At 58.2% G+C, this 115,343-nt stretch carries 66 protein-coding genes, 3 tRNA genes, 3 pseudogenes and 2 riboswitches (2 of these 74 running past the window's edge); of the genes and pseudogenes, 39 read left to right on the top strand and 33 right to left on the bottom strand.

Going from position 1 to position 115,343, the window contains the following annotated elements; genetic code table 11:
- On the top strand, nt 1-201 hold the 3' end of the coding sequence (locus AC1D1M_RS01180; RefSeq protein WP_477774148.1) for an NEL-type E3 ubiquitin ligase domain-containing protein. 6,462 nt of this gene lie to the left of the window's left edge; the window shows 201 of its 6,663 coding nt (coding positions 6,463-6,663); its start codon lies off the left edge, out of view; it ends in the stop codon at nt 199-201.
- Nucleotides 202-334: 133 nt separating this feature from the next.
- Here the strand turns inward: AC1D1M_RS01180 and metH are convergent, their stop codons facing one another.
- Nucleotides 335-4,045: a methionine synthase gene (gene metH, locus AC1D1M_RS01175; protein ID WP_477774147.1), complete on the bottom strand. Its 3,711-nt coding sequence runs from the start codon at nt 4,043-4,045 to the stop codon at nt 335-337.
- Between the two features lie 157 nt (nt 4,046-4,202).
- Here metH and AC1D1M_RS01170 point away from each other — a divergent pair, with 157 nt between their 5' ends.
- Nucleotides 4,203-6,500 carry a fatty acid cis/trans isomerase gene (locus tag AC1D1M_RS01170; RefSeq protein WP_477774146.1) on the top strand — a complete coding sequence of 766 codons (2,298 nt, stop codon included), beginning with the start codon at nt 4,203-4,205 and terminating at the stop codon, nt 6,498-6,500.
- 216 nt (nt 6,501-6,716) lie between these two features.
- On the top strand, nt 6,717-7,301 hold the full coding sequence (nfuA, locus tag AC1D1M_RS01165; RefSeq protein WP_007912592.1) for a Fe-S biogenesis protein NfuA: 585 nt from the start codon (nt 6,717-6,719) through the stop codon (nt 7,299-7,301).
- A 71-nt stretch (nt 7,302-7,372) separates the two neighbouring features.
- Here nfuA and cobM read toward each other — a convergent pair whose 3' ends face one another.
- The 4 genes from cobM to AC1D1M_RS01145 form a co-directional block, all read right to left on the bottom strand.
- A complete protein-coding gene (cobM, locus tag AC1D1M_RS01160; RefSeq protein WP_477774145.1) occupies nt 7,373-8,119 on the bottom strand; it encodes a precorrin-4 C(11)-methyltransferase in 747 nt (248 codons plus the stop codon).
- A gap of 84 nt (nt 8,120-8,203) precedes the next feature.
- Nucleotides 8,204-8,617: a cobalamin biosynthesis protein gene (locus tag AC1D1M_RS01155; protein WP_477774144.1), complete on the bottom strand. Its 414-nt coding sequence runs from the start codon at nt 8,615-8,617 to the stop codon at nt 8,204-8,206.
- Nucleotides 8,614-9,321: a CbtA family protein gene (locus AC1D1M_RS01150; protein WP_477774143.1), complete on the bottom strand. Its 708-nt coding sequence runs from the start codon at nt 9,319-9,321 to the stop codon at nt 8,614-8,616. The genes AC1D1M_RS01155 and AC1D1M_RS01150 overlap by 4 nt, the downstream gene beginning before the upstream one ends.
- 11 nt (nt 9,322-9,332) lie before the next feature.
- Nucleotides 9,333-9,524 carry a CbtB domain-containing protein gene (locus AC1D1M_RS01145; protein WP_095941889.1) on the bottom strand — a complete coding sequence of 64 codons (192 nt, stop codon included), beginning with the start codon at nt 9,522-9,524 and terminating at the stop codon, nt 9,333-9,335.
- A 122-nt stretch (nt 9,525-9,646) separates the two neighbouring features.
- Nucleotides 9,647-9,872, bottom strand: a riboswitch (cobalamin riboswitch).
- A 180-nt stretch (nt 9,873-10,052) separates the two neighbouring features.
- Nucleotides 10,053-10,265: riboswitch (cobalamin riboswitch) on the top strand.
- A gap of 102 nt (nt 10,266-10,367) precedes the next feature.
- On the opposite strand from AC1D1M_RS01145, the gene cobW reads away from it, so the two are divergent.
- The 5 genes from cobW (at nt 10,368) to AC1D1M_RS01120 (ending at nt 18,947) form a co-directional block, all read left to right on the top strand.
- A complete protein-coding gene (gene cobW / locus AC1D1M_RS01140) occupies nt 10,368-11,438 on the top strand; it encodes a cobalamin biosynthesis protein CobW (protein ID WP_150753465.1) in 1,071 nt (356 codons plus the stop codon).
- A gap of 3 nt (nt 11,439-11,441) precedes the next feature.
- The gene (cobN, locus tag AC1D1M_RS01135; RefSeq protein WP_477774142.1) at nt 11,442-15,284 is read left to right on the top strand and encodes a cobaltochelatase subunit CobN; all 3,843 of its coding nucleotides are present in this window, start codon (nt 11,442-11,444) and stop codon (nt 15,282-15,284) included.
- 150 nt (nt 15,285-15,434) lie between these two features.
- Nucleotides 15,435-16,442 (top strand): magnesium chelatase ATPase subunit I, encoded by a 1,008-nt coding sequence (locus AC1D1M_RS01130; RefSeq protein WP_477774141.1) that lies wholly within the window; start codon nt 15,435-15,437, stop codon nt 16,440-16,442.
- Between the two features lie 119 nt (nt 16,443-16,561).
- Nucleotides 16,562-17,107: a vWA domain-containing protein gene (locus AC1D1M_RS01125; RefSeq protein WP_477774140.1), complete on the top strand. Its 546-nt coding sequence runs from the start codon at nt 16,562-16,564 to the stop codon at nt 17,105-17,107.
- Between the two features lie 193 nt (nt 17,108-17,300).
- Nucleotides 17,301-18,947 (top strand): phospholipase D-like domain-containing protein, encoded by a 1,647-nt coding sequence (locus tag AC1D1M_RS01120; protein WP_477774139.1) that lies wholly within the window; start codon nt 17,301-17,303, stop codon nt 18,945-18,947.
- A 7-nt stretch (nt 18,948-18,954) separates the two neighbouring features.
- Here the strand turns inward: AC1D1M_RS01120 and AC1D1M_RS01115 are convergent, their stop codons facing one another.
- Nucleotides 18,955-20,181: an NADH:flavin oxidoreductase/NADH oxidase family protein gene (locus AC1D1M_RS01115; protein ID WP_477774138.1), complete on the bottom strand. Its 1,227-nt coding sequence runs from the start codon at nt 20,179-20,181 to the stop codon at nt 18,955-18,957.
- A gap of 76 nt (nt 20,182-20,257) precedes the next feature.
- Between AC1D1M_RS01115 and AC1D1M_RS01110 the strand changes: the two genes are divergently transcribed.
- From AC1D1M_RS01110 to kdgK, 9 genes are all read left to right on the top strand, one after another.
- The gene (locus AC1D1M_RS01110) at nt 20,258-20,662 is read left to right on the top strand and encodes a MerR family transcriptional regulator (protein WP_477774137.1); all 405 of its coding nucleotides are present in this window, start codon (nt 20,258-20,260) and stop codon (nt 20,660-20,662) included.
- A 267-nt stretch (nt 20,663-20,929) separates the two neighbouring features.
- Nucleotides 20,930-21,778: a transporter substrate-binding domain-containing protein gene (locus AC1D1M_RS01105; RefSeq protein ID WP_477774136.1), complete on the top strand. Its 849-nt coding sequence runs from the start codon at nt 20,930-20,932 to the stop codon at nt 21,776-21,778.
- Between the two features lie 51 nt (nt 21,779-21,829).
- The gene (locus AC1D1M_RS01100) at nt 21,830-22,492 is read left to right on the top strand and encodes an amino acid ABC transporter permease (protein ID WP_477774135.1); all 663 of its coding nucleotides are present in this window, start codon (nt 21,830-21,832) and stop codon (nt 22,490-22,492) included.
- An 8-nt stretch (nt 22,493-22,500) separates the two neighbouring features.
- Nucleotides 22,501-23,163 carry an amino acid ABC transporter permease gene (locus AC1D1M_RS01095; protein ID WP_046038470.1) on the top strand — a complete coding sequence of 221 codons (663 nt, stop codon included), beginning with the start codon at nt 22,501-22,503 and terminating at the stop codon, nt 23,161-23,163.
- A complete protein-coding gene (locus AC1D1M_RS01090; protein ID WP_477774134.1) occupies nt 23,160-23,954 on the top strand; it encodes an amino acid ABC transporter ATP-binding protein in 795 nt (264 codons plus the stop codon). The genes AC1D1M_RS01095 and AC1D1M_RS01090 overlap by 4 nt, the downstream gene beginning before the upstream one ends.
- Before the next feature lie 30 nt (nt 23,955-23,984).
- Nucleotides 23,985-24,374, top strand: coding sequence for a RidA family protein (locus AC1D1M_RS01085; protein WP_477774133.1), 390 nt, complete (start codon nt 23,985-23,987; stop codon nt 24,372-24,374).
- A 133-nt stretch (nt 24,375-24,507) separates the two neighbouring features.
- On the top strand, nt 24,508-25,272 hold the full coding sequence (locus AC1D1M_RS01080) for an IclR family transcriptional regulator (RefSeq protein ID WP_477774132.1): 765 nt from the start codon (nt 24,508-24,510) through the stop codon (nt 25,270-25,272).
- Between the two features lie 39 nt (nt 25,273-25,311).
- Complete coding sequence (locus AC1D1M_RS01075; protein ID WP_477774131.1) at nt 25,312-26,529, top strand: amino acid deaminase; 1,218 nt, start codon at nt 25,312-25,314, stop codon at nt 26,527-26,529.
- A gap of 143 nt (nt 26,530-26,672) precedes the next feature.
- On the top strand, nt 26,673-27,605 hold the full coding sequence (gene kdgK / locus AC1D1M_RS01070) for a 2-dehydro-3-deoxygluconokinase (RefSeq protein WP_477774130.1): 933 nt from the start codon (nt 26,673-26,675) through the stop codon (nt 27,603-27,605).
- A gap of 142 nt (nt 27,606-27,747) precedes the next feature.
- Here kdgK and AC1D1M_RS01065 read toward each other — a convergent pair whose 3' ends face one another.
- From AC1D1M_RS01065 to AC1D1M_RS01010, 12 genes are all read right to left on the bottom strand, one after another.
- Nucleotides 27,748-28,023 carry a peptidylprolyl isomerase gene (locus AC1D1M_RS01065; RefSeq protein ID WP_007898282.1) on the bottom strand — a complete coding sequence of 92 codons (276 nt, stop codon included), beginning with the start codon at nt 28,021-28,023 and terminating at the stop codon, nt 27,748-27,750.
- A gap of 66 nt (nt 28,024-28,089) precedes the next feature.
- The gene (locus AC1D1M_RS01060; protein WP_477774129.1) at nt 28,090-30,627 is read right to left on the bottom strand and encodes a PAS domain-containing hybrid sensor histidine kinase/response regulator; all 2,538 of its coding nucleotides are present in this window, start codon (nt 30,625-30,627) and stop codon (nt 28,090-28,092) included.
- A 204-nt stretch (nt 30,628-30,831) separates the two neighbouring features.
- Entirely contained in the window at nt 30,832-32,787 is a 1,956-nt protein-coding gene (locus AC1D1M_RS01055; RefSeq protein ID WP_477774128.1) for an acetoacetate--CoA ligase, read from the bottom strand.
- A gap of 145 nt (nt 32,788-32,932) precedes the next feature.
- Nucleotides 32,933-33,706, bottom strand: coding sequence for a 3-hydroxybutyrate dehydrogenase (locus tag AC1D1M_RS01050; protein ID WP_477774127.1), 774 nt, complete (start codon nt 33,704-33,706; stop codon nt 32,933-32,935).
- A 7-nt stretch (nt 33,707-33,713) separates the two neighbouring features.
- Nucleotides 33,714-35,105: a GntP family permease gene (locus tag AC1D1M_RS01045; RefSeq protein WP_477774126.1), complete on the bottom strand. Its 1,392-nt coding sequence runs from the start codon at nt 35,103-35,105 to the stop codon at nt 33,714-33,716.
- Between the two features lie 286 nt (nt 35,106-35,391).
- Nucleotides 35,392-36,807 carry a sigma-54 interaction domain-containing protein gene (locus AC1D1M_RS01040; protein WP_477774125.1) on the bottom strand — a complete coding sequence of 472 codons (1,416 nt, stop codon included), beginning with the start codon at nt 36,805-36,807 and terminating at the stop codon, nt 35,392-35,394.
- Between the two features lie 83 nt (nt 36,808-36,890).
- Complete coding sequence (locus AC1D1M_RS01035; protein ID WP_477774124.1) at nt 36,891-38,468, bottom strand: ABC transporter ATP-binding protein; 1,578 nt, start codon at nt 38,466-38,468, stop codon at nt 36,891-36,893.
- 13 nt (nt 38,469-38,481) lie between these two features.
- The gene (locus AC1D1M_RS01030; RefSeq protein WP_477774123.1) at nt 38,482-39,504 is read right to left on the bottom strand and encodes an ABC transporter permease; all 1,023 of its coding nucleotides are present in this window, start codon (nt 39,502-39,504) and stop codon (nt 38,482-38,484) included.
- On the bottom strand, nt 39,504-40,565 hold the full coding sequence (locus tag AC1D1M_RS01025) for a microcin C ABC transporter permease YejB (RefSeq protein WP_477774122.1): 1,062 nt from the start codon (nt 40,563-40,565) through the stop codon (nt 39,504-39,506). Before AC1D1M_RS01025 ends, AC1D1M_RS01030 begins: the two co-directional genes overlap by 1 nt.
- Nucleotides 40,565-42,433, bottom strand: a complete 1,869-nt coding sequence (locus AC1D1M_RS01020) for an extracellular solute-binding protein (protein WP_477774121.1) — start codon at nt 42,431-42,433, stop codon at nt 40,565-40,567. Before AC1D1M_RS01020 ends, AC1D1M_RS01025 begins: the two co-directional genes overlap by 1 nt.
- Before the next feature lie 135 nt (nt 42,434-42,568).
- Nucleotides 42,569-42,850, bottom strand: coding sequence for a peptidylprolyl isomerase (locus tag AC1D1M_RS01015; protein WP_008051985.1), 282 nt, complete (start codon nt 42,848-42,850; stop codon nt 42,569-42,571).
- A 107-nt stretch (nt 42,851-42,957) separates the two neighbouring features.
- Nucleotides 42,958-43,839, bottom strand: coding sequence for an esterase/lipase family protein (locus AC1D1M_RS01010; RefSeq protein WP_477774120.1), 882 nt, complete (start codon nt 43,837-43,839; stop codon nt 42,958-42,960).
- Nucleotides 43,840-44,174: 335 nt separating this feature from the next.
- On the opposite strand from AC1D1M_RS01010, the gene AC1D1M_RS01005 reads away from it, so the two are divergent.
- Nucleotides 44,175-45,239 carry a hypothetical protein gene (locus tag AC1D1M_RS01005; RefSeq protein WP_477774119.1) on the top strand — a complete coding sequence of 355 codons (1,065 nt, stop codon included), beginning with the start codon at nt 44,175-44,177 and terminating at the stop codon, nt 45,237-45,239.
- 72 nt (nt 45,240-45,311) lie between these two features.
- Here the strand turns inward: AC1D1M_RS01005 and AC1D1M_RS01000 are convergent, their stop codons facing one another.
- Nucleotides 45,312-46,376, bottom strand: a complete 1,065-nt coding sequence (locus tag AC1D1M_RS01000) for a 3-deoxy-7-phosphoheptulonate synthase (protein WP_477774118.1) — start codon at nt 46,374-46,376, stop codon at nt 45,312-45,314.
- A gap of 628 nt (nt 46,377-47,004) precedes the next feature.
- Here AC1D1M_RS01000 and AC1D1M_RS00995 point away from each other — a divergent pair.
- The 10 genes and pseudogenes from AC1D1M_RS00995 to AC1D1M_RS00950 all read left to right on the top strand — a co-directional run.
- Complete coding sequence (locus tag AC1D1M_RS00995) at nt 47,005-47,763, top strand: carbon-nitrogen hydrolase family protein (RefSeq protein WP_477774117.1); 759 nt, start codon at nt 47,005-47,007, stop codon at nt 47,761-47,763.
- Entirely contained in the window at nt 47,763-48,236 is a 474-nt protein-coding gene (locus AC1D1M_RS00990; RefSeq protein ID WP_477774116.1) for a GNAT family N-acetyltransferase, read from the top strand. The genes AC1D1M_RS00995 and AC1D1M_RS00990 overlap by 1 nt, the downstream gene beginning before the upstream one ends.
- Before the next feature lie 97 nt (nt 48,237-48,333).
- Complete coding sequence (gene gacA / locus AC1D1M_RS00985; protein WP_008015884.1) at nt 48,334-48,975, top strand: response regulator transcription factor GacA; 642 nt, start codon at nt 48,334-48,336, stop codon at nt 48,973-48,975.
- Between the two features lie 2 nt (nt 48,976-48,977).
- Nucleotides 48,978-50,801: an excinuclease ABC subunit UvrC gene (gene uvrC / locus AC1D1M_RS00980; protein WP_477774115.1), complete on the top strand. Its 1,824-nt coding sequence runs from the start codon at nt 48,978-48,980 to the stop codon at nt 50,799-50,801.
- 32 nt (nt 50,802-50,833) lie between these two features.
- Nucleotides 50,834-51,394: a CDP-diacylglycerol--glycerol-3-phosphate 3-phosphatidyltransferase gene (pgsA, locus tag AC1D1M_RS00975; protein WP_007992985.1), complete on the top strand. Its 561-nt coding sequence runs from the start codon at nt 50,834-50,836 to the stop codon at nt 51,392-51,394.
- 63 nt (nt 51,395-51,457) lie between these two features.
- Nucleotides 51,458-51,533, top strand: a tRNA-Gly gene (locus AC1D1M_RS00970).
- A 47-nt stretch (nt 51,534-51,580) separates the two neighbouring features.
- Nucleotides 51,581-51,654: transfer RNA gene (locus AC1D1M_RS00965), tRNA-Cys, on the top strand.
- Between the two features lie 195 nt (nt 51,655-51,849).
- Nucleotides 51,850-51,936, top strand: a tRNA-Leu gene (locus tag AC1D1M_RS00960).
- 172 nt (nt 51,937-52,108) lie between these two features.
- Nucleotides 52,109-53,431: a tyrosine-type recombinase/integrase gene (locus AC1D1M_RS00955; protein WP_477762236.1), complete on the top strand. Its 1,323-nt coding sequence runs from the start codon at nt 52,109-52,111 to the stop codon at nt 53,429-53,431.
- An 898-nt stretch (nt 53,432-54,329) separates the two neighbouring features.
- Nucleotides 54,330-54,827 (top strand): annotated as a pseudogene (locus tag AC1D1M_RS00950) (group II intron maturase-specific domain-containing protein); the annotation flags it as partial.
- 578 nt (nt 54,828-55,405) lie between these two features.
- Here AC1D1M_RS00950 and AC1D1M_RS00945 read toward each other — a convergent pair.
- The 3 genes from AC1D1M_RS00945 to AC1D1M_RS00935 form a co-directional block, all read right to left on the bottom strand.
- Complete coding sequence (locus AC1D1M_RS00945; RefSeq protein ID WP_477762235.1) at nt 55,406-56,095, bottom strand: DUF5677 domain-containing protein; 690 nt, start codon at nt 56,093-56,095, stop codon at nt 55,406-55,408.
- A gap of 135 nt (nt 56,096-56,230) precedes the next feature.
- On the bottom strand, nt 56,231-56,563 hold the full coding sequence (locus AC1D1M_RS00940; RefSeq protein WP_477774114.1) for an HNH endonuclease: 333 nt from the start codon (nt 56,561-56,563) through the stop codon (nt 56,231-56,233).
- Nucleotides 56,564-56,850: 287 nt separating this feature from the next.
- Nucleotides 56,851-60,792, bottom strand: a complete 3,942-nt coding sequence (locus tag AC1D1M_RS00935) for an NACHT domain-containing protein (RefSeq protein WP_477762233.1) — start codon at nt 60,790-60,792, stop codon at nt 56,851-56,853.
- A gap of 388 nt (nt 60,793-61,180) precedes the next feature.
- Here AC1D1M_RS00935 and AC1D1M_RS00930 point away from each other — a divergent pair, with 388 nt between their 5' ends.
- Complete coding sequence (locus AC1D1M_RS00930; protein ID WP_477762232.1) at nt 61,181-64,069, top strand: AAA family ATPase; 2,889 nt, start codon at nt 61,181-61,183, stop codon at nt 64,067-64,069.
- A gap of 473 nt (nt 64,070-64,542) precedes the next feature.
- On the opposite strand, the gene AC1D1M_RS00925 is transcribed toward AC1D1M_RS00930, so the two are convergent.
- From AC1D1M_RS00925 to AC1D1M_RS00910, 4 genes and pseudogenes are all read right to left on the bottom strand, one after another.
- The gene (locus tag AC1D1M_RS00925) at nt 64,543-64,986 is read right to left on the bottom strand and encodes a hypothetical protein (RefSeq protein ID WP_477762231.1); all 444 of its coding nucleotides are present in this window, start codon (nt 64,984-64,986) and stop codon (nt 64,543-64,545) included.
- A complete protein-coding gene (locus tag AC1D1M_RS00920) occupies nt 64,983-65,453 on the bottom strand; it encodes a hypothetical protein (protein ID WP_477762230.1) in 471 nt (156 codons plus the stop codon). Before AC1D1M_RS00920 ends, AC1D1M_RS00925 begins: the two co-directional genes overlap by 4 nt.
- A gap of 236 nt (nt 65,454-65,689) precedes the next feature.
- Nucleotides 65,690-66,493 carry a hypothetical protein gene (locus AC1D1M_RS00915; RefSeq protein WP_477762229.1) on the bottom strand — a complete coding sequence of 268 codons (804 nt, stop codon included), beginning with the start codon at nt 66,491-66,493 and terminating at the stop codon, nt 65,690-65,692.
- 306 nt (nt 66,494-66,799) lie between these two features.
- Nucleotides 66,800-67,159, bottom strand: a pseudogene (locus AC1D1M_RS00910) (DUF3085 domain-containing protein); the annotation flags it as partial.
- Nucleotides 67,160-67,358: 199 nt separating this feature from the next.
- Here AC1D1M_RS00910 and AC1D1M_RS00905 point away from each other — a divergent pair.
- The 4 genes from AC1D1M_RS00905 to AC1D1M_RS00890 all read left to right on the top strand — a co-directional run bounded on the left by AC1D1M_RS00905 (nt 67,359) and on the right by AC1D1M_RS00890 (nt 78,987).
- Complete coding sequence (locus AC1D1M_RS00905; RefSeq protein ID WP_477762228.1) at nt 67,359-70,640, top strand: hypothetical protein; 3,282 nt, start codon at nt 67,359-67,361, stop codon at nt 70,638-70,640.
- A 247-nt stretch (nt 70,641-70,887) separates the two neighbouring features.
- The gene (locus AC1D1M_RS00900; RefSeq protein ID WP_477762227.1) at nt 70,888-73,146 is read left to right on the top strand and encodes an nSTAND3 domain-containing NTPase; all 2,259 of its coding nucleotides are present in this window, start codon (nt 70,888-70,890) and stop codon (nt 73,144-73,146) included.
- 17 nt (nt 73,147-73,163) lie between these two features.
- Nucleotides 73,164-74,357 (top strand): restriction endonuclease, encoded by a 1,194-nt coding sequence (locus tag AC1D1M_RS00895; protein WP_477762226.1) that lies wholly within the window; start codon nt 73,164-73,166, stop codon nt 74,355-74,357.
- A 100-nt stretch (nt 74,358-74,457) separates the two neighbouring features.
- Complete coding sequence (locus AC1D1M_RS00890; RefSeq protein ID WP_477762225.1) at nt 74,458-78,987, top strand: NACHT domain-containing protein; 4,530 nt, start codon at nt 74,458-74,460, stop codon at nt 78,985-78,987.
- A gap of 329 nt (nt 78,988-79,316) precedes the next feature.
- Here AC1D1M_RS00890 and AC1D1M_RS00885 read toward each other — a convergent pair whose 3' ends face one another.
- Nucleotides 79,317-79,619, bottom strand: a complete 303-nt coding sequence (locus AC1D1M_RS00885; protein WP_477762224.1) for a hypothetical protein — start codon at nt 79,617-79,619, stop codon at nt 79,317-79,319.
- A gap of 1,012 nt (nt 79,620-80,631) precedes the next feature.
- Here AC1D1M_RS00885 and AC1D1M_RS00880 point away from each other — a divergent pair.
- The 5 genes from AC1D1M_RS00880 to AC1D1M_RS00860 all read left to right on the top strand — a co-directional run bounded on the left by AC1D1M_RS00880 (nt 80,632) and on the right by AC1D1M_RS00860 (nt 89,999).
- A complete protein-coding gene (locus AC1D1M_RS00880; RefSeq protein ID WP_477774113.1) occupies nt 80,632-84,396 on the top strand; it encodes a hypothetical protein in 3,765 nt (1,254 codons plus the stop codon).
- Between the two features lie 351 nt (nt 84,397-84,747).
- Nucleotides 84,748-85,938, top strand: a complete 1,191-nt coding sequence (locus AC1D1M_RS00875) for a hypothetical protein (RefSeq protein ID WP_477762222.1) — start codon at nt 84,748-84,750, stop codon at nt 85,936-85,938.
- Between the two features lie 4 nt (nt 85,939-85,942).
- The gene (locus tag AC1D1M_RS00870) at nt 85,943-87,118 is read left to right on the top strand and encodes a caspase family protein (protein ID WP_477762221.1); all 1,176 of its coding nucleotides are present in this window, start codon (nt 85,943-85,945) and stop codon (nt 87,116-87,118) included.
- A complete protein-coding gene (locus AC1D1M_RS00865) occupies nt 87,115-88,536 on the top strand; it encodes a hypothetical protein (RefSeq protein ID WP_477762220.1) in 1,422 nt (473 codons plus the stop codon). Before AC1D1M_RS00870 ends, AC1D1M_RS00865 begins: the two co-directional genes overlap by 4 nt.
- An 8-nt stretch (nt 88,537-88,544) precedes the next feature.
- Complete coding sequence (locus tag AC1D1M_RS00860; RefSeq protein ID WP_477762219.1) at nt 88,545-89,999, top strand: caspase family protein; 1,455 nt, start codon at nt 88,545-88,547, stop codon at nt 89,997-89,999.
- Between the two features lie 238 nt (nt 90,000-90,237).
- Here AC1D1M_RS00860 and AC1D1M_RS00855 read toward each other — a convergent pair whose 3' ends face one another.
- From AC1D1M_RS00855 to AC1D1M_RS00845, 3 genes are read right to left on the bottom strand one after another with little or no spacing between them, the layout of a single operon-like run.
- Nucleotides 90,238-91,017: a hypothetical protein gene (locus AC1D1M_RS00855; RefSeq protein ID WP_477762218.1), complete on the bottom strand. Its 780-nt coding sequence runs from the start codon at nt 91,015-91,017 to the stop codon at nt 90,238-90,240.
- A gap of 36 nt (nt 91,018-91,053) precedes the next feature.
- Nucleotides 91,054-98,934: a hypothetical protein gene (locus AC1D1M_RS00850; protein ID WP_477762217.1), complete on the bottom strand. Its 7,881-nt coding sequence runs from the start codon at nt 98,932-98,934 to the stop codon at nt 91,054-91,056.
- A gap of 11 nt (nt 98,935-98,945) precedes the next feature.
- Complete coding sequence (locus AC1D1M_RS00845) at nt 98,946-109,727, bottom strand: hypothetical protein (RefSeq protein WP_477762216.1); 10,782 nt, start codon at nt 109,725-109,727, stop codon at nt 98,946-98,948.
- A gap of 434 nt (nt 109,728-110,161) precedes the next feature.
- Between AC1D1M_RS00845 and AC1D1M_RS00840 the strand changes: the two genes are divergently transcribed.
- Nucleotides 110,162-110,596, top strand: coding sequence for a hypothetical protein (locus AC1D1M_RS00840; RefSeq protein ID WP_477762215.1), 435 nt, complete (start codon nt 110,162-110,164; stop codon nt 110,594-110,596).
- Nucleotides 110,597-110,664: 68 nt separating this feature from the next.
- Here AC1D1M_RS00840 and tnpC read toward each other — a convergent pair.
- From tnpC to AC1D1M_RS00825, 3 genes and pseudogenes are all read right to left on the bottom strand, one after another.
- A pseudogene (gene tnpC / locus AC1D1M_RS00835) lies at nt 110,665-111,414 on the bottom strand (IS66 family transposase); the annotation flags it as partial.
- 98 nt (nt 111,415-111,512) lie between these two features.
- Nucleotides 111,513-115,028 carry a DEAD/DEAH box helicase gene (locus AC1D1M_RS00830; protein WP_477762214.1) on the bottom strand — a complete coding sequence of 1,172 codons (3,516 nt, stop codon included), beginning with the start codon at nt 115,026-115,028 and terminating at the stop codon, nt 111,513-111,515.
- Nucleotides 115,018-115,343: the end of a Hachiman antiphage defense system protein HamA gene (locus tag AC1D1M_RS00825; protein ID WP_477762213.1), read on the bottom strand. It continues 445 nt past the right edge of the window; the window shows 326 of its 771 coding nt (coding positions 446-771); the start codon falls outside the window, past its right edge; it ends in the stop codon at nt 115,018-115,020. The genes AC1D1M_RS00830 and AC1D1M_RS00825 overlap by 11 nt, the downstream gene beginning before the upstream one ends.

Below are 115,343 nucleotides of genomic sequence, written 5' to 3'. Positions count from 1 at the left end.
GTCTTTCGGGCACTCGATGAAATGGAGAGTCAGGGAGGAGGAGATGACGGTGTTGATAACGCCGACGATGCGGCATTCATGAGTCAGCTTTTCGAGTTGGCGGCGGCGCGCAACGCGAAGATGATCGAGTTGTCCCGCAAGGAGGTCTCGGAACTGGCAGGTGAAGAACCGCAACCAGGGACATCGGCCTTGAACAGCTAAATCAGCCGCTGGACAACTAATGTGGGAGCGAGCTTGCTCGCGATAGCGGTCTATCAGTCAACATTAATGTTGAATGTTACTCCGTCATCGTCGGAACGCCGCCCGGAGCAAGCTCGCTCCCACAGTGGGTCACTCAGTTGTCGTAACCCAGGTTCGGCGCCAGCCAGCGTTCGGTTACGCTCAACTCCTGGCCTTTACGCGAGGTGTAGCTCTGCACCTGGTCCTTGTCGATCTTGCCCACAGCGAAGTACTGCGCCTGCGGGTGCGCGAAGTACCAGCCGCTGACCGCTGCCGCCGGGAACATCGCGTAGTGCTCGGTGAGGAACACGCCGCTGCGGCCGGCGCGCATTTCCTGGGCCTCTGGATCGAGCAGGGCGAACAGCTGGGCTTTCTCGGTGTGGTCCGGGCAGGCCGGGTAGCCCGGTGCTGGACGGATGCCGGTGTATTGCTCCTTGATCAACGCCTCGTTATCCAGCACTTCATCCTTGGCATAACCCCAGTAGTCTTTACGCACCTGCTGGTGCAGCCACTCGGCGCAAGCCTCGGCCAGGCGGTCGGCCAGGGCCTTGACCATGATCGAGTTGTAGTCGTCGCCGGCGTCCTGATAGGCCTTGGCCACTTCTTCGGCGCCGATCCCCGCGGTGGTGATGAAACCACCCACGTAGTCAGTCACTTCACTGTTTTTCGGCGCGACGAAGTCGGCCAGGGAGAAGTTCGGCTTGCCGTCGGTCTTGATGATCTGCTGGCGCAAATGATGCAGCTTGGCCATTGGCTTGCCGTCATCGCCATAGAGCTCGATGTCATCGTCATGCACCTGGTTGGCCGGCCAGAAACCGAACACTGCGCGGGCGCTGATCAGCTTTTCGTCGATCAATTTGCGCAGCATTTCCCTTGCATCGTTGTACAGCGAGGTGGCCGCTTCGCCGACCACTTCGTCCTGGAGGATGCGCGGGAACTTGCCGGCCAGGTCCCAGGATATGAAAAACGGCGTCCAGTCGATGTACTCGGCCAGAACGTCGAGGTCGATGTTGTCCAGTACCCGCGTGCCGGTGAAAGTCGGTTTGACCGGCGTGTAGGTCGCCCAGTCGAATTGCGGCTTCTTGGCGATGGCCGCGCCATAGCTCAGGCGCTCGGTGCGGGCGCTGCGGTTGGCGGTGCGCTCGCGAACCTCGATGTAGTCCTGGCGGGTTTTCTCGACGAAACCGGCCTTGAGCTCCTTGGACAGCAACTGCGTCGCCACGCCCACGGCGCGGGAGGCGTCGGTGACATAGATCACCGCGTCGTTGCTGTACTTGGGTTCGATCTTCACCGCCGTGTGCGCCTTGGAGGTGGTGGCGCCACCGATCATCAACGGCAGATGGAAGTCCTGGCGCTGCATTTCGCGGGCAACGTGGACCATCTCATCCAGCGATGGGGTGATCAGGCCGGACAGGCCGATGATGTCGCACTTCTGTTCCTTGGCCACTTGCAGAATTTTTTCCGCCGGCACCATCACGCCGAGGTCGACGATGTCATAGCCGTTGCAGCCCAGCACGACGCCAACGATGTTCTTGCCGATGTCGTGCACGTCGCCTTTCACGGTCGCCATCAGGATCTTGCCCTTGGCTTGCGGCTTGTCGCCTTTTTCCAGTTCGATGAACGGGATCAAGTGGGCCACGGCCTGTTTCATGACACGGGCGGATTTCACCACTTGAGGCAGGAACATTTTGCCGGCGCCGAACAGGTCGCCGACGATGTTCATGCCGGCCATCAGCGGGCCTTCGATCACTTCGATCGGGCGAGCGAAGGACTGGCGCGACTCTTCGGTGTCTTCGACGATGTGGGTGGTGATGCCCTTGACCAGTGCGTGCTCCAGGCGCTTGTTGACGTCCCAGTTGCGCCACTCTTCGGTCTCGGCTTCCTTGACGCTGCCGTCGCCCTTGTACTTGTCGGCGATGGCGAGGAGGGCGTCGGTGCCTTCCGGGGTGCGGTTGAGGATCACGTCTTCGACGGCGTCGCGCAGTTCCGCCGGGATCTGGTCGTAGATCTCCAGTTGCCCGGCGTTGACGATACCCATGGTCAGGCCGTTGCGGATCGCGTACAGCAGGAACACCGAGTGAATCGCCTCGCGCACCGGGTTGTTGCCACGGAACGAGAACGACACGTTGGACACGCCACCGGAGGTCAGCGCATACGGCAGTTCGTCACGGATGTAGGCACAGGCATTGATGAAATCGACGGCGTAGTTGTTGTGTTCTTCGATACCGGTGGCGACGGCAAAGATGTTCGGATCGAAGATGATGTCTTCCGGCGGGAAGTCCACTTCGTTGACCAGAATGTCGTAGGAACGTTTGCAGATTTCCTTCTTGCGCGCTTCGGTGTCGGCCTGGCCGGCTTCGTCGAAAGCCATCACTACCACGGCGGCGCCGTAGCGCTTGCACAGTTTGGCGTGATGGATGAACTGCTCGACGCCTTCTTTCATGCTGATCGAGTTGACGATGCCCTTGCCCTGGATGCACTTGAGGCCGGCTTCGATCACTTCCCACTTGGAGGAGTCGATCATGATCGGTACGCGAGAGATGTCCGGTTCGCCGGCAATCAGATTGAGGAAGGTCACCATGGCCTTCTTCGAATCGAGCATCCCTTCGTCCATGTTGATGTCGATCACCTGGGCGCCGGCTTCGACCTGCTGCAGGGCGACTTCCAGGGCTTCGGTGTAGTTGTCTTCACGGATCAGGCGGGCGAATTTGGCGGAGCCAGTGATGTTGGTCCGCTCGCCGACGTTGACGAACAGCGAGTTGCGATCGATGGTGAACGGCTCAAGGCCCGAGAGGCGGCAAGCCTTCGGGATGTCCGGAATCTCGCGCGGCGCATAACCGGCCACGGCCTTGGCGATGGCCTCGATGTGGCCCGGCGTGGTGCCGCAGCAGCCGCCGACGATGTTGAGGAAGCCGCTCTGGGCGAATTCTTCGATGACCTTGGCGGTTTCCGATGGCAGTTCGTCGTACTCGCCGAATTCGTTCGGCAGGCCGGCGTTCGGGTGCGCGGAAACGTGGGTGTTGGCCTTGTTCGACAGCTCTTCGAGGTACGGGCGCAATTCGCGGGCGCCGAGGGCGCAGTTCAGGCCGACGGAAATCGGCTTGGCGTGGGCCACGGAGTTCCAGAACGCTTCGGTGGTCTGGCCCGACAGGGTACGGCCCGAGGCATCGGTGATGGTGCCGGAAATCATGATCGGCAGTTCGATGCCCAGTTCTTCGAACACGCCTTGTACGGCGAAGATCGCGGCCTTGGCGTTCAGGGTGTCGAAAATGGTTTCGATCAGGATCAGGTCGGCGCCGCCTTCGATCAGGCCTTTGGTGGACTCGGTGTAGTTTTCCACCAGCTCATCGAAGGTCACGTTGCGGTAGCCGGGGTTGTTCACGTCCGGGGACAACGAGCAGGTGCGACTTGTAGGACCGAGCACGCCGGCGACGAAGCGTGGTCGGTCCGGGGTTTCCAGGGTCTTGGCGTCAGCGACCTTGCGCGCCAGGCGTGCGCCTTCTACGTTTAACTCGTACGCCAGGCCCTGCATGCCATAGTCAGCCAGGGAAATCTGGGTGGCGTTGAAGGTGTTGGTTTCCAGAATGTCGGCGCCGGCGTCCAGGTAGGCTTTTTCAATGCCGCCAATCACGTCCGGGCGAGTCAGTACCAACAGGTCGTTGTTGCCTTTGACATCGCTTGGCCAATCAGCGAAGCGTTTGCCACGGTAATCCTGCTCTTCGAGCTTGTAGCTCTGGATCATCGTGCCCATACCGCCATCGAGAATCAGGATGCGCTCTTTGAGGGCGTGCTTGAGAGCTTGAAGGCGAACGCTGCGATCGGACATTTGGACTACTCGGTAAGACCATGACGAAGGGCCGGGATGATAGCAAACCTGTGCGCTTTTAGAGCATGACTCGGTTTTGCATGAATATCGTTCATGTTGGGAGGGATGACAGACCGGTAGAATCGCGGCGTTTTTTTCAGGATTCAGGACCAGGGACATGTCGTATCGCTTCGTCATCAGCACATTACTGCTGTTTTTAAGCTGGGGCGCTCTGGCGCAAAGTCCGGCGATTTCCTCTGCCATTTCATACAGCCGCGACATTCAACCGATCTTCACTGAAAAGTGCGTGGCCTGCCACGCCTGCAACGACGCCGCCTGTCAGCTCAACCTGGGCAGCGGCGAGGGCGCGGCACGGGGCGCGACGAAAATCCCGGTCTACGACGGTGACCGCCGCCAGGCCGTTGCGCCGACCCGACTGTTCTATGACGCCTCCGGCAAACAGGCCTGGCAGCAAAAAGGCTTCTATTCAGTGCTCGATGCCCAGGGCAGCCAGGCCGCATTGATGGCGCGGATGCTGGAACTGGGCCACAACACCCCGTTGCAACCCAATGCCAAATTGCCTGAAGACATCGTCCTGGGGCTGAACCGGGAAAACATGTGTGCCATGCCCGGGGAGTTCGACGGCTATGCCGCCAAGCATCCGAAGGAGGGCATGCCGCTGGCAGTGACCGGTCTGACCGACCAGCAGTACCAGACGCTGCAACGCTGGCTGGCGGCCGGAGCACCCATCGATCAGCAGGGCCTGGCCCCCAGCGCTAATGAAGCCCAGCAAGTGCTCCAGTGGGAAAACCTGCTCAATTCGCCGGGCGCCCGGGAAAGCCTGGTGGGGCGCTGGCTGTACGAGCACTGGTTCCTCGCCCATCTCTACTTCAAGGACGGCGAGCCTGGGCATTTCTTCCAGTGGGTGCGTTCGCGCACCCCGACCGGCCAGCCGATTGACCTGATCAACACCCGTCGTCCGAACGATGATCCGGGCACGCAGTTCTACTATCGCTTGTGGCCGGTGCAGGGCGTGATCGTGCACAAGACCCACATCACTTATCCGCTGAGTTCGACGAAGCTGGCGCGGGTCAAGAGCCTGTTCTACAGCGGCAACTGGCAGGTCGACGCGTTGCCGGGCTATGGGCCACAGAGCCGGGCCAACCCGTTTGCCACCTTCGAAGCGATTCCGGCCCAGGCGCGCTATCAGTTCATGCTCGATAACGCCGAGTACTTTGTGCGCACCTTTATCCGCGGCCCGGTGTGCCGCGGACAGATCGCCACGGACGTGATCCGCGATAATTTCTGGGCGCTGTTCCAGGCGCCCGAGCACGATCTCTATGTCACCGATCCGAACTATCGCGGGCAGGCTACGCCGCTGCTGGCGATGCCGGGGCAGAACGATGATGTCGGCAGCGTCCTCAGCCTGTGGCACGACTACCGCGACAAGCGAAATGAATACGAAGCCTTGCGCCGGGACAGCTACGCCGACCAGCCGGCGCCGAGCTGGTCGGCCCTGTGGGCCGGCAATGACAATGCGCTGCTGAGCATCTTCCGCCATTTCGACAGTGCTTCGGTGACCAAAGGCCTGATCGGCGACGTGCCGCAAACGATATGGCTGTTCGACTATCCGCTGCTGGAGCGCACCTACTATCAACTGGCAGTGAACTTCGACGTGTTCGGCAACGTGTCCCACCAGGCCCAGACGCGCCTGTATTTTGATCTGATTCGCAATGGTGCCGAGCAGAACTTCCTGCGCCTGATGCCCGCCGACTCCCGGGATGGCTACCTCGACGACTGGTATCAGAACAGTGGCAAATTCAAAATGTGGCTGGACTACGAGTCCATCGACAACGACAAACCGACCGCGCTGAAGCTGAATCCGCAGGATCCCAAGCGCGACTTTGCCATGCAGTTGCTGGCCCGTTATGGCGATCTCAATGCCAGACCCGACCCGATCAACCGCTGCGACGGCGCTTACTGTTCGCGGCCGAACATCGATCCGGACCTGCAAAGTGCCGAACAGACGCTAAGCCGAATGACCTCGCGTCCGGCGGCCGGGTTGAAAGTGATTGATCAGCTGCCGGAAGCGACCCTGCTACGTATCGAAACCAGCAGCGGCAAGCGTGAGGTCTACAGTCTGCTGCGCAATCGAGCCCACAGCAATGTGGCGTTCCTGCTCGGCGAATCGCTGCGCTATCAGCCAGGGCTCGACACTCTGACGATTTTCCCGGGCGTGCTCAGTAGCTACCCGAACTTCATGTTCAGCATTCCGGCCGGGCAAGTGCCGGCGTTTGTGGATGCGATGGAAAGCGCGAAGGACACCGACAGTTTCGAAAAAATCGTCGAACGTTGGGGAATACGGCGCAGTCATCCGCAATTCTGGCCTTATTTCCATGACCTGAGCCGCTACATCCACGAAACCGATCCGGTGGAAGAGGGCGTGCTGGACATGAATCGCTACGAGAACCTTTGAATAATCGCCGATCCCCTGTAGGAGCGAGCTTGCTCGCGATGCTCTCAAGTGCGCCGCGCAAACCCGGGAGTGCGCGTTATCGTTGGCGACCATCGCGAGCAAGCTCGCTCCTACAGAAAATCAGGGGAATATCGAAATCTTTCCCGACAAAAATACTAGGACTTTGTCCGGCGCGTTGATTGGCGTAAACTGCGCCCAAGCCTGCGAGGAGTTTCCATGACCGCTATTACCATCACTGACGCCGCCCACGATTATCTGGCTGATCTGCTCTCCAAGCAGAACACCCCGGGCATCGGCATCCGCGTCTTCATCACCCAGCCTGGCACCCAGTACGCCGAAACCTGCATTGCCTACTGCAAGCCGGGCGAAGAAAAACCCGAAGACACCGCGCTGGGGCTGAAAAGCTTCACCGCGTACATCGACCACTTCAGCGAAGCCTTCCTGGACGATGCAGTTGTCGACTACGCCACCGACCGCATGGGCGGCCAGCTGACCATCAAGGCGCCAAACGCCAAAGTACCGATGGTCAACGCTGACAGCCCGGTCAACGAGCGCATCAACTACTACCTGCAAACCGAGATCAACCCGGGGCTGGCCAGCCACGGCGGTCAGGTCAGCCTGATCGACGTGGTCGAAGACGGCATTGCCGTCCTGCAGTTCGGCGGTGGTTGCCAGGGCTGCGGCCAGGCTGACGTGACGCTGAAGGAAGGCATCGAACGCACCTTGCTCGAGCGTATTCCCGAGCTCAAGGGCGTTCGCGACGTGACCGACCACACGCAGAAAGAAAACGCCTACTACTAAGGTGTTCGCTGCGAAACGAAAAAACGGCGCCCCGTGAGCGCCGTTTTTTTATGGGTGAAGCATAAAAGATTTTAAGGGCGATAGAGATGTGCATGCCCCGCGCGATACAGCGATGATTCACTGAAATGATCGCTGCCCAGCACCCGACCCACCAGAATCAACGCCGTACGGCGAAAGCCCTTGGCTTCAACTTTCCCGGCAATATCCTCAAGCGTTCCCACCACCCAATCCTGATCCGGCCAGCTCGCGCGGTGAACCACCGCAATTGGGCAATCGGCGCCGTAATGCGGCAGCAGTTCTTCAACGATCTTCGCCAGGTGATTGACCCCCAAATGAATCGCCATGGTCGCGCCGTGCTGTGCCAGGCTGGAGAATTCCTCTCCGGGCGGCATGGCGGTTTTGTCGGCGTAGCGAGTCAGGATCACGCTCTGTGAAACGTCCGGCAGCGTCAGTTCTGCGCCCAAAAGCGCGGCACACGCGGCTGTGGCAGTCACGCCGGGGATGATTTCGAACGGAATGTTCAGCTCACGCAGATAGCGAATCTGCTCGCCAATGGCGCCATACAGGCTCGGATCTCCGGAGTGCACCCGGGCAACATCCTGACCTTTGGCGTGGGCGGTCTTGATCAGGTCGATGATCTGTTCCAGGTGCAGTTCGGCGCTGTTGACTACCTGCTCGGCACAATGACCTTCCAGTACGGCGGCAGGCACCAGGGAGCCGGCATAAATGATCACCGGACAGTTGCGAATCAGCCGCTGGCCCTTGACGGTAATCAGTTCGGGGTCGCCGGGACCTGCGCCAATGAAGTAGACGGTCATCGTCGGTTCCTGTGGGAAAAAAGGGGCTGAACAGGGCTTCAGATGAAGAATGTTCATGATCAACGGTGGGGATTATCGGGGTTTTTATGCCGCGCCGGCCAATGCCAGTGTTGCCTGGGCGTATTTTTGCCGTGGAATCAGCAGTTTTGCCGGGGCCTGGGCCAGTTGTTCCGCCAGGGCCAGTGCGGCGCTTTCCGCCACGCCGTAGCAACCGGTGCGTTCAAACGCTATTTGCGATTGATGACTGAGTTGCGGTTCATAAGGGGCCAGTTGTTCACTGCTGAAATACATCAATTCCAGGCCAAGCTGCTGAGCCAGTTCGATCAGCGCAGGTTCGTCGCGCTTAGAATCGATGCTGGCCAGCGCCTTGATTTCATGACGAGCAATCTGGTGTGCCTCCAACGCCTGATCGAGCAGCGCCAGCAACGTGCTGACGGGGCAGCCCCGCTGGCAGCCCAGGCCGACCACCAGGGTCGGCGCAGTGCTGACGTCAGTCATGCGTGGTATTGGCCATCGCTTTTGCGACGGAACAACCAGGCGCTGATCAGGCCCAGGGCCAGCCAGAACGCCACGTTGGTCAGTTGCGAAGCGATTTTGAACTGGGCTTCCAGTGCTTCCGGAGCGAGCATCGAATGCACTTCCGGTTGCGGTGCGCCAATCACATGGGGAACGGCGAGGATCGCCGCACCGAGGACTTTCATCAGCCAGTGACGGCTGAATACGATCAGCGCGATACCCGCGGCGGTGGAGGCGGCGGTACCGATCCACCACTGTTGCCGTTGTGCCAGATCGGCGGCGGCAGTGCCGGGCAATTCAGGTGGCAGGCCGAGGGTCGGCGCGAGCACGAACGTCGCGTAACCGGCCAGGCCCCAGAGCAGGCCCTGGGAGGTTTTGGTCGGCGCACGCAAGGTGTACAGGCCGGCCAGCATCAGGGCGAAACCGACCGCTACCACCAGGTTGCCGCCGGTGGTCGACAGCACGCGCTGCCAGCCGTCTTCCGGCTCCCAGGCTTCGGCATCGTGGGTGTGGGCAGCCATGGCACCGTCGGCGTGTTCATGCATTTCAACGGCAGCCGGTTCGGCTTTTTCGTAGGTTTCGGCCTGCAAAATCAGCGGAGCGACCCAGAAGCTTTGCAGCAGGGTCAGCAACAGGGCGGCAAGCAGCCCGGTGAAACCTGCGGTTTGCGCAATACGCTTGATCATGTCGACCGCTCTCAATGGCACGGGAACGCGGAGCTGTGGCGGGTATCGTGGGCGGCATTGTGCACCGCTTCGATGTGCGAGAAACCGGCGAAATACACCAGGCACGCACCCAGGATCGACGCGCAGACGGCGGCGGTCAGACGTTGGGTCAGGGTTGAGGTGGTGCTCGCGGCTGTGTGTTCGGCGCTGCTGATGATCGACATGGCGTTTCCCTCTGGTCTGTCAGCGGGGGAATAAGAGCGCATGCAAACCCCCGCACGACCATGCGCGCAGAGGTTCAAACAGCGCCCGCCCACCGCGGGTTTGTTGGTTCAGTGATCGTACTCGTCACTTTGTGTTGCGGGCCGGTCTCCGGGCTCACGAGGGGTAAAGGCTTGCGCCTGAACCTGAAAACATCACCTTCCCATACCGTATTGGCACAGTGGATCTGACGCTTCGCTCGCTTACCGTTGCGGGGGCAGCACCGGACTGACATGGCTTAAGAGTAAAGCACATGATTCACCGGTTTCCCGTTTCACCCTGTGAAGGGCACCCGTAACAAGGCGTGTAGGAGAGCATGGCCGGGGGCTGGGCGTCAATTGGCAAGGGTTCTCACTTGAAGCTGAATGATGCCCGGCTCTTTGTAGGAGCTGCCGAAGGCTGCGATCTTTTGATCTTGTTTTTAAAAGCAAAATCAAAGGATCGCAGCCTTCGGCAGCTCCTACAGTGATTGACCGGTCTTCCCACCATGCGTAGCCTTGCGCTTTCGAGGTTCTTCGGCGTTTGTCGAAGCTAAGAAGGGAACGCGGTCGATGCCGCGGCTGCCCCCGCAACTGTGAACGGTGATGTTCGTTGCCACGCCACTGCTGACTCAATCCATGAGGCCGGCGGGAAGGCGCAGCGAATGCCAGGCTCAAGGCCGGCACACCGTCAGCCAGGAGACCTGCCTCGTCACAGATTCTCACTACAACCGGGCGGGGTGATCCGGTGGCGAACTCTTCAGGCACGCGCGCCCGCGTCGCCGGTTGTCGTCCCGTATGCCCGCCACCTAAGCCATAGGGCATCCGATGAAAACACTGGCCAAACTCCCTGTCACCATCGTCACCGGCTTTCTCGGCTCGGGCAAAACCACGCTGCTGCGCCACATGCTCGACAACGCCCAGGGGCGCCGCATCGCGGTGATCGTCAATGAATTCGGTGAATTGGGCATCGATGGCGAAATCCTCAAGCAGTGCTCCATCGGTTGCACCGAAGAAGAAGCCAACGGCCGTGTCTATGAGCTGGCCAACGGCTGCCTGTGCTGCACGGTTCAGGAAGAATTCTTTCCGGTGATGCGCGAATTGGTGGCCCGTCGCGGCGATCTCGATCACATTCTCATCGAAACGTCCGGTCTGGCGCTGCCCAAGCCGCTGGTGCAGGCCTTCCAGTGGCCGGAAATCCGCAGTGCCTGCACGGTGGATGCGGTGATCACCGTGGTCGACAGCCCGGCCGTGGCCGCCGGCACCTTCGCCGCGTTTCCCGACCAGGTCGACGCCCAGCGCAAACTCGACCCGAACCTGGACCATGAATCGCCGCTGCACGAACTGTTCGCCGACCAATTGGCCAGCGCTGACCTGGTGATCCTCAACAAAGCCGACCTGATCAACCCGGCGGACCTGGCCCGCGTGCGCCTGGAAGTCGCCGAGGAATTGCCGCCAGCGGTGAAAATCATCGAAGCCAGCAGCGGTCGCCTGCCGCTGGACGTGCTGATCGGCCTGGGTGCCGGCTCCGAAGAACACATCGACAGCCGTCACAGCCACCATGACCATCATCACGATGGCGACGACGATCATGATGACCACGATCACGACGCCTTCGATTCGATCTCAATCGAATTGCCGCAAGCCGACGAAAGCCTGCTGCTGGACGCGCTGACCCAACTGGTGGTCCAGCACGGCATCCTGCGGGTCAAGGGTTTTGCGGCGATCCCGAACAAACCGATGCGCCTGCTGATCCAGGGCGTGGGCACGCGTTTTGACAAGCACTTCGACCGCCAGTGGGGCGCCGAAGAAGCACGCGTAACCCGCCTGGTGCTGATCGGCCAGGAACTGGACGCCACTGTTCTCGAAGCGCAATTGCGCGCCGCGCTCAGCGTGTAAGCCATGCACCTGCTCAGGACCCAGCCCGGCGGTTTCGTGTCGGATGACAACATTGCCGACCTTGGACAAACCCCCGCCGAGCTGGTGATCCTGTGCAGCGGCGACTCTAGCCTGGCACTGCTCGCCGAAGCGGCGCAGAAGCTACCCGACGATTACCCGAGCGTACGCCTGGCCAACCCGATGCAGGTGCAGAACCATGCCTCGGTCGATTTGTACGTCGATGAAGTGCTGCGTCATGCCAGGGTGATCCTGATTTCGCTGCATGGCGGCATCGCCTATTGGCGTTACGGCATCGAGCGCCTGGTCGAGCTGTCGCAGCGCGGCGTGCAGGTGATTCTGGTGCCGGGCGATGATCGCCCGGACCCGGAGCTCAGTGACTTGAGCACCGTCGGTGCCGAGGATCGTGATCGGCTCTGGCAGTTTCTGCGTCAGGGCGGCATGGGCAACGCCCTGGATTTTTTCCGCTGTCTGGCCAACCGCTGGCTGGCGCGTGATTACAGCTGGGACGAGCCGCAAACCCTGCCGCGCACGGCGATTTACCATCCGCACAAACACTCCGCTGCACTGAGCGACTGGCAAACCGAGTGGCACGCCGATCAACCGGTGGCGGCGGTGTTGTTTTACCGCTCGCATTTGCAGGCAGCGAATACCGCTTTCATTGATGTTTTTTGCCAGCGTTTGCAGGCGGCGGGGTTGAATCCGTTGCCGATTGCGCTGGCCAGCCTGAAAGAGCCCGGCTGCCTTTGCGTGGTCGAGGACTGGTTCGACGAGGCCAGCGTCTCGGTGATTCTGAACACCACCGGCTTCGCCCAGTCCAGTCCCGAAGCACCGCATCTGCGGCCGTTCCGCCGCAACATTCCGGTGATCCAGGCGATTTGCGCCCAAGACAACGAACCCGGTTGGCGTGCCAGCGAACAGGGGCTTGGCCCCCGTGACCTCGCGATGCACATAGCCTTGCCGGAACTGGACGGGCGCATCATCAGCCGCCCGATCAGTTTCAAGGATCTGGCGTGGCGCAGTGAGCGCAGTCAGTCGGATGTAGTCTGCTACCGGCCACAACCGGAGCGCATGGATTTCGTTGCCGAACTGGCGCGGCGCTGGGTCGATCTGGCGCGGGTGCCCAATGCGGATAAACGCATTGCCTTGATTCTCGCCAATTACCCGACCCGCGACGGTCGCATCGGCAACGGTGTCGGTCTCGATACCCCGGCCGCGGCGCTGAATATCCTGCGGGCGCTGCATGCCGAAGGTTATCCGTTGCCGGCTGAATTGCCGGACAGCGGCACCGCGCTGATCCAGCAGTTGCTGGGCGGCGTCAGCAACGATCTCGACACGCTCGACCTGCGTCCGTGCCAGCAAAGCCTGGGGATGGATGATTATCTGGCGATGTTCAATGCTCTGCCCGAAGCCAACCGCGCAGCAGTGCTCGAACGTTGGGGCGCGCCGGAAAATGACCCGATGTGTCGCAGCGGAAGGATGATGATCGCCGGCCTGCGTTTTGGCCTGACCTTCGTCGGCATTCAACCGGCGCGGGGTTATCAGGTCGACCCGAGCGCGGTGTATCACGACCCGGACCTGGTGCCGCCCCACGGCTACCTGGCGTTTTACTTCTGGCTGCGCCACACCTATGGCGCCCACGGCGTGATCCACGTCGGCAAGCACGGCAACCTCGAATGGCTGCCGGGCAAGGGAGTGGGGTTGTCGGAAAACTGCTGGCCGGATGCACTGCTCGGTCCGTTGCCGAACATCTATCCGTTCATCGTCAACGACCCGGGCGAGGGCGCCCAGGCCAAGCGGCGCACCCAGGCGGTGATCATCGATCACCTGATGCCACCGCTGACCCGCGCTGAAACCTATGGCCCGCTGCGCAATCTCGAACTGTTGGCCGACGAGTATTACGAAGCGCAGTTGCTCGATCCGCGTCGCGCCCGAGAGTTGCAGCGCGACATCCTGCAACTGGTGCGCGACACGCACATCGACCGTGAACTGCAACTGGACGAACAACTCGACAGCGATGCCGATGCAGCGATCTGGTTGCCGCGACTCGACACTTACCTGTGCGATTTGAAAGAGTCGCAGATCCGCGACGGCCTGCATGTGTTCGGCGAATCGCCCACCGGGCGTTTGCGTATCGACACCTTGCTGGCCTTGTTGCGAATACCAAGGGGCGATGGCCGGGGTGCGCAATCGAGTCTGCTGCGGGCACTGGCCAAGGCCTTCGCGTTGGGCTTCGATCCACTGGATTGTGCGCTGGCCGAGCCTTGGACCGGGCCGCGTCCCGAGCCTCTTTTGCTTATCTGCGACGAGTCTTGGCGCACAGCGGGGGATACCCGCGAGCGCCTGGAGCTGTTTGCCGCGCAGTTGATTTCGGATGCATTGAATAGCCCCTGTAGGAGCGAGCCTGCTCGCGATGGTGTGTCAGTTGACATCAATGTGGCTGACACACCATCGCGAGCAGGCTCGCTCCTACTGGAGGCGGACTGGATTGAGGTGCAAGCCATTATCGATGGCCTGCGCGAGGTGGTCGCCCCGCGTCTGGACGCCTGCGGTCCGGCGGAAATGCGCGGCTTGCTCGACGCCCTGAGCGGTCGCTTCGTTCCGGCCGGCCCCAGTGGTGCGCCGAGTCGTGGGCGTCTGGACGTACTGCCCACCGGGCGCAACTTTTACTCGGTGGATGTGCGCAACCTGCCGACCACCACGGCGTGGCGCATCGGGTTCCAGTCGGCCAACCTGATTCTCGAACGGCACCTGCAAGACCACGGCGATCATTTGCGTCAGCTTGGTCTGTCGGTATGGGGCACCGCGACCATGCGTACCGGCGGCGATGACATCGCCCAAGCGATGGCGCTGATGGGCGTGCGTCCGGTCTGGGCCACCGGCAGCCAGCGGGTCGATGATTTCGAGATTCTGCCATTGAGTTTGCTTGACCGTCCGCGGGTGGACGTGACCTTGCGTGTGTCTGGTTTCTTCCGTGATGCCTTTGCCAATTTGATCCGCTTGTTTGACGCGGCGGTGCAAGCGGTCGCCGATCTTGATGAGCCGGACGACCTCAATCCGTTGGCGGCCAAGGTGCGCGCCGAGCGTGCAGCCCTGCTGCAGATGGGGCTCGATGAAGAGGCTGCACGGCGTCAGGCCGGCTGGCGGATTTTCGGGGCCAAACCCGGTGCCTACGGCGCGGGTGTGCAGGGCGCCATCGACGGTCGCCTGTGGCAGAGCCGCGAGGACTTGGCCGAGGTTTACCTCAATTGGGGCGGCTACGCTTACGGCGGTTCCGACGAAGGCACCGCTGCTCGTGAACAGTTCAGCCAGCGTCTGAGCCAGGTACAGGCGGTGCTGCAAAACCAGGATAACCGCGAGCACGATTTGCTCGACTCCAATGATTACTACCAGTTCCAGGGCGGCATGCTCGCGGCGGTGGAAAGCCTGAAAGGCGAGGCGGCGGCCAGTTATCATGGCGACCACAGTCAGCCGGACCTGCCGAAGATTCGCACCTTGAAGGAAGAGCTGAACCGGGTGATCCGTTCCCGGGCCGCCAATCCGAAGTGGCTCGAAGGCGTAAAGCGTCATGGCTACAAAGGTGCGTTTGAAATGGCCGCGACGGTCGACAACCTGTTCGCCTTCGACGCCACCACGCAGTTGATTGATGATCACCAGTACGCTTTGCTGGCCGATGCCTATTTGCTCGACCCGAACACGCGGGATTTTGTCCGCGAACACAATCCCCACGCCTTGCGCGACATGACCGAGCGCATGCTCGAGGCGCAACAACGGGGGATGTGGAAGGAGCCCGGCGAGTACCGTGAGGCGCTGGAGAATCTGTTGCTCGATATAGAAGAAGACAGCTAATCACCGCAAGCCCTGTGGGAGCGGGCTTGCCCGCGAAGGCGTCAACACAGTCGACATCGACTTCGACTGTCAGGCCGCCATCGCGAGCAAGCTCGCTCCCACAGGGATTGAGGCGCCTGTGAGATCACCGACCATGACCGAGATAAATCAATGACCGACACCCCGCATTTCCCCCTCTCCGCCGTGGTCGGCGCCGACGATTTGAAACTGGCCCTGTACCTGACCGCCATCGACCCGAAAATCGGCGGAGTGCTGATCGAGGGCCCGCGGGGCATGGCCAAGTCGACCCTGGCCCGTGGTCTGGCGGACCTGCTGGCGAGCGGTCAGTTCGTCACGTTGCCGCTGGGCGCCACCGAAGAGCGCCTGGTCGGCACCCTCGATCTCGACGCGGCGCTGGGCGAAGGTCGCGCACAGTTTTCCCCCGGCGTACTGGCCAAGGCTGACGGTGGCGTGCTCTACGTCGACGAGGTCAATCTATTGCCTGATCACCTCGTTGATCTGCTGCTCGATGTAGCCGCCAGCGGCACCAATCTGGTCGAGCGTGACGGCATTTCCCATCGGCACTCGGCGAAATTCGTGCTGATTGGCACCATGAACCCGGAAGAGGGTGAGCTGCGTCCGCAACTACTTGACCGTTTCGGCTTGAACGTAGCGCTCGGTGGACACACCGCGCCGGCCGAGCGCGGTCAGATCATCCGCCGTCGCCTGGATTTCGATAGCGATCCGCAAGGTTTCTGCGCCGAATGGGAGTCGGCGCAGGCGTCTCTGCGCGAGCGTTGCCAGAACGCACGCAATGCACTGGCAAGCATTCCCCTCGACGACCAGGCGCTGGCGCACATCACCGAACGCTGCTTTGCTGCCGGCGTCGATGGATTGCGCGCCGATCTGGTCTGGCTGCGTGCCGCACGGGCTCATGCCGCCTGGCGCGGAGCGAACGCCATCGCCGAGGAAGATATCGACGCAGTCGCCGAGTTCGCCTTGCGCCATCGTCGTCGCGAGCACTCACCACCGGCTCCTGCGCAATCCCAAGCGGCGCAATCCTCCGAGCCACAGAACGCCAACCCGGGCGAAGGACAGGGCCAATGGGGCGAATTGCCTGCCCAGGCGCTGGCGGTCGGCGCACGACGTGAAGTGCCGAGCTGGCCAAAAAAGCCCTAGGCATTCGCCTTCGCTGCGACGCGGGGGCGAATGCCAGACCCCGAGCCGGACGGCTGGACCACGGCAAACAGGGCAAGCGACACGCCGCACGTAACGGTTCGGTCAACTGGCCAGGCACCTTGCTTAATGGTCGGCCCCGTCAGCGTGCTGATCTGTTGTATCAACTGCGCACCCGTTCGCCCCATGAACTGTGGTTGGTGATTGTCGATGCGTCGGCTTCGACCCGCCGTCATCAGGCGTTGAGTGATGCCAAAGGCTTGCTGGCTCAGCTGTTCGACGATGCCTACCGCCAACGTGCGCGCCTGGCGTTGCTGACCGCCAGCGGCTCGGTGCCCAAGTGGCAGGTGCAAGGGTTGAAGGCTTCCAACGGTTTGCGCCATTGGCTCGATGGGCTCGGCGCAGGCGGCGGAACGCCGTTGCTGGCGGCGCTGGGTGAGGCGAGGCACTGGCTGACCGCGCGGCAAAAACGCTTTCCGGCGGAACAGCAAAGACTTTTATTGGTGACCGATGGGCGGCTGAAGGACTGGTCCATGCTGCCGGCAATCGAATGCCCAGGGCTGGTGATCGACATCGAACGCGGGCCGATTCGTCTTGGGCGCAGCAAAGTATTGGCTGCGCAGCTGCAATCGGATTATCGGCATATCGACGAGCTGCTTCCGGGCTGAGCATTGCGCTGTCTGTGCTGGCCTCTTCGCGAGCAAGCTTGCTCCCACATCAGAATTGGCGAAGATCCTGTGTGGGAGCGGCGGTGCGGCGATCCGGCTTGCTCGCGAAGGCATCAATCCGGTTCCGGGTCGTCAGGGTAAAAATGCATCGACGATCTATGCTCACTGGGCAAATCCATCACAGGAGTGAACCATGCGTATCCTGGCCGTCAATGAACAGGGCGATTTTCGCGTCAAGGCTTACGCCGGCACCAATGGCGTGCTGTTGGCCATGGACCTGGCCGAATCCCGTCGCATTGGCCTGTTGGGTTTTGCCATTGAAAAACAGCAGGGCAGCAAACCCTGGATGTTTCTGTTCAATAGCCTGACATTCCCGGACAAGGACCATACCTTCCCCCGGTTCCACGCCACGCCCAGCGATATTGCGCCGTTACAGAAATTCCGTTGGGCCGATTACGCGGTCAATCCGGGGATGACGATCCATTATCGGATCTACCCGGTCTACGGCAGCCACAATGCGCCACAACTGGGTGAGTTCCTGGAGGTAACGGTCACCTCCGACGATGGCCATCCCGGCAACCAAAGTGTCAACTTCAATCGCGCAGTAGCCGCCAGTCAGGCGTTCGAGCGCAAGTTTCCCGATCTCGATGCACTCATTGGCAAAAAGAACAAGCTGCCCATCGAAGCCTGGCCCGATGCCCCGCGTAGATGGTTGGAGAACGGTTTGCTCGGGCGCTTGTTGGGGTTTATCGAGCGTGCTGTCGATGGCCAGTGGGCGCTGGACATCGCCATCTATGAGTACCAGTTGCAGGTGATTGTCGACGCAGTGGAGGCAGCGCTGGAACGCGGCGTGAAAGTGCGCGTCCTTTATCATGCGCAACCGGGCCAAGACACTACCGCCTTCAACGAGGTCAGCCTGAAAAATATCCCCCAGGCGAACAAACGCGGGCGGGTCACCCACAATATCTTTCACAACAAGTTCATGGTCTTGAGTCGGCTCGACGCAGCGGGGCAGCATCAGCCCGAAGCGGTGCTCTGCGGCAGCACCAACTTCACCTCCAACGGCGTTTACCGTCAGGCCAACGTGGTGCATGTGCTGGACGATACGCGGCTCAGTACCCGTTATCTGCAAACCTTCGAGCAGGTCTGGAGCGCGCCGGCAGATGTCGGCGCCACGCGGCAATGGATCACGCAGCACAACCCGATGGATCCGACGCAGGCACTTTTCGCCGGGTTCTCGCCGCGCTCGGGCGGGGGTGACCTGGATGAGTTCGTCTCGATCATCAATGCCGCGAAAAAGGACGTGCTGTTCGTCACTGCGTTCGCCTTGCCCGATGCCATCCTCAACGCCTTGCTCGGCTTGCCCCATGACGACATCCTGCGCTATGGCCTGCAAAACACCGCCAGCGAAATCACCGGGTTTCACGCCGACCGCACCGCTGAATTCACCACCGTTGCCCTGCTCGACAAAGGGCTGGAAGGCTGGCTCCAGGAAAGCAGGGAGGGTCAGAAGGGCAATATCCTGGTGCACACCAAAGCCATCGTCACTGACTTCACCAGTGATGCGCCGACGATCATCAGCGGTAGCCACAACCTCAGCGCCGCAGCCAGCAACGGCAATGACGAAAACTATCTGATCATTCGCGGCGATACCGATCTGGCAGATCGTTATGGCCTGGAGTTGCTGCGGTTCTACGAGCATTACCGCTTTCGCTATTTCGCGAAAAAGCTTGCGCTCAAGCAGGTCCAGCCGTTGGCGACGGATAACAGCTGGACTGATGACTATTACCGCGCGGGGAATCTACGGATGTTGTCGCGACTGCGGTTTACCGGCCAATAGCGATCCATCATTGCGCGCTCATGGCCCGGCGATACTGACGCGTGCGTTTGGCGATATATAACTGATCAACAATCAACGCCAGCAACGCCGAAACCTTGGGTCGGGTTTTGTGCCCACGGCTCAAACGATGCAGCTGGAATTTGACCACCGCCATGCTCGCCAGCGCCGCCAGCGGCTTGCGCTTCCAGCGGATCGGCGGCAGTTGCGGATGACTGTCCCGGCCTTCGCGCCAGTGCTTGACCAGGTGCGGCTCTACGGCCAGCGCAGTGCCGATGCCAGCCATGGCGATGCCGCTGTCGAGGACCTGTTCGACGATTGCCAAACGCCGGATCCCACCCGTCACCATCACCGGCATCCGTGCCACGCTGGCCAGTTCACCGGCCATTTCCAGAAAGTACGCCTCTCGCGCCAGGGTCCGGCCGTCGCGTGCTTCGCCTTGCATGGCCGGCGCTTCGTAACTGCCACCGGAGAGCTCCAGCAGGTCGATCGGTTGTTCGTTAAGCCACAGGATCACCTGACGCGCATCGTCGGCATCGAAACCGCCACGCTGGAAATCCGCCGAGTTGAGCTTCACCGACACACAAAATTGCGGCGACACCGCTTGGCGAACCGCCTTAACGACGGACAACAGCAGGCGCGCACGATTTTCCAGGGAGCCGCCCCATTGATCGGTGCGCCGATTGGTGAGTGGCGAAAGGAACTGGCTGATCAGGTAGCCGTGGGCGGCGTGGATCTGCACACCGGTAAAACCGGCTTTCTCCGCCAGAGCGGCGCTGGTGGCGAAGCGTCGGATCACCTCCTGGATGTCGTCCTCGCTCATGGGTTTGGGTTCGGCGAACATCTTCGAAAACTGACCGAGATCCAGCGCAACCGCCGACGGCGCCAAGGCTTGCTGGCCGAGGTTGGCCATGGTCTGGCGGCCAGGATGGTTGAGCTGCACCCAGAAATGCGCACCGCCGGCCCGGCCAGCATTGGCCCACTGGCGGAAGCGTTCCAGGTGGCGCTCGTCTTCCAGCACGACTCCGCCGGGGCCGGTCATGGCGCGGCGGTCGATCATTACATTGCCGGTCAGCAACAAGCCGGCCTCGCCTTCGGCCCAGGCCTGATACAGGCGAAACAGCGCCTGGTCGGGCACCTGATCGGTATTGGCCAGGTTCTCTTCTATCGCGGCTTTGGCAATGCGATTGCCGATGGTCTGGCCGTTGGGCAAATTCAACGTTTGGAAGGGTGACATGCTTGACTCCTCGAAGTGATGAGCAGAGGCTAAGCTTAAAGTTAACTTTAATGTCAAGCGAACAAATGAGGCCCCTATGAAGATTGGTGAATTGGCTCAGTTGAGCGGGTTGACCGCATCACGCATCCGTTTTTACGAGTCTCAAGGCTTGATCCGGCAGGTCGAGCGTTCTTCCAATGGTTATCGGCGTTACTCGCAACAGGCGCTGCAAACCCTGCAACTCATCCAATGCGCACAACAAGCCGGTTTCAGCCTGGAGGAACTCAAGCAGTTGCTGCCGGATACTGTGACGGGCGCGTTCAAGCACGATGAGTTGATGGCCGGCCTGCATCGCAAGATCGAGCAGATCGAAGAGATGCAACGACACCTGACCCATAGCAAGGCGCAGTTGCTGGGCTGGATCGACACCATTCAAGCCAGGCCTGAAGGCATGAGCTGCGATGAAAATGCTGAACGGGTGATGACGTCATTCAAGCATTAGGTCAGAACGGATTGCTCATCGGCGTACCGGCCCTCCAAACGCCCGGTTGTGAACCAGATACCCGCCCTTTGTAGCCAACGGTAGCGGTCAGGGTTCCGTGCGTTTGGTAACGTTTTTTCCAGTTTGCATGCATCCCCCTGATTCAAAACAAATTTCAATCTCGCTCACTTTCCCTCCACATCCTGTGGCACACTTTCTGCTGTCTATTCCGTTGTTACATACCTAGTTCCGGTATAGCGGAATAAACATCACCCTGGAGTGCTTGCCATGCATCGCCGACCTTCCTTGTTCACAGCGTGTGTTTTTCTGTTTGCAGCCTCTGCTGCTGCCATGGGCGTGGCCCAGGCAGCGGACAGCAAGCTCGACAGCGTTCTGGCCCGCGGCAAACTGATTGTAGGCACCGGCAGCACCAACGCGCCGTGGCACTTCCAGGGCGCTGACGGCAAGTTGCAGGGTTTCGATATCGATATCGGGCACATGATCGCCAAGGGTTTGTTCAACGACCCAGGCAAGGTTGAGTACGTGGTGCAGTCGTCCGATGCGCGGATTCCCAACCTGCTGACCGACAAGGTCGACATCAGTTGCCAGTTCATCACCGTGACGGCCAGCCGCGCGCAGCAAGTGGCGTTCACCCTGCCGTACTACCGCGAAGGTGTCGGCCTGCTGCTGCCGGCGAACAGCAAATACAAGGAAATCGATGACATGAAGGCCGCCGGTGACAGTCTCACCGTGGCGGTGCTGCAAAACGTCTATGCCGAAGAACTGGTGCACCAGGCGCTGCCCAAGGCCAAGGTCGATCAGTACGACAGCGTGGACCTGATGTACCAGGCCGTGAACTCCGGTCGCGCCGACGCGGCGGCCACCGACCAGTCCTCGGTGAAGTACCTGATGGTGCAGAACCCTGGCCGTTATCGCAGCCCGGCTTACGCCTGGAGCCCGCAGACCTATGCGTGCGCGGTCAAACGCGGCGATCAGGACTGGCTGAACTTTGTCAACACCGCCCTGCATGAAGCCATGACCGGCGTTGAGTTCCCGACTTACGCGGCATCGTTCAAACAGTGGTTCGGTGTGGATCTGCCAACGCCGGCGATTGGCTTTCCAGTCGAATTCAAATGATCCCGTGAGAGCGGGGCGATTTGAATCGCCCCGCTCAAGGTACTGCTGACCATGAACTATCAGTTGAACTTTGCCGCCGTGTGGCGCGATTTCGACACCTTGCTGGCGGGGCTCGGTATGGGTCTTGAACTGGCCCTGGTGTCGATCGCCATCGGCTGCGTGATCGGCCTGATGCTGGCGTTTGCCTTGCTGTCGAAGCATCGCGCGTTGCGGGTGCTGGCGTCGGTGTATGTCACGGTGATTCGTAACACGCCGATCCTGGTGTTGATTCTGTTGATTTACTTTGCGTTGCCGAGCCTGGGGATCCGATTGGACAAGATCCCCTCGTTCATCATCACCCTGTCGCTGTATGCCGGGGCGTACCTGACCGAAGTGTTCCGCGGCGGCTTGCTGAGCATTCCCAAGGGTCTGCGTGAAGCAGGGTTGGCCATTGGCCTGGGTGAGTGGCAGGTCAAGGCCTACGTCACCGTGCCGGTGATGCTGCGCAATGTGTTGCCGGCGCTGTCGAACAACTTCATTTCGCTGTTCAAGGACACTTCGCTGGCGGCCGCGATTGCGGTACCGGAGCTGACCTATTACGCGCGCAAGATCAATGTCGAGAGCTACCGGGTGATTGAAACCTGGCTGGTGACCACGGCGTTGTATGTGGCGGCCTGTTACGTCATTGCCATGATGCTGCGTTACCTCGAACAGCGTCTGGCGATTCGCCGATAGGAGGCCTCATGTACGAATCCCCCAGTTGGTTGCATGAGTTATGGGTGGCGCGGGAAGTGCTGTGGCAGGGCTTCCTGACCAGTGTCCAGGTGTCGGTGCTGGCGATTTTGCTCGGCACGCTGGTCGGCGTTGTCACCGGACTGGTGCTGACCTACGGCAAATTCTGGATGCGCGCGCCGTTTCGTTTTTATGTCGATGTGATTCGCGGCACGCCCGTTTTCGTGTTGGTGCTGGCGTGTTTTTACATGGCGCCGGCGCTGGGCTGGCAGATCAGCGCGTTCCAGGCCGGTGCGCTGGGGCTGACGCTGTTCTGCGGCTCCCACGTTGCCGAGATCGTGCGCGGTGCCTTGCAGGCCTTGCCACGCGGGCAGATGGAGGCGAGCAAGGCCATCGGCCTGACGTTCTACCAGGCTCTCGGCTACGTGCTGTTGCCCCAGGCGTTGCGGCAGATCCTGCCGACCTGGGTCAACTCGTCGACCGAGATCGTCAAGGCCTCGACCCTGTTGTCGGTGATCGGTGTGGCGGAATTACTGCTCAGTACCCAGCAGATCATCGCCCGGACCTTCATGACCCTGGAGTTTTACCTGTTCGCCGGTTTCCTGTTCTTCGTCATCAACTACGGCATCGAGTTACTCGGCCGGCACATTGAAAAGCGGGTGGCTTTGCCATGACTCAGACTCAAACCAACGCACAAAACGGCCAACCCCTGCTGGACATTCGCGGCCTGCACAAGCATTACGACCAGCTCGAAGTGCTCAAGGGCGTCGATCTGACTATGCAGCGTGGCAACGTGGTGACGTTGATCGGTTCCAGCGGCTCGGGCAAGACCACGCTGCTGCGCTGCGTGAACATGCTCGAAGAGTTCCAGGGCGGGCAGATCCTGCTCGACGGCGAATCCATCGGTTATGACGAGGTCAACGGCAAACGCATTCGCCACCCGGAAAAAGTCATCGCCCGTCATCGTGCCATGACCGGCATGGCGTTCCAGCAGTTCAACCTGTTCCCGCACCTGACGGCATTGCAGAACGTCACCCTGGGTCTGCTCAAGGTCAAGAAACTGCACAAGGACGAGGCGGTGGCCCTGGCCGAGAAATGGCTGGAGCGCGTCGGCCTGCTGGAACGGCGCGATCACTTTCCCGGTCAGTTGTCCGGTGGGCAGCAGCAGCGCGTGGCGATCGCCCGGGCGATTGCGATGAACCCGAGCCTGATGCTGTTCGACGAAGTGACCTCGGCCCTCGACCCGGAACTGGTGGGCGAAGTGTTGAGCGTGATCAAGGGCCTGGCCGAAGACGGCATGACCATGCTGCTGGTGACCCACGAAATGCGCTTCGCCTTCGAGGTCTCGGACAAGATCGTATTCATGAATCAGGGGCGCATCGAAGAGCAGGGGCCGCCCAAGGACCTGTTCGAACGCCCGCAATCGCCACGACTGGCGGAATTTCTCAAAAGCACGCGTTTTTGATCCTTCAATTTTCAATCAGGAGAAACACTCATGAGCATTACTCGTTACGGCACCGGCAGCACCGCCGCTGGCGGTCAGCCTCGCCCTTTCGCCCGCGCCGTTGAAGCCGATGGCTGGCTGCACGTTTCCGGGCAGGTGCCGGCGGTGGACGGCGAGATCATTACTGGCGGCATTGTCGAACAGACCCACCAGACCATGAAGAACCTGATCGCGATTCTCGAAGAGGCAGGTTTCGGCCTGGAAGACGTGGTGCGTGCTGGCGTGTGGCTGGAGGATCCGCGGGATTTCACGAGTTTCAACAAGGTCTTCTCCGAGTACTTCAAACCCGAACACGCCCCGGCGCGGGCCTGCGTGCAGGCGAACATGATGGTCGACTGCAAGGTCGAGATCGACTGCGTCGCCTACAAGAAAAAGGCTTGAACCGCGGTCGCTCTTGTAGGAGCTGCCGAAGGCTGCGATCTTTTGGCGTTTTTTATGGGGGCTGCCAAGGCAAGATCAAAAGATCGCAGCCTGCGGCAGCTCCTACGGGCGACTTTGAATGGGAAGCACTGAAATGACCGAAGACACCATCAAGCGCCGGGCACGCGGTCTGGACCGGGCGTTCGATATCCTCGATTTCCTCAAGGAGATCGGCCAGCCCCTGCGCCCGAACGACATCGCCAACGGCATCGGCAGCCCCAAATCCACGGTCTACGAACTGGTGGCCTCGCTGCTGGAACGGCGGATCCTGGAGCCGGTGGGCAAGGACGGTCACGTCTACCTCGGTCGTCAGTTGTACTTTCTCGGGCAGGCACACCTGCGGCATTTCGACCTGACCCGCGAAGCCGATCACGCCTTGCAGGAAATCGTCAGCCAGACCCATGAAACGGCGCAGATGTGCCTGCTCAACGGGCGCAAATACACTGTTGCGCTGATGAAGGAGGGGGAGCGGCATTTCCGCATTTCATCGGACATCGGCGAAAACGCGCCTATCCCCTGGACCGCCTCCGGGCGCCTGTTGCTGGCGCACCTGAGCGATCAGGAAGTCGTCGACCTGATCGACCATGACGACTTCATCCTGCCCGACGGTGAACGCTTGCCGCTGGAACAGTTCCTCAAGGAAATCCGCCAGGCCGGTATCGATGGTTTCTTTTCCTTCGATAGCGTCGCCGATACCTTTACCCATTGCTTCGCCGCGCCGGTCAAAGACCCCAACGGCGTGGCCATCGCGACCCTGTGCATCGTCGCCCCACGGGCCGATGCCAAGAACAATTACAACGACTACCGCCGGGTGCTGATCGAAAGCGCCAACAGCCTGGCCCGTCGCATCAACGAATAACAGCGGCTGCCTGCGGCCGCGTGAACGAGGAGTTCGACCATGTCTTCTGCCCCCCATACTGCCAACGTGGACAAAGGCGCTGCCCCGATCGGTGCCAGCCTGGTGCGTGACGTCAGCCTGCCCGCGCTGGTACTGCACCGCGAGGCGCTGGAACACAACATCCGCTGGATGCAGGCGTTCGTCAGCGACAGCGGAGCGGAACTGGCGCCCCATGGCAAAACCAGCATGACCCCGGCGCTGTTCCGTCGCCAACTGGACGCCGGTGCCTGGGGCATCACCCTGGCCAGCGCGACGCAAACCCGTGCCGCCTACGCCCATGGCGTGCGTCGTGTGCTGATGGCCAACCAGTTGGTCGGCACGCCGAACATGGCGTTGATCGCTGACCTGTTGGCCGACCCGGCATTCGACTTCTATTGCATGGTCGATCACCCGGACAACGTCGCCGACCTCGGCGCCTATTTCGCCTCCCGTGGCGTGCGCCTGAACGTGATGATCGAATACGGCGTAGTCGGTGGTCGATGCGGTTGCCGCAGCGAACAGGAAGTGCTCGATTTGGCCAAGGCCATCGCCGCGCAACCGGCCCTGGCCCTGACCGGGATCGAGGGCTACGAAGGTGTGATCCATGGTGATCACGCCGTGACCGGTATTCGCGATTTCGCCGCATCACTGGTGCGTCTGGCGGTGCAGTTGCAGGACAGCGGAGCCTTCGCCATCGCCAAGCCGATCATCACCGCGTCGGGTTCGGCCTGGTATGACCTGATCGCCGAATCCTTCGAAGCGCAGAACGCCGCCGGACGTTTCCTCAGCGTGCTACGTCCCGGCAGTTACGTGGCGCACGACCATGGCATCTACAAGGAAGCGCAGTGCTGCGTACTCGACCGTCGCAGCGACCTGCACGAAGGCCTGCGTCCGGCGCTGGAAGTGTGGGCGCACGTGCAGTCGTTGCCGGAGCCAGGGTTTGCGGTGATTGCCCTGGGTAAACGCGACGTGGCCTACGACGCCGGTTTGCCGGTACCGTTGCTGCGTTACAAGGCTGGCGTGGTGCCGGCCAAAGGCGATGATGTAAGTGCCTGCAAGGTGACTGCGGTGATGGACCAGCATGCGTTCATGAGCGTAGCGCCGGGGGTTGATCTGCGGGTGGGCGACATCATTTCGTTTGGCACTTCGCACCCGTGCCTGACGTTCGACAAGTGGCGTGTCGGCTGTCTGGTGGACGAGCAACTGAACGTCATCGAGACCATGGAAACCTGTTTCTAAAAGGTTTTGAGATCGAGGCGCGGCCATCGCGAGCAATTTCACTCCCACAGGGTTTTGTGTACACCGAAGATCCAATGTGGGAGCGAGCCTGCTCGCGATGAGGCCAAACCAGACAACACCGAAACACCAGAGACCCCACAACAATGAACACCATCAACACCCTGGGCCCCAACACCCCGCGCATCGCCCTGATCGGCGAATGCATGATCGAGTTGCAGCATCGCGCCGACGGCAGCCTGCAACAAAGCTTCGGCGGCGACACCTTGAATACGGCGGTGTACCTGTCCCGGGAACTGGGCGAGGACGGCTCCGTGGACTACGTCACCGCCCTGGGCGATGACAGTTTCAGCGACGCGATGTGCCAGAGTTGGGCGGCGGAAAATATCGGGCTCGACATGGTTCAGCGCCTGCCCGGACGCCTGCCGGGTTTGTATTGCATCCAGACCGACGCCGCCGGTGAGCGACGTTTTTTGTACTGGCGCAACGAAGCGGCAGTCCGCGATTGCTTCACCACCCCGGCCGCCGCGCCGATCCTCGCGGCGCTGCCCGATTACGACGTGCTGTACTTCAGCGGCATCACCCTGGCGGTACTCGGTGCGCAAGGTCGGGAAAAACTGCTGGAAACCCTGATCGAAGCCCGCCAGCGCGATGCGCGGATTGTGTTCGACAACAACTACCGGCCACGGCTGTGGGCGTCGGTCGAGGAGGCCCGGGCGGCATATCGCCGTGTGCTACCGCAGGTTGACCTGGCGTTGCTGACGGTGGATGACGAACAGGCGTTGTTTGGTTATGCCGATTGTGACGCGGTGTTTGCCGCGTATGAGCAGATCGGTACGCCGGAAGTGGTGCTCAAGCGCGGCGCCGAAGCGTGCCTGATTCGTTGTGATGGCGAGTCATTCGAGGTGCCGGCGCAGAAGGTCGAGCGGGTGGTGGACACCACGGCGGCGGGGGATTCGTTCAGTGCCGCGTATCTGGCTTCGCGGCTCAAGGGTGGCAGCCCTGAGGACGCCGCCGAGGCCGGGCATCGGTTGGCGAGCCGGGTGATTCAGGTGCCTGGGGCGCTGATTCCGAAGTAAGAGGTGAATGGCCGCTGGCTGCGCCATCGGATCGCGAGCAAGCTCGCTCCCACAGGGATTTGTGAGTTGCAATAGATTGCAGCCACACCGACTACCTCTGTGGGAGCGAGCTTGCTCGCGATGGGGGCCGAAAGCCAGCCACTCAATCCCGGTAAAACACCTGCACCAGGTGATAGCCGAACTTGCTCTTGATCGGCCCATGCACCACCCGCAGCGGTTTCTTGAAGATCACCGCATCGATCACGCCGACCATCTGCCCCGGGCGCACTTCACCGAGGTCGCCGCCGCGCTTGCCCGATGGGCAGGTCGAATACTTCTTGGCCAGCACATCGAACGCTTCACCCTTGGCGATGCGTTGTTTGAGTTGCTCGGCTTCTTCCGAGGTTTTCACCAGAATATGGCGGGCTTGAGCTTTCATGTGGCGGTACCTTGCAACGGTGGTGGCTATGTGGGTGGCAGCGGGCGCGCGCGATTATGCCTCAACTCAGTCCGGTTGTTTGATCATCGTGCGAATCTTGTTGGCCAGCAGGTCGATGGAAAACGGCTTGGCCACCATGTCCATGCCTTCTTCGAGGAAACCCTGGCGCTCGGCGGCGATCTCGGCGTAACCGGTCATGAACAGCACTTTCAGTTCGGGACGATGCTGACGGGCGATTTCCGCCAGTTGGCGGCCGTTCATGCCCGGCAACCCCACGTCAGTCACCAGCAGGTCCACCCGCAGGTCCGACTCCAGCACCGGCAGGGCGCCCTTGGCATCTTCGGCTTCATGGGCGCAGTAACCGAGCTCCTTGAGCAGGTCCAGTACCAGCATGCGCACCGCCGCATCGTCCTCGACCAACATCACCGTTTCGCCGGCAATCGCCGCCGGTGCCTCGCCGATGACGGGCGACATGACTTTTTCCGGCTCGGTCGAATGCAGGCGCGGCAGGTACAAGCGCACGCTGGTACCCCGTTCAGGCAGGCTGAACAGACTGACGTGCCCCCCTGATTGCTGGGCGAAACCGTAAATCATCGACAAGCCCAAACCGGTGCCCTGGCCAATGGGCTTGGTGGTGAAGAACGGGTCGAATGCCTTGGCCAGCACCGAGGGCGTCATGCCGGTGCCGTTGTCGCTGACGGCAATCATCACGTAGTCGCCGGCCTTGACCGGTTCCAGGGTCGTGATGTCGCTGCCGTCGAGGTACACATTGGCGGTTTCGATCTGTAACTCGCCGCCATCGGGCATGGCATCCCGGGCGTTGATCACCAGGTTGAGCAAGGCGTTTTCCAGCTGACTGACATCGGTGCTGACCCGCCAGATGTTCTCGGTCAGTTGCAGTTTGAGTTCGATGTGGTCGCCCTTGGTACGGCGGAACAAGTCTTCGAGCGAATGGATCAACTCGTTGGGGTTCAACGGTTTGCGGTTGAGCGATTGACGCCGGGAGAATGCCAGCAAGCGATGGGTGAGGGCGGCGGCACGGTGGGCCGAGGACACGGCCGCTTCAGTGAACCTGGCAATCTCGGCGACGCGGCCGTCGGCAATGTAGCGTTGCATCAGGTCGAGGCTGCCGATGATGCCGGTGAGCATGTTGTTGAAGTCATGGGCGATGCCGCCGGTAAGCTGGCCGACCGCATCCATTTTCTGGGCATGGCGCAAGGCGTCTTCGGCACGCTCACGTTCGAACATCTCATTTTGCAAACGCTCGTTGGCCTCGGCCAGTTGTCGGGTGCGGGCGGCAACCCGTTCCTCAAGGGTCTCGTTGAGGTTGCGCAGGGCTTCTTCGGTCTTTTTGCGTTCGGTTTCGTCGATCACGAAAATGTAGAAGCCGTTCACCGCACCGTCTGCGCCGTGGCGTGGCAGGTAATTCATCAAGGCCTCGCGGATGCTGCCGTCACGGTGTGGCGTGCTGATGCTGAAACAGCAGGGCCGGCCGGACAGCGCCTCAGAGATGTACGGCGCACGCAACGCATAGGCTTCTTCGCCAAGCACTTCAAGAATGGTTCGCCCGTAAAGCTCTTGCGGCGTTAGTCCGTACCAGTCGAGGTACGCCGCATTGTTCAGGCGAAAGCGTTCTTCGCGGTCGACGTAGCTGATCAGGACCGGCATGGCGTTAATGATCAGTTGCAACTCCGTCTGGCTCTGGCGCAGGGCCTGCTCGGTGTGTTTGCGTTCGGTCAGGTCCAGGGCGGCGCCGAGGAAACGCATCGGCCGGCCGTGGTGATCCTTGTAGCAGCGACCGCGGGCAAACACCCAGCGCATCTGGCCGTCGGATTGCAGCAGGCGATATTCCTCGGCGTATTCGGTCCCGTGGGTGATGCAATGCTTGATGCTGCGGGCGATCAGGGCCCGGTCTTGCGGGTGAACACCGTGCAGGTATTCACTGATCGGCAACTGGTTGGCCATGGCCGGGTCGATGCCGTGCAGCTGGGCAAAATGCGCATCGGCGATGAAACGGTCCTCGCTGATGTCCCAGTCCCAGGTGCCGACCGCATCGGTGGCGGCGAGGGCCAGTTGCAGGCGCTCCTCGGTTTCACGCTGGGCTTTGAGGCTGGCCGCCGAGCGCTGTTCGAGTTCGAGGGCGATGCGCCGGCGTTCGTTGGTTTCGATGGCGGTGACCAGGATCCCGGCCACCTTGGCACCTTCGTCGCGGATCGGGCTGTAGGTCAGGTCGAGCCAGAAGTCGGATTCCCGGCCCTCACGTTGCAGGGTAAAGCGCTGCTCGCTGTAGGTTCGTACCTGACCTTGCAGGACGGCGCTGTATATCGGGTCGGTAAAGTCCTTTAATTCTGGCCAGATCAGGTGTGCCGGTTGGCCGAAAGCGTGTGGATGTTTGCTTCCGCTGAGCAGGGCGAAGCCGTCGTTGTAGATCTGCGTCAGTTGCGGACCCCAAAGCAGCAGCATCGGCATCGGTGAGTGAATGACGATGTCCACGGCGGTTCGCAGGCTTTGCGGCCAGGTGCTGGCCGCGCCCAGCGGGCTGCTTGCCCAGTCGATTCGGGCGATCAAGGCCTGGGCTTCGCTGGCGGTTGGTGTTGCGTTCATCTGGGAGTCCTGAGCCTGAGTCGCTTTAGCTGGCGTCTATTCTTGCACAGGTGGTCGATTGTGGAGGACCCGGCAGGGTGAGCGGTAAGCGACACAGTACCCTGTGGGAGAGAGCTTGCTCGCGATGGCGTCGGGTCAATTTGCATTGATGCCAACTGACACTCCGCTATCGCGAGCAAGCTCGCTCCCACAGGCAATCCCATTTCAATCCATCAGTTCGGGCCGGTCACGAAATTGCTCCAGCGCTTCGGGATTGACCAGTGCATCGGTGTTCTTTACCTTCTGCCCCTGCACCACATTGCGTACCGCCAACTCAACGACTTTGCCGCTGATGGTCCGGGGAATGTCCGTCACTGCAACAATCTTCGCCGGTACGTGGCGTGGCGTGGTGTTGGCGCGAATCACCTGGCGAATTTGCTGTTGCAGTGCTTCGTCCAGTTCGACGTCATCTTGCAAACGCACGAACAGCACGACACGCACGTCATCCTGCCATTGTTGACCGATGGCGACACTGTCGAGCACCTGGGGTACTTTCTCCACCTGACGATAGATCTCGGCGGTGCCGATACGTACGCCACCGGGGTTGAGAACGGCGTCGGAGCGGCCGTGGATCATCATCCCGCCATGGGGTAGTTGTTCGGCGTAGTCGCCCTGGGCCCAGACGCCGGGGAACAGGCTGAAATAGGATTTGCGCAGTTTTTCGCCATCGGGATCGTTCCACAGACCCACGGGCATCGCCGGGAAATGGCGGGTGCAGACCAGCTCGCCTTTTTCGCCGATCACCGGTTGGCCTTCGTCGTTCCACACTTCGACGGCCATGCCCAGGCTCTTGCCCATGATTTCGCCACGCCTGACCTGTGACACAGGGTTGCCGTTGACGAAGCACGAGACGATGTCGGTGCCGCCGGACATCGAGGTCAGGCAAACGTCAGTCTTGAAGTCGCGATAGACGAAGTCGTAACTCTGCGGCGACAGCGCCGAACCGGTGCACAGCAGCGTCTTGAGACTGCTCAGGTCATGGCTTTCACGCGGCTTGATGCCGCTGCTTTCCAGGGTTGCGAGGTATTTGGGGCTGGTGCCGAAGACGCTGATACCTTCGTCGTCGATCAGGTCGATCAAACGTTGCGGGTCGGGTTGGAACGGCGAGCCGTCGTACAGCACCACGGAGCTGCCGACCGCCAACGCCGACACCAGCCAGTTCCACATCATCCAGCCGCAGGTGGTGTAGTAGAACAGGCGTTCGCCGGGGCCCAGATCGCAGTGCAGGCCGTGCTCCTTGACGTGTTGCAGCAACACGCCACCGGTGCTGTGGATGATGCATTTGGGCACGCCGGTGGTGCCGCTGGAATAGAGGATGTACAGCGGATGGGCGAAGGGCACCGGGACGAAATCCGGTTCGCCTCCGGGCGCGTAGAAGTCGTCCCACATCGTCACGTTGGCCTGCGTGCGGAATTCTTCTATGTGCGCCTGTGGACGTGCGTAAGGCACGACGATCAACTGTTGCAGCGAAGGCAGACGCTGGAGGATCTCGTTGACCTTGGCGGTCTGGTCGATCTCTTTGCCGGCATAACGGTAACCGGCACAGGTCACCAGTACCTTCGGTTCGGTCTGGCCGAAACGGTCAACCACCCCTTGGGTGCCGAAGTCCGGCGAAGAGCAGGACCAGACAGCGCCAAGGCTGGTGGTGGCGAGCATGGCCACCAGGGTTTGCCAGGTGTTGGGCATGCACGCGGCGACCCGGTCACCAACCCCGACACCGGCCGCTATCAGCCCGTTTTGAAAACCGGCGACATGTTCCGCGAGTTCGGCCCAGGTCAAATGTTCACGCTGACCGTTTTCGCCAACGGCTACCACGGCGATAGCATCATCGCGGCGCTGTAGCAGGTGCTCGGCAAAGTTCAGCGTTGCGCCGGGGAACCACTGGGCGCTGGGCATCTGCGGGCCTTCGAGCAGCACCGCATCGGGTTGTTCATGGAAGCGGATGTCGAAGAAGTCGACGATGGCCTGCCAGAAGTCCGGGCGTTGATCGATGGACCATTGGTGCAGGGCAGGGTAGTCGTCAATCTTGAGGTGGTGCCGCTGATTGATGAAGCGCCGAAAGGCCTCCATGCGGGTCTTGCCAATGCGCTTGGCGTCGGGTTGCCAGAGGATGTCGGACATGGTTTGCCTCTTCTTATGTCTTTAGATCCATTCGCGGGCAAGCCCGCTCCCACAGGTTTTGTGTTTGACGCCGAATTTGGGGGCGGCACAAATCCTGTGGGAGCGAGCTTGCTCGCGATGAACGATAACGCGGTCTAGCAGATCATCACTGCGCCAACCACCCACCATCAACATTCCACGCCGCGCCACGTACCTGGCTGCCGGCATCGCTGCAGAGAAACAGCACCAGTTCACCCAGTTGCGGTGGCGTCACGAACTCCAGCGACGGCTGTTTCTCGGCGAGCAAATCATGCTGCGCCTGCTGCGGGTCTATCCCACTGGCGGCACGATCATCAATCTGCTTCTGCACCAGCGGCGTCAATACCCAGCCTGGGCAGATCGCGTTACAGGTGACCTGGGTGGTCGCGGTTTCCAGCGCGACCACTTTGGTCAAGCCGATCACCCCATGCTTGGCGGCGACATAGGCGGACTTGCCCACCGAACCGACCAGGCCATGCACCGAGGCAATGTTGATCACCCGGCCCCAGCCCTTGGCACGCATGCCCGGCAGGCTCAAGCGGGTGCTGTGGAAAACCGACGACAGGTTGATGGCAATGATCGAATCCCAGCGCTCCACGGGAAACTCATCCACCGCTGCCACGTGCTGAATGCCTGCGTTGTTGACCAGAATGTCGACGCCGCCGAACTCGCGCTCGGCATAGGCAATCATGTCAGCAATTTGTGCCGGATCGCTGACATCGGCCGGGTGATGGCCGACCTTGCCGCCGAACTGTTGCACCTGGGCGATGACTTGGGAGGCATCGCCGAAGCCGTTGAGGATCAGGTTGGCCCCAGCCTTGGCCAGGCTGAGGGCGATACCCAGGCCGATGCCGCTGGTGGAGCCGGTGACCAGTGCGGTCTTGCCCGAAAGAGTCGTCATGAATACCTCACACAATGCCAGTGGCGTAGAAGGTGCCGATCACCACGAAAACCGCCAGGGTCTTGATCAGCGTAATACAGAAAATGTCTTTGTAAGCCTCGCGGTGGGTCAGCCCGGTGACCGCCAGCAGGGTAATCACCGCGCCGTTGTGCGGCAGGGTGTCCATGCCGCCGCTGGCCATCGAGGCGACCCGGTGCAGCACTTCCAGCGGAATGTTCGCCGCATGGGCGGCGCTGATGAACTGCTCGGACATCGCCGCCAGCGCGATGCTCATGCCGCCCGAGGCGGAGCCGGTGATGCCGGCCAGCAGGGTGACGGTAATCGCTTCGTTGACCAGTGGGTCGGGAATGCTCTTGAGCCAGTCGGCCAGTACCAGGAAACCCGGCAGGGACGCGATCACCGCGCCGAAACCGTATTCCGAGGCCGTGTTCATCGCCGCCAGCAAGGCACCGCTGACCGCACTTTTACTGCCTTCGGCCAGCTTGCGGCTGATCGCCTTGTAGCCGAACGCCAGCACCATGAGGATGCCGACCAACAGCGCGGCCTGGACCGCCCAGATCGCCGTGAGCTTGGCGATTTCCGTGGTCACCGGCGCGGCCATGCCCGGCAGCGCGAGGCTGTGGGTCTTGCCGTACACCTGCGGAATCCAGTGGGTGAACAGCAGGTTCATGATGCCCACCGCCAGCAGTGGCGAGAGTGCCAGCCWCGGGTTGGGCAGTTTGAGGTCGGCGGCGGTTTCCGGCTCGTTGCGCAGGTCCGAACCATAACCTTCACCGGCACGCTGGGCCTTGTTGCGCTGGCGCTGGAGAAACAGCATGCCGGCGCAGAACACGAAGATCGTGCCGATCACACCCAGCCACGGCGCCGCCCAGGCGGTGGTGTTGAAGAAGGTGCTGGGGATGATGTTCTGGATCTGCGGGGTGCCGGGCAGGGCGTCCATGGTGAACGAGAACGCGCCCAGGGCAATGGTCGCCGGGATCAGGCGCTTGGGGATGTTGCTTTGGCGGAACATCTCGGCGGCAAACGGATAGACCGCGAACACCACCACAAACAACGATACGCCGCCGTAGGTCAGCAGGGCGCAGACCAGCACGATCACCAGCATCGCCTGGCGGGTGCCGAGCAGGCGAATCGCCGCCGCCACGATGGAGCGCGAGAAGCCGGACAGTTCGATCAGCTTGCCGAACACCGCGCCAAGCAGGAACACCGGGAAATACAGCTTGATGAAGCCGACCATTTTTTCCATGAACACCCCGGTGAAAGCGGGGGCGACGGCAGAAGGGTCAGTCAGCAGGACAGCGCCGAGGGCGGCAATCGGGGCAAAAAGGATAACGCTGTAGCCACGGTAGGCAGCCAGCATCAGCAGCGCGAGAGCTGCCAAGGCAATGATCACACTCATGGTGTGTCTCCTGGATTGTTATTTTTGTTGGGTGAAACTTTGTAGGAGAGGCGTATAGCGAGTTTTGTGCCATCTTGTTAAGTTGTTGAAATATAAGAATATATTTTATTTTCGTGGGCTGGATTCGAATGCTTTGTCTCTAGTCAGAGACTTGGGGCGATAGTGCTGGCCTCATCGCGAGCAAGCTCGCTCTCACAGGGGGACGGAGTAGTTCAGGAGAACACGGTCTCCTGTGGGAGCGAGCTTGCTCGCGATGGACTTTCTATAAAAGGAGATATATGTCTCTTTAGTGGGATTCTGCAATTCCCAACGCCACCATTTTTTTATACAACGTCGACCGCCCAAGCCCCAGCCGCGCCGCCGCATCAACCACCTTGCCCCCGCATTGCGCGAGGGTGGTTTCGATCAGTTGCCGGTCAAATCGCTCGCGTGCCGCACTGAACGTCTCATGGGCAAGCGGTTCGATGGTCAAGGGCGCCACGCGTTCCACCGGCGTGAATGTACCAATCGCCGCGCGGATATCCGCTGTCGTCAGGCGCAAGTCATCACTGAGCAGCGCGGCCCGTTCCAGTACATTGCGCAGTTCGCGGATGTTCCCCGGCCAGGCGTGTTGCCCAAGCAGTTCCAGGGCTTCGTGGTGCAACTCATGCTGGCTGCGCAGCTCCTCAAGAATGGCTTCACTGAGCGCCGGCACGTCATCCAGGCGGTCGCGCAATGGCGGAACCTGAATCGGCAACACGTTGAGCCGGTAGTACAAGTCGGCGCGGAATTCGCCGCGTTTGATGGCAGCCTCGAGGTCCGTAGAGGTCGCTGCGATCACCCGCACATCGCTCTGGATCACTTCGTTGGAGCCCACCGGCTCGAACTCCTTTTCCTGAAGCACCCGCAGCAGTTTGCTTTGCAGGGGCAGCGGCATGTCGCCGATTTCGTCGAGGAACAGCGTGCCGCCCTGGGCGATCTGCAATTTGCCGGCGCGGCCCTTGCGGTCGGCTCCGGTAAACGCGCCGGGGGCGGTGCCGAAGAATTCGGCCTCCAGCAACGATTCGGGAATCGCCGCGCTGTTGATGCTGACAAACGCCTTGTGTGCACGGGGCGAGGCATTGTGGATCGCCTGGGCCAGCAACTCCTTGCCAGTGCCGGTTTCGCCGAGCAGCAACACTGGAGATTCGGTACTCGCACTGCGCCGGGCGCGACGTTTGACTTCCAGGCTGGCGGCGCTGGTGCCGATAAAGTGGGCGAAGTTGTATTTGGTCTGCCGCGCCCGTAGCAGCGAGCGAGTGGAGGCCAGTTCTTCCTGCATGCTCATGTAGCGCTTGAGCATCGGCGACAGGCTGCGCAATTCGTCGAACAGGGCGAAACCGATGGCACCGATCACCACGCCGGCATCGTCGTGAATCGGCAGGCGCATGACCACCAGCGGCTCTTTGGGGGTGTCTTGCATATCCAGCAAAATCGGCCGGCCGGTGCGCACCACTTCACGCAACAGACTGCCGGGGATCACGCTTTCGCAGGGCTTGCCGATCGCGCCTTCGGCCGATTGCAGGCCGAAGCGCCGGGCATAGCGCTCATTCATCCAGACGATGTTGGCATCGCGGTCGACAATCACCGTGCCTTCACTCGATTGCTCGATGATTTCGAACAACGAACGGATCGCCAGCAGGCGAACGCGCTGGTAGTCCTTGAGGCTTTCGGTGGTGTTCATGGGTATTGATCCTGATTTTTTGTTGACTGTTCCGGCCCCATCGCGGGCAAGCCCGCTCCCACAGGATATGGGGTTGCCACCGATTATGCCTGCCCCAACAACGCCGCCGCCAACAGCTCCTTGGTGTACGGATGCTGTGGTGAGTCAAACACCTCATGGCTGGCGCCGCGTTCCACCACTTTGCCGTCCTTGACCACGATCATGTCGTGGGCCAGGGCGCGCACCACCGCCAGGTCATGGCTGATGAACAGGTAGGTCAAACCGTGTTTTTCCTGAAGCTGGCGGAGCAGGGCGACCACCTGTTTCTGCACCGTGCGGTCCAGCGCCGAGGTCGGTTCGTCGAGCAGGATCAGCGCCGGCTTCAGCACCAGCGCTCGGGCGATGGCGATGCGCTGGCGCTGCCCCCCGGAGAACTCGTGGGGATAACGATGGCGACTTTGCGGGTCAAGGCCGACTTCGCTCAGTGCCCGGATCACTTCGGCATTGCACTCTTCAGTGCTCAACTGGCTGTGCACTTCCAGGCCTTCGCTGATGATCTGCGCCACGGACATCCTTGGGCTGAGGCTGCCGAAGGGGTCCTGGAACACCACCTGCATCTTCTTGCGCCAAGGTCGTAGCTGTTTTTGCGTCAAGTCGTCCAGCGCCTGGCCCTGAAAGCGGATGCTGCCTTCGGAGTCGAGCAAACGCAGGATCGCCTGACCAAGGGTGGACTTGCCGGAGCCGGACTCGCCGACGATGCCCAGGGTCTTGCCGCGTTGAATGCTCAGGCTGATGCCATCGACGGCGCGCAGCCAGGTCTTGCGCTGAAACAGGCCACCACTGACGGGAAACCGCACCTGCAGGTTGTCCACCTCCAGTACGTTTTCACGCTCGTCCCGGGGCAAGGCTTCCCCCTCGGGTTCGGCGTGCAGCAATACGCAGCTGTAAGGGTGTTTGGGTTCGGTGAAGAGCGTTTCGCAAGGCGCCTGCTCGACGATTTCCCCGGCCTTCATCACGCACACGCGCTGGGCGATGCTGCGCACCAGATTGAGGTCATGGCTGATCAGCAGCAGTGACATGCCCAGTCGCTGCTGCAGGGATTTGAGCAGCAGCAGGATCTTGCGTTGCACTGTCACATCCAGCGCGGTGGTCGGTTCGTCGGCAATCAGCAGTTCCGGTTCGCACGCCAGGGCCATGGCAATCATTACCCGCTGGCGCTGGCCGCCGGATAATTGATGGGGATAGGCCTTGAGGCGCTCCTCGGGTTTCTGGATGCCCACCAGTTGCAGCAATTCGAGGATCCGCGCTTGCGCCGCTTTGCCCGCCAGGCCTTTGTGCACCAGCAAGGTTTCACCGATCTGCTTTTCGATGCTGTGCAGCGGGTTGAGGGAGGTCATCGGCTCCTGGAAGATCATCGTGATTCGATTGCCACGCAGTTGTCGCAACTTGCCGACATCGGCACCCACCAGTTCCTGGCCGCGATAGCGGATGCTGCCCGTCGTCTGTGTATCGGTTTGCGGCAGTAATTGCAGGATCGAGTGGGCCGTCACTGACTTGCCCGAGCCCGATTCGCCCACCAGCGCCAGGCATTCGCCGGGGCGGATGTCCAGGCACAGATTGCGCACCACGGTCTGGCCGCTGAAGGCCACGCTGAGGTCACGGATTTCGATCAGGTTGGTCATATCAATATCCGCATCAAGAGCGGGGATCAAAAGCGTCGCGCAAGGCTTCGCCAATGAACACCAGTAAAGAAAGAATCAGCGCGAGGGTGAAAAACGCCGTCAGCCCCAGCCACGGGGCCTGCAGGTTCTGCTTGCCCTGGCCGATCAGTTCGCCCAGGGAAGCGCTGCCGGCAGGCATGCCGAAGCCGAGGAAGTCCAGTGCCGTCAGGGTGGAAATCGCCCCGGTGAGAATGAACGGCAGGTAGCTCAAGGTCGCGTTCATGGCGTTGGGCAGAATGTGCCGCACGATGACCTTGCGGTCGGTCAGGCCCAACGCGCGGGCGGCCTTGACGTATTCCAGGTTGCGCCCCCGCAGGAACTCGGCGCGCACCACGTCCACCAGGGCCAGCCAGGTAAACAGCGCCATGATTCCCAGCAGCCACCAGAAATTCGGCTCGACGAAGCCCGACAGGATGATCAGCAAGTACAGCACCGGCAACCCGGACCACACCTCCAGCAGACGCTGGCCGAGCAAATCCACCCAGCCGCCGTAATAGCCTTGCAGGGCTCCGGCCGCGATGCCGATCAGGGCGCTGACAAAGGTCAGCATCAAGGCAAACAGGATCGATACCCGGGCACCGAAGATCACTCGGGCCAGGACGTCCCGTGCCTGGTCGTCGGTGCCCAGCCAGTTGACGCTGGTGGGCGGGCTGGGGGCGGGTGTGTTCAGGTCGTAGTTGGGTGTGTCGTCACTGAACGGAATCGGTGGAAACAGCAGCCAGCCGCCGTCCTTCTTTATCAGTTGCTGCACGTAGTCGCTGCGGTAGTCGGCCTGGAACGGCAGTTGCCCGCCGAACTCCTGTTCGGTGTGGCGCTTGAAGGCAGGGAAGTACCACTGACCCTGATAGCTGACCATCAGCGGTTTGTCGTTGGCGATCAGTTCTCCGCCAAGGGTCATTGCGAACAGGCCGACAAACAGCCAGAGCGACCACCAGCCCCGACGGTTTTTCTTGAACCGCTCGAAGCGGCGACGCGCCAGCGGTGAAAGCTTGAGCATCAGGCGTTCCTCGCGGCGAAGTCGATACGCGGGTCGACCAGGGTGTAGCAGAGGTCGCCGACCAGCTTTATCAGAAGGCCAAACAGGGTGAAGATGAACAGCGAGCCGAACACTACCGGATAGTCCCGGGATACCGCCGCTTCGTAGCTCATGCGGCCCAGGCCGTCGAGGGAGAAGATCACCTCGATCAGCAGGGAGCCGGCAAAAAACACACTGATGAACGCCTGGGGAATACCTGACACCACCAGTAGCATGGCGTTGCGGAACACGTGCCCATACAGCACCCGTCGCTCACTCAAACCCTTGGCCCGGGCAGTGACCACGTACTGGCGGGTGATTTCATTGAGGAACGAGTTCTTGGTCAGGATGGTCAGCGTGGCGAAGCCGCCGATCACAAGCGAGGTCACCGGCAACACCAGATGCCAGAAGTAGTCGGCCACTTTGCCTATGGTCGACAGCGATTCGAAGTTGTCCGAGACCAACCCGCGAACCGGAAACCAGTTCAGCGAAGTGCCGCCGGCAAAGACCACAATCAGGAACATCGCAAACAGGAACGCCGGCATGGCATAGCCAATGATGATTGCGGTACTGCTCCAGATGTCGAATTGGCTGCCATGGTGCACGGCCTTGCGGATGCCCAGGGGAATCGACACCAGGTAGGTAATCAGCGTCGCCCAGAGCCCGAGGGAAATGGTCACCGGCATTTTTTCGAGGATCAGGTCGGTGACGGTGGCACCGCGGAAGAAGCTCTTGCCGAAGTCCAGGCGCGCGTAGCTGGTGAGCATCAGCCAGAGGCGTTCGTGTGCCGGTTTATCGAAGCCGTATTGTTTTTCAATGTCCTTGATTAGCTGCGGATCAAGCCCGCGACTGGCCCGGGACTTGCCGCTCATGGGTTCGCCGGAACCGCCGCCAACCGCGGCACCGCCAATGCCTTGCAGGTGTGCGATGGCCTGTTCGACCGGCCCGCCCGGCGCGGCCTGGACGATGACAAAGTTGACCAGGAGAATGATCACCAGCGTCGGAATGATCAGCAGCAGGCGCCGCAATATGTAAGCCCACATCAGTGCGGCCCTCCGGGTTTGCCACGGCTGATACGCTCGGCCGTCATCTGTTGGTTGGTCAATGGCGTGGTGCTCATCTCCCACCAGCTCTCGATGGCTTCGTCATTGCTCGCTTGTACGTTCGGGATGCCGAAGCGGTTCCACCACACCGTCGAGGTGCCCGGCGGGTAATAGTTGGGAATCCAGTAGTAATTCCATTGCAGCACCCGGTCCAGGGCATGGGCGTAATGCAGCATGTCAGCCTGGGTATTGGCGCGTATCAGCCCGGTGATCAGGGTGTCCACTGCCGGGTTCTTCAACACCATGTAGTTGTTGGAGCCAGGGTCGGTGGCCGCCGCCGAGCCGAAATAATTGACCAGTTCGCCCCCCGGAGAGGTAGTGACCGGGTAGCCGGTGACGATCATGTCGTAGTCGCGGCTCATCAAGCGATTGACGTACTGGGACGAGTCGATGCGGCGGATGTTCAGGTCGATGCCGATCTGTTTCAGCGTGCGCTTATAGGGCAACAGCAAACGGTCCATACCGTTCTGACTGACCAGGAAGGTGAAGCTCAGCGGCTCGCCGTCGGCATTGACCAGTTGGTCGCCATCGGGCTTCCAGCCGGCCTGTTCGAGCAAGTCCAGGGCCTGTAACTGCTTGTCGCGGATCACGCCGCTGCCATCGGTCTTCGGCGCCTCGAACACTTCAGTGAAGACTTCGTCGGGAATCTGCCCGCGCAGCGGTTCGAGAATCGCCAGCTCCCCGGCATCCGGCAATTGCCGGGCCGCGAGGTCGGTGTTGGAGAAGAAGCTCTGCTGGCGGATGTACATGTCACGCATCATCTGCCGGTTGCTCCACTCGAAGTCCCAGAGCATCACCAGTGCCTGACGCACGCGGCGATCCTGGAACATGGGCTTTTGCAGATTAAACACAAAACCCTGGGCTGGCTGCGGCGCCTCCGTGGCGAGGTGGGCCTTTTGCAGGCGACCGTCGCTCAGGGCCGGGCTGTCGTAGCCGATGGAATAGCCGGTGGCGGAAAATTCGCGATTGTAGTCAAAGGCGCCACCGCGCAGGACCTGGCGCGCCACGTCGGTATCGCCGAAGTACTCGATGCTGAAGTGATCGAAGTTGTACAGACCGGTGCTGACCGGCAGGTCCTTGCCCCACCAGTCAGGATTGCGCTCGAACGTGATGCTGCGCCCGGAATCGATCTTGCCGACTTTATAGGGGCCGCTGCCCAACGGCGCTTCATAGCCACCGCCACCGGCGAAATCGCGACTCTTCCACCAGTGTTCGGGAAACACCGGCAAGGTCGCGATATCCAGCGGTAGGGTGCGATTTTCGTTGTTCTTGAAATCAAAGCGGATAGTCAGCGGCGATTCCACTTCGACGCCTTTGACGTCGGCGAACTGGGTGCGGTAACGCAGGCTGCCCTGGGTCATCAGCAGATCGAAGGTATAGCGCACGTCTTCGGCGGTTATCGGTTTGCCATCGGCAAAACGCGCCTTGGGGTTGAGGTAAAAACGCAGGGACAGGCCGTCTTCGGAACGCTCCATCTTCTCTGCCACCAGGCCGTACACGGTGTACGGTTCGTCCAGGGAACGCTGGGCCAGCGGCGAATAGAGCAAGCCGTCGATCTGTGTGACGCCGATGCCTTTGTCGATGTAAGGCAAAACATGGTCGAACTGACCGATTTCGATCGCCGAGCGCCGCATCGTGCCGCCCTTGGGGGCCTGCGGGTTGGTGTAGGCGAAATGACTGAAGCCGGCAGGGTATTTTGCCGGTTCGCCGTACACGGTCATTGCCGGTTGCGGTGCCGCATTCACACCCGTGGCACCCGACAGCAGGGTCACGGCCGTGAACAACAAGGTAGGGAAAGCCAGTCGCATTGTCAGCCTTAGAGCCGGGTGGTCGTTAACGACAATTTGTACGCTAGCGGCGCGTCCCTCGCCAGCCGAATTACGCGTCGCAAACACAACGGCCCACCAAAAGGCGGGCCGTTGTGTGAATAGCTCAGGCGTCGATCAGTCCTGACGGCTGGTCACTTCCAGCAGGTGGAAACCGAACTGCGTCTTGACCGGGCCCTGGACCACGTTGAGCGGTGCGCTGAAGACCACGGTGTCGAACTCCTTGACCATCTGGCCCGGACCGAACGAACCCAGGTCACCGCCCTGGCGGCTGGATGGGCAAGTGGAGTTTGCCTTGGCAACTTCGGCGAAATCGGCGCCAGCCTCGATTTGGGCCTTGAGTTCGTTGCACTTGGCTTCGGAAGCAACAAGGATGTGACGGGCAGTGGCTTTAGCCATGGGAAAATACTCCTTTCAATACTCGATAAAGTGCTGAGCCTACCGGATTCAGTGAGCTATTTCTCCTCAAAGTTCCGTTCCACGCGGGATCCACGGCAGGTGGCTCCTCAAAGGCCGGCTTGTCTCAAGCGCTCGGCATGCTGGACATACAGTTCAATCGGGTCGACACCTGTGCGCAACTGGCCGGTCGGTTGGCCAATGGTGTCCAGATGATCCAGCGCATAGTCGGAACGGATAACCGTGCCCAAATGGGAACTGAAGCGACCGACCAAACCGTCGTTCTGCTCGCCTTCCGTGACGAAATAGCCGGAAAGGGCCCGACAGAAGGCGTGGAGCGGATCGAGCGCATTGAGCCCTTGTTCAAGGGCGTTCGATTGCAGGATGCCGCTCCACGAGTAGTAACGAACACCGTTGACCTGCTCACGACCCTTGCCACCCCAGGTTCTAGGCAGTCCTTGCGGGTATTTGTCGTTGAATGCGCCTACGCCCTCGGTGGTCAGCGCGTTGAGGGCGGCAATGGCGTTCTGCGGTCGGAACTGATTGTCGCTTAATGTCGCGAGGAAGTCGGCGAACAGGGTCACTACCGTCTCGGCCACATGTTCCGGCAGGCAGCCGGGTATCAATGCCTTGCGCAGGAAATCGGCCAGTTCCGAGCCATGGTTCGGCCCGCTGACAGAGGTCACCGACGCCACACTGTTTGGCGCAATCGCTGCGGCATAACGTGCGGTCAGTGCGCCCTGGCTATGGCCGATAAGGTTGACTTTGCGTGCACCGGTTCCTTCCAGTACCCGCTCGATCTGTGTGAGCAATTGGTCACCGCGTACCTCGTTGTCATGGGTGCCCGACAAGTAGGGAACGAACACCCTTGCTCCGGCGTTTCTCAGCGCCTGCCTGATGTCGTGAAAGAGCTCAAACTTGCCGATTCTTTCGAAGTCGAAAAGGCCGTGGACCAGCAGTATTGGGTAACAAGTGCTTGCATTCCTTTGCATGTTAATACCTTTACGCAGAAGTTCGTTGGGACTGCATGGCGCTTCACTCTAAAACACTCGAGGTTGGCGCGATGTATGAAAAGTCCGCCGGAACTTGCGGAAAACGGAATAGAACAAGTGCGAATGCTCAAAAGTGGCTGAAGCCTTAGTCGGAATAGTTCGAGGACTTTTCGCGGCAATCAGGTTGCTGCCGATCAAAGACCTACTTTGCATGTATCGATTTTCCGAGCGGGCCGGAGTGAGATGCCGACATCACGACTGTTTGCCATGAGGTTAAATAGCCGTCCAGAGCCGGCCACCTGTCCGGTGTTTATTCCAGGGAATGGAGCGAATGAATGACTGTTTATGAACCCGATACCTTGAATCTCGCGCAGCAACCATTACCACCTCCCATGCTTGAGCAGGCGCAAAACGGCGTTCTGAACCCCTCTGACAAAAAGGCAATCATCAGGGTCCAGCCTTATCCAGGCATGACCTGCGGCGACAAATTGCTATTGAGTTGGGCGGGGCTGGATGCCGATGGCCTCGCCTGCAATCACCAGGTGGCGCGTTTTGTCAGTGAGGACCGGGTTGGCGAGGACATAATCTTTGCCGTGGGTAGTGCACATATCGCGGCGCTTGAGGGTGGTTCACTGGAAATCGGTTACTCACTCACGAGCAGCCGATTTGCCGACCCCGTGCATTCCCATCGTTTGCAACTGAGTGTCGGTGATGTGCAATCCGACCTGTTGCCCGCGACGGTAAACGATGCGGTGGGTAGAACGCTTGATCCGGAACGGGTGAAAGAAGGGGCGATCGTTACGATCAAACCCTATGCGCGCATGGCGGCGGGCGACTGGGTGTTGCTGACCTGGGCTGGCGTTTCGGTAGAAGCAAGTTTCAGTGATGCACTCAAGGTTGAGTCCTTCGCTGTGGGGGGCGAACTGTCGTTTTGGGTCAGTCCGGAGTGCATTACGCTCAATCTGGGCTCCTCCGTGTCCGTCGACTATTGCGTCAAACAAGCAGGGCAAGGGCCTCGTTATTCTGAAGTAACGGCACTGATGATTGGCATCCTGGAGCGGCGACCACTGCGAGCACCCACTGTGCTGGAAGCCGACGAAGGTTGGGTGGATCTGCATGATGCGCAGGATGGCGTGACCATCGTCATCGAAAACCCCAAGGCTGAAAAAGGAGAACGGATTTACCTGACATGCGACGGGGAGAAATTCAATCACGGTGACGACCGTGAAATAACCAGGGACACCGCGGGCGAGCCGTTGGTGTTCATCGTTCCCTACCCGTTCTGGAGGGAGCATCGAGATTGCGCGATCCGTGTTTCCTATTCAGTCGAGCGCCTTGACGGCACCCGCCAGCAATCGGGGGTGACACTGGTTCAAGTGCAGTCCCTGATGGGACATTGATTGCCATTTGCCCTCCAGTCTTCCCATGAAGGCCGGAGGGCGGACGGATGATGCCGACTATTGGGCGTTGTTTTACGCTCGCAGCCGATCTGCCGCTTCAAGCAACAGTCGTTCTGTCCCGGCCCAGCCGAGGCAACCATCCGTCACCGACACACCGTATTGCAATGACGAACTCAACGGCTGGCAGCCTTCGAACAAATGGCTCTCGATCATCATGCCGATCAGCGAACGATCACCTTGCAGGCGTTGTTCAAGTACATCGTTGAACACGGCTGGCTGGCGCAACGGGTCTTTGCCGCTGTTGGCGTGACTGCAATCGACCATTATTCGAGCCGGAATCCTGAGCCTGGTCAGGTCGCTGTTCACCTGGGCGACGCTGTCGCTGTCGTAGTTCGGCCCGCGATGGCCGCCACGCAATACCAGGTGAGTGTCCGCATTGCCCGGGGTTTGAATGATCGCCGGATGTCCTTGGCTATCGACACCAAAATGGCGATGCGGATGGGCGGCGGAACGCATGGCGTCGCTGGCGACAGCAACACCACCGTCAGTCCCGTTCTTGAAACCGACCGGCATGCCCAGGCCGCTGGCCATTTCCCGATGGATCTGCGACTCCGTGGTCCGGGCGCCAATCGCTACCCAGCTCAACAGATCGTCGAAGTAGCCGGCCGCCATCGGTTGCAGCAGTTCAGTGGCAACGGGCAGGCCCAGACGGAGCATTTCGCGCATCAGCTCGCGGGACAGCGTCAGGCCGGTGGCCATGTCATCGCTGCCATCGAGGTGCGGGTCGTAGGCCAGGCCTTTCCAGCCAACCGTGGTACGGGGTTTTTCGACGTAGGCGCGCATCACCAGCAGCATTTCGTCGCTGACTTCGCCAGCGAGGCGGGAAAGATTAGCGGCGTATTCGAGGGCTGACTTCGGATCGTGTATCGAGCAGGGGCCGACGATGACCAGCAAGCGGGAGTCTTCACCGTTGAGGATCGCGCGAACCGCCTGGCGGTGGGCGGTGATTTGCCGGGACAGGGCGTTGTTGAGGGGCAATTGCTGTTTGAGTTGCAATGAGCTGGGCAGACGCAGGGTCAGCGCTTCATTGGCAGGGCTCAAGGTGGACAGCGGCAGTGCAGAGACGGACGAGTTCATATTCAAGGCTTCCTGGGCTGGTGGCGGGTTCATGCCCGCGCGCTCGGCCCTACTGGGGTGTTCGACAATTGGCCAGATTGGCTGCGTGTGTGTGCTTGCCACCTGTGGGTGACCGATCGGAGGCGGCAGGCTGTCCCGAGCGGAGGGTGGTAAATCGCCAGGCGGTAAAACTGTCGTAACGGTAATAAGTGGCGTAGTTCATGTTCTGTATCCTCTGAATGTCTGGTGTGTCGCTAAAAGTGTTGGGGCTGAAAAAACAAAACCCCCGGTCGGGAGGCCGACCGGGGGTTGAGAATTCTCTGGTGGCGACCCGTTTAAAGTGGGCGCCGTGTGGGTATCAGGCGCGCCAGTGGCTAAACCAATACCCAAAATAAAAGCTGACCGGAGCACAACCGTCGTTCACCCGGGCAGCCGCAACCGAGCGCAGGGCGCTGGCGGTACGAAGCTGTAAGAGGGCGTTGAACATGGTCTGTCTCCGATGGATGGTCCGAGCTTACTAGAGGCCGGTACGCAGATTCAATCAGAAAATGCTATCGGCCAACGACCACGCTTTCTATCGCTTGAGTGCCCCGAAGGTTGTGACACACTCTGCGCCTCAACAAAAAACACATCGTCACAAGGACGCATCATGACGGCACTGACTATCGCCGCCGCTCAATCGATCTCCATCGCCGGAGATCTCGCCGGCAATATCGCCAGACATCAACGTTTCATGCAGGTGGCTGCGGAGCAGGGCGTGCAATTGCTGGTGTTCCCTGAATTGTCGCTGACCGGCTATGAACGGGGGCTTGCGACGCAATTGGCTATTGCGCCGGACGCGGCCGTACTGCAGCCGCTGCGTGATTTTGCCAAGGAAGTCGGCGTGACGGCCGTCGTCGGCATGCCGATTCGGCTGACGGACACATCGCCCGTGCTGATTGGCGCGCTGATACTTGGCGCCGATGGTTCTCTCGCGGTCTACAGCAAACAGCATCTGCATCCGGGGGAGGAGGAGGCGTTTGCGCCGGGAGTGGGGGGCGAGCCGCTGACAATCGGCGCCGACACGATTGCGTTGGCAGTGTGCGCGGATTTCAACCATGCCGATCATGCGGCCATGGCCGCACTGAAAGGCGCAGGCATATATGCCGCTGGTGTGTTGATCACGGCAAAAGGCTACGACCCGGATACCGCGTTATTGCAGGGTTATGCCGCTGGCCATTCAATGCTGGTGTTGATGGCCAACCATGGCGGTGCAACGGGTGGCTGGGAGTCGGCAGGACGTAGTGCGGTGTGGGCGCCGGACGGTTCGCTGATTGCGGTCGCCGCCGGTACCGGCAACCAGATGGTCGTTGCCCGGCGTGATTCCGCGGGCTGGGCCGCAGAGGTATTGGTGGTGGAGCCAGCGTGATGGAACGCCAATGGCGTCCAGCAACGCCTGATGACCTGGAGTTCGCCCGCGAACTGACCTGCAGAGGCATGCTGCATTACTACATTCAGCATGATCTGTTGTGGCAGGACGAAGCGTTTGACGTGGCTTGGGCTGGGCGCGACAACCGATTGATCGTATGCGGCGAAAATGTCCTGGGTTATGTCAGCCTGAGCCGTGATGCCAGAGCCTTGTATATCCGCGAATTGCATATCGTCGAAGCGTTTCGTGGGCAGGGCACTGGATCGTGGACGATCGATCAGGTACTGGCTCTGGCGCGCCAGGAGCGGCGCCCGGCGTTGCGCCTGACGGTTTTCGAAAACAATCCGGCGCAAGCGTTGTACGAGCGTAAGGGATTGAGGGTGGTGGGCAAGGACGAATGTTTCTTGAGGATGCAGCTGGATATCTCTAGTCGGGATTGCTGCAACACGCTTGCAACAAGCCTTTCAAGATGAATTGAAACTTTTAATCTGACGCTTTCCGCTAGGTCTGCCAGATGCTTTTTGCTAAGGTGTCTGACAATCCAATAAGACCATATTGCGAGGTGTCTGCTTGATTAGGGTGCTAGTAGTCGATGACCATGATCTCGTTCGTACAGGCATTACACGAATGCTGGCTGACATCGATGGCCTGCAAGTAGTCGGCCAGGCCGAGTCGGGAGAGGAATCCCTGCTCAAGGCGCGTGAGCTGAAACCCGATGTGGTGCTGATGGACGTCAAGATGCCGGGTATCGGCGGTCTTGAAGCCACTCGCAAGTTATTGCGCAGTCATCCGGATATCAAAGTCGTCGCGGTGACCGTGTGTGAAGAGGACCCGTTTCCTACGCGGCTGTTGCAAGCCGGTGCGGCAGGGTACCTGACCAAGGGGGCAGGTTTGCCGGAAATGGTCCAGGCCATTCGCCTGGTGTTCGCCGGGCAACGCTACATCAGCCCGCAAATTGCCCAGCAACTGGCGATCAAGTCCTTCCAGCCCACCAACGATTCGCCTTTCGATGCCTTGTCGGAGCGGGAAATCCAGATCGCGCTGATGATCGTCGGCTGCCAGAAAGTACAGATCATTTCCGACAAATTGTGCCTGTCCCCGAAAACCGTGAATACCTACCGTTACCGCATCTTCGAAAAGCTTTCGATCAGCAGTGATGTCGAGTTGACGCTGTTGGCGGTTCGGCATGGCATGGTCGACGCCAGCCTCTGAAAATGACCGAAACCTTTGATCCGAGCGCCTTTCTGTCGACCGTTAGCGGGCGCCCCGGCGTGTACCGCATGTTCGACAGCGAAGCGCGGTTGCTCTACGTCGGCAAGGCCAAGAACCTCAAGAATCGCCTGTCGAGTTACTTTCGCAAGACCGGGCTTGCCCCCAAGACCGCCGCACTGGTAGCGCGTATCGCCCAGGTCGAAACGACAATCACCGCCAACGAAACCGAAGCCTTGCTGCTTGAGCAGACGTTGATCAAGGAATGGCGCCCGCCCTACAACATCCTGCTGCGCGACGATAAGTCCTACCCCTACGTCTTTCTCTCCGACGGAGAGTTTCCGCGCCTGAGCATTCATCGCGGCGCGAAAAAGGCCAAGGGCAAGTACTTCGGGCCTTACCCGAGCGCCGGTGCGATCCGCGAAAGCCTGAGCCTGCTGCAAAAGACATTTTTCGTTCGTCAATGCGAAGACAGTTATTACAAGAACCGCACGCGCCCTTGCCTGCAATACCAGATCAAGCGCTGCAAGGCGCCCTGCGTCGGGCTGGTGGAGCCCCAGGTGTACGCCGAAGATGTGCGCCATTCGGTGATGTTTCTTGAAGGGCGCAGCAATGCGCTGACTGACGAGTTGTCCGCCGGGATGGAAGAGGCGGCGATCAATCTCGAATTCGAACGCGCAGCCGAGTTGCGGGACCAGATTGCGTTACTGCGCCGGGTCCAGGATCAACAGAGCATGGAAGGCGGAACCGGGGACGTCGATGTGATTGCCGCCTTCGTCAACCCGGGCGGTGCCTGTGTTCATTTGATCAGCGTGCGGGGCGGGCGGGTACTGGGAAGCAAGAACTTCTTCCCTCAGGTCGGTATTGAAGAAGACGTTTCTGAAGTCATGGCCGCGTTTCTCGGCCAGTACTTCATCAGCAGTCCTGAACGCGACTTGCCGAGCGAACTGATCGTCAACGTGGTCCACGATGACTTTCCCACACTGATCGCCGCCATCGACGAGTTGCGCGGTCGCGAGCTGACCATCAGCCATCGCGTGCGGGGCACGCGAGCGCGCTGGCAGCAATTGGCGGTGACCAATGCCGAGCAGGCACTGAGTGCGCGCCTGGCGAATCGTCAGCACATTACGGCACGCTTCGATGCACTGGCCGAGGTGCTGAAGCTGGATGAGCCTCCACAGCGCCTGGAGTGCTACGACATCAGTCATTCCAGTGGCGAGGCGACGGTGGCGTCCTGCGTGGTCTTCGGCCCCGAAGGCCCGATCAAGGCCGATTACCGTCGGTACAATATCGAGGGCGTTACGGCCGGCGATGACTATGCGGCGATGCACCAGGCGTTGACCCGACGCTTCAGCAAACTGAAGGACGGGGAGGGCAAGCTGCCGGATATCCTGCTGGTGGACGGCGGTAAAGGTCAGTTGTCCATGGCCCGCGATGTGCTCGATGAATTGGCCGTGCCTGACCTGATTCTGCTGGGCGTGGCAAAAGGCGCGACGCGCAAGGCCGGTTTCGAAACCCTTTACCTGAATGACGCTGCACATGAGTTCACGTTGCGCGGTGATTCTCCCGCGTTGCACCTGATCCAGCAGATTCGCGACGAAGCCCACCGGTTTGCCATTACCGGGCACCGCGCCCGACGTGGAAAAACCCGTCGGACGTCTACACTGGAAGGTGTCGCCGGCGTCGGACCCACACGTCGGCGGGATTTGTTGAAACATTTTGGTGGATTGCAGGAGCTGTCTCGTGCAAGCATCGAAGAAATTGCCAAAGCCCCCGGGATCAGTAAAAAGCTCGCAGAGTTGATTTATGCAAATCTGCACAGCGAGTAGAATGCCCCCTCACCTCGTAGCCAGTTGTGCCGATGAATATCCCTAATCTGATTACCGTTCTACGCGTTCTGCTCATACCGATCTTCATTTTACTGTTCTACCTGCCTTACCAATGGAGCTACCTGGCCTCCGCCTCGGTCTTCGCATTCGCTGCCGCCACCGACTGGCTGGACGGGTACCTGGCCCGCCGGCTGGAACAAAGCACACCGTTCGGGGCTTTCCTCGATCCGGTTGCCGACAAGCTGATGGTTGCGGTTGCATTGGTACTGTTGGTGCAGGAACACGGAAACCTGTGGCTCACGCTGCCAGCTGCCGTGATCATCGGTCGCGAGATTGTCGTCTCGGCACTGCGCGAATGGATGGCCGAACTGGGCGCTCGTGCCCACGTTGCCGTGTCGAACCTAGGCAAATGGAAAACCGCCGCGCAAATGCTGGCGCTGGTGATCCTGCTGGCCAACCCCAAGGATTTCAGTTTCTGGGTCTTGCTGGGCTACACCTTGCTGATGGTGTCGGCTGGCCTGACTTTGTGGTCGATGGTCCAGTACTTGCGGGCTGCCTGGCCACATCTGAAGACCGACGTTGAAAAGAAATAAAACTTTTTTGAATCAAAGGGTTGACGGGGCTTCTGGATTCTATAGAATGCGCCACACCAAGACGCGGGAATAGCTCAGTTGGTAGAGCACGACCTTGCCAAGGTCGGGGTCGCGAGTTCGAGTCTCGTTTCCCGCTCCAAGTTTGTACGCATTTGATGTCGCGCTACTAGACGCCAAATGTTTTGAGGCCGAGTAGCAAAATGGTTATGCAGCGGATTGCAAATCCGCCTACGCCGGTTCGATTCCGACCTCGGCCTCCACTAATAAACAAGCTCCGTAGATCTATGATTTACGGAGCTTTTTTATTTGCAATAGCCTGCAAGATTTAGTCTTGAAAAGGCTATTTGCGAACTTGCTTCACCGGGGCGGGATGTATATATTTCCACCTCTGCTGCACAAGCGTCAGAACTGCCAGATCGTTATTTGACAGAACCTGGACGCTTCACCGCGCTACCGCCCGAATGGCGAAACTGGTAGACGCATGGGACTTAAAATCCCCCGCTCGTAAGGGCGTGCCGGTTCGATTCCGGCTTCGGGCACCATCTTGCATTCCACAGAGCGCTTTTGAGTTCTTTGGAGGCCTTGAAAAACCTGCCTTCTGGCGGGTTTTTTCGTTTTAGCATTCCGTCGGATTCTTGTCCAATCTTCTGGAATCCGGTCATTTAGAGGGTAAAGTTAGGGGTAGTCTTTGGTTCGATTAAGGATAGTACCCTTATGTCGCGCACAACTGCTCCGCTTACCGACGCTGCTTGCCGTTTAGCCAAGCCAACAGACCGTCCCTACAAGCTTTTCGACGGCGACGGTCTCTATCTCCTAATCCAACCCAATGGCCGTAAAGGCTGGCGTCTCAGGTACGTAAAGCCTGACGGCCGGGAGGGGTTGACCTCCCTCGGCAGCTATCCTGTGATTGGCCTTGCCGATGCGCGCCAGAAGCGTTTAGATGCGAAGCGGATGCTCGCAGACGGCATTGATCCCGTTGAGAACAAGCGTAAAGCCAAAACGGAAGATGCTGTCAACGGGCGTACCTTTGAAAGCGTTGCGTTGGACTGGCACAAGAACATGTCGGCCAGATGGACACCGGACCATTCCAAGAATGTGTTGAACCGTCTGAATAACTATGTTTTCCCGTTTATCGGTGCCCGCGCGATTGCTAATCTCGATACTTATGATCTGATGCAACCTTTGGAGGCGATCAGAAAACGAGGAACGATTGACGTCGCCTTAAGGGTACAAAGATACCTGCAAAGTATTATGCGTGAGGCAAAACGCCTTCGTCTTATTCCGATAAACCCTGCGTACGATCTTCAGGGCTTGATCAAAGCGCCGCGAGTCACCCATCGGCCTGCATTGCCCCTATCACGCCTGCCTGAATTGCTGGCACGAATCAATGCCTACAAAGGCCGAGAGCTGACCCGGCTAACGCTCAGGCTGTCGCTGCACGTGTTTGTTCGCTCGAGTGAATTACGTTTCGCTCGCTGGTGCGAGTTCGACCTCAAGCGTGGCGTATGGGAGATCCCGGATACTCGGCCGGAGCTGGAGGACGTACGCCATTCAACGCGGGGGACGAAAATGGCGGGTGATGTCCATCTTGTGCCTTTATCGCCGCAAGTTGTGGCCGTGCTTGAACAGATCCACACCCTCACTGGCACATTCGACCTGGTATTTGCCGGTGATGCTAGGGCCTGGAAGCCGATGTCCGAAAACACCGTGAACAAAGCGTTGCGCACGATGGGGTACGACACGAAGACAGAGATTTGTGGTCACGGCTTCCGCTCAATGGCCTGCAGCGCACTGGTTGAGTCAGGGCTGTGGTCAGAGACGGCTATTGAAAGACAGATGAGCCATCGAGAGCGGAACAGCGTTCGTGCCGCCTACATTCACAAGGCAGAGTTCATTGAAGAGCGCAGGCTGATCATGAACTGGTGGAGTCGGTACCTTGAGGCCAATCTTCAGGAGCATGTCACCCCTCACGAGTTTGCGAATCAGGCCGGCGAGAATGTCACTCGGTTAAAAGTAAAACGTGGCGCAATGAAGTAAGCGTACCGGTAATGCTTCGTTGGGGGTGGCGATTAAAAGGTCGTTCGACAATTGATGTCCTCACTCCGGATAATTTCGACGTGACCACGCGGTTCGTGTGCAGAGCCCTGGGCTCAAGCTAAGGTGTTAACTTCGAGCGGTGGCAAAGGATGTTACCGTTACAGTTGAGGCGTTTGTTGTTCTTCGAGTTGCCACTGGAGTGCTGGGCTTCACATGCCACCTGAGGCATCGGGAAAAACTCGAAAAATGACGGTCAGCATCTGATTTCTACGGGCTAATGATCACGATATACCGCACTTGAGTCGGATTTTTTATTGCGCAGAAGAGCACCATTTAGCAATATCTCGCCCCCCACACTCTCTTTTCAGCTCTCCATCCCTCTCATTTGGGGGCTGCGTCTCGGAGAGGGTGGGTAACCCGGCCTTCGTGTCGGGTTTTTTATTTACAAGCCAACCACAGCCAGCAGAAAAATTTAAATATTTCTCTACCTTCTTAAATGGGGTGCTGGGGGTCGAGTGTTCGAATCATTCCGTCCCGACCATATAATTCAAGGGGTTGCGAGACTTTATCTCGCGACCCCTTTTTGTTGTGCGCCCAGCATGGGCGCAATCTTGTGGGTGAAAGTCCCGCCGTAAGCTGACCACAGCGAACGAAGTGAAGCGCAACTGCATGAGGGCGACCGAGTGTGGGGAGGAAGCGTGGAGCAAAGCCGCGAGCCGATGGACAAGAACCGGATGCAAGGCGATGCCGATCAGGGCGAGCGGGCAGCAAACCGCGAAGTTCTTGTGGTCAAAGGGGCGGCAACGTAAATCCGGCGGTTGTGCGGGGAAGGATTGCGCTCTTACCTGGGGAGATCTCGCCTCGCGCCTGAAAGGGCGACGGCGTTAGCCGGGCCGCGATTCGTGAACAGCTTCTCTCAGGTGTCTACCGGCCCAATCCGGTACGCCGCGTGGTCATCCCCAAGCCTGACGGCGGCGAACGCGAGTTGGGTATTCCAGCGGTCACCGACCGCTTGATCCAGCAAGCGTTGCTGCAGGTATTGCAGCCACTACGCGAACTCACCCGTCGCTCAGGTGGCCGCAGTCTGCGACAAGTTGTCGAGAACCTACGCCCCTATCTTCTGGGCTGGAAAACTTACTTTGGGTTGTCACAAGCGCCGAAAATCTGGCGAGGGCTGGATGAGTGGATGCGACACCGATTGCGAGCGATCCAGCTTAAACAATGGAGACGTGGTCCGACGATCTACCGCGAGCTGCGGGGTCTGGGGGCCAGTGCCCAAACCGCACGGAAAGTGGCGGCCAACTCGTATAGCTGGTGGCGTAACAGCCGCTTTGAGCTCAATCGAGTGCTGGATGTGGCGTGGTTCGACAGGTTGAGTCTGGTGCGACTCTCATAACCTCAATCTCTCGAACCGCCCGGTGCGGACCCGCATGCCGGGTGGTGTGGCAGGGGAACGGCCTATGAAGGCCGTCTCCTATGCCGATTTTGATCGTTTTTACCCCTACAAAACGACTGGCTCTCGGTGGAGTCCTCACCTCTTTCGGAGGAGATGGACGCAAGATTTCTGTGTGCCAATGCCCCCCGCAGGAAGTTTGGCGATGGAGGGCAGGGATGGACCTAGTTGACGGCTCGTCAGGCAGTCTTCTCCAACTTCTATACAGCGGCACCGGAAAGTTTAAAGGCGTCCAGGCCAAGTGATACACGTCTCTGAGAGGCATTCGGCAAGGCTTCTCACAGGCTGTCCGGATCCCCAGCCAACATTTTGACTAGGCTCTAGGACGGTAGTTTTAGGTCAAAAAAGATCAGTTATGCCCCCATTTTTGCCCCCACTCGCACTGGTTTGCGAGCGATCTCGAATGGCGATTCCTGTCAGAATACCAAGATGGTGCGGGGTGGCTTTCAGTGTTATTGCGTTTTGGGATTGGATGGAGAGTATTTGTCCAAGAAAGGGCAGTGTGTCGTCGAGCTTTGTTTCTAAGCCTTTGCATTTAGGCCCAACACTTCACGTAGTGACTCGTTGTCTGGCCAGTGACGATGCATCAGCCACCAAACACCTGCCTGACCGATGGCGCGACTGATGCAACCAATCCCTTGAAGGTGGGTGACGCACAGAGCTGCGATTTCTGATTTTTCTTTGGGGCTTTCGTTGTGGCCATGGGTCTCAAGCGATAAAAATCTATAGAAAACGGTATACAGGTCCAAAACGCCTGCCTCTTTGGCTTGCTCCTCAACACTCTTACGTCGCGGACTCCCCTTTGCCTGCTCCCTCTCGAGATATCTGGCTGTTACTTCCTCGCCAGTGCGCCGGTCAAAGACCTTGGCGGTGCCTGCTTTTAAGTTCATCTTTAGTGCTTTCGCCAATTCAGCAGTACCCGCGTCGCTTTGGGACTTCGCATTGTCAATAGATCGAATGCCCCACAAAACCATTATCAGTTGCTCGAGTAAGCTGCGGCTTAAGACTCCCAAGGAGGCGGAATTTGCCACTGCCCCTAATGCCGCTGCTCCGCTCACGAGCTCCGCTGAGCGCCTCAGCTGTCGACGAGCAAATTCGTCGCGAAGATCATTTGGCCCTTTGGCCTCCATTTCTGATGCAGCGATCAGCAATGAAGCTTGCGTCTTCAAGGACTCAACAAGCTCGTCCAGTATTGCTGATGAAGTGCTCATTCGGCTCTAACACCTTCTGATCTGATATGGATGCAAGACTCTATTCAGTGAATGCGGTTTTTTCTACCCTTTGTGGTGGTGATGGAGGTGGCGGCCTGCTCCCGTGATCAATTGCGCTTGGGTGTGGCGGGGGTATCAAGTCACGGTATTGCAAATGACAAGAGCACGTGAGTGATCCAGATCATCATGGCTCAGATTCAGATTGGGCGTGCCTGTCAGTTCGGTGAGATACCAAGCGGCTTTGGTATCGTTAACTAAAAGTGCGTATTTACCATGCGAAGCGGAGCGGCCGCAGCCCGGTATGCGCCTCACTTGAATGGCCAACCGATGTAGGTCTACCCGCAGCAGTAATCCGTTGCTCACATCATCTGACTGGTCTTCCCTGTACGGAATGATGTGCGCCGTCTCGACCAGCGCGGCGAAGTTGCACCCGCTGATGCAGCACTCTCCGCCATACCGCGCCAGCACGCTTTCTCTGAAATTTGCCTAGCCAGGCTGAACAACCGATGGATGGGTACGAAGCCTCCGCCGATCGGCCTGTAGCAGCTCGAGCTCTCCCGTCGGTGAGACTGTTGGTGTGAATGCCGCTTCCTAGATCTCCAGCGGCAGCGCATCGGCGAGCTCCTGCATCAGTTCGTGAGAGAGCATTGTCCGGTAGGAAGGTTTGGTCGACGATTTGCTCTACAGAGAGCGCAGGATGGCCAGCGTTCCCGCCGCGGCCTCAAGCGACGAAAAGCTGTCCGGGCGGTTGCGAGTCACTTCGCGGGCTGGCTACGTGTCATATTCAGCACCACCACCGCCACGCGTCCCTGCGTGGCAGCCTTGCTACGCTCGACCAGCATCGTCTTCAGCTGCTCCGGGGAGCTGGGGGACGGGCTTCCATCTGCTGGGCGGCGCGGTTTCTTGGAGTGCTCGCCAAACCACAGCACCAGGTATATGCCTAGGCCCGAGCCACGGTGGAAGCTGACATACGCGGCATCGAGCTGCTGGTCGGCCGCGTCCCAGAGTTGCCCGTTCCAGGCACGTTTGATTTCGATGGGCAGTGTGATGTCCATGGTTTCGCACATGATGTCCACGCGTCGTTGGCCGACCACGTGTCTTTCGGGATCGAATCGGATATCTGCCGTTATATGTTCAAACATACCGATCAAACGATCTCGGCAACATTCTTCTCGTTGTGGCGCCTTGCCGTCGTCCATGTAAAACAGTTTCCAAGAGTTGAGCTCGTCATTCTTGATCCGGCGCTGTACATCTTCCAGCTGTTCGAGGATGCAGGCCAGCAAATCGGCTCCGGTGCGCGGTGGTCCGTCACGCTTGATTGCCAGCAACGTCTCCAACGTGGGTGGTTGGTATGCCAATCCCTGGCCTTGCTGGCGTTGCAGGGTACGGCGTTCACACAGGTAATCGGTGTAACTGTCACGGGAGGCTTCGCACAGGAGGTCCATGGCCGAGTGTGCTTCGTGGGTTTGCTGCTCGCTTAGCTGGAAGATCAGGCGTTGCAGGTATTCACTTTGCGGTCTCGACCAGTCTTCATCGATCAGGTTGCCCTTGAGCCAGCCGATCATGGGATACCAGCCCCGGAATCTTTCGATGATCCAGCTGGTGGTGTCCACGCTTGGAGTGAGCATCTGAAACTTACTAAGTGCCAGCAGCAGTTCAGGGTTCACCGGTGTGCAGTCGAGTAGCGCCGACTTTTCCTCGAAGTTCACGATGAGTTGCGCAGCTTCAATGAATAGCGGCATGGGGCGAGAATTTCCCGAGCCCCAATGCCGCAGAGCACGGGGGACTGTGTCTGGCTCATTGTGGGCCAGATGCTGCAAGCACCAGTACTGCGATGCCTCGGGCAGGTCCGGTCGGCACTCCAGCCAGTCGCTTGCCAGTTTCGTCAGGATTTTCTCGGTTTGGTTGTAGAGCTCCGGGTCATCTGGATAAAGCTGCGGGATGAACTCGCCGATAAGCAGGCAGGGTTCGAACCAGAGCTTTATGGCCTCCATCAGAAGTTTGCGTTCGCCTAGCGTCTTGTACACCAGCGTTTCCAGCGTGTCGGGTGCCTTGAAGGGGAGCTGTTTGAGCGAAAGAAAGATGGCGAACAGCGCTTCGGTCGTTAAGCATGCCAAAGAGCTTCGGGTGCGCACGTGCTCGATTGCCGCAGCCAGGATGATCTCTGCGGAAAGCTCYGCCAGCGCCACGTCTTGGTCGTTGCGTTCGTACTGGCTGAATCGGGCGAAGTACTGGCTGATCGCTTCAGCCGATAGGCGTGCTTGAATGTTTCGTAGGTAGTTTTCGAAACCTTGGAAAACTGCGGCTGCCAATTCGTGACCTGCCCACTGCACGACAGCGCCATTTCCGGCCCCTGCATCAAGGCTATGGCGAGATCCGCGCAGGTAGGTTTGCGCCGGTATCGTCAGGTACCGGTGATCGCCTTTGCTCATGGCGGCAATTGCTGCCTTGTGCTCATTCAGCCGGGCAGTGGCGTCGTGACGGTCCTGTTCCACACGGGTCTGGTTTTCGCGCAGTTGACGTTCCCAATGCGCTTGCCGACGGGAGTCCAGTTCGATGTTGCTTGCCGAGGCCAGCCTTTGCGGGTGGCTGCCGGCAAACCGCAGCGCGGCGGCGCGCAGTTGCACGCCGTGCTCGTTGTCGTGATGTATGAGGCTTACCAGAGCCTTCCAGCGCTCGTCCTCTAGATCGTCGGCGTCCAGCCTCGCCAGCATCTCGATCGCGTCGCTTTCCGAGCAATCAAGACCGATCTCTTGCAGCCGCTCATGCCGTTGGCCAAGGCTCTCACCATCTGTGCAGTCGAACATCACATGTTGTTGAACGGCGTGGCGAAAGGCGTGGTCTGCGGCCAGACGCTCAATGATGGTGGGGTCCAGCATTGGGTAAAGCGGAACTGAACAGGAGAAGCTGAACGCACGCCAAGCTTGCGCCGGAGAGAGCGTATTGTCCGTCATCGCCGCCAAGGTCAGGGCAGTAAGCAGTTCGCGAAACTCGTCAACCTGCCGGGTATAGAACTCGGTACAGGACAGCCCTGCGGGAGCCTGGTCGATCAGGCAATTCAACAGTGGCGTGCGTCGCGACGCCGGGAAGTCGGACTTGAGCGGGGCGAACTTGTCCCACAGCTCACCGAAGCGGTCGTTCTGGTCTGAGCAGCCAATGATCAGCGCGGCGAGGAGTTCATTTTCGACACCGTCGAAATCGACCAGGCAAGCAAGGTCGAAGGCTAGCCTGACGGAGTCCGGATCGGCATCTGCGTGCAGGGCGCGAATGCACTCAAGGGACTCATCACCTGACAAGAGGGCAAGCAGTGCTTGTAGTGCTGCTCGACGAGCGCCATACACATCCGTACTGTCGAGTATGACGGCCGACAACCGGTTCTTGAACGGCTCTAGCTTCGCCGAGGCGTCCAGCGATTCGAGAACAAGAAGGCGCAGATGCACTGGCTTGCTTCGATCTGTACCGATGTTTACCAACTCGCCCACCAGGCCTTTGCTGGCCAGTTCAACGGCGGCGCCGGTGCGCCACCAGGAAAGTGCCATTGGGTTACTCGAATAGCATTCTTCTAATCGTTCTAGTAACAGGGTGGTTGAGGCTGGATCAAGCCCGGCCAGGTCCGCGTTCTCGATGACGCCTGCTGGGTCCATGCATATCACTCTTTGGGCCAGATTCGGGCTCATGCACAACCATGCGTGCATGCCGCGCAGGCCAGAGGGCACGATGCCATGCTGATGGAACATCGCAAGCAGCCGGCGCTGGGTTCTGCGAGGCAACGGTTCGTGTGCGAGCCAGTGAGCGGCCAGGTATTCGGCAATGCTGCGGTGGATGCATTCGAAGCGATTGGCATCTAGCGCCCTGAACAGGCGGGTACCCAGCAAGTCTTCGACCCGATCGGCGTTTGGCAGTTGCCTCAGTTCGATGATGGAGACATCGGTTGATCGGGCAGGTTGTGCTTGGCGTGAAATAGCTGTGTGGCCCGTTAGCAGAAGTGCCGCACAGACTGCGCCGGCCAACTCGAACGCTTCCTTGATGGCGAACGCGTTGTTTGTCTTCAGGTCATTATGTTCGCTCACCAGTTGCTCCACGGCCTTGCGGAACAGTTCGGAGCGGCTGCGGGGGAGTTCGCCATGCATGGCGCTTTCGGCAATCAGTTTCAGTGTGTGTGGGTTGCCAAGCCAGTGGGTCAGGCCGAAGCGCTCGAGGTGCGACTGAAGAGTGATGACCCGCTCCGGGGGAAGGTATGCATGCAACTGTGCCTGGATATCTTCGTCATCGAGTGGTTGCAGGTGCAGCTCGGTGGGTTTCTGGCGGTAGGCGGCCTCGATCAAGTGTGCATGCTTCGCGCGCGACCAGTCCGAGGCACGGCAGGACAGAATGAAGGGTGGGTAGTTGCGTTTCTTCAGTTCCAGCAACACCGCCTTCAGCGCAGTTCCGGTGGCAGCGTCTGTTGACTCGTCGAGCGCATCTATCAGCATGACTGTCGAGGTAGCGTCGCCAACCAGCTCGATCTCGTCGGCTCGCACGATGTGCCAACCTGCTTGTGCGGCCAGTTGTGCGAGTAAGCGGCTTTTCCCCATTCCAGCCTCGCCCAGTATCACGATCGGGGCTTGATGCGGGTCAAGCTCGTTATCACGAAGGGGGCCGTGTCGCCCATCTTGGTGCACCAGAGTACGCGGGATGAAAGGAACTTCCTTTTCCATAGCCTGTTTCTTCAGCCAAAAAATTTCGTCTAGGTTAACCTGTCTGAAGACATCAAGAACAACGCGATCACCGCCTCAGGTTACATCTGCCAGAGCCGGCAAGACCTCCGGGTCATTTGCGATTGATCTGCCGGGCCAGCTCGCAACACCCTTAGTTAGATTTGAGTGCGACGACGGGGCTGGATGACGTTGTCGTCGAGCGCGCAGACGGCTTAGTAGACCTCCTACAGGTCAAGTTCACCTCTGCTCAAGCTGCGAATCGCGCTGGCAGATTCCCACGTTTAGTATTGGCCTGACATCAAACTCAGTTGAAGCGTAAAAAGAAGTAGCAGTGATGGCTTTCTGATTTCAGCATGGCTAGGCTGGTGCGTACCAACAAGGAGGTGTAATGAGCCAGTATCTTTTGAGTTTCGCAAGGCAGAACCTTGAAGGAAAGCCTGATGCTTACCTCATGCTCCTCTGGTGTATGTTTAAGGCTAATCAGAGTAAAGGGCGCTACTCCGACCACATCAAATCGCACATCACCACGGCGGCTGATGAGCTGCTGGGCCGTAACTATCAACGGGCTGCTGCACGCTTCAAAAGAGTTCTCGATAGCAGACCGGAATTGGATTGGGTGGCACCGTCAGGTCTGAATCCGCTGGCTAATCTGCGAGTAAAGAATTTTCGAGGGTTCGGAGAGTTCGGCTCCGATGATAAAGGCACTCTCCTTCACTTCAGCCCTCTCAAGAACATCTTCTACGCCCCTAATGGTGGCGGCAAATCATCGCTGTGTGAAGCATTGGAAATCGGCACCACCGGGAATATCAAGGAGGCCGGACGCCGCAAGACCAAGGTCAAACAATATGTTGCGCGTGGAGCAACCAGACCTCAGCTAAGCCTGATCGACACAAACAAGGCACCGGTGACGCAGAGCCTCAGTTGGTCGAGTTGCTTTATCGACCGCAACCGTCTTCAAGAATTTTCGCTGCTGGGCTCGAAGGACACGGGAAGCGCCGAGGGAGACGTCTTGGCCACCTTGTTTGGGCTGGAAGAGTTCCAGGAGGTCCTTTCCCGATTTGTCAGGCCTGAGAGTTTCGTCCTCAAGCCCTTCATGCGCCCTGACCAGACTGATTCCCTGGCAGCTTTAGAGCGCGACCGGGTTGCTCTTGGAAAGACGCGACGAATTCATGCCGCTGCAGTGAGAGCCTCTATCTCAAAAGTCTGTGCGCTTTTGGGGCTGCGAGCTGACCAAGATTACGATGTGCGTCTCAGATACCAGAGGCTACCTAAATTAATCGAGTTGAGGATTCGTAAAGCCGAGCGCCTACGAGTAGCGCAAGGCCCGAGCGTCATTTCCCTGAAGCAAGTGAGTCGTGCCTGTTCCATCGCTAACCGGCTGTTTAGACACAAGGCGACAATCGAAGCAGAATTTCTTCGACGAGCTTCGGATGTAAACTATCGGGCGATTTACCAAGCCCTTGAGGCAATCGAAAATTCGGAAACAGGCGACACTTGCCCGGCTTGTTTGACCCCATTGGATAGAGTTTCTGTGAACCCTTTCGAGAGGGCGCGGCATGAGCTTCAGGCGTTAAGTGCTTTAGAGCAATTGAAGCATTCGAAACGACGGAATGACGAACGAATCGCGTACTTGGCGTCTAGGGTTGCTACAGGGTTGACCATCGTGAAAGCCAATGAGCAAGCTGGCGTTCCATGCGTTTTGCTTACAGATGATCTTCAAGTGGCACTTTCGGACTTTCACGCAGCGACGGATCGTGCCGAGATAGCGTCGATCGTTCTCCGCTTATTTCTGGAACTCCGAGGTAAACACACCAGCGAGCTTGAGGCGTATCTCCAAGCCTGCCAACGCAAGAGCAATGAAGTGGCTCAGTCTGAAGCTCAAGCAACAGAACTCGAACTTCAGGCCAAGGAGCTGAGTCAGCTTGGCGAGGTGCTAAGGCGCCTATTCGATGAAAAGAGAACCGCCGAGAGCGAGTTTAAGATCGTTAGCAATAAGATGGCTGATCTCTCAGCGCAAAAAGCTGAGCTGATGAATGATGCAACTGACAATAGTCACTTTAACCTGCTACTAAAAAATCTTGAGATTGAGTACGGCAACCTTTATCGCGATTTTCTGACTTACAAACTGACATTGGAAAAATCCCGCATCTCCGGGATCGAAGCTAAAGCGGCAGAGTACTATCGAGCCATCAATAATCACGACGATGAGCATGAGCAAATCGATTCGTTGAGCTTTGACAAGGTAGCTGACAGCTACAGGATTAAGATATCAAATGCAGACGGATCCTCGTTAGATGCGTTCTCAATATTGAGCGAAGGGCATCTAAGAGCGCTCGGGTTGTCGTTATTGCTCGCGATGGCTCAAAAGAATAAATTTCCCTTGATAGTCTTCGACGACGTGGTCAACGCCATCGATAGCGATCATCGCTCGAATATCATCGATCTGTTTTTCTCTGACCCCTATCTCCGCCAAATTCAAATGGTGGTTACCACCCACGATCGACTTTTCTGGGAAAGGTTTTGCATCATTGCGGAGCGTCATACCCAATGCGATCAACACACCAGCAACGTGCTGAGCTATACGAATAAGGGCATCGTGGTTATTGATCACGCGGGAGGCTTTCAAGAGAAGGTATACCGCGCATTAGCTGTCTACGATATCAGGCAGGCGTTAATATATTGTCGCATCTGGTTTGAGTCAATGGTGCTGGAGTACTGCATAGAAAAGGGTGTAAGTGTCACTGCTCACTTCAATAAGTCTCAGCTTAAAAAGAGTATGTATCTACAAGTCAGTCTTGAATCGACGTTTTCACTCGTTGAACCCTATATTGATTACGATCTTACTCATTTTGACGTTATCAAGAATGATCTCGTGAACTGGGGTGGGCAGAACCAGGAACATCATGCTTTCGATGAAGGTAGTCTGAATTTCGTGCACTCCAAAACCAGCAAGGAGGTAGTCAGGATTTATGATGCAATCCGCTTGCTAGAGTGTCAGTTATTCACCGCGAGGAAAAAAGATTCCGGGGAAAAATTCCTTGCGGACATCAATGGAAAAATCGAGTGGGGCAAGAGAAAAATGGCGTCGCTTGCTCGCGCACCGGACCATGTCCAGCAGGAGCAACAGATGAGATTGAGCGCGCTCGAAAAGCGTGCCGCCGACCTTGTCCAAGAGCTTGAATTTATCGACTGTTGCCTTGCAAGCGTGGCTCAACGGGATCAGGTCCCAGAAGACCAGCAGATGCAGACTGAAAATCCTCTCCTTGAGGAGCAATAGCCCAATGCAGCTGTTGAGGGTTTATGTTGACCCAGAGCAACCTATGCCGGTACGGGGGGTGAAACGGAGTGGCTTCTCGCCACCGAAAAGTCGGTGGCGACAAAAGTAATGGCATGCCGCTTAGATTTCCAGGCTTGGCTGCTTGATCAATAAAGACTTAAACCTCTGCTTCCCAAGGGCGACGCACGAATCGGACATAGACGCCCAGGGCGTCAACTGGTGATGAGTATTTCCTTACCCCGACGTCGGAGCTGATGAGAAGGATCGGTGCACTCGGTTCCGCGGGAACCTCAGTGACCAACCAAGGGGCGAGGCTTTGCACAGGCGTCTGCAGGAACGCCGTCTCGCGCCGCAGCCCCAATGCCTCACGTACGTTCTCCTTCGAGGAACTGCGCACGTCTTTGCAACTGATGCCCGCAAAGACCTGCAAGTGAGACGGACGCTCTCCCGCGCCAGGCTCAAGTACACAAACGTCAAGCTCGTGTCGGGCTTGGCGGGGGGGCCTTGCCCGGAGCTCCGCCGTTATGTGCCCAACTCAGCGACTCAAACTCGACCGAGGTCCAAGCTTCCCCTACTAACTGTCCAGCGGCGTCGAGCAGATCAAAATGCGAGAACCTTTTGCGATCGGCCAGAGCTGGTTTACTCGCCACGACCACCTCTGACGTCTTGCCTCCCTTGGATGGTGGCCTATGAATGATTGACCCTTTTGGGTGTGCACGCCGAAATACCCTCAGTAAACGAGCTAGAACCAGCATTTCGTACAGCTTGTCGCGGGTCATCGCTTGCAGCTGAAGAGGGGGAGGTGCTTTCGCGGCAATGTCGAAGAGCGCGCCTACCGCTTTGACCAGTTCCGGTGGTGCCGGTTGGTTCTTCTTTTTCTTCTTGACGCCTGTCGCGTGGGATGTAGTCGTACTCATAAATCCTCCTTGGTCTCTCGAGGGAGAAATTCGAGCAACGCTCCCCGCAATGCAATTTGCTGCTTCGTCGGGCGCCGTCCAAGATTACGTCGTAGGCTGGATTTTCGGTTGCCGACGCGCATTTGCATTGACTCAACCTGCTGATCGCGTGCGAGCACCTCGTTGAGTTCGCGGCGAACTGCTTGCTCGGTTCCGCTGTTCACCGGAAAAGCGAGCACCATCAGTAACGACAGGGCTTCTTCAAATCGCTCTTTGGTCTCGCTGCGCCTCGCGGGTTCCGCGTTGGCATTGCTTAACTTATTATCCTGGAATTCCTCTCCAAGGGGCTCATCAGGCTCGACTGGCGCGCTGAGCTTGGCCAGCTCCATGAACTGGTGCATCAACGGCCCCTCATACGTGCAAGCTCGTCGATGTATCTCGCGAAGCGCCTGTTCCAGGTCGTCCTCACTTTGCAATGTGATCTGCATGCTTCCTCCATGAATGGTTTCAGTGTCGCGGTTCTGGCAGCTATGCGGTATTTTTCAGAGACGACTGTGCGGACTGTGAATTGAACGCTGATGGTTCCGTGCGTTTGTCGCAGAAAAATATTGACGCTTTCAAATCTCTCTTAAGAAAAATCTCGGTGGGCACTCACCTGAAGCGAATCTCCTCAGCTGCTAACGGTAATTCCAGAATTAAGTGTTTCGAGGTGATATAGGGTGCTCTAGCGTTCACGCTCGCGCTGCCGGAAGCGCTTGATGAAATCTCCATCGATCAGTTTGTCTGCGTTGAGATCAAGGACACAATTGACCAACGAAGCCACAGTGTTATCAGACACGCTGAGGTTATTCGGAATGAAGCCGGCTTCCCTTACACTGTTTTCCTTCAAGCGAGTGAAGAATGCCTTCAGGAAATCGGAGAGCCCAGGACGGCGACCCTCTGTCGCCGAGTCAGTGGCAGGGTCCTGTGCATATACTTCTGCATTTTCAGCATCTTCGCCAATAGCCTCAACGAGTGAGCTCAGCGAGGGCCAGTATTTCAGGTCGTACTGATACTGCAACATTTCCAAACCATCTTTGACGTAGGACTCGAAAAGGTGATGGTTCTCATGTTCAGCAGCAGCGTTCAGCACATCAAGTGGGTGGTAGAAGGTGTCGCAACTAAAGCTTGAGCCTTCCTTGATTTCGTCACGACGCGTGAGCAGTAGCGCAAGTGCCTCTGCAGCGGCGGCGATCTGTGCGTTGATACCCGTGAGCTCTTTGCGCGCTTGTCGCGCTTCGGTGATCTTTTCCGGACTCCATGCCACCGGAGTCGAGGTGAGGATGTCAAAGAACGACTTTAAGGCATGAGGGCGTTGCGCGAGCGACTCATGAAGTTCTTCGTAAGCGTCGCACAGCTCATTGCGTCGACTGAGCATACGCTCAATCACGCGATTCACGCTTGGCCATATCTTGTTAGTCTGGTTGTACTCCAAATCCGCTCGAAGAACTGCTTCGCAGACTTGAATAGCTTGTGAGGTGGTTGTCATCGTTCGGTTCACCTGAGGTGTAGAAGATGTGCCAAGGCTAATGTGCAAACACACGTCTGTCGGTACCTGTGCACAAAACTATTCGTTGGTTGTAGGTACCAGGTCCTTTGTTCGCATGTCCAGGAAAGACCCATTCCAACCCATGAAAGGTGTTTTTGAACCCTCCAGCCGCAAGGCTGACTACCAGCCCTAGCAATTCAGCTCTAGGGAGCAAATTGCGAAAGGATGTGATGCGAACTGGCGTCGTTACGTACCGGGTGCTGCGCCGTAACTTTTAAGACCGATGGTTGCCTGGCATGTCACTGGCTACGTCCGCAGGCAAGGGCGGAGCGTCACACTGCGCGCGAAGGTTCGCCACGACCAATAGGAAATGGCCGGCTCTCGCGTTAACCTCAGCCAAAGAAGCGGAGCCTTTGACAGGCGAAGACTTTTGGTATCAACGGATGCAGTGCTTCTCGTCAGTTGATGCCAGTCCGTGCAGGGAAATTGCATGTATGTGACCGACAGTTCTAGGTCGTCAGTGCTTTTAAGGATACGCGTGAGCATGCCTTCGTTCGGGTCGAAGAACTCGCCGCCCAGCGCGACGCGTGCTAGTTCCCAGCAGTTGTCAAATGGCACGACGTCGGGATTGCAGTCAACTGCGTAGGCTATCAGCGCCTGACGCTTGTTGGACCTCGGCCGCCGATTGCAGTATCACCGGCACCAGTAGCTGGCGGCTGGCAATCCACTAGGTCGCAAAAATATGAAGGCCGGCTCTGTTTGAGCCGCGCATCGGGTCTGTGTCAGTCTTGTCCCGCCATCGATTACAAAACTGATTCAACCGCATTCGTTTGCACGATCTCACCGCCACGTAAAAGGAATGACAATGAGTGATCAAAGCGGGTATCGGGCATTTCGTACCCATGCCATAGAGCAAGGGCGAGATGCGGTTAAACGACTGGTCATTTCCGATTACGATGAAAGTGCCGACGTTCACTCCAGATATACTCAGCGGATTGCCTTAAGAGCTGCGCGGCGTTGGGTGCAGAACAATGTCAGCGATCTGCTTGCCGAAGACTCTGACCAGGCACTTCATATCCGCCGAATGCTTGGCATACCCGCTTCGCAGTCACTGGTTAAACCAGAGGCGTGGCCCTGGTATGGCAAATTGGGGATATTCTTCGTCCCGCATTGGCTGACATGGCAATACACGCGTAGGCAGTTAGCAAAAACACGCACCTACGAAGGACGTTCCTTTCTTTACGAGACCTTTTACGAACGAGTCGTGACGTGTCGCTTGAACCGCTACACCCCAGCCGTTGATCAGGCCATACAAGGCATACCGCTGCTCTCCTATGAACGCGCAAGACAACTCGACAGACTGGATGCTGGCTGGTTCATGGCCGTGCGTAAGGTTGGCGTCGAGAGCTTTGCGAGGATCGAGCATTATGCTCGCTATGGCAGCTTCAGGTTGAAGGGCTCACTCGCCAATCTGCTGGTGCTAACCAACGTGGTGCAGACAGAAGCGGAGCTGGCCTGGCTAGACTATCAAATGAAAGAGCGCTATCACGCGCCCGAGATCACCCCTGAAGCCCTTCGCACCTTCAAACAGGCCATTGATCTATTGCTGGCCAATGGTGTTAAGCGCAAGCAGGTAGCGGGTATCTTTCGTCATGACCTGGATGCTATAGACCCGGATCGGCTGGAGGTAAACTTGCAACTGATTGTTGCTTCTGGCGCAGCAGGCGCAGAGGCGATCTACGAGGTCATTGGCGAGTCGCTTTGGCGAGCTTCCAGCGCAAATTGGGCCTTTGTATTGGATGTGGTTAAGGCCCGTTCAGCTGATCAGATTCAACACTTCAAGCGTATGCTGGCCCACTACTGCAAGCCTTCTTCATTGTTGGTCGAGCACTTGATTGCTCTGGGCGCGAGCGTCGAAGACCTCGCGCATTGCCAGACGCTCATATTGGAGCTCAACAAAAGAGAGGGAGAGGGCGAACCGCTTGCCGAGATCGCGCTGTTGGCCGGTGCTCCATACTGCTTGAGCTTCGAGCAGATAGGGCAGTGTTGCACTTACCTGGCGCGCCCCGGTGCATTGCTGGAATACTTGGCAGTGCTTGAGCGACATGGGTATGGCTACCCTGAGGCAGTTCTGGGTTTTCAGCATGCGTATACCGGCATCGGTGTCCAGAGCCTTGAAACTTGGCTTGAGATCAAAGGGCAGCGTAAACCGCGTAAAGAGCGCGAGTTGGTTGACTGGATCATGCGCTGTGCTGGCACTCTTACCGCCCAACCGTATCACTATCTGCTCACCGCCGTGCCCATGCCAGAGTTCAGTCATTTGTGCCAAGCGGAGCGCGTGGTACGGTTTGGACTAGGCACTTTGCAGTACTTGGTCGAGGACAAGGGATTGAACTCATTCAAAGCGATCATGGACTGGTACTACAAGGCACGTGGCGTACATACGCTTTGTTGCTGGGACCTGAATTCAACATCTCGTGTACTGCTGGACGATGCCTTCCGTCGTAACCACTTTGCTGCTTTCACTGAGAACCTGAGCTGTGTCATGAGGGCCATTGATGATCGGGTGTTAGCGGACATCGGTTATCGCCATAAGCAACCGGACGACGCGGCACGCAAGCGCTACGACGAACGAAGGGAAGTGCTTGCTCAGGCCGAGTGTCTAAAACTTTTGCCTCGTTTACCAGCCATCCTGAACCAAACGGGTGGCGTCCTGCTGCCGAGCATGGTTCGCCATGCGTGGTCGTCAGCTGAGCAGCTACAAGAACAGATGGACGCATTGGTGCCGTTGGTAGAGAACCTGCTAATGGGGCGCGGACCATCAGGCGCTGAGCTGCAGGCTCAGGAGGCTGAGGCTATATCCATGATCTACAAGGCTGACAGCCACAGCGTCAGGTCACAGTGGAAGAATGTCCTGGGTTTCGAATCGCACCTGGCTGGATTGAAATTGTGGGATGGTTACCCCATGCGCTGGGCGCGCTCGATTCGTCGCATGGAAAAGCGCCTTGAGCGCAGTAGTCTGCAAGCGCTGATTCAGGCAAAGACGATCAGCGCGAAGATCTGTTCAAAGAAGGACTTCACCGACGTGTGCCTGGCCATCCGTTCCAAGCGGCTATACGACAAGTCGCGTGATCCTCAGTCCGTGGCGGCCCATCTAGGTGTACTGTTCGCGACGAGTCGTGAGGACTCATTGATCGGGTCGTGGCTCGAAACCGACCTCGGACAGATAACTGCCTTGGAGGATTTCAGTGCCGACATCGCCGAGGGGCTGGAGCAGCTCGACACGCTGTTCACCAGCAACTTGCCGGACGCTCTTGAGGCGCATATGCCGGCGTTTGTTATGAGCTTCAACGATGAGCAGGCTGATAGCCTGGCCAAGCGAATGGTGGGTGAGGCTAATCTGGCCGGGTCGCAAACTGGCCGTGGAAGATTGCAGGCCGCGCTTAGACACACCCAAGCAATTGTGCTCGCGACATGTGCAAGCTGGCTGAAGCGCGAGCAGGGCAAGTTCACCGCTATGCCTGCTAACGACGAAGTCACTGAATTGCAGGCGTTCGTGTCAAAGTATCCGGCAGCGTTTTTCGCCAGGCAAGCCGCGAACCTGTGCACGCGCGATGACACGGACATGTGGAAGGAGGAGCGGCACGCGCATATGGTGGTGTTCGACCCTGTGCAACGTCGTCTTGCTGGTATGGCCATGATCTATTTCGAATCAATCCCGGAGCTCCATCCAACCAAGCGTTGCCTGATCGTTCGCGCGATCAACCCGATGGATGAGATGTTGGCTACTCATACGGTACACAGCATCGTCAACGCGTTTTTTGATGTCGCCGTCAGCATTGCTCAAGAAAATGAGCTGGTAGCGGTGCTTTTCCCGAACCCTGGTGGCATGCATCTCCTTTCCAATCAGAGCACTGTTGAGAAGTACTTCAGAAAACGCCTCATTGAGCGCGCCGAGCCTTACCGTCAGATTGAGTCGGGAGCAAGCGCTGCGCACTGGCGTACGAGACCTAGGCGCCTGAATACACGATTTTATGCCTACGCGCAGGGGCAGCAGCAGGTTTCGGAGTTATACGTCGTTTGGGCGAATAGCCGAATCATTCTGACGGCTCAGAAGCGCAGATCGGTTGAGTACATAGATCTCTGATTGAGGGCTGACGCGTTTTCGCAAAAGGCGTATCGCTATCTCGATGAGGTCACTAGGCAGTAGGCATTCGATTGCTACTCCTCACCGGAGTGAAAACGGATGAGCTACGTCTGCATCGAAGGATCAGGTCCCGAGATCCAGATTAGAAAGTAGTGCTGCCGCTATCTCCAGGCACGGCATTTCGACAATTCCGCTATGATGGCACTTTGTCCGGCATCAGGACTTGGCTGCAAGGATCGAACGTCAGATGAGCGTCCCTAAATACGACCTTCACCTCCTGGGTTGGCATAGCTTTCAGCAGTTATGCATGGCCGTAGCCTCTACGGTATTGGGTCAGACGGTCGAGACGTTCCTTGAGGGAAATGATGGAGGTCGCGACGGTGGGTTCAAGGGGACGTGGTCTCCTCAGCCAAATGAGTTGTATGAAGGCGCGTTCGTCTTCCAGTGCAAGTTCACATCGCGCCGTGATCATAATCTCACGCTGTCAGATGTAGCTGGTGAGCGTGAAAAAGTGCGCAGACTCGTCGCCAAGGGACAGTGTGATGTCTATGTTCTGATGACGAACGGCGACTGGACTGGGGAGAGCCATCTCAAGATCAAGCAGGCGTTTGAAGATGCTGGGGTCAAGCACGTTCTGCTGCTGGGCTCCACATGGATCTGCGAGAAGATCCAGCTAAACAGTAACCTGCGCATGAATGTGCCTCGGCTCTATGGTCTGGGTGACCTCAGTCAGATCTTGGATGAAAGACGGTACAAACAGACGAAGGCGCTGCTGACGGAGCTTCCTGAGCTTTCAAAGCTTGTTGTGACTGGCACCTATCGCAAAGCACTCCAGGCCCTTCAGCAGCATGGTTTTGTTCTCCTGGTTGGAGAGCCCGCTGCAGGAAAGACGACGATTGCCTCACTTATGGCCATGTGTGCGATGGATAAGTGGGGAAGTAGGGTGTTGAAGCTGGAAAAGCCCGAGCAAATTCGAGATCACTGGAATACGGACGAAGCATCGCAGTTCATCTGGGTTGATGACGCCTTTGGGGCGATGCAGTACGAAGCCGACCTGGTGATGGAATGGAACCGGATACTCCCTGCGCTCTCGACGATGATCCGAGCGGGCCATCGGGTAGTCCTGACTAGCCGTGATTACATCTACAACAGCGCACGGCGTGATCTCAAGAGAACGGCATTTCCTTTGATCGAGGAAAGCCAGGTGGTCATCGACGTGAAAGAGCTGACCCCACGAGAAAAGTCAGAAATCCTCTACAACCATGTGAAGCTTGGCAACCAACCGCGGCGGGTTCGGACGGCTTTAAAGGAGTTTCTTCCTGCGGTGGCAGCTCACAGTCGGTTCGCTCCCGAGACAGCTCGGCGCTTGGGCAGTATTGAATTCACCAGGGCCCTCAAGATCGACCAAAGAAGTATCGATGAGTTTGTCGCCAAGCAGGAGCGATGGCTCGTTGAGACAATGCAGGGCATGGATGACGAAAGCCAGGCCGCATTGGCTTTGCTTTACATGAAGCACGGAGCAATCGAAAGCCCGATAAACCTCTCAGGGGATGAGGTGAAGACAATTGAAAGATTGGGTGGTAACCAAGCCGGTTGCATCCGTGCGCTTGAGAGTCTCCGGGGAAGCTTTGTACAAGTGGCAGATACTGCTGAAGGACGCTTTTGGCGGTACAAGCACCCAACGATTGGAGATGCATTTGCGTTAATACTCGCCCAGAGTCCTGATCATCTGCAGATTTTTGTAGATGGCACACCTCTTGAGCAGTTGATGGAACTTGTGACGTGCGGCGATACGGGCATTCAGAATGCGACGATTTTGCCCTCGAGCATGTTTGCAGCGATCGTACAACGATGCTATCAGTACGTCACTTTTGGGGCCGACGTGGAGCGCATGAGGCGGGGCAGACTGTACTCTTTCCTGCTGCGCAGGACTGACCACGTATTCCTGGCCATGTACTCGAAAACTGATGGAGAGTTGACCTCCAGCCTGGCTCGAGATTTCGCGAGAAACCTATTCACGAAGTCGTCTGACCTGGCTCTGCGCTTGCTTCGGCAAGGTCATTTACCGGAGTCAGTCAGAGATGCTATCTCGACCAAGATTCACGGCTTTGTGTTCGATGAGGATGACCTAGGGTACATCTACGATGAGGACATGCATGAATTCTTTGGTGATCAGGAGCGGGAAGACTTCTACAGCGATGTACAGAAGCATGTCTTGCCTGACCTAGACAGGATTCGCCAGTCTCAGCAGGAAACGTATAGCTATGAGGATGATCCTGATTACCACCTTTCTGATTTTATTGATCAGCTAGAGGGAATACGTGCGGCTTTCCCAGAATGGCCCAGGGTGGAGGATGTGGTCGAAACCCAAAGGCGCCGAGTCGACGATTGGGTGAGTGAAGTATCACAGGAGCGGGGAGAAGAGCCAGCAGTTGGCCGAAGCGATCTGATGCGGCCATCTGCACAGGAGGGCGGCCGAAACATCTTTGACGATGTCGATCTCTAGACCAGGTAAACGAGGGTATGCCGGTGTCTGCATTTTCCGATCGCGATCTCGAGCAACGAATTCTCAACGCTCAGAACTATATCAAGTTGTGGGCGGAGAGAAATGACCTCTGGTACGACAGCGGCTTTACGTCCTACGCAGAGCGTGTGCAGGGTGAGCCAGGAGAGGAGGCAGTGGTCTTCATCCTCTACAGCAGTGGAGATTTAGCTCGTTTGCTGGATGAAGATCTTGATCCTCCCTTGCGGGCTGAGCTTGATCATATCTGCGAGTCGCATGGGTTCTGGTTCGAGAACAACGACGGTTGCTCCTACTATTTCTTTGCAACTACGGACGAAGTGCAGGCCGCTTACGATCAGTATTTCCATTGGAAGTGGGTGTGCAGCCTGATCGTCGAAGACGTTGGTGATGTGTACGCCGAGCTTTACCAGTATTTCCAAGCTCGTCCTGAACGACTCCACAACCTTAGCCCTCGAGATTTCGAAATCCTGCTCTCCCGTGTTTTCCAGACCTTGGGATATGAATCGCAGGTTGGGCCTGGGGTCGGTGATGGAGGTGTAGACGTTCGCCTCCTTCAACGAGGCCCTCTAGGCGACACGCTCACATTGGTTCAAGCCAAGCGTTACGATCCCAAGTGGCCAATACGTCTCGAGGCAGTCCAGGCCCTGTTCGGTGTAGTGTCTCTTGAGAAGGCGGAGCGCGGCATTTTTGTGACTACTTCACGGTATCTCCCAGGAGTTGAAGCTTTCGCCGGGCGGTGCGAGGGAAAGCTGGATTTAAGGACTTCAGCAGATATTGCTGATTGGTGTAGGCAAGCCCAAGAAGGGATTATTCGTGACAAGTCGTTGCTTGTGTCCGATCAGCACCTGCTGTCGGCATTGCGCTGTATTGAAGGTGGCAGTCATGCCCTGGTTCTTCATGCAGATACCGGATACCGCACGATCACCAACTCCTTCGCGCTTGTGCTCAAAGAAACCAGGCATGCGGCTCTGTTGATGCGCTTACCAAGACGGATCGTCAGTCAGGATGGACATGGCCTCGAGGGGCATGAGGTACCTATCCTGGACAACCGGATCCTCGCAGCGAGGAACGCCGCCACCGTCTTTCGAGCTAAGCGAACTGTCGACGATCAAGGAAAAGTTGATTACTGGGATGGCAGAAATCTGTATTCCAAATGGAATCGCCAGTCTTGTTTTTTCAGTCACATTGACTGAATGTTAGTATTGTGGGAGCCATTTTTCCTAATGATAAATAAAAACTTCTACCAGCTACGAAATTCAGTTCTCGGTTAAGAATGGAAGGCAATATACAGATATGGATTTTTCCAAAATCAGGGGTTTGGAAACAGGTCAGCGTCAGTCTTTCGAGTCGCTAATGTGTCAGCTGGCAAGAAGAGACAGGCCGGCCGAGGCGAAGGAGTTTAGACGGGTAGAGGGGGCAGGTGGGGATGGAGGTGTAGAAGCCTACTGGCTACTTACTAACGGCTCGAAAATCGGCTATCAGGCTAAATTTTTTACTCGCACAGGTAATATTGATTGGGGGCAGATCGATGAGTCCGTTGAGCAGGCAATCACTACTCATCCAACCTTGATCAAGTATGTCGTTGCCCTGGCATGTGATTTAACCGACAAGGCAGGCGTGAAGGGAAAGGGAACTACTGGGTGGGAACACTGGCAAACACGTGTTGCTAAGTGGAATGCTCGCCGGGCTGAGTTGGGTTTAAATGATATTGATTTTGTCGCATGGCCGGCGTCTGAAATCTCAGATAAATTGATGGCGCCAGATTGTGAAGGGGTGAGTCGTTACTGGTTCGGAGGCGTTGAGTTTTCTGATTCTTGGTTCAAAGACCATGTCGAACGAGCGCTGACATCACTGGAGGAAAGATATCACCCTGAAGATCATGTTGAGGTGGAAATTGAAAGATTATTTGAAGTTATTGGTCGAAGCAAGCTTGTAAAAAGCGAAATACAAGATTTTGCTCTGACGATTGAAGATAATTTTACTCGGCTGTCTTCGTCAACTTCAAGGTCCATCGCGGATTTGCAGCCTGATGTTGCTGCTGCTGGCCACATTGTTAGTGAGTTGCAGGGGGTTCTAGGTTTTGCTGGTTTAGAAAACTTCGACCCCTGGCCAATTGTAGCTAGTATTGAGATGGCGCGCGAACTGGTTAAGAAGATCAGAGAATTTCAGCGTAAGCTTATTTCGCAGCACTCCGGGAACGACAACTCAAGCCTAGATAAGTCCACGTATCAATTCGCGCTAGAAAAATGTAGCGGGGTGGTGGACGCGATAGATGGTCTAATTAGCTTGTTGGATTCTAAATACTTCCAGGCAGAGAGTGATCGCTGTGCGCTGATTGATGGAAGGGCTGGAACTGGGAAGTCTCACCTTCTAGGAAATGCTGCGCAGAAATGTCTGCGAAATGATCAGCCCGTTCTTCTTGTACTTGGGCAGCAACTGAGTTTGGGCAATGTTTGGCAGCAGATTACATCCCGCCTGGAGCTCACTGATATTTCTCCAGAGGCGTTGCTGCAAGCTCTTAATGCTAAGGCAGAGGCGCGAAGCTGTCGCGGTCTGATACTGGTTGATGCAATCAATGAGGGTGCTGGAGCAGCTCTATGGAAGAACGAACTGGCAGAGTTCTTCTCGCGGGTTCGTAAATATCCTAATTTGGCAATTGTGGTTAGTTGTCGAGCGGAATATACAAATTACATTGTGAGTGAGGCAGTATTAAAAAGCGTAGAAAAATTCAAGGTCTACGGATTTGCAAGTCCTAGTGAACAAAGACGAGCGGCCAAGGTGTACTTGAGTAATTATGGGATTTCTCATCCGAACAATCCTTGGTTGGCATCTGAGTTTGTAAATCCATTGTTTCTGCGCAGTGCATGCATGGCACTGGTGCAGTTAGGCGCGAAGCAGTTTCCTGTCGGGCTTCACGGCGCAAAAAGTATATTTAGTTTTTACTTAAAAAGCGTCGCTGTGAATCTGGGGGCGGGCTATGACGGAAGTAGTGAATTATACCCGTCGATGTTGAAATCATTGTTGGGGATCGCGAAGGCCATGGCTTTTGGTCGAAATGATTTCATATCGAAAGCAAGTGCTGAAGCCATTAGTAATGCTGCATTTGCAGGTTTTCCTATCCCTGTAGGTTTGACTTGGTTGACTGTGCTGCTTCGCAATGGGTTAGTTCGTCTTGATCCAAATCCGTTGGTAGTGTCAGATGATCCGTTTGCTTTAGCTGATGATGTCATCCGTTTCAGCTTTCAACGGCTGCAAGATCATTTAATTGCAGAGTCTCTGCTTGACGCCACTACTGATATCTCTGCTGAGCTCGAAGCGGGGATTTTGAGTTTTGTGCTAAAAGACTCTAAAGTTAGATGGGAGTGGAGTGGCTTAGTTGAGGCTCTGTCTATCCAAGTTCCCAAAAAATTTGGTGTTGAACTTTTTGATGTGATGCCGGGCAACTCGAAAAAGTGGTTGTTTAATCGTGTGCTCCGCGAGGCGTTTGCTGAAAGCATTCGCTGGAGAGATACCGATGCGTTTACCGAGAGAACTCTAGAGATTTTTAATGAGCTGGCACTAGAGGATGAACAATATTTCTTTATTTTGATTGAGCTTTGCGCGGGTAAAAAGCATCCATGGAACGCTGAGTTTCTTCATGACAACTTAATTGAAAGGAAGCTTGCTGATCGAGACGCCTTCTGGACGGTTAGGGTAAATGAACTTTATCTCGACGAAGGAGGTGCTGTTGAGCGGCTTTGGAGCTGGAGTATTCAAGACCAGACGCCCAAGACAGACGGAGAGGTGCAGTATTTGTGCTCTCTAGCTCTAGCTTGGCTCACAACGGCCTCCAATCGAGAGGTTCGCGATTACTGCACTAAAGCCTTGACTTCTTTGTTTGTCGCTGAAGTTAGGCTTTATGACAGATTGTGCGCGGCGTTTTCCAGCGTGGATGATTTGTATATTCTGGAGCGCGTGCATGCTGCGGGATACGGGGCGTCTTGTATTGATCCAACCATTCATCGTCTCAAATCGTACGCCGGAACTGCTTATAATTACGTGTTCAACACGAAAGACGTCCCTCTTTCCCTGCTTGTTCGCGACTATGCACTGGGGATAGTGGAAAGGGCAGTATCGCTGGATTGTTTAGATGAGGGCGTGGATTTGAATGCCTGTCGACCTCCATATTCATCGGCGCCTGCCAAACTGAATGTTTCGGACGCAAAGCTGAAGCGTGTAGCCTCTGCAGCCGGGGACGATACAATCTACTATTCATGCGCGTGCTTGATGGGGGATTTTGCTAGTTACGAGGTTAAGCCTCGGGTCAGAGATTTTTTGGACGCTGTGCTGACCTCTCCTGCACCGAAGTCACCCAGAAAAATTGAGGAATCATTCAAAGCGGAGGTCATAGCGCCGTACGCTAAGAGAGCAAAAATATTTGAGAAGATGCAGGAGCAAAAATGGGGTAGTAATCCTTTTACTGAGCTTTTAAAGGCCGGTAATAAGAAGAAAGCCAACATCGACGAAGCTATAAAAGCCATGGAGGCCTACCAGGCAGATTTGATGGCGCTTTTGTCCGATGATGAAAAAACTAGGTACACCCTTGAGTACAGTCACAATTTTGATCTTAAATCTAGGGGTACTCGGCAGCTGGCCAGAATAGATGTAGAAAGCGCGCAGCGGTGGGTTGCCCAAAGAGCTTATAGATTTGGTTGGACGTCCAAGCTGTTTCCGGATGATAGATCTAGGAGCGATGGACGTGATACGAGGCAGCGAGCTTTAACTGAAAGGATTGGGAAAAAATATCAGTGGCTGGCGCTTGATGAGTTGTTGTGTCGGCTGGCGGATAACTACTGGCTTGCTGAGTCGTTCAATGAAGACGCGAGGGTGTATCAAAATCCGCTCGATGTTGGTTTTCACAGAGATATTGATCCCACAATACTTATGCCTCCAACGGATGAACAGAAAACTCCATCAAAATTCTATGGCGTAGATCTCTGTGCGATAGATGTTGGCTCAACAAGCGAGGATGAATTATCTGCGTGGCCATTCTCTGCTGATTTTACAACTGAGTTTCCCAGTTTTATTTCTCGGATTGATGCCAGTGGGCGACATTGGTTGACGCTGTATGAGCATGCTTCGAACAGAATAAGGTACGAAGATGGTCGAGTAACTCAGCATGGGTTGAGGCAGGAAGAGTGGCGATTCCTGCTGCCGGCTGTAATAGATAAAAAGGATAGGCGTAAATTTATTCAATACCTTGAAGGCGAAAAAAGTATTGATGTTGACAGTTGGTCTCCGACTCAGCGTACGGACGCAGGATTTCTTCTTGAAGCTCCATGGCGTTCCACTTGGCCTCAGGAGATGTACTCTGACTTCAATTTCAGCAACGGAAAATCAATAAGAGTGGCGACTCCTTGTGTGAGATACTTATGGGAATCACATCTGGACCGCTCTTTGCCGAGCGGGACTGACACAATTTTGCCAGCTCCTTGGCTTGCGCGAGATTTAAAATTGAACCCTGCTCGCGGCACATTGGGTAGCTACTGCACTACTGATGGTAATGTTCAATTCATTAGTAGTGATGCGGCCAATGATGGGTCTTATGCATTTGTCGACAGGGAGCTTTTTGAAGATTTCCTTAAGCAGCATGGTCTAACGTGTGTTTGGATCTTCGTTGCAGAGAGGAGTGTGTGGCCCGGGGGATCTAACGAGGATGCTGCCTGGAGGCGTTCTGAAGGGGTCGTCTGGTTTGAGCGTGGCAAGCCTAAAATGATACAATGGGCGAAAGATGAGGCCAATGGTCAATCTAAAGAGTTTTTACCTGGTGCTATTGAAGAGTAATTAAGTAAGCGTTGGTAAAGCTGCCGCTATTTCACCGATTAGCAGTATTGTTCGATGATGAGGTAGCAACCAACGGATATAAGCAGTTAAGTAAAACTCCAGAGTGAGCGCGATCAGTCAATTTCAAATGCGCGCTCTTCTTTGGTTTTGTTCTGATTGCGGTAGGTGTGCGGTGGGCACTCCGATCATCGCCGGTAGCTTGATAGGAAATGGTATGGTGTTTGGTATTTTTGCCGTCTAATCTTACTAGCATTCCGCGTTATGCGGTCATGCTAGAGCCTGACCAGAATCAGGTAGCACGCCCGGTTCTGGCCAAGCTATTAGCGGTTTTACTTACGCGCCGAAAACTCAGCTATCCAGTTGTGCAACGCTGTAACGTCAGCCTCAAACACCGCCAGTTCAAGCGCGCTGCTCTGCAGCTCTCCTGATTGAGCATGCTCGAACACGGAGTAGCGGGTCATCAAATCATCAATAAATGAGCAGTCATCAGCGGTTACCTTGGCAACTTTATCTAGCTTGCCCTGGGTATTAATCGCGCGGCGGAAGCGGCCCACCACATCTGCCAGCAGAATGTACTCGATCGCTTTCTCCACGATGATTCTGAAATCACTACAAGCACTCTTGGCGAGCACCTCATAGCTATCGACTTCGGCATTCTCTGGTGCTTCTTCAAGCGCTTGATCGTGTGGTCGATCAGGCCCTTCACCGCGTTAGCTGGTTTGGCGTCTCGGGCACTTTGAGTAGCCACGATGCCGGCGCTTTTGTCCATCCTGCACCGTTCCGCTGAAAGCCTCAGGCCGGTCTATCGACTCGCAGAGAGTCCGGTAGGAGCTGTCCTCATCAATGGCATGCTTGGCCTTAGGCTGGGGGCATCCTTTTCAAACCATCCAAAGCATGCCCTCAGACACCCCCGGGTGTGGCAATCAGATAAACAGCCTGCCCGACGAAGCCTAGAGACTCTCAGGGTCGCCAAAGAACATCTGAATGAGGCTCTATTTCGATAGTTTTAGGCCGAAAATTGCCGGTTATGCCCATGCATTTGCCCCCACTCGCACTCAGTACACGAGCGATTGCGAACGGGTATCACTGACAGTGATCCAGTATGGCACTTGGTGGTTTTCGGTGGAACGCCCCATTTGAAATTGGCAGGTACGCCCGGAATGATCGTCATTGATCGCATGTTGCAGGCGCGCGGTGAAATCTTTCTGCGCTCGTAGCCAAATGCGTGGCTGGTCGAGCGCCATGATGAGCGGTCGCTGACTGCTGGCCAGCTGACCATTACTTCCAGTCAGTTGGACTACCATGCGCCGCGCGTATAGGTTTGCTTCCTGCAGGCCATACCTAAGTCAGTCATCTTGGTCGTTTTCCAGTTGAGTGCTGTTCGAGTGAAAAAAATGGTTCGTAGCCGCCCGGCAATCCATACCTCTAGAACAAGCTACACAGGTGACGCGTCTTGTGTTCATTGGTCACTTTTTGCGACGTTAAGATCCTTGCTACACGCACCTCATTTCAGTCCGCGCACCTGTCATTACTAATCTCCTCGGTGGTGGCAACTCCGTTCCGACGTAGAGTAGAGTGGCTCTCTGCCACCTGGAGGCGTTTTTACTCAGCGAGCATTGCTGGGACATTCAAAGGAGATTGACGTTGAAGTGGATCAAAGCGCTCGAACTGGAGCAGTGGGCCGATACGCTCCAAGCTAAGGATAAAATGCCAGGCCTCGTGGCCGAGTTGATTTGGGGTACTGCTTCGAAAGTCAGGAGGCTGAGGTTCCTGCAGGGTGACAAGGGCCAAGTTCGTGGTTTTGACGGATTTCTTGACGTCGACTCAATCTCCTCCTTTGTGCCTGATGGGATGTCTATTTGGGAGTTTGGAACCAACGGCGCCGGAAAATCCAAGGCTGAATCGGATTACAAGAAGCGCACTGATGAGGTCGATGAGAAAACCAGGACCAAGTGCACATTGGTTATCGTGACGCCTAGGACTTGGAATACGCCGACCGAGAAAGTGGAGGACTGGCTTGCTGAGAAAAACGGTCTCAAGGATTGGAAGAGTGTTGTCTATCTTGACGGCCCTTTGCTGGAGGATTGGCTTGCCAAATGCCCGGCCGTGGCATCTCGGTGGGCGAGTTGCGAGCTCAGAATCGCACCTCAGAATGGTGTTCTCAGTACGGAGGAGTTTTGGCAGTCCTTCTCAAGTCGCTTCGCACCTCCACTCGTGGAAGATGTCTTGCTCGCCGGACGCGAAACTCAAGCCGAGGAGCTGCTGCAGAAAATTACCCAAGAGGGCGGGCGCCTGGCATTTGCTGCTGACACCCCCGATGAGGTTATAGCTTTCACCGTCGCCGCTATACGCATGGCTCCCGAGGCGGTACGCAGACCGCTCGAAGCACGTACCGTGATCGTGGAGACAGAGGACGCTGCGAGATTTCTGATTAACACATCAAATCTCATCTATTTGCCTCGAAACGCTGCTCGCAGCTGCGCGGGGCAGCTCAAGTCTTATGGGCCCACAGTTATAAGTGCCGGCGCAGACGAAAAAAAGCACGATCACGTTGAATTGCGTCGACCAACTAGCCGTGAACTTGGTAAAGCTTTCGTCAAGATGGGTATGTCGGACGACGAGGGGTACGAGGCTGCACGCAAATGTGGGCGAAGTCTGGCAGTGCTGGCAAGGCAGTGCCCTGGCGGCACCGCTGAAAAGCCTACGTGGCTCGAAGATGCAAAACCGCTAATACCGGTAATGCTCGCGGGCGCATGGGTGTCCGGTAGCGAACTTGATCAGTCTGTTTTCAGCTCTCTGAGTCAGAAGGACTACGACGAAGCGGAGGACGAACTGCGCAAGTACCTGGTCATGCAGGACTCGCCCATCGAGTGCGTAGGCAATCTGTGGGCAACCAAGGCGTCAGTTGATGCATTCCTGCATCTTGCCCCCCTAATTGGGCGTAGGCACCTTCAACTGTTCAAAGATGCTGTGGCCACCGTCTTTGACAAAGCAGCACAGTCGCACACCCCCCCTAGTGCGGATGAGCCGTTCGTGCTCCACGATAAGCGTGAGCGCGAGACCTCACACAGCGACCACCTTAGAAACGGTTTGATGACCACACTGCTTCACATGGCTGTACTGCACGAGCCAGCAGGGTTCACCATTGCAGGTGGTCACCCTCAAGCTTTCGTAGATGACCTAATTCGTTCGCTCCCGGGTTTATCGTCCGATCACAGGCTGATGGCAAGCTTGGGACAAGATCTGGCGTTGCTGGCGGAGGCATCTCCTAATTCTTTTCTAGAGGCCCTTGAGCGTCAGCTTGAGGGCGCATCGCCTTCGATCCGTCCCATTTTTGACGAGCATCCTGGGATGCTCACCCCTGTCACATATCACTGCGGTCTGCTGTGGGCGTTGGAGGTGCTTGCTTGGGATTCCGTGTTGCTTGATCGAGCAGTGCTCTGCCTTGCGAAGCTTGCTGCAATTGACCCAGGTGGCAAACTGAACAATCGGCCTATCAATAGCCTGCGAGCCATTTTCCTCTCGTGGGTACCAGGGACCGCGGTCAAAACAAAGCGCCGGTTGGCTGTCTTGCAGGCAACTGTGCAAGCTGTTCCGAGTATCGCTTGGCCACTGCTCGCTAAGCTGCTGCCTCAATCTAGCGACAACAGTTCACCTACGGAAAAACCAAAGTTTAGAGAGTACGAGCAGGATCACGGTGAAACCCTGACTTACGGTTTGGTCTGGGAAAGTGAAGCTAAAATCGTGGCACTGGCGATCGATGAAGTCGGCCTGAGTGCGGAGCGTTGGAGCACACTAGTTGACGCGTTGCCCAACCTTCAAAATGACCCGTTTGAAGCGGTTGTCGACCGTCTCGACGAGGTGCTGAGCGCTTTGGAGGGGGACGCCCGAACGATAATCTGGAAGGCTTTGCATCGAGAGGTTAAGCGTCACCAAAAATATTCTAGCTTCGACTGGGCGATGCCGCAGGAGCGAGTGGAAAGGCTGGCGCACCTAATCGACAAGTACTTGCCCACAACGCTGGTGGAAACCTACAGTTGGCTCTTCGATGATTTCATGCCACCTGTTGAAGGGGTTGATGACGAGGATGCTGATCCGATCAAGGTTGTTGACTGCGCTCGCCTGAGTGCTTTGAAGGAAATCCACGAGTCGCTGGGAGTCCAGGGATTCCTGGAATTGATGGGGTGCGTGAAGGTTCCACGGCTGGTTATCTATTCAGCCCGAGGTCTTGAGCTGCCCTATGACCAGCTCTTCGAACTGTTCAGCAGCCTTATCAGCAGCTCTGTTCAAGAACTGGAACTAGCGGCGGGTTCGGCGATGGCGGATGGAATAGCTCGCTATGGGCAGAGATGGGAAAAGGCCGCACGCGCGGCTCTACAGAATGGCGTACTAAGTCCCGATCGTATCGGGCGAATGTTTGAGTCTCTGCCGGAGCAGATGCAAACTTGGCTGTACGTAGCGTCATTTGGCGAGGAGATTGAACGTGCCTATTGGACGCAAAAATCACCATACCCCATTGCTGCTGGCACAGAAGAGCTTCTGTTTGCCGTCGAAAAATACCGCGCTGTGGAACGCCCTACTGCTGCATTGAGTGCTGTATCGCGTCGGCTCAGTGAAATCCCAACAAATGATGTCGTGTCTCTACTGGCTGATGGCGTTGCAGAGCGAAATTCCAGCCCAGGAGCTCGGATGGCGTCTAGCTTCTTTGACATTGAGAAAGTCATCAGCGATTTGTCCGAGCGATCGGATGTCACGCTTCAGCAATTGGCGGGCTTGGAATTCATCTACCTTCCTGCGCTTCGTAACGATCCGCGAGCCCTGCATAGAATGCTGCTTGAACAACCCAGTTTCTTTATGGAAATGCTCTGTAAGGTTTTCAGGGCGAAAGATGAGGATCCAAGGGAAGTCTCCGAACATGATCGAAAATACGCTACTAACGCTTATCGCTTGCTCAAGAGCCTTAAGACGCTGCCCGGACAAACCGATCAAGAGGTGGACGAGCCTGCGCTGCTGGGATGGTGCTTAGACGTTCGACGATTGGCTAAAGAGCAAAATCGTCAGGCCATTGCTGATCAATTGATCGGTCAAGTATTGGCTCATGCTCCGTTGAGTCTAAAAGACGAGGCATGGCCTCATGAGGCCGTGCGTAGTGTCATTGAGTTATTGGCATCCGCGGAGATTGAGCGTGGCATCAGCATCGAAAGGATCAATATGCGGGGTGTATTCAGTAAGCAGATCGGGGAGGGCGGTGACCAAGAGCGTGCCCTGGCCCGTCAATCTCGTGAGTGGGCAGAAGTGTCCTCGGAGTTTGTACGTACCAGCGCAATGCTTCAGCGTATTGCCCAATCTTGGGATGCTGACTCCGAGCGTGCAGACACGGCGGCACAGCAGCAAGCCTTACGCTTTTGAAAATGAGGGGATCGTGGCTTCAAGATCACGATGCCCCTTTTGAGATACTTGCTTGTATTCCGTTCAAGGAGCTCGCTTATGCTGACTGCATTCCAGTATGGCACTTAGTGGTTTTCATCGACTCGAGTTCGGCCTTACGTTTGCTGCGTTACTGCTCACAAGCCTACCGCTTCCTCATTCCAGAGGGCAGTACCTGGGGCTCCTCAACGCAGGATGCTTGACGTTTGAGGCTACGAGCATGATTACCTTTGTTTCGCTCAGCAGCGGCAATCCTTGGATATTAGACGAACTTGCTATCGGTATTCCCGACTGCAATGTATCGATAAAAAGTGAGCAATTAAGGGAGCGGTCATGCCATTCGTCTTCGTTCATGGCGTTAACAATCGGAAAGGCGCTGAATACGATCGGGAGGAACAGGTAAGAGCAGCGTTTCTCCGGAAAATTGTCGCACCTGTCGTCGGAATTGATCCGGAGCACTCTGTCTACGCGCCGTATTGGGGGGGAGACGGAGTCAGCTTCTGGCGAGACCTAGAGGTGATCCCGAAGGGTAGCGAGGTGGAAACCTTTGGGGGCGGCGGCAGCGAGCTCCCCCCATCCTTGGGTATCAGCGTGGCGGACGGTGTCGTACAGAACGGCGATACCCTCGATGCGCTGGCGCGACGTCGTCCCGATGTGGCTATCGACTTGCTGTTCGACGCCGTCATCCAGGACGCCCAGACCGATGCGGACATCCGCGCTGTGGCCAAGGCCTATCAATTGGCTCAGGATCGATTGGCTGATCTCGATGCGCCATGGCTGGCTGAGTGCACCAAAGACAACGTGCTGGATCAAGTGTTCGATGGTATTAACCCGGTGGAGAGTGCCGGGAACGTCGAGACTTTCGGCGGCGGTGGCCTGTGGGGCATGCTAGAGGAAGGCGCAAAACGCCTGACGCTGCTCGGTCCTGATCAGCTTTCCCATGCTGTCGTGGCCGCGTCGCGCCGGCCCTTGACGCGCAAAGTCGCCACCTTCATTGGAGATGCGTTCAGGTATCTGGCGGAGCGCGGCGATGGCACGACGCCTGGCCCGATCGCTGCTGCCGTCCTCGAGTCGCTGCGTGAGGCCTCCGCCTTAGCCCGCGCAAAGGGCGAACCCTTGGTGGTCATCAGCCATAGCTTCGGCGGTGAAATCGTCTACGACATCCTCACACATTACGCCGAAGGTTCGGATCTCGAGATCGATGTCTGGGTTACGGTTGGGTCACAGGTCGGGCTGTTCGAGGAGATGTCGCTGCTCTGGGCTAGTCCCGGACGAACAGACCCCACCGCCGTTCCTCGTGAGGCCATCGCATCGCCAAAGCGTGCGAAGCGCTGGCTGAATATCGTCGACACCAATGATGTACTTGGCTTCCTTGTCCTGCCGACGTTCACAGGGGCTGTGTCCGCTACCGTGCATGATTTCAAATACAACACCGGCTTCCCCGTTACTGGCGCGCATTCCGGGTATTTCAAGTGGCCGAGCTTCTATAAGAGGTTGGCACAACGTATCAGTGGGAGAGCCTAAGCTGATGACCCAGATTCGACTGTTACTGTCGTCCGATGCTCCAGGCACTCATGTATTAATTATCGGTGTCGGGTATTACCAGCACCTGCGAGGAGGACCTGATTCGCGCGATAGGGTTCACCTGGGGCTCAATGTGCTGGAGTCGCCGCCGGCCTCCGCCATGGACCTGGCCCGTTGGATAATCGGAGGGGATGGCATCGGTGGCGGCTTGAACAACCCAAACGCGCCACTCACGACGCTGGAGATCCTGGTTTCTTCGCAGCAGAGCGAACAGCTAGATGTGGCCGGTGCGCAGTATGCGATAGAGCGCGCGTCGCTGCCGCAGGTCCAAAGCGGGTTCGATCGCTGGCTGGAAGAGGTCCGACGCCATCCCAACAACGTGGGCATGCTGTATTTTTGCGGACACGGCGTGATGGGCAATGGCCCGGAGCACATCCTGCTGCTAGATGATCATGGTGCCAACCGCAATCGGCCTTTCCAGACCGGTAGCTTCGATCTGTCAAACACCGTGCGTGCGTTGTGGCGCCAGGTGAGTGCCCAGCTCTACATCTTCATCGACGCCTGCCGAACCTATGACCGGCGCGTCGGCGACCGGATGGGAGCCCGACCGGCTCCCTTATTGGACGACGGAGCGTCCTCGGCTAACATTAATCGCGGCACCACCTGGATCGAATCCACGGGTGAGGGTTTGCCAGCCTATGGCGACGTCAACGGTGTGTCCCGCTTCACAGATGCCTTGCTACAAGCACTGGACGGCTATTGCGGTGCCCCGCAGCCGGGTACCCCCGTATGGCTGGTCAACGGTAGTGCGTTGTCGCAAGCCGTGCCCAAGTTGCTGGCGATGGTGAACAAGGAGCGCGGCGGTGAGCCGCAGGCCTGCGCGCCCCATCCCTCGGGGGCTGTTGATGCGCCGTTGCATCAGACCATGCAGATCCCCAAGGTCAAGGTTGAGATTGAGCTCTCGCCAGAGGCGCTGCGAGTGCTGAGCCGATACGAGATCCATAACCTAGTCGATGCAACGGTACCGCCCATCATTGGTGGTCAGGTCGCCGGCATCTGGCGCACGGAAGCCCGCAAAGGCATGTATGAGGTCCGTATCGCATCGACTAAGCCCTATGCAAGTGGTGCCCAGTTTTTCGAGCCGCCGCACTATCATTTGCCCGTCGAGGTGCAACCATGAGCCGGCAATCGCTGCAGATCCAATTGGTGATACGGGGTGAACGCGGTTACTCACGATCTTTCCTTCCCGTGAGCATCGTTGACGCCCGAGGTCAAGTGCTCAGCACGGGCACGGTCACGTCGCGGAGACCTACAGAATTGGGCTACGAGCGCGGAGACAACCCTGTCTTCGTCCGATTGAACCTGCCCAATGGCACAACGGAGACGCGACCACTTTTGACGGGCGACCGAATATGGCACGACGAAGTGACGTTCCGAGTTGGTGACGATGTCGCTACGTCCGATTGGATGGCTTGGTCTGCCGCGCGACTTGATGTGAAGCGCCAAGGTGGCGCCTTGCTAAACCAGCCTGGCATGGAGGACGCATGGTTTCAACTTTGGGAAAAGACCCCGGACGCCGTGCGTTGGCGTCAGGTCCCGATTGAATTGCGACTACGCGAGCTTCACCGCTCGCGGGAGGCTATCCAATTGGAGCTTGGATATTCGCAGTATCCTCGTGCTCTGGTGGTGCGTCTCGACAGCGATAGTCCCCAGATCGTGTCGTTGCCGATTTTTGAAACGAGCGTGCTCGTGATGATGTTGCGGACGCTCTCCGGAAGGGTGAAGCCTCGGGTGGTTGTTGGCGGGTATAGCCCGAATGCCGAAGCCATCATGGAGTTCCTGCGAGCTGGCCGGCTAGGCTCGGTGGAAACGCTACTCGACCCCGGAAGCGAGCTCGCGCACCGGCTGCTGCACCTCAAGGTTGAGGATCCCATCGCTGCGACCGCGGCAGCCTACTACCTGCTTCGCAAGCGAGATTGGGATCGGCTGCCCCCCCTTTGGCTGGATAACCTTGCACACTGGTATGAAGGAATTCCAGATGCCCAATTGATCCGTGCCGCTAGCCGGATCGAGCGTGGGATGCCAATCGGCGATGCTGCCAATCTTGCGGTGGAAACACTGTCGCATTTCCTTGATCGCGGCATTCCACTGTTCGCCGAAGCGACTTGGTTGTTGAGTGATCTCCTGGCACTCGCGGAGAAGGCTGAGGAGCCGCTCGACGCTCGGATGGCCAAATCGCTGCGCAAGATGCTCGCCTCCTCTCGTCCGTCAGGTTTGAGCTTCGGATTCGCGGGTAACGCACCGGACAGGCCGATGGCCGCGCACGATGCTTTCGAGCAGCGCCAAGGTACACAGAGTGGGCAACTGCTTGCCGAAGCCGTGCGACAGATACGCGATCTCTCGGTTTTGAGGCCTGCCTTGCTGCCGTCACCGCTGGACTTGGAGCCGGCGAGCCGGCAGCTTAGGGTCGCCGTCGACGCCCTCAGAACGGGCGTGGACGTGCTGCTGTCAACTCCGAGGCGCTCCGTGCCGGGCAGTGCAGCCAAAACACTATTTCTGCGAGAAGTGCTGGGCGAAGAAAAGAGAGACGCGCAATGAGCCGGACCATGAATGCGCTCTTGATCGGCAATGCGGAATACGAAGACGGTGATGTACTTAAGAACCCGGCCAACGATGCGCAGGACATGGCGGCCGCCCTGATGCAGTGCGGCTTCACGGTGATCGAGAAGACCGACTGCCACCGCGAAGGAATGGATCGCGTCCTCAAGCGATTCCAACGCACGCTGAAGGGCAGCGATGTGGGGCTATTCTTCTTCGCTGGGCACGGGGTACAGGTCCAGGGGGAGAACTATCTCGCAGCGGTAGATACGGACGCGAGCGATGAGATCTCGCTCAAACACTCTTCGCTCTCGCTCAACCGGGTGATCGAAGTCATGGAGAACTCTGGCTGCGCGACCAGTATCATTATTCTTGATGCGTGTCGCCGCAATCCGTTCGGCCGGGCCTGGACGCGCGCGATTGCCTCTCGCGGGCTGGCACCGGTGTATGCGCCACGCGGCACGCTGATCGCCTTCGCAACTTCGCCGGGCCAGAATGCCAGCGATGGCGCAGGTCGGAACGGTGCCTACACGGCTGCGCTGCTGCAGCACCTGGCTACGCCCGACTGCTCTATCGAGAACATGTTCAAGCGAGTGCGGAACTCGCTGAGCGCTGCGACGAGAGGCAAGCAGATTTCTTGGGAGCACACATCCCTGGCCACCGAGTTCTTTTTCAACCTGAGCCTGGGAGTGCGCATCGATCTCTATGACGAGACGGCGCTTAGTGACAGCCTGTTCGTACTGGATGATGCCAAGGCCTCGCACCGCATGATCCGGGAACTCAAGAGCAGCACGTGGCCGCGCCAGAACCCGGCCGTGCTTGAGCTCACCTCCGCGGTAGCCAATCGAGTTTCCGTCGACGGTCTCTTCGTGTTGGGCCGTAACCTGTATCAGGCGGCTTGCGGTGAGTCTAACGCGGCTGTGGCATACATTAGCGATTTCGCGACTCGCTCAGCTGGCATCAAAGAAGAAAAGCGGAAGGCACTTCTTGATGGCATGCTCTTCGAGGCGTTCTATGATCGCGACGGGAAGCTACGTAAACGCTTCAAACTGCGCAAGTTTGGACCGTTATTTGCCTTGCAGCGCCACAAGAGTCTTCACTCGAGCTTCGACTTCATCGCGGAATGCCTGTTGCCAGATGCAGCTCGTTTCCATGCCATCCCGGGCAAGCGTCATGAGGTAGTGGTCGACGTCGTTACTGCTCCTGGTGCCCGTGAAGGGCACCACATACTTTCCGCAGTACACCACGGGGGTGAGGACATCCTATGGGTTGAAGACGAAGACTATGAGCCGAAGCCTGGCGATCCACCGATGCGCGAGCGGCTAACGATAGACAAGTTTGAGGCACGGCTTGCTGAGCAGATGGTGGTGGCACCACATCTGCTGTGCATCAACTATCTGTCGTTCGCACGCGAGGGCACCGAAAGAGTTCACTTTCCTTATGGTTGGACCGTCAGTCGGTAGTGAGGGCAGACATAGTCGTTCTCAGATCAGTACTCCGGTGATTGGCAATGGATGTCGAGGCGGGTTACCGATGCCGCAACCGCAAGGCATTGAAACGGTATGGGTCAACGGGGTGTTGTCGTTCAGTCAGAGGCCCCGCACTGGTGAGCGGGGCGGGCGATTCCTTCGGCGTGGGGACTCGTTCACAGATGACTCGTTCGAGAGTTGAATGTCCTGAACGTGTTGTGCAGGCGCGTTACTAGACCACCTTCAGCTTGGCAACGCTCTTGCCATCGCCCACTCGACCGAAGTTAAGGGCTGCGTAAATCGCAGACCAGTTTCCAGGAGCACAGGTAATACACCCATCGGATTCACGCCCAGGGTGAATGTACCTGTCGCCCTGATGCCCGATTCGAAACCACACGGTAGCAAATTCGCCGTAAGGCAGCCCCAGGTCATGGGGAAAGTCAGCGATCTCGACATCGTGCGTGCCTTTGGGAGGCGGGGAGGTTGATTTGGTCCTGGCGGGAAACGGTCCCACCGACTTCGAGGTTCCTCCCTCAGCCCAAGTCACTGTGACGCGTCGATCGTAGGTTTTTCCGTCGATGACCACTGGACTGGTTGCGACATCAAACAGCACTTCCACGCTGGATTTGCGCTCTGCCGTTTCCTTGAGGTTGCCCTGTTTGATATCGAATGTGTTGTTGGCATAGATGCCTTCATTGATTACACCGAAATCCCGACCATCCACCTGAGAGGTCACGGTGACGGCTATCCCGGATGGCAACGATGTCCGAGTGCCGGACATGTTGACGCCCATCCAGCCATCTGTCGTGGCCGGTATGAACTTTTTCAGTGCTAGCAGGCTGGCAGGTTGTGAAGAGGCCTGCTCGGGTATCTCCCCTCTCAACAGACGGCCCTGGAGCCTGTCGACCGTTTCCTGCAGATCCGTCAACTGTTGCTTGAGCCGTTGGAGCTCCCCCGAGTCGGTGGACTTGCTTGCTTGGCTTTCAGTCTTGGGGCTTCGATGCTTTGGCATATTTTTCCTCACTTAAGGCCGAGTGGGTGTTTTCTCTCACGAACTTGAAGGCACGTGCGTAGTGGGCCAGTCGACTTCGGGATCGTCCGGCAACCATGTTCCACCGACGGCGTTGATCTTTTGCACCGCATAGCGTCGTGAAGCTTCGAGAGTGCCTGGGGAAAAAGTCTGCCAGTGATAGACCGCCCGACGGCGCACGATGCCGTCCAGCAGATCGCGTGGGTCGACCAGTTCGATGTCTGTTGGGGCCGGGCCGTCGGCATACAAGGAGACGCCGACGTTGATCCCTTTCGGTGTCCATTTGGTATCGCTCATCGCATTGGTGTCCCAACCGTCAAGGGTCAGCAGCGCGAAGCTGGCTGGGTTCGGCGTGAGTTCAGGGGTGGCGAGCATGCTGAAGGACAGGCTTGCCAGAGGACGACTACCGTCCGTGTCTTCGACCAATACCACGCGAAGCATGAGGATATCGCCAGCCTGCAGGGCAGGCGAGGACTCTGGTTGCTCTTTGATCTGCGATAGACGATCGGTTTCGATGGAGAACGTGAGGGTGTCGACCGAGCGATCATGATTGAGCTTGAGCATGAACGCCATGCTGTCGGCATCGTAGATTGCTCCGATAATGGCCGGGTTGTTTGCATCGGTTTGGAACAAGCGCGTAGCGTCCGGTTCGTTGATGCGGATACGTTCCAGATGAAGTTTGACGCACTGTAGCGGTGCCCCTTCAGTTGCAGTCGGCGGGTAGCCAGCAACCTCTTCGCTTTTGAAGGTGACGCTTTGAAATAGAGGCGCAACTTTGTCCCCAGGCGTCGCAGACCGAATTGCCAGGGCAGCTTCGATACGTTCGCCGGGTGCGAGTTTGGAAAGGTCTGCCGCCAAAACGATATCGTTGCGCGGGTTAGCGGGCGAAGTTTGTCGGCTCACTTGCGCGAGTGAGGTCAGGCGGTCGTTGTATTCCGGGTCGTCGAACCGAACATACACAGGCGTTTCGACCTCGCCTTGCGCTGTTGCGCCGGTCATTAGTGCGAAGCGTGCGCGGCGATGCAGCCGGAACCCGCTGGCCTGCGTCTCGATACTCAGCAGCAATTCAAGCAAAACCGGTGTTCCCGGTGGTGAGCTGCGGACCGCTTCCAGGGCAGTGGCCCCCGTGAGGGTGTTTGTGAACCCCTGCAGGACCACCGGCTGTGCCTGTGAGTCGCTGGCCCTCGGTAGCGGTGGCAGGTTGGCTTTGACGATCGTATAGCGGTTGGCTCCGATCACCAAGGCCGCCATCTCGATCGACCAAGCCTCATTGGGCACTTCCCCATAATCCTCCATGGTCTTGAGCGTGATCGAACCTGCCCAGTCGCCCCGCAGAATACCTTTGGCTGGCGCGTTCATCTGGATCTTCGATGCCCAGCGCGAACGCGGAGCGCGGTTCAGGCCCGGCGGCTCGCTACTTACGCCGACTCTGGACACGCGTTCACCATGCACCAGCACGGATTGCGCCGTGCCCACGACGACATGGCCGAGCTCGTGGGAGCTGGCACGTGGCCGATCATTGGTTGCGAGCAGGGGTGGCCTGGGCTGCCGAGTGTGCACCGGCAGTTCACTGGCCCGAGCGCGTTTATGGACTTGCAGAGTGCTTTCTTCCAGGGAAAGACCCATGCGCGACGCCGACCAGGAGCCCGGGCGAAGCGAAATACGGGTGGTGCTCGAGAAGGCCGGGGCAAAGCCCCGTTCTGTACCCTCGGACTTCACCTCTGGGGGCGTACCCGTTGCATGTGATGCAGGCAACAGGCCGCGGGGTGTTGCCGCACCAAAACCTGATGGCAAAGCGAAAGTCAGCTCATAGGGCCCTTTGTCTGGGGCCAATGCAAAAGGACGCAAAGCAACCGTTTCCCGGTCAGCGAGCCAATAGGTTTTACCTGCCTCGCAGGACAGCAATGCGTGTGCTCCTTCGCTCAAGGTCCAGCTTGTTTCCACCCCCGTCGCCGTAAGACGCGGTGTCCAGGACGCATCGGGCCCGGATGGGAGCGGGTCGCTCGCCAGAAGCGCCGGTCGGACCCGCAGCGGAGAGTAGCCTGTAAACAGGCGCTCACTGGCAGGCGCCACTGGCCCGGCCTCGAGCTGCGCTTGTGGCTGCGGCGCCGCAATGTCGACCAACGCTCGGTGGGACTGGAGAGCATCGTCGGCAGGGTCGTTAGATCTAAGCAGGTAAGTGCGCGGGAGGGGGATATCGGGTAGCAGGCCGAAATCCTGCCTGCGGATCATCAGCAGGGCCTGGCTGGCCCAGGGCGCGCTCAACTGCTGGGCCCGCCTGGCCCAGAGCAGGACTTTTTCGCGTAACACCTGCTCTGTAGTCTCGCTGTCAATCTGCAACGCTCGCGTCGCCACACTGATGATGCTCCGCCTGTCCCTGGAGATGGCTTCGACCTGCAGGATAAAGGGGATCTCTGCCTTCGGGGATGTTGCATTCAAGTCTGGTTCGTCGCTCGGCACTACTACAAGATTGGCGGCGGCATTCTCGAGGAAGCGTCGCAGCGCATTGGCATAGACCGATAGCTTGAAGTCAGTACCCCTTTTGAGGTCGTTGTCGTTGGCATCCTTCAAGCTAGCGAAGAAGTCGGCGGCCTCGATGCGCTGCGAACCGGCGAAGCCGAAGGCCAACGGATGCGTGTCGGCTGCTGCGCCCGCGTTGTTGTCAGCAAAGAGACTGGAGAGGATGAAAGCCGTTCCGGCAGTGGGCAGTTCACCGTCGGGCAGGGCACCACCGGGGCTCCGCACCAGTGGCTGGAACACCGCCCGGTGCGCCTTGTCAGCGTTGAACGCGGTGACTGCGCTGGCGCGATCGGCAACGGCGCGGCTGGTCAAGGGCGATCGTGCCAGCTTGCTCAGCGCGGCTTCGATGGTGGGAAATCGATGGGCCTCATAAGCGTCGCTGTCCGGCAGCCAGCGCGTGGTGTGTTTTCCGGCTTCCAGCCGCGACGCGAGCATGCGCTCCAGGGCAGGAGATGCCGCGAGTGGCGCGGGGCCTCTGGCCCACAAACCGAACCCTGGCAGCCCCAGCAGCAAGGGGGCGGCTACACTTTTGGCCAGCGTTGCGGTGTCTGGACTTGAGCGGTCGAAGGCAAGCAGGACGTGGTTGGAAAACTCGATCGCCAGCGCTTCACAGGTAGAGACGGCTGCCTTGACACCTGCGGCGAGCGGCCCGGCGAGACCGCCGCAATCAACCACGGCGGCGTGGTAAACATGGGGAGCAGCCCTCAGGCGCTTGGCAAGGTCACCGACCAGTGGCGCGAAGCCGGTACGCGAGAGCCTGATCTCCGAAGGCAATGCCGGCGCTATCCGCTCCGACAGTGCAGCCGCGAAAACCTCTGCCGAGGATAGCCAGACGACCTGATAGACCTTCCAGCACATCTCAAGCGGCTCATGACCATCTTTGGTTACCCGCGAAAGCTTGTGGTGCACTTCGATCATCAAGGGTAGGCGTCGCTGCTCCGCATCGTGTTTGTTGAGGCTATCGGGCGAGATCGCCTGACCGTCGAACACCAGCCGGACCTGGTGTTGGAAGCTGCCGTTGTCGACGGCGAAATCCGCCGAACGCCCACCGCGCTCGGCTTGTTCCTTGATCACCGGCCAACTCAGTGCGTTATTCAGCTCGAGCTCGCCGTGCAGCCGATAGCCAAGTGACGGGATTGCCCCCTGTTGGTGAGCGTCGAGACTGTCAAGGCTCAACTCGATGCCGGCCCTGCGTACACCCTTGAAGGTAAAGTTTGCACGCAAGCGTCTGTCCAGGACTTTGAAGCCGGGCAGACCGTCTGTACCCTTCACCGGGATGAGCGCCGCCAGAGCTGTGCCGACTGCATGCTTAAGGGTGAAACCACCGAATAATCTGACCTTCTTGTTCTTGATCTTCTTCGCCACCCAGCGCAGTGTCAGCACGCTTTGATCAAGCACAAGGTCGCTCTGGACCGATACATCGGCTGCTACCGTCGTCTTGTCGGAGAACTCATGGACCAGACCGGACGCCGTGGAGGATTGACTGACCAGGTCGTAGATGATTTCACCTTTGAGGCTAGCGCCAGGTTCTCCGAGAAGGAGGCTGTAGTGGAGGGTGGCCGAGGCGCCAGTGGTTGGAACAATATTGTTGTCCGCGTCATATTCTGCCGCTGGCAGCGTCGCGGCCAGCCTGGTCGGGGTGAGTTGGTCCATCAGGTATCGCGACGATTGAGGGCCTGACTCAATGATCAATCCGCGCGCATCATGCTTGAGCGTGCGCTTCACGCTGAACGCCTCACCGCCGACCACGAACTCTATGGTGGCCGTTGTGTTACCGCCCAGCCCAGGTAGGCTATCAAGGATCACCCGTGGCGCGAGGAGGGCGTCTGGGCCTGCAAAAGGGAGTTCGATCTTGCCATCTACCGCCAGTGTTGCTTTGTACTGGTTGCCGTGGCCAGTGAATTCCAGCGTCAATGCGACCTTTCCCCGGGCCGCCGGAAGGGCTTTGGAAACCGGCACGCGCAGGCGCCCCAGGATCTGGATCCTGGTCGGCAGGGCAGTGCCGATCTGCACAACTTGCTTCAGCTCCATCGCTTCGAAAACGAGACCGTCGACGATGATTGAAGCGTCACGCAAGTCCTTGTAGGCCAACGACCAGCGAAAGCCCGCAAGATGATTGTTTTTCCGGCTGGCGCTGTTGGCGCGCTGCACCGAGTCCGCGGTGCCAGTGCCGAACCAGTCCAGGAAGTTCGTTTCTTCGCCGGACCCCGTTACGACGGGAACGTCTGCGCACCAAAAACTTGCCTTGCCAGCGTTGATCACGACGATGGGATCGATCAGGGTCATGAGCCTTACAGGTTCCTTTTCCCCTGCGTTATTTTTGTCGGGCCCTTGTGCATTGTCTTTGACGGTTCGTATGAGCACTTCGCCGGGGATTGCCGGTTCGGATGAGAGTCCGTATTGGTCGATGAAGCCGCCATCGCGACGGCGGAACAGGTCGGCCACGCCGAATCGCAGCTCAATCTTCTCTGAATCGCGCAAAAAGCTGCCCTCCAGACCAACCAGATCGTTGTACGCAGGCAATCCTGCAAACTGCCATGGAGTTTTAGAGGCGCTCGCCAGATTGAATTGATAGCGGCCAATTGATGTCAGCTTTTTCTTCGCAACCGTCACCTCGGCCGCGACCGACGGTGGTTGGCTCAGCGGGTAGCTCATCTCGCCGAAGACGCCTTCGAGGGTCCATTTATCCTTCGAAAGCCTGCGAAGCAGCGTCCGACCATCGAGGGCGGCGAGGGCCGCCCGACGGTTCAGGTCGAGACGCACCCGGTCCCAACCATTGGTCGAGGTGATGTAATCGAGTTGATTGGGATCGGCATTATCGACTTTCAGCCTGCAACTGGGGCCGTTGCCTTCCAGAGGGGTGAAACACGCCTCACTGACCGGCGGCAATGTTCCATTGTGACCGGCAAGATCAGGGGCGGGAGCCGGTGGTGCCGATGCCAGGGCATAGCGTTCGTCACGCAGTGCAAGATCGTGCCGGAAGAAGGCGCACACCCCGGTGGTATCGTAATTGCCCCAGCCGGCTCCAAGCTCCAGCCCTGTTGGCTCCCGTTCGCCGACTTGCAGCGATACGCTTGGCAACGTTGTGACCGCCATGGCGATCTCGTCAAACCAGGGTTGCGTCTTCATGAGCGGTGCAAGCGGGCGTGTCAGGGTTGCGGTTTTGAAGGCGCCGAGCTGGGTCCACTCCCCCTTGATGGTGATTGCCATCGTGGGGGTATCGAATGCCAGGGGCGCCTCATACCTCAAGCGGGCGGCCAGCGGACGCTCGTTGACGACCAGCGGGGCCAGGGCCCGGACGCCGGAGGGTAGTGTCCGTTGCGTCCCGGTGACAGCCAGCGGCAGTGTCTGGATAGTCGGCAGGCTTGCGTGGGCCAACCACATCCAGGGTTGCAGGCTACCAGGCCAGTCCTGGTCCCGAGGCCGAACGTCCAGGTGTGTCGTCAGCGTGACTGTTGCCCCCGACGCGACTTGAGCTTGCCCACTGTCATTGGCGTTGATCTTGAAACCTGACAGTGAGGCTTCGAGACGGATCGCAGGTCCCGCGAGGGTCCGCCCCTGTTGCCACAGCTGCGCCTCGATGCCCCTGAGCAGGCTCGCGGATACGGCTCGCAGGCCAATAGTGCGCAGCGCACGCTCGGCGTGATCGGGCAGCAGACGTTCGGAGGTCTGGGCAAAGGGCGTCACAAGAAAAAGGTTATCGAACGACGCAGTGGCTCCGGACACATTCACTTGGGCGCTGACCACTACGCTGCTTTCGATATGGATGGCAAGTCTGGCGGTGCAGGCGGTCGCCGAGCCCAGGCTCAAACCCCAGATACGTTGTGCCGGGTCATGATGGCGGCGCTCCGGACGATTGCCGAAGGTTAGTGCACCCGACAGCCCGCTGGGCATTGAAAGCTCTGGCGCTGCGGATTGCGGTTCCGCCCTCTGCCCAAGGGCAGTCAGCAACGTCGCGAGATTACCGGCGATGGCGTTGGGCAGTGGCCAATGCAGCCAGCCTCCGGTAATCGGCGTAAAGGCCCACAGAAGGTCCAGCGGCATATGCGCGACGGGAGGCGACAGGCCCGCCGCCTGGCGGACTGTCTGCGCCGTTTCGATGATTGGCAGGGCCAGCGTTATTTCTGGTGTCTCCTGCGATGCGGCGCGTTGGCGGAAACTGAAGCTCTCGCCCTTGTCCTTCGAAAAGTCGTAGAGGGCCACGATGCCCTCGGCGGTGGCGGGGTCGCCGACGGTGACCGACAGGTCGAAACGACCTGATCCCTTGGGACCGGGTACGCACCGGACACCGTTTGCCTGGATGGTCAGCGTCGAGAGGGCGCCTGCACCGTCGGGCTGATCGGAGAGCCGAATGTCGAGCCCTGGGCAGGTGATCGTCAGGGGCTGGCCGATGCGGCCAAGCAGCGGGCCTTCAGCCTGCGCTTCCTGCCAGAACAGGTGTTCGGGCAGGACAGGAGCGTTGGGTGCGACCTGCAGCCAGTTAGGCCGGCCAGGCGCCTCGTCGCTGCGGCGCAGTATGGCTTCCAGCTGCCGGGTCGTGTCCTTCCAGGGATCGTAGCCGGTCTGCGGATCGATCCATGGAGTGAGACCGCGTACCGATCCACCCGTGTCCGGATCGACTCGCACGGTAGCCTTGAACCAACCGCTTACCTTGAGTGGGCTCTTGTCCTTGTCGCTCATCCACGGAATGGCTCGGCACCCTGTCAGGCAGAACCCGTCGGGTAGGAGCACGATCTGGTTCCAGTGCTCCGGCGGGACCGCTGAGGACGGCTCAGGCGGCTCCAGGCCAAGCTTCAGCCGCAGGTTTTTCATGTAGCTCGCGTCGACAAGGTAACGCAGGCTACCGTGCAGCAACTGCATTGCTGGCAGGAAGGTCCTGGTCATGCCAGCGGGTACCGGTTGGCCACCGAACGGCGCAACAACGAGCGGTGTACTGGCCGTCGGCTTGGCGCCATTGATAAAGCCGAGCTCGGTTAACTTGACCTTGCGCACCGTGTCGTTGTCGTCGACATTTTCGTTCGCGATGGTATCAACAGCCAACAGGCTCATCCGCGTTGCAGAACGGTTGCTGTCGTCGGCCTGGAGCAGGCTGGCGACCTGAGCACGGAGCAGAATGGGCGTTGCGTAGGCGTCAAGGCCACCGAGAGTGTGCGCCGTGCCTTCCTCGAACAGCAAGCGCAGCGCCGGAGTCTGGGCCGGGTCAACCGCCTCGTGCAGCGTGATGCCAAAGGACCAGAGCACTCCCATCAGCCGGATCCTCGGCAGCTCCAGGGTGGTCCATTGACGCGCCGATTCTTGACTGGCCGAACCGCCGTAGTCCTTGGTACGTGGGGTGAAGTGCGGCGGAAACAGTGCTCTGTAGATGTAGGGTTCGGCCACGATTTGTCTCCCTATTCGTCCTGCCAGATCTGGGGCACACCGTTCCCACGGCATACCTGAACGACAGGTGGGCGGTAGGCTACGGATCGATAGGCCGCGGCAGCCAGCTCGGTGCAGAGCGTGTTGGTGGCCAGTAATTTTGTTATCCCCACCTTTCGTTCACCTTCCAGCCTTTCGTTCAGGCTGTTCAATGCATCTGTCGGATCACCGTCCTCGGGATCGAAAGCGTCAATCATGAACAGATGAAAATCGTCGTTCTTCCGCTGATCTTCAGTTATCTGTTCCCAGACAACGCCTGCCGAGGTTTCCTTGCGTCGCCAGACCTGAACGCCCTTCTTGCTCCAGGCGGGGGGAAAGGAAGTCAGAGAGCGAATGCGGGCATCGAACAGGATCGCGAAACTCGCGGTTTCAACCCGCTGGAGCAGTCCGATTGCAGCATCGAAGGCAAGCAACCCGGCGGCGCGACGACGTTCGACATCAAGCACTAGCCGCACGCCAATGAAGAAGTCGTCAGCCGTAATAGGCTCGGCGGGCACCTGCGGGTCTGCGGGGGGTGCGGTGCTGGGTCGTACGAGGTAGCGGCCGCCCATCAGCGGGCTATTCTGCGTCAGTACCGTGGAGGTGGCGTCTTTGATGACCGTCAACCGTACGGCAAGGGGCGCGAGCTGAAGCATGCGCGGAGTGTCGGGCCACTCGTCGGCGGCCAGCAGTACGTCCGGCCACACCTGAGCGAGGGTACGCGGGTGAGCGAGTGGCAGCATCTGCGCAGCTTCAGGTCCCGTGCAGCGGGCACTGAATACCGGCGCAAGGGGAACTCGAACGCGCAGGCCGGTCGGCCAGGTAGCCTGGTCCTCGATGGTGATTGGCAGCTTTTGCAGGTCGCCGCTCAGCCAGTCGAAGCGAAAGGCCGAGGCCGGCTTTACCTGCGAGGTGCTGGCGGACACACAGGACACCTGGACAAGAGGCATCGTGACGCCATCGCTTTGGTCGACGAGGAGCACCCGGGCATGAGGGTCTGGCAGCAGGCCAACGGGCGCTATCCTGTCCCTGGTTTTCACTTCGTAGGCATAGTGGTTTGCAAGTGCGTATGGGTCGAGGCTCTCGATCAGACGTGCGAGCCGTATGCGCAGGACTTCCCCGGTCGGGGCGAGGTGCGGGCGGACTCGGCTGTCGCTCTGCGCAAACCGTGAGGTGCAGGCGCTGGCGAACGCGGTCTTGTGATCATTGACGATGCTCCAGGGCAGCGGCTCCCGGGTCACCACCGCCTTCGACTCAGGCAGGGGGCGCAGGACATCGGGTGCCTGGGCCGGAAGGACGGTGGTCTTTTGGCTGGACCAGATTCGCTCGCCAGCATCGGCGAAGAGCTTGACCGACTGGATGTAGTAGTAGGGCTCGGCACTGACCACATAGCGCGAGGCGCCCCAGCGCGCATCCGGTGTCTGTGCCAGCAAGGTCTGCGCGGACGCGGTGCTGTCGAACGCGATCGCCTCGGCAGTTTCAGCGTCCAGCGGTTCGGGCAATTGGACGGTAATGGGCGTGTGCAAAAGTTCGGCGTTCGTCAAGGTGCACATCCAAGCCTCCTCGGCGAAGCGTCGTGTATAGCTGTACCAGATCGCGCCAAAGCTGATCTTGCGTCTCGTCGGCAGGTTGTTTCCAATCGCCAGGTCCCGTTCGCCGTGAACCACGACCAGATCGTGATAGCGACGCCCGTTCTCACCGGCGCGCGCCCAGGCGTGCAGCAGCTTCGGCGGCTCCAGTTTACGTACGCGAGGGAAGATGACATGGGCGACGTCGCGGTCGCTGGACGGCGGCTTGATCAGAGGTTCGGTGCGTTCCCCGTTCACGATCCCCAGCCAGGAACGCCAGAGCCGTTCGTAACGACCGACCGGTACCACCGCGTAGGCGCGTTCCCCGGCCCATTCCTCATCGAGCAAGCGCGAATGGATCAGCGTGCCACGACCGTCGACGGCAATGCGCAGCGGCAAGAGGCTTTTGGGCTGCGCCGTGCCGATATAGGTGTACTCGTTTTTCGAGTCCAGCGACCAGGCAATGGGTGCCGAGCGGAAGAAGCGCGCGGACCAGATCATGTAGGCGGCCCGCAAGTCATCCATTGAAGCTTCGACGCGGGCCAATTCTCCGCGCCAGGTTGGCATGTTGCCAGGCGTCGATTGGGGGCCGCTTTGCAGTTCTTCGGGAGTGTTCGCGAAGGCGAACTGGAGGTAATCGAGCAAACGCGTCAACGAGGTGCTCCCCTGGTCTACCAGGCGTTGTTTCCAGAGCCTTGGGTCGACAGGGAAGCGACCGAACGGGGAGAGCGTGGTGTCGAGGTTCTTGATCCGACTGGGCAAGAGTGGGAGAGGATAGTTCGCATAGTCTTCGTAAGGCTCGAAAGTGACCCGGGCGATGCGCAGGGCATCGGAAAAGACGGTTTCGTAGTTCTCTTTCCCGTTTTCGAAACGGACAAAGACCACATCTCCTTTTTTGAGCAACGAAGCGTCGTGCTCTATAGCCTTCGCCAGGACAAGCGGCTCTCTGCTGCTATCTTTGAAAACTACCTCACAATCAGCGGATAGCTTCAGGATGGCACCTGACTTCGGTTGCCCCGTGAGGCTGATGACCTCATAAGAAAAGACCTGTAGCGGCTTTTCGTCCTCGCCGGTGAAGGCCCGATCGGGAAGTGGGCGCAGGGACAACTGGATCATCGAAAGCCCGATATTCTCCAGCAATTCAGAATCGGTGCCAGCCCGATAAGCGTGTGGATGCTGGATGGGTAGATCGATGTACAGGTGTTTGCGAAGCTCGATCTCGATGTCGCTTCCCTGTACCCGTTGTGCCTCCTTGATGACCTTGTCGATAGCATTCAGAAGCTCGGTCTTATGAGCCTGGGCATCGAGCAGGATGCCGGTGTAGGGGTCGCGCAGCGTGATGACAGCAGACAGGCCGAGGCGCTCCAGTGCTGCCCAGCCATAGGGGTCGAGCGCTTCGGTATCGGCCATGAGCCATTTCAACGGGTCAGTGATCGCACTGCCTTTGCCGGCGATAACCTGGACCTGGCGCTCGGCTTGCGAGCCCTGTCCGGCCTCATCCACAAGACAGCCCACCAGCACCGCAAGGTATTCGTGAAGCAGGCCATTGGTCGTAACGCGGCCCAGGTCGCGCCATCGGTCAAGTTTTCCAAGGTCTGTCTTTCCGGCGCGCATGGCGGTGAGGAAGATGGGTGTCGGCCAATGGAGTTCCGATTCTGCCCATGAGAACCAGACGGGCCATTGTTCTTTCATGTCGTCGGGCATGACGTCGCGTTGGTGGAGGAAATCCTGGGTCAGGACGAAGAGGGGCGTCTGTGCTTCCCAGTTCGGCACGTCCGACAGGGTTGCGGGCGTCTGCCGTGCCAGGGCAGCGTTGCTTGGCACCAGTTCCGTCACGTGCTTCCATTGAGCGGTGAAGCCGCTGTTGGATTTAAGGTCGGCATTGAGCAGGGATTCGAGTGGGCACTCGAACAGGTTGTAGGCTGCATAGGCCGTCAGTGGACGTTGGGCATTGCCAGAAGACGGTTTGGCGTTCCATGTGATCGAGATCATACGGGCACGTCCGGGTCTGTCCACGAAGACCAGCTGATCCTTCTGTATCCCCATCTCCGTTTGCACCTCTTTCTGCATCACAGGCACCTTGACGCCGGCGACCTGCGCAACAATATCCTCGCACTTGACCTGGGGCAGCCCTGAATCGGCATTAGGAGTAGGCCACTCGAAATGCGGCAGAATCCGCAGTGGGGCGGATTTGCTTTTGGCTGCATCCCGGGTTTCGTTCGCAGCGAGCAGGTGCAGTTGCACCGGTGTCAGGCCGGACAGGCCTGTCGCTTTCGCGAGCCACTCCCCGGCGCGGGTACCGGCATAGGAGGTCGCGCGCACGAACAGTCGCCACGCGCGCCCGCCGTCGACAGCAGCGGATCGCCGTTGAAAGAACCACAATGCGTCCTCACGTTGCGGGCTCTTGTCGGGAAGTGCGATGCCATGATGGTCATAGACATCAAGGCCTTGCAGATCGATGCAACGATCGAGGTCCAGGGTGAGCAGTCGATCAGCCGGTGCGGGCTCGTCAGGGGAGTTGTTGGCGGGCGGTTTCGGCACGCTATAGGAGAAGAATTGCTGGGAGTCAGACGTAAAGCGCAGCAGCGGCTCAGGCAGCACGATGACAATATCGCCTGGCGCCAGCGCCTGCCCGGTGACGCTCATGAGGCCGCGGTCGGTGGTGTCAAGCGCCTCGTCGGGGTAGGCGCCCAGTGGCAGGCCACGCAGGGGGCGCAGGACCAACTGCCAGCCGGCGGTGGCGGCAACGCCTGGGGTGGTGGGCAAGCTGGGCTGCCGCCAGGTGATCGCAGCGCTGATCTGCGCTGGCGCGTTGGCTTTTACCGCTGCGGCATTGAGCAGGCCCATCCTAAGGTGCAGGTCTTCCGGCGGCAGCGGTGTGAGTACCGGCTCGAAGGTCATGACGCTCGAGAAGATTGCGCCCCGTGAGCCCGTCTGGCTGATGGGGACAATGCTGACGCCCACCTGGACCAGGGTCTGGACCCCGGCGAAGCCTTTGGGCAACAGCTGTTGGGTGCTGGTCAGGTACTGATAGGAGGTGCGCCGGTAGGTCGACTTGCTGGCGACGTCGGCCGGACTGACTGTGACGCACTTGAGTGTCGTGCCGCGAGACGCGTCGGAGAAGGTGATCTCGTAGCACCGCAGGTAGGACTCCACGTCCTGTTGGGCACCTTTGGCGAAGGAAGGCGCAGTGCCTGCCCAGTTGATGTCGAACCTGACGCCGATGCTGTCCTCGTCGAAATGAGGATTGATCTGCGGAATGTCCGGTGAGTTGTGTTCGAAGTCGAGGGCGTCGAAGTCGATCACCGGTGCCAGCTCGAAGGTGCCCCAAAGCACAGCATCCGCACCTTTGGGAGTCTTGACGAACTTCAATGTCGGGTACTTCGTTGCAGACGAGGTCTCGGGACGTTTGTTGATCCACTCAGGTTTGCTCTTGGCACGCACACACACAATCATGCCCAGGTGGAACAGCGATGGTTTATCGGGCGGCGGGGAGGGCGAATCCGGGCGGCCCGAGACAAAGCGGGTGGTTTGCGCAATGCGTACCAGGTCATCGTGCAGCGCCTGGAGTAGTAGAGCCTGGTTGCCCATGGCCTGGGCCTTGACCTGGTCGCTTGAGTCGTTGATGGTTTCATCGGGCTCAAGCATCTCGGCGATGAAATCTTCATTGGCGCCAGGTGCATTGTGCGTTGGCGGATGCGATCGCACCTTTTGACTCATCGCAGTCCTGGTGTAAGGCCAGGCCAGCGTGGGTGAATAGTCGGGCCAGTTCAACGGAAATGACTGTTGATCCTTTTCTACCTCGCTCGGGTTCTGGAGGTGCCAGCAGCCGGCAACCAGCTGGTTGAGGCCAAAGGGTGTTTTTTGATCATCGATTGGAATGGCGCACTTGCGCAAACGGATCTCGCATTTCGGTTCTGTGTCGGTGTCCACCCACATCCAAGTGTTTGAAGCCTTATCGAGGATCGGTACGAAAATATCCCCTGACAAGTCGGTGAGATCGAGATAGGCATAAAGATCATCTTGATCGTTGACGGGTGGGTAGAACACCGATTCCACAGGCCCCGGCATGATCCAGACGAACCACATCTGCTGATCATCGTCACGAGCACCGTCCACGTGCACGGTCACAAAGTCATCCCGACGAGGATCCGACGGATCGAGTGGGAGCAGGTCGTCCATTGCCAAAGCTATCCCCGGAGTGACCGTGGCAAACGCCTTCAATGCTTCGGTATTACCCAGACCGACCTTGTCGAACCCCGGCATGGGTGGCGCCTTGCCGGCTTCCAGCAGTGAACCCATGTAGGGGCTGAGTCTGTTTCGGGCCTCATCGAGGCCACTTTCGTTGAGCCCCACCGCCACATGGATCGCCAGCCTGCGTCCGAAGGCGCCAACCAGCACTGTCGCACGGCCACGAAAGCCCATATTGAGCCCTTGTGTGCCCATTTCGAGGGCGACGAGGATCTGCAACTCCAGGGCGAAGCCGATATCGATGCGGATGGAGAAGAACTGGGTCTTGATTCGAAACCACGCGGCAACCGAGAAGCGTACGCAGATGTCGAGCCCGTGAGCGGCATAGACGGCACCCTGGTCAGGCTTTGAGGGGTAGGTCCCGATCAGCATGCGAGTGGCGAACTGGATAATCGCCTGAGCCTCAACCTTGGCGCCGATAAACCCCGCGTCAATCCCGCCAGAAAGGCTCAATTGGCCACGGGCCGAGAAGAAAATGCCCTGGATCATCAGGTCGCGCTCGATGCGCATGAGCACGCCACCCCGGCATTCCAGATTCAGCCCACCGAGCTTGAAGCCGAAGGCCAGCCGGTCCGGCCAACCGAGTTCGGCATGGAACAGGCCAGGCTCGATCAGCAGAGTGGCTTCGAAATGGCTGAGCTTGAGGATGTCTTTGATGACCTCGGGTACTGGCTGGTCCTTTGGCCCCATGTAGGGGTTGGCGCCTTTGGCAACATGCGCAAGGAAGCGGCTCTGGGGGGCTGAATAGATCATGAAGCCTGAAGCCAGTGGGCGCGATCTCATACCCGACTCGTCGCGAAAAAAGTCGTCGACACTGATCGGGTACCAGAGCTTGGCGGCTGTCACCAGGGTGAAGTCGGAGCGGAACGCAGCGATGACCTGGGCGACGAGGGTTTGCACCTTCTTCTCGGTAACCGCTTGGTAGGCCAGCGGGCTGCTCTGGCCGGTGCCGACGGTGAAGACAGCGTCCATCGCGATGGTCCAGGGCGTGCCGTTGCCTGACAGGTCAGTGATCCAGCTATCGATCCGTGCTAGCGACTGGTAGCGGTCCAGTGCCTTGAGCATTGCCTGCAATAGCTCGCGGATCGTTTGGCGCTCGCGGAACTCCTTGACCAGCGTGATGGTGTAGCGATAACCGAAACCCAGGCCGATCTGGCGCAGGTAGAGCGGCAGCGGCGCGATCTGATAGCTGATCTTCGAGGCCTCGATGGCGATGAACCAGGCGCGCTTCCAGTCGGCGCGCTCATCCTCGCGTACCTTGACGAAGGCAATGGCCGCCGAGAGCTCCGGGAAACCGGGTATCTGTACGGTCCCTTCCCCGGCGAAACCTTCTTGGGTCGTGCTGTCGTAACGGTCTACGCGACCGGCGATGCGAAAACCCTCTGGCGACGAAATATCGACCCGTAATCCATCGAAGTAGATCTGCGGCAAGCCTTTGCCACCGGCTGGCATCCCGATGTACATGGCATGGAAGTCCAGCTTGGCTGACAGGATGTCGCCGATATCGGCAAATTCGCATTGGCCACCGATGATGATTGCCGCGGTCGGGTCCTTGAAGCCAGCGAACTTCGGATGGAAGCCGATGGAGCGGACCGTCATGCGGAATAGCTTGAACACCTCGAAGGTCTTGGGTTGCTTGAGCTCAACCACCAACTGCACATTTTCGATGAAGCTGTCCGAAAGCGGAGCGCGGATGAACTCGATGCGGATCGACCTGAAATCTGCCAGCAGCCCGGTGGTGAACTCGTTTTCGTCGGGGCTGAAGCAGGCGGAACCGGTGATCTCGAAGTAGAAACTCCGGTCGCCGTCGGCGCCGCTGCTGTAGTGCAGGCCAAGTTGTTCAAGCTCGAACTTGAAGCGCGTGCCACGGGAGAGAATCGGCTGGCCCTTGTTGCCTAGTGTGCAATCGAGGTCGGCAAGCTCAATTGAGTTGCCTGTCTGTTTCAATGCCAGTATCAGCTTGATCGGCGTGTTATCGAGAATATCGGGTAACGCACCGTCACCGTGGATGGTCAGGTAATCGAGCTTGCTGGCGCGAATTCTCAGACTGGCCTGCTCCAGCGCGAACGACTTGCTCAACCCCTTCAGGCGCAGAGGGCCAGGGATCAGTGCGGCCTCCAGGTCCAGGCCGCCGGGCCCTAGGCAGAAGCTATCGACTCGGAAGGCAAGGCTGTCGCCCCCGAGGTTGTCGTATCGAATCACCAAGTCGCAGTCGTCGAGCAACGTCAGCATGAAGCGGCCGCCGTCGAGGGTCAGCTTGAAGACGTCCATCCTCTTGGGTATTTCTGGGGTGGGAGGTGGCGCAGGCTCTTGATGCTTCGGCTTGCGTCTGAGCGCTGTGAGTTTCAGGCCGAAGAGCGTGATTTCCGTGCTGAACTCGAAATCGTCGGGCGCGGCGTCCAACGGCGCGGTCAAGGCCCAGGGGGGAGTGGTATCGTCACACTCGATGCGAAACGCCAGCTGCGCATCGTCGGCCACGCAGAGTGACAGGTCACGTGGATCGAAGCGCAGGATCACTCTGCCGGATACCAAAAAATCCGAGCCGAGGCGGAATGTCAGTTCGATTTGCAGGTCGAACCCCGTCACCCCCTGCGGTTGGCAGATACTGGCGATTCGGAACGACACCTTTTGATCCGCGTCGGCAGCGGTGCCGAACATCTTAAAGAGCTGCTCACTGGCAGCGATCTTGACTCCCAGCCGCCAGCCATCGGAGGTAAACGAGGGCGACTGAAACGCGTCGAAGGCCAAAAGTGCCGCTGGCATACGGATTTTGGCCGGTCCAGGACAGCCGGGATCGGTTCCCGTTGGCGAAGGCTCCTGGAAGTTATCAAGCAGCGATACGAGTGGAGCAGCGTCTGGTGGAACAACCTGAAGGAAGCGGGGCACACTGCCGACACGCCAACCGAGTGTGCGGATCGCCAGGGGCGTAGCACCGGCATGGCCCAGCGCAACAGTGAGATAGGGTTGGTCGCCCTGACCTGAAGTGTCTGTCATCGGACCGGTTTCTGCCACCTGACGGGTTTCGTTGCCGGCTCGGTCAGTCAGTGAGAATCCGAGGCGGGCGACAGCGATAGCGGGCAACGCTTGTGTGGGATCGGAAGTCCATGTCGGGAAGAACACCAGATGACTGACACTACCACCCTTGTCCTGCTCGGCCCCCAGAACAATCGCCTGCTCGACCGGTCGCGCGATGGTCAGCTCCAGGGCCGCCAGCCGGTGGCGCACAGCTTGCGGTGGCGGTGTGTCGTCGACACCAGTCGAACCTTGTTCCAGAGGAATCGGGAATGCAATCATCTGCCCTGTGGTAGGCAGATTCAGGCACCCGTTTTTTATGGAGGATGCCAGTGGAGCAACCTGTTGTGCCAAAACCGTGAGGGGCGCGTTGACCGATTTCCAGTCGAGCCGCAATTGTCGGTCGCTGCCTGAACTGATGATCTCCAGTGCAAAGAGGGTTTGCGCCTCGTCAGCCCCTAGCGAGCCAGCAGGCTCGTCACCCAGCAGGTCATGGGCCAGCGCCTTGAGAAAGCGCGCGCCGGCTTGACGCCAGGCCAGGAATAGCCGCGGCCCTTCACTGAAGTCACCTTCCAGGAAGGTCATGCCGTAGTCGTTGGGGGTTCCGCTGACGGGGGGCGGGGCTGCCTTCAGATCCGCGGCGAAACTCAGAGCTGGGACTTTGAAATTGCTGTATGCACTCGCAAAGGGCTCCGGAACGTCTTCGAACAGAGCCGGGCCGGCGAGCAGCGTATCGGTCATCACCTTGGCGTCGCGAACCAGCAGGCGCAGGTCCGTCGTGTGCATGGCACTCTTGCCACCGCCCTTGAGCGCGCTTGAAATCTGCAGGTCACCGATCTCCAGCAGCAGCTCGAAACAGCCGCTGAAGCCACCTTGTGGACGATTCTTGGCGAAATAGCCGAGGCGGACCCGCCAACAGGCCGCGCTGAGCGTGAGTACATCGAACGGCAGGGCGAAGTCGCAACGCTTGACTGCTTCTTGCGGATTTCGTGGGTAATACTTCTCGAATACGGTCACCACCAGCTTGTATTGGCCAGTGCTGTCCCACTCGAGGTTCAAAGCGCCGCCCACGTCGAACTGCGAACCGCTCCAGGTCACGAAGAAGTTCGTCGCGGCGACACTGATCGTATAGGTGTCCGCGGTGTTCGGATGCACGCGCAGGTACTTGTACTGTGCATCGATACCCAGTGGCATACTCAGGTTTACAGGCCGGTCCAGAGTCCAGTTGGGCAATGAAAGCTGGATTTCGTCTGGCAGCTTGAAGTTAGTCAGTTTTGCGAACCAGTTGGTCAGTCCGTCGAAGTGGAACAAGGAATCGGCGCTTTCGAACAGGCTCAGACTGGCCCAGTCCATGGACAACCCGAAGGTGGGAACATCGATCTTCAATTGCAGGTTGGGGATACCGAGCTCGCCCATGTTGGGAAGTACGGCGGCCAGGTACGTGCAGATTTCAGCTTCGACAGTGGCGTCGGCTTCGATCTTGACGCTCGATGTTGAGTCAACCCCGCCGGCGCCTGCCTTAGCCTGGATCGCCCAGCAGGCGATGAGGCTGAAGCAGGGTGCCTGCACGCTCCAGTCGCCGCCAGGTGGCCGGGGGCGCAGCACCACCTTGATCGAGGCCAGGGTGGCGCTGCCGGCGGCATGGAACGACAGGCCGGCGATGCCAAGTTCGCGTATTTCCGCTGGATCGGCACCACCCTGGGGGTTGTTGAAGTCGAGCTCCAGGGTGACGACCCGGGTGAGATTGTCGTACGTAAAACCTGCGTTGAGGTCGTCGCCCGTCACCGCAAACGACACGGAAGAACGCTGCGTTCCATCCTTATCAGCCACCGAAAAGGCAATCCGTTGGTTGCCGCCAGGATCTTGCACCTCGATCTTCAGGCTCAAGCGAGCCCAGGTATTGCCAATCAAAACATCCGCAGGTGAGCTGAAGAGTGCTTCCATGGTCTGTGCATTCGTCGAGTGGTTAGGCGCCCTGAGAGATCAGGGCTGTGCAGGGGGCATTCCGCCGTCGGCAACAGCCGAGCAGTTCACCCGCTTGGCCAGCGGTCTTCAGCGATCTTTGCCGGATTGGTCTGTTGCCCAGGGATGACTTCGGTGCTGTTCAGCTCGAACGGGGCGCGGATGGCTTTGTTCTTGTCATCGTCCATAACGAACCTGCAAAGCTTGCGAGGAGGTCGTCGCAGTTAGGTAGGAAAGCTAGGAGTGGTTAGAGGTTTTGGCAAGTTTTTAGCCGTGATTGAAGAAGGTCGGTATCGGAGGGGCGCAACGGTTGAGAGTCTTTTCATTTGTGTAGCGTCGCAGGTTGTTACTTGCAGCAATTGCTAATCCCACATGGGGTGCTAAACCTATCCAAAGCTCATGCTGAGGGATAACCCATGATTGCCCAACACGTACTGCAGTTGATCGCACTTGGCGCCATTGCGGGGGCTTTTGGTCAAGGATTGCGCGTAATAGTCGGAGTCAAAAAGGCCAATGACGAGGCCAGTAGTCAGGGAAAATCGCTTCGTGAGAAAGGCTTTGATACGTCTCGCATGTTTTTTAGCCTGTTTATCGGATCTATCGCCGGAGGTATTGGCATCTTCACCCTCACGGGTTTTTCGGATGAGGTGGCCAACAACATCACGATGCAAATGTTCTTCGGTGTTGTAGGCATCGGCTACGCTGGGACGGATTTTATTGAAGGGTTTATTCGAACGCAGCTTCCTAAAACTAGCGAAATGTATACCGAGAAGGTTTCGATTGCGCGTTCGATGGCAGCTCCCTCTGCGACGCCGATTTCCACGTCCGCGCATGACGCTATTAAGCAGTAAGCGATCCACCGTCCTCACGGTTGGCGGCCAATGAAGCGGATTTAGTCAGGCGTTACCAGCCGGCAGTTTCACGGTAGCAAGGCTTCGTAGTCTTCCACCGACAAGGGCTGCGGCAGTCGCGCCAGTACATGGCGTAACCACGCATAGGGTTCCTGGCCATCGGCTTTCGCGGTCTAGATCAGGCTGTAAAGTTGTGCGCTGGCGGTGGCGCCTTTTGGGGGGAGCGCTGAATAGCCAGGCCTTGCGTCCGATGACAAACAGCCTGATCGCACGTTCGGCCGGGTTGTTATAGATTGGCAGGTGCCCCGGCTTCGACGTAGCGCGCGAGCTTGATCCAGATGCTGGCGACATAACTCACAGCTTTACCCAAGGCGTTTTGAGCCGTAACCAGGGGCGCCGTTTTCTCCCGTATGCAGTACAGGCACGCTGCGCTCCTGGCGAACAGCCAAACGCTCGGTATCATCCCCATCCTTCACGTCGCGCTCACGTCGTGCACGGCACGCCCGGTCTTGCCCTTGGGTTGCACTTTCTGTGCATCGATTAACTCGCGCCGGGCATGGGCCCAGCAGCCCAGGCGCTCGATGCCATCCCGCAGGGCGATGGCGTTGTAGCCAGCATAATCGTCTGTCATGACTTGGCCACGATAGCCCTGGAGCAAGCGCACGGGCACGTCTTGCCCGCGGTTGGTTGCGTAGTCGAGCAGCACCACCGGGTACCCGGGCGGCCCGCCGGTTTGAACCCGCATCCAGGATTGGCTGCTGGGCTCCCGACCTCCCTCCTTGAGCAACCGCCCCCCGGGTTTCGTCGCACGGGATGAGACGTCTCACTGGGCGCGGAGGGTTTACGCCAACCAGTACCTAGTGATGTTTGCATCATTCATGGGAATCGTTACCCTTAACTATGTGACCGCTCCCGTTCAGACGAGCCAGAGGTCATCTGGGCCCAGATAGCTGAGGGCTAGTTGTCCGCTCTGTGGTATTACAGTCGCCCGTAAAACACCACCGCGAGCCGGGTTTAGCAGGTGAGACAGAACACCCAAGGTTAATCCCTCGGCGGAAAGAACGTGCGGCAGGCCTTCCCAGATATGAAGAGATAATACCGAATTAGGCGGTGGGGGTTCAGCGTGCCAAAGAACGTTGGCCGTATAGTAACGTTCCGCCCAAGTTCGACTGTGAGCGGGGACGGATTCTTCGGTAAAGCTGAGCCACAGTGCTCTCGTTTCAGGTGTCGGCCAATCGTGTTGGACTGACGAAGCGACGACTTGGGGAGATTGGAGCCACACCCGTAGTTCATGTGCCGTTGTAAACGCAGCCCCTGTATCGTTGACCGCTTTGATGGCGGCTAACCGCGAATTAAATCCGGCTTGCATAAGTATCGATGCCGACCTATTCATTGTGCCAGTCTCGACTGCTGGCATAACGAGGCCAAGCTCGTAGTCGTCCAAAGCAAGGCCGAAATCTCCAACCACGTCTCCATTCGCGGCAGCGCGGACACGCAACGCTTCCATCGCCCAAGGCAGGCGGTAGACGAGTCCCCCTTCGATGAATTGCAGGGCGTTCCCTTCCTGGCCAGCAATCAGAGCGCTCAATGATTCACCTAGAAGCCAAGAGCGCAGGATTTCTCGCCAGTTGGCAGGGAAGGGATCGGGCGCGAATGGATAGAACGTGAATACCCGCTCTGCGATTCCTGCTATGGCTCGTATGGCTGTCTCGCTATCTCCGATAAGCAAGGCTCCATTAGCCTCGATCAGTAATGCGTTAGCTTCTACTGCAACGGCGTCTAGCGATTGGCCAGCCTCCAAGCCAAGACCTGCTAGGTAGTAGCCTCGGCGAGTCGCAGCAGTAGAGCGAGCCCAAATATAGTGGCTTCGGGCCAAAAACGCCGACTTCATTATGGCGCGCGACGGCTCGTCTAATTGCATGAGACGTCTTTGCCAGAGCGAAGATTGTAAGATCGCGTCGAGTGCGGCTTCGATCCCTTCATCCGGCACATCGGAATCGCCGATCAGACCGAGTATCGCAGTGTCGAACGTCGCAATATTCCGCTCCCAATCCTTCCGAGCACGATCCTCATTTGCCAGTTTCTCACCAACTACTACCGGAAAAGTCCAGGCAACGGCGTTGTTCACGACATACTCCATAAGCTGGTTAAAGTCGCCTCCTATCCGTTTGTGCATACGCAACAGCAGCGAGCTGAGAAGCATGACTAATCCGCTCTCCATATCGCGTGCGCCTTTGTTCTCGATCAGCTCGACCCATTCATTGTGTTTCTGGTTTCGCCGATCTTCGAATATCGGAAAGAGGACGAGACCCTCTACATCGATATAGGCGCGACCGGCACGACCGATAATGTTCTTAAATTCCGATATCTTGATCTTCTCACCGTGTCTATACAGTGAATGCATCACGATCGCTGTGGCAGAAAGGTTCAATCCCTGCGCTAGCGTTGGCGACGAGATCGTAATGCGCAGGCTGCCTCTACGAAGCAGGTGCTCTACTTCCTTACGGTAAGCCGTGGGCAATGCCCCGTGGTGCAGCGCAACGCCGAGTCGCAGGCATTTGAGGATGTCGCTATCTACACCCAGCCATTCTGTACCAAGGGCAATCGCAGTCTGCAGCACGGCCGGATCGACTGTGAGTAAGGATCGCAACGCACCACGCTCGTGAAGATCGACGATGATCTTCGCAAATGGCTCGACACTGCGTCGCTCAGGACAGTAGATCAAGACTGTCTGACCATCCTCAACAAGGCGCCAAGCCGTAGCGAGGCTTAGCTCTTGCTGGTCATCGGGAAACAGACGCGTGCGCGGCCTCTTTGGCGACACGAAAAGTTGAGGGACGCTACCGGTTATGTAGCGAGGTACGAATGGACGTTCATCACCTACACGGAGATTAAGACGCGCTGTTGGGCTACTCCAAACGACCTCGCCGAAACGCAATCGGGTTGGACGCCAGTCACCCTTGATCGCGCTGCCCGGTTGATCGCGTCGAAGCCATGCTGAGAAATCCTCCATTTGTTGACCGTCGGGTAGGATTGCTGAGAGGCAAACGATCCTGCGTTGCTCTGCGTCCGGCCGCCGGAGTAAGCGTTGAATCTGCACTTCATAGCGAACCTCACGTTCGCCCGGGCCGATCATATGTCCCTCGTCGAAAATGAGCAGGCCGACATCGTTTAGCAGGGCGGGATCATTGCGTAGCGCAAAATCGATCTTTTCCGGAGTGGCGACAACGATGTCGCGCCCCCGGATTGCATCCTCATCGAGATTCGATACGCCAACGCTGCCATAGAGCGCGGAGATTGTTTTGCCTAATGGGCCGAAGGTTCGCTGCAGCGTGGTCTCAGTTTGGGCTGAAAGGGCACGAAGGGGGGTGATGAAGACTACGCGTTTTCCAGCAGCCAAGCAGCGGAGGATGCACAGTTCAGCGATGCGTGTTTTCCCGGCGCTTGTAGGAAGGGAAACGACAAGATTGTCCGTTTGATCGATAGCACGGGCGGCAGCCTCAATCTGTGATGGCCAGAGATCGATCTCAGCTTTAGGACGGCGACTCAGAGAGGCGATAAAAAGTTTACGTAACTCCACCCACCCTGGTGCTGCGCCCCCCGCCGATATCAGAGGAAGCTTCTCATGAAAGGTGTTTGACCAGAGGTCGGACAGCAGATGGATTGCTATGCGATGAGCCCACCACTGAGGAAGGAGGTTGAATTCAGCGCAGACAGCTAGATTCTCTCTCAGGCGTGCAACTGCGCGGTCTACAAGCTCCTGCTCACCCCTATCGAGAGCCAACATGTAGGTAGCGAGTGCGCCGAAGAAGTTGTCGGTGAGGGCTAGGTCTAAACCCTCAAACAAGTAGTCATGGCCATCGCGGTCGATTTCGGGGGCGCCTTGCGCCATTCGCTCTTGTATCAGGGCCGTGATCCTTACATCAGATCCTCGACCACTAAGGCGATAGCCGTAAATAAGCGTCTGAAGGCCGTTTATGTCGCGACGCATTAGAAGAGCTAGCGCTTGTTCAAGCGGAGAGAAGTTTTCCTCATTGGCGACTATCGCGAGGAGTGAGTAAGCGCGCGCCGAGAGATGAGCAAGATGATAACTCGCGGCCGCCATAACGAAATGAAAGTCTCGATCACTCTCCCTACGATCACCTTTTGCCATCACTGCTTCAAGTGCAGTTGCTGCTTGTACGAACGCCAAGCGAGCTTGGATTGGATCGCCATCCATCTCGAGTAGGCGCAGACCTAGACCGAGCAAGCCATACGCGTAACTGTGCAGTTCGAAGCTAAGCTGCGTGCCAAACGCGGGAGCGCCCGCAGGTAGAATGCCGTCCCGCCAAATGATTGCCCTTGCCTGCCCCTGCGCGATCAATCTGCCTCGAAAGCCGGGTGCTGACGCGGCCTCGATCGCGGCGATGATCGCATCGCGACTAGTTGCCATCGGCGATCACACGGTCATAAACGGCGCCTACGAAGGCCGCATGTTCATCCACCTGGAGCCCTACGGCCCATTGGTTTATGGTGCCAGGATAGGCCTGGAGTGATTGGCTAAGCATCGCCCCAGGCGCGTTGCCGGAGAAGGTGAAAAGCAGATGCTGCACGTTCTCGAGAGGGATGCCGTGGCGCACCAATGCGTCATCAATGGCATCCACTAGAGGGATATTGTCGAGGTCAAGTAACCGCGCTGAAATGAAAGATAGTGCATGTGCAGATGGCCTTCCCTCATCTTTGTCTAGGCCTGCGCGCGCTTCGTTGA

The organism is Pseudomonas sp. P1_F7 (assembly GCF_056405655.1).
Note: the sequence above shows the minus strand (reverse complement) of the source record. Positions and strands in the feature narration are given on the sequence as shown.

Bases quoted from the DNA above. Each gene is read 5' to 3' on its own strand.
- AC1D1M_RS01065 (WP_007898282.1), bottom strand. From the start codon at position 28,023: ATGAAAGCTCAAGCCCGCCATATTCTGGTGAAAACCTCGGAAGAAGCC.
- AC1D1M_RS00860 (WP_477762219.1), top strand. From the start codon at position 88,545: ATGAATGCGCTCTTGATCGGCAATGCGGAATACGAAGACGGTGATGTA.
- AC1D1M_RS00920 (WP_477762230.1), bottom strand. From the start codon at position 65,453: ATGCAGATCACATTGCAAAGTGAGGACGACCTGGAACAGGCGCTTCGC.
- nfuA (WP_007912592.1), top strand. From the start codon at position 6,717: ATGACCGCTATTACCATCACTGACGCCGCCCACGATTATCTGGCTGAT.
- AC1D1M_RS01000 (WP_477774118.1), bottom strand. From the start codon at position 46,376: ATGAACTCGTCCGTCTCTGCACTGCCGCTGTCCACCTTGAGCCCTGCC.
- AC1D1M_RS01060 (WP_477774129.1), bottom strand. From the start codon at position 30,627: ATGAACGCAACACCAACCGCCAGCGAAGCCCAGGCCTTGATCGCCCGA.
- AC1D1M_RS00930 (WP_477762232.1), top strand. From the start codon at position 61,181: ATGAGCCAGTATCTTTTGAGTTTCGCAAGGCAGAACCTTGAAGGAAAG.
- AC1D1M_RS00915 (WP_477762229.1), bottom strand. From the start codon at position 66,493: ATGACAACCACCTCACAAGCTATTCAAGTCTGCGAAGCAGTTCTTCGA.
- AC1D1M_RS00900 (WP_477762227.1), top strand. From the start codon at position 70,888: ATGAGCGTCCCTAAATACGACCTTCACCTCCTGGGTTGGCATAGCTTT.
- AC1D1M_RS00945 (WP_477762235.1), bottom strand. From the start codon at position 56,095: ATGAGCACTTCATCAGCAATACTGGACGAGCTTGTTGAGTCCTTGAAG.
- AC1D1M_RS00890 (WP_477762225.1), top strand. From the start codon at position 74,458: ATGGATTTTTCCAAAATCAGGGGTTTGGAAACAGGTCAGCGTCAGTCT.
- AC1D1M_RS00995 (WP_477774117.1), top strand. From the start codon at position 47,005: ATGACGGCACTGACTATCGCCGCCGCTCAATCGATCTCCATCGCCGGA.
- AC1D1M_RS01145 (WP_095941889.1), bottom strand. From the start codon at position 9,524: ATGTCGATCATCAGCAGCGCCGAACACACAGCCGCGAGCACCACCTCA.
- uvrC (WP_477774115.1), top strand. From the start codon at position 48,978: ATGACCGAAACCTTTGATCCGAGCGCCTTTCTGTCGACCGTTAGCGGG.
- AC1D1M_RS01080 (WP_477774132.1), top strand. From the start codon at position 24,508: ATGACCGAAGACACCATCAAGCGCCGGGCACGCGGTCTGGACCGGGCG.
- AC1D1M_RS01110 (WP_477774137.1), top strand. From the start codon at position 20,258: ATGAAGATTGGTGAATTGGCTCAGTTGAGCGGGTTGACCGCATCACGC.
- AC1D1M_RS01075 (WP_477774131.1), top strand. From the start codon at position 25,312: ATGTCTTCTGCCCCCCATACTGCCAACGTGGACAAAGGCGCTGCCCCG.
- AC1D1M_RS00865 (WP_477762220.1), top strand. From the start codon at position 87,115: ATGAGCCGGCAATCGCTGCAGATCCAATTGGTGATACGGGGTGAACGC.
- AC1D1M_RS01010 (WP_477774120.1), bottom strand. From the start codon at position 43,839: ATGCAAAGGAATGCAAGCACTTGTTACCCAATACTGCTGGTCCACGGC.
- AC1D1M_RS00840 (WP_477762215.1), top strand. From the start codon at position 110,162: ATGATTGCCCAACACGTACTGCAGTTGATCGCACTTGGCGCCATTGCG.
- AC1D1M_RS01085 (WP_477774133.1), top strand. From the start codon at position 23,985: ATGAGCATTACTCGTTACGGCACCGGCAGCACCGCCGCTGGCGGTCAG.
- cobW (WP_150753465.1), top strand. From the start codon at position 10,368: ATGAAAACACTGGCCAAACTCCCTGTCACCATCGTCACCGGCTTTCTC.
- AC1D1M_RS01030 (WP_477774123.1), bottom strand. From the start codon at position 39,504: ATGCTCAAGCTTTCACCGCTGGCGCGTCGCCGCTTCGAGCGGTTCAAG.
- AC1D1M_RS01115 (WP_477774138.1), bottom strand. From the start codon at position 20,181: ATGTCACCCTTCCAAACGTTGAATTTGCCCAACGGCCAGACCATCGGC.
- AC1D1M_RS01130 (WP_477774141.1), top strand. From the start codon at position 15,435: ATGACCGACACCCCGCATTTCCCCCTCTCCGCCGTGGTCGGCGCCGAC.
- AC1D1M_RS00895 (WP_477762226.1), top strand. From the start codon at position 73,164: ATGCCGGTGTCTGCATTTTCCGATCGCGATCTCGAGCAACGAATTCTC.
- AC1D1M_RS00990 (WP_477774116.1), top strand. From the start codon at position 47,763: ATGGAACGCCAATGGCGTCCAGCAACGCCTGATGACCTGGAGTTCGCC.
- cobN (WP_477774142.1), top strand. From the start codon at position 11,442: ATGCACCTGCTCAGGACCCAGCCCGGCGGTTTCGTGTCGGATGACAAC.
- AC1D1M_RS01040 (WP_477774125.1), bottom strand. From the start codon at position 36,807: ATGAACACCACCGAAAGCCTCAAGGACTACCAGCGCGTTCGCCTGCTG.
- AC1D1M_RS01150 (WP_477774143.1), bottom strand. From the start codon at position 9,321: ATGATCAAGCGTATTGCGCAAACCGCAGGTTTCACCGGGCTGCTTGCC.
- AC1D1M_RS00845 (WP_477762216.1), bottom strand. From the start codon at position 109,727: ATGGAAGCACTCTTCAGCTCACCTGCGGATGTTTTGATTGGCAATACC.
- AC1D1M_RS01035 (WP_477774124.1), bottom strand. From the start codon at position 38,468: ATGACCAACCTGATCGAAATCCGTGACCTCAGCGTGGCCTTCAGCGGC.
- AC1D1M_RS00870 (WP_477762221.1), top strand. From the start codon at position 85,943: ATGACCCAGATTCGACTGTTACTGTCGTCCGATGCTCCAGGCACTCAT.
- AC1D1M_RS01025 (WP_477774122.1), bottom strand. From the start codon at position 40,565: ATGTGGGCTTACATATTGCGGCGCCTGCTGCTGATCATTCCGACGCTG.
- AC1D1M_RS00925 (WP_477762231.1), bottom strand. From the start codon at position 64,986: ATGAGTACGACTACATCCCACGCGACAGGCGTCAAGAAGAAAAAGAAG.
- AC1D1M_RS00875 (WP_477762222.1), top strand. From the start codon at position 84,748: ATGCCATTCGTCTTCGTTCATGGCGTTAACAATCGGAAAGGCGCTGAA.
- kdgK (WP_477774130.1), top strand. From the start codon at position 26,673: ATGAACACCATCAACACCCTGGGCCCCAACACCCCGCGCATCGCCCTG.
- AC1D1M_RS01120 (WP_477774139.1), top strand. From the start codon at position 17,301: ATGCGTATCCTGGCCGTCAATGAACAGGGCGATTTTCGCGTCAAGGCT.
- AC1D1M_RS00905 (WP_477762228.1), top strand. From the start codon at position 67,359: ATGAGTGATCAAAGCGGGTATCGGGCATTTCGTACCCATGCCATAGAG.
- AC1D1M_RS01020 (WP_477774121.1), bottom strand. From the start codon at position 42,433: ATGCGACTGGCTTTCCCTACCTTGTTGTTCACGGCCGTGACCCTGCTG.
- AC1D1M_RS01105 (WP_477774136.1), top strand. From the start codon at position 20,930: ATGCATCGCCGACCTTCCTTGTTCACAGCGTGTGTTTTTCTGTTTGCA.
- metH (WP_477774147.1), bottom strand. From the start codon at position 4,045: ATGTCCGATCGCAGCGTTCGCCTTCAAGCTCTCAAGCACGCCCTCAAA.
- AC1D1M_RS01055 (WP_477774128.1), bottom strand. From the start codon at position 32,787: ATGTCCGACATCCTCTGGCAACCCGACGCCAAGCGCATTGGCAAGACC.
- AC1D1M_RS01155 (WP_477774144.1), bottom strand. From the start codon at position 8,617: ATGACTGACGTCAGCACTGCGCCGACCCTGGTGGTCGGCCTGGGCTGC.
- AC1D1M_RS01100 (WP_477774135.1), top strand. From the start codon at position 21,830: ATGAACTATCAGTTGAACTTTGCCGCCGTGTGGCGCGATTTCGACACC.
- AC1D1M_RS00855 (WP_477762218.1), bottom strand. From the start codon at position 91,017: ATGCCAAAGCATCGAAGCCCCAAGACTGAAAGCCAAGCAAGCAAGTCC.
- AC1D1M_RS01015 (WP_008051985.1), bottom strand. From the start codon at position 42,850: ATGGCTAAAGCCACTGCCCGTCACATCCTTGTTGCTTCCGAAGCCAAG.
- cobM (WP_477774145.1), bottom strand. From the start codon at position 8,119: ATGACCGTCTACTTCATTGGCGCAGGTCCCGGCGACCCCGAACTGATT.
- AC1D1M_RS01005 (WP_477774119.1), top strand. From the start codon at position 44,175: ATGACTGTTTATGAACCCGATACCTTGAATCTCGCGCAGCAACCATTA.
- AC1D1M_RS01050 (WP_477774127.1), bottom strand. From the start codon at position 33,706: ATGACGACTCTTTCGGGCAAGACCGCACTGGTCACCGGCTCCACCAGC.
- AC1D1M_RS01095 (WP_046038470.1), top strand. From the start codon at position 22,501: ATGTACGAATCCCCCAGTTGGTTGCATGAGTTATGGGTGGCGCGGGAA.
- AC1D1M_RS01090 (WP_477774134.1), top strand. From the start codon at position 23,160: ATGACTCAGACTCAAACCAACGCACAAAACGGCCAACCCCTGCTGGAC.
- pgsA (WP_007992985.1), top strand. From the start codon at position 50,834: ATGAATATCCCTAATCTGATTACCGTTCTACGCGTTCTGCTCATACCG.
- AC1D1M_RS00830 (WP_477762214.1), bottom strand. From the start codon at position 115,028: ATGGCAACTAGTCGCGATGCGATCATCGCCGCGATCGAGGCCGCGTCA.
- AC1D1M_RS00955 (WP_477762236.1), top strand. From the start codon at position 52,109: ATGTCGCGCACAACTGCTCCGCTTACCGACGCTGCTTGCCGTTTAGCC.
- AC1D1M_RS01170 (WP_477774146.1), top strand. From the start codon at position 4,203: ATGTCGTATCGCTTCGTCATCAGCACATTACTGCTGTTTTTAAGCTGG.